Raw genomic sequence first — 113,320 nt, forward strand, 5'->3', positions numbered from 1 at the left:
CACCAGCTGCACCACCCTGGGCTCGCCGAAGTTTAGCGAGTTGCCGCAGCCGGTGGTGTCCACGTACTTTCCCTGGCCGTCGTGGCGGTAGTACTCCAGCTCGCCGAGACCGCGGAAGCTCAGGGTGGGCCCGTCCGCGCCGCCCTCCGCGGTGTGGTTGTAGACGACGTCGAGGATCACCTCGAGCCCGGCGGCATGCAGGAGTTTGACCATGCCTTTGAACTCGTCCTGCACGGCCTGCGGGCCGGCGTCCTGGGCCGCCTGGGTGGCATAGCCGGGGTGGGGGGCGAAGAACGCAGCGGTGTTGTAACCCCAGTAGTTGGTCAGTCCCAGGTTCTGCAGGTGCAGCTCATCCACGTGGAAGTGCACCGGCAGCAGCTGCACGGCCGTGACGCCGAGGGAGATGAGGTGCTCGACCGTGGCCGGGTGCGCCATCCCGGCGTAGGTGCCCTGGAGGTGTTCGGGGATGTCCGGATGCAGCATGGTCTGGCCGCGGACATGGGCCTCGTAGATGATGGTGTTGCGCCAGGGCGTGCGCGGCGCGGAGTCCACGCCCCAGTCGAAGTCGCTGGACATCCGGACGTTGGTGATGAAGCTGCCACGCTCGTCCACGCCGCGGCCGTACGGGTCCAGCAGCAGGGGCTGCTCGCCGTCGTCGTCGAAGTCCATCGCCGGCACGGGGAGCGGCAGGGCATCCTCCGGCGAGGCACGCAGTCCGTACCGCGAGCCTGCGGGCAGCCCTTCGACGATGCCGTGGTGGACCCCGTCCGTGACGTTGGGCAGCGTTTTCAGCTGCCAGCTGCCGCCCGGCGCCTGGTAGGCGATGTCCAGGGTGGCGACGGCGGGGGCGTAGACGGCCACATTTGCGAAGGCACCCCGAGGGTCGTCCGTCGCCGGGGAACCCGTGCGCGGGACGCTGACGCCGAGCGGAAACGGCCGCGAGGCGTCTACGGTGGTAGCTGGCTCTACAAAGGACTTGACCATCGCTTAAAGCTTAGCGGGGGAAGACAAATGAGTCGGGTTTGGTCGAAGGCGGCTTGCGCGGCGCCGGAAGCGGCCGCGCATACTTGGACTAAGCGCTGAACTGGAGGTAGCTGTGCGGGTTGCACTTGCTCAAATCATCACCGGCCGGGACACGGACCGGAATCTGGACCTGGTGCGGGACTACGCCCGCCGGGCCAAGGACGGCGGCGCCGAGGTGGTGGTCTTCCCGGAGGCGACGATGCGCGCGTTCGGCAACTCGCTGCTGGACATCGCGGAACCCCTGGACGGGCCGTGGGCCTCGCGGGTCCGGGCCATGGCGGCCGAACTCGGCATCGTGATCGTAGCCGGTATGTTTACCCCGGCGTCGGACGGGACGGGCGTCCGCAAGGTCCGCAACACCCTGCTGGCCACCGGGCCCGGCGTGGACACCAGCTACAACAAGATCCACCTCTTCGACGCCTTTGGCTTTACCGAGTCGGACACCGTAGAGGCGGGAAACCAGCCGGTCACGTTCGACGCCGGGGGCCTCACCTTCGGCCTGGCCACCTGCTACGACGTCCGGTTCCCGGACCTGTTCACCGAGAACGCTGACCGCGGCGCCCAGGTCAACATCGTGTGCGCTTCCTGGGGTGCGGGGCCGGGCAAGGTGGAGCAGTGGAAGCTGCTGTCCCGGGCCCGGGCCGTGGACGCCACGACTTTTGTCCTGGCCTGCGGCCAAGGCGATCCGGCCAGCGTTGGCCTTGAGGCCAAGGGGTCCGCCCCCACCGGTGTCGGCCACTCCGCCGTCCTCTCCCCCTTCGGCGAGGTGCTCCAGGAGCTCGACGGCGCCCCCGGCCTGCTCTTCGCCGACCTGGACCCGGCCGTCGTCGACGACGCCCGAAGCAAACTCCCGGTCCTCGCCAACCGCCACAAGTTTTAGCCCTGGGTCTTTGTCAAAGGTGAGAGTGGCTCATCGCCGGAAAGGGAGTTTTGCAAGGAGCGCATCGCCGACCAGAGCGGAGAGAGGCCGCCCGCGGCCGAAGGAAGCGCCGGGAGGTGTCTAAGCGACGGCAAAAATCCGGTTGCGGCGGAAACCGACCACCGCGCCCTTTACTTGGCGGCGCGCTGGCGCGAGATCTCGTAGAGGGAGATGCCGACGGCCATCGAGGCGTTGAGCGATTCCATCGCGGAATCGATCGGGATGGAGACGATCTGGTCGCAGTTTTCGCGGACCAGGCGGCTTAGGCCCTTGCCCTCGGACCCGACGACGATGCAGACCGGTTCCGTGGCCAGGGCGAGATCGGGCAGCGAGACGTCGCCGTCTCCGTCCAGGCCCAGCACGAAGATGCCCATGTTCTTGAAGGCCTTGAGCGTGCTGTTCAGGTTGGCGGCGCGGGCCACGGGGACGCGCACGGCGGCCCCGGCGCTGGTCTTCCAGGCCGAGGCGGTGACGCCGACGGAGCGGCGTTCGGGCACAACCACGCCGTGGCCGCTGAACGCGGAGACCGACCGGATGATCGCGCCGAGGTTGCGCGGATCGGTGATGCCGTCGAGGGCGACGAAGAGCGGCGCGTTGGCAATGTGGCCCTTCTTCCAGCCCTCGATAGTCTCCTCAGCCAGTTCGTACGCGTCCTGGTACTCGTACGGCGGGATCTGCAGCACGAGGCCCTGATGGATGGCGTCGTCGGTCATCCGGTCCAGTTCGGGCTTGCCGGTCTCGAGCAGCGGGATGCCACGTTCGGCCGCGAGCTTGAGCGATTCCTTGACGCGGTCATCCATTTCGATGCGGATGGCGACGTGCAGCGCCTTGGCGGGGATGCCGGCGCGGAGGGCCTCCACCACGGAGTTGCGGCCGGTGACGACTTCCTCGGTGGCACGGCCCTTGGGGCCGGAGCGGGCGCCTGCCCCTGCGCTGCGGGCACCCGTCCCGCGCTTGGCCGCGGAGCGCTCCGCGAGCTGCTTGTTCTTGTGGGCCTTGTGGTAGGGACGGTCCTCCGCCTTGGGGGTGGGGCCCTTGCCCTCAAGGGCCTTACGGCCGTGGCCGCCGGTCCCGACGGTGGGACCCTTCTTCATTTTGACCGAGCGGCGACCGTTATTGGCCATGAGTTTCACCCTTTTAACTACGCGAATCGTTGATAAGTCTGAACTCCAGTCTACTGACTCGAGTTAAATCTTCGACCGCGGGGGGCGCCGCCGGCCCGCATCAGGCCGGCGGCGCCCAGGGGTTCAGCCGCGCTTCAGGCTCCAGCTGGCGCCGTCCGCGCCGTCCTCGACGACGACGCCGGCGGCCGCGAGCGTGTCCCGGATGGCGTCCGACGCCGCCCAGTCCTTACCGGCACGGGCCTTGGCGCGGGCGGCGAGCTGGGCCTCGACCAGGACGCCGAGGGCGGCGCTGGCCTGCTCGTCCACGGCCGGAGCGGCGGTGTCGTTGAGACCAAGGACACGCATCATGTCCGTGACGCCGGCCAGCGCCTGCCGGGCGCCGTCGAGGTCCCCGGCGGTGAGTGCGGTGTTGCCGGCACGGACCGTGTCGTGCAGAACGGCGAGGGCCTGGGGCACGTTGAGGTCGTCATCCATCGCGGCCGCGAAGGCGTCCGGGACGCCGCCGCGAACGACGGCGTCACCGGCGGCGGCACTGGCGGTGTCAGGACCGCCGTCGGCGTCGGCGGCCAGGGCGCGGGCGGCGCGGCTGATAAAGCCCTCGATCCGCTCCACCGCGGCCGTAGCCTCCTGCAGCGAGGTGGGCTGGTAGTCCAGGACCGAGCGGTAGTGGGCCTGGCCGAGGTAGTAGCGGACCACGCGTGGCGGGGCCAGCTCGAGCATTTCGGCCGGGCTGATGGTGTTGCCGATGGACTTGGACATCTTCTCGCCCGCGTAGGTGACCATGCCGTTGTGCATCCAGAAGTTCGCGAAGCCGTGGCCGGCCGCCTGGGACTGGGCCATCTCGTTCTCGTGGTGCGGGAAGCGCAGGTCCAGGCCGCCGCCGTGGATGTCGAATTCGGTGCCGAGGTACTTGGTGACCATCGCGGAGCACTCCAGGTGCCAGCCCGGCCGGCCGGCGCCCCACGGCGAGGCCCAGCTCGCCGTCGTCGGTTCCCCGTCCTTGTGTCCCTTCCAGAGGGCGAAGTCGCGGGGGTCCTTTTTGCCGCGCGGGTCGGCATCCGCCGCACCCTGCATGTCATCGATGTTCTGGCGGGTGAGGGAACCGTACTTGGACCAGGAGCGCACGTCGAAGTACACGTCGCCGGAGCCGTCCAGGGCCGGGTAGGCGTGGCCCCGCTCAATCAGCTGCGCGATCAGGGCGTGCATTTCCGGGATGTGGCCGGTGGCGCGCGGCTCATACGTGGGCCGGGAGACGCCCAGGGTGTCGTAGGCCTTGAGGAACTCCTGCTCGTAGCGGTAGGCCAGGGCCCACCACTCCTCGTCCCGGACCGTCCCGGGCTCGTCGGCGAAGTCGGCGGCGAACGACTCGGCGGACTTGGCCAGGATTTTGTCGTCGATGTCCGTTACGTTGCGGACCACAGTCACCCGGTAGTCCCGGTACTGCAGCCAGCGGGTGAGCTGGTCGAAGGCGATGGCGGAGCGGATGTGCCCGACGTGCGGCATGCCCTGCACCGTGGCGCCGCAGTAGTACAGGCTCACATTTCCTGGAACCAGGGGGACAAAGTCGCGGACTTCGGCGGAGGCGGTGTCGTAAAAGCGCAGGGTCACCGCTCCAGATTAGCCGATGCCCTTGAGGCGCAGGCGCGGCCGGCTATTTGCAGTGCTGGCCGATCTTGTCCATCTGCTGCCTGAGCTGTGTCAGCTGCTCGGAGGTCTGGATCCCGGTGGGGCTGGCGGCCACCTGCTTCATGATGTCGGCCATCTTCTGGATCGGTTCGGAAACCTCCGGCGCCACCTTGTCCGCGACTTCCTGATAGTGCTGGCCGATCTGGCCTGCCTTCTCCTTGTCGCTTCCTTTGGGCACGAAGGTATCGGTGTTGAGGAACTTGCAGCTTTCCTCAACACTCATCCGGGGCGTGGCCGACGGCGCAGCCGAGCCGGCGCACCCGGACAGCAGCATTCCGGCAAGAAGGACGACGGCGGGCAGCAGCCTTTTCACGGGAGGTTTCCTGACGTTTCCGGCGGGGGGTGTCCCTTAAGCGTAGGCCAGTTCGCCCGGTTCGGCTCAGTCGACCGGATACACCAAGGCGGTGGCCGTGGCCGCGATGCCTTCGCCGCGGCCGGTGAACCCGAGGCCGTCGCTGGTGGTGGCCGAGACACTCACGGGCGCGCCCGCGGCCTCGCTGAGGACCCGCTGGGATTCCTCCCGGCGCGGACCGAACTTCGGCCGGTTCGCGACGAACTGCACGGCAATGTTGCCGATCTCGAAGCCCGCGGCGCGGACGATCCGGGCCGCTTCGGCCAGCAATGTCACGCCCGAGGCGCCGGCGTATTCGGGCCGGTCGGTGCCGAAGTGCGTCCCCAGGTCCCCCAGCCCGCTCGCGGAGAAGAGCGCGTCGGCGGCGGCGTGGGCCACCGGGTCGCCGTCGGAGTGCCCGGCGAGGCCCCGCTCACCGTCCCAGTGCAGGCCGCCGAGCCAGAGCGGCTGGGGTGCGTCCTCGGGGGCGTAGGCGTGGACGTCGATGCCGATCCCGGTCCGCGGGATCGGCATCCGGCGCTGGAAGTTCCCGTCCACTTAGCCCTCCACCCAGCGCGCGCCGAGCGGGCCCTCGAGGAGCCCCTCCGCGAGGATGAGGTCCAGCGGCGTGGTGATCTTCAGCGACTGGCTGGCGCCGCGCACCGCGTACACCGGGACGCCGAGCTGCTCCACCAGCATGGCGTCGTCGGTGACGGCGGCCTCCCGGGCGTTGTCGAACTCAGCCGTGGCCTCGTGGGCCCGGCGCAGGGTGGCAAGGTCGAAGCCCTGCGGGGTCTGGACGGCGCGCAGCATTTCCCGGGGCGCGGTGCCGGTGACGAGCTCGGGGGCGATGTCGGCGTCGACGCCGAAGGTGGGATCCACTGTCTTGATGGTGTCCACAACGGGCACCACGGGGATCACCGCCACCGCGCCGGCGGCCAGGGCTTCGGCCACCCGGTGGAAGACTGCTTCGGGCGTGAGCGCCCGGGCGGCGTCGTGGACGAGGACGGACTGCGTCCCCGGTGCGAGGGCGGCGAGCGCGGCCCGCACGGACTCGGCGCGGCTGGATCCGCCGTCGACGACGGTGACGGCCGGCAGCTGCACACCGTCCCCCGAAACGGCGGTGCGGCGGTGCTCGGCGTGCAGTTCGGCCTCGAACGCCCCGCACTGGGCCCGGAGTTCCTGGTCCCCCGGGGGGATGGCCACGCAGATCTGGTCGGCGATGCCCGCCGCGGCCACACCGCGCAGGGCGTGGGTGAGGATGCTGTCGCCGCCGAGGGGCACCTTGGCTTTGGGCATGCCGTAGCCCAGACGCTGGCCGGATCCCGCGGCGACGACTATGACCGCGGTGACGTCGGCGCTCGATGCAGTGTTCATGCGGACAAGACTACGTCCCGACGCCGCGCACGGGCCCGGGCAGCTCGGAGTTGGGCCTGATTTTGGGCAAAAAGAAGCCCCGGCGGCTGTGACGCCACCGGGGTTCGATTCTTAGTTAGGAAGCCAGGACTTCGTCGAGAACGCTTGCGGCCTTCTCTTCATCAGTCTTCTCAGCCAGTGCCAGTTCTGAGATCAGAATCTGGCGGGCCTTGGCCAGCATGCGCTTCTCCCCTGCGGAGAGACCCCGGTCGTGGTCCCGGCGCCACAGGTCGCGAACGACCTCTGCCACCTTGATGACGTCACCGGAAGCAAGCTTCTCCAGGTTTGCCTTGTAACGACGCGACCAGTTGGTGGGCTCTTCAGTGAACTCGGCCCGCAGCACGTCGAATACGTGCTCCAGACCTTCCTTGCCCACTACGTCCCTGACCCCAACAAGGTCAACGTTTTCTGCTGGAACTTCAATGGTCAGATCACCCTGAGCCACCTTGAGCTTGAGATACATCTTCTCTTCGCCCTTGACAGTGCGCATCTTGATTTCTTCAATTTTGGCTGCACCGTGGTGAGGGTAAACTACTGTCTCGCCGACCTCAAAAACCATGTGGACATTCCCCTTTCCCGCAGACCAGTTTATCACGATTAAGGCATACAACTGCCATGGATCGTGCTCGGAAACCGCATGAATCCGCGGAAAACGGCCCGAATCGGCCCTTAAAACCCCTTGACGAACGCGGATAATAGTGCATTGGGCACCCTCTGCCAAGGGCCGCCGGGTACGACGGCGGACGGTCACCGAATCCGCGTTTGAGCGCCATTGCGGATAGGCTATGCCTGAATAATGTTTCAAGACTCTCAAGGAGTACGTGACGTGCGTTTCACTGCGATGACCCGGTCCCGGCGCGGCAAGCTGGCGATGGCCACGGCTGCCTTTGGCATTGGCCTGCTGTCCCTGACCGGCTGTGGCTACATCAACGCCCAGCAGACCACGGAGCAGTACTCTGCGTCGGACGGGACCCGGACCGACCTGGGCCCGCTGCAGCTCCGCAACATGATGATCATCTCCGACGGGGAGTCCAAGCCCGGCCGCGTGATCGGTGCCGTGTACAACACCTCGTCCAACGATGTGAAGCTGACCATCAACGGCGCCAGCGGATCCCAGACTGAGGTGCCGGTCAAGAAGAACTCTTACGTCCTGCTCAACGACAGCACCGACGCCGCAATCCTCAGCACCTCCGGCGGCAAGCCCGGTTCCCTGGTGGAGGTGACCATCCGAGAGGACGGCACCAACTCGGACGCCAAGTTCAAGATGCCGGTCCTGGACGCCGCGATCTCCGATTACAAGAAGTACCTGCCGACCGCCGAGCCCACCAACTCCAGCACGGCCTCCGGAACCGCCACGCCGACGCCGTCGGCCACGACGTCGGCTCCGGCAACGGCGACGCCGTCGCCGACCAGCAGCCGCTAACCCGCCGCGCCGCACTCGGCGCGGCGGCACGCACAAAGGAGGGGCACCCACACCGGGTGCCCCTCCTTTGTGCGTTGAGCGCCCGGCCGGCGCCGGGAGTTTAGGGTTCGAACTTGTAGCCCAGCCCGCGGACCGTGATCAGGTAACGCGGCGCGGAGGGGTCCGGCTCGATCTTGCTGCGCAGCCGCTTGACGTGCACATCCAGGGTCTTGGTGTCGCCCACGTAATCGGAGCCCCAGACCCGGTCGATCAGCTGGCCCCGGGTCAGCACCCGGCCGGAGTTGCGCAGCAGCATCTCGAGCAGCTCGAACTCCTTCAGCGGCAGCGACACCTGGTCGCCTTGGACGCTGACCACGTGCCGCTCGATGTCCATCCGGACCGGGCCGGCCTGGACGGTGCTGGAGACCAGCTCCTCGGGCTCGCCGTGGCGGCGCAGCACGGCCCGGACCCTGGCCACGAGTTCGCGCGAGGAATAGGGCTTGGTGACGTAGTCGTCGGCGCCGAGCTCCAGCCCCACCACCTTGTCGATTTCGGCGTCCTTGGCGGTCAGCATGATCACCGGGACGGAGGAGCGCTGACGCAGCTGGCGGCACACTTCGGTCCCGGACTGCCCGGGCAGCTGCAGGTCCAGGAGGACCAGGTCGGCGCCGTTGCGGTCGAATTCGGTGATAGCGTCGAGGCCGTTGTCGACGACCTCCACCTCGAATCCCTCCTTACCCAGCAGGTAGGACAGGGGGTCACTGAACGATTCCTCGTCCTCGACAATAAGAATCCGGCTCAAGCGCTAGCTCCTTGTTCATGGACGCCGGGGGCGTCGCGTCGTTCGGGTCGTGCGGTGTGCGGGGCCCGGCGGGGATCCGCGGCGGGCTGGTCCTGGCCTTCCATCTCGGGAAGGCGGATGGTGAAGGTGGAGCCCTGGCCGGGCTGGGACCACAGCGTCACCTCGCCGCCGTGGTTGGCCATCACGTGCTTGACGATGCTCAGGCCGAGTCCGGTGCCGCCGGTGTGGCGGGAGCGGGCGGAGTCCACGCGGTAGAAGCGTTCAAAGACGCGTTCCTGGTCCTCCGGGCTGAGGCCCTCGCCCTGGTCCGTCACGGAGACCGCCACCAGGCCGTCCCGGGCGCGCACGCCCACTCCGACCCGGGTGTTCTCCGGTGAGTACCGGATGGCGTTGTCGATCAGGTTCCGCAGCGCCGTCACGAGCAGGTCCTGGTCGCCGTAGACCATCGCGTTGGTCCGGCCGCCCACCACAATCTCGATGTTCTTGCTCTCGGCGGGGAGCTGGGACCGGTCCACGGCCTCGGCCACCACGGTGTTGATGTCCACCGGGTGCGCCTGCTGGGCCACGTTGGCGCCCTGCAACCGGGAGAGTTCGATGATGTCCTGCACGAGGGCGGCCAGCCGGGTGGATTCCTTGTGCATACGTTTGGCGAACCGGCGGACGGCCTCCTCGTCGTCGGGCGAGGCTTCCAGTGCCTCGGCCAGCAGTGAGATGGCGCCCACGGGGGTCTTCAGCTCGTGCGAGACATTCGCCACGAAGTCGTTGCGGATCTCCTCGGTGCGGGTGATCTCGGTGCGGTCGTCCGCGAGCAGCAGGATATATTCCTCGCCGAGCATGGCAGCCCGGACCTGCACCACTATGGTTCCCTGGCCGAGCGGGCCGCGCGGCAGTTCGAGCTGCTTCTCCAGGATCACGCCGTCGCGCCGGACCTTCGCGGTCATCTCCAGCAGCTGCTGGTGCACCACGGTGTGCCCCCGCACCAGGCCGTAGGCATAGGCGGCGGGACTGGCGCGCACCACGCCGTCGATCGCGTCCACCACCACGAACGCCCGGCCGACGACGGCGAGCACCTCCGCGGCGCCGTCGGGCAGGGACGGGTCGCCGGTCTCCACGTCGCTGATTTTGCGCTGCTGCTCACTGACCCGGAAGGCGAGCACGCCGAAGATGCCGAGCGACAGGCCGATCAGGCCCGCGATCACACCGATGAGCATTGGATCCACGGCTCCAGCTTATGCGCTGCGCCCCGCCGGAAATCGAAAACTTGTGCGATCGGGGCGCTGGTTCAGCTAACGTTCACCTATTGAGGCGTAACAGTTCACCGGAGAGTGGAAGGGTGGCAGGTTGAACGCCGCTACGGTGAAACGAAACGGGCCGGCCACAGCGTGCCCGGCGACGTTTCCGAGGAAAGGACGCACCCGTGCGCAAGGTTTTTCAGGAAGAGCTCGCCCAGGTGGGCGAGCAGCTCGTCGAAATCTCGAAGCTGGTCAGCGAAGCCTTCGAGAAGGCCACGACGGCCTTCGAGGGCGCCGACATCGACCTGGCCGAGGACGTCATCGCGGCCGACGCCCGGATCGATTTCCTGCAGAACAGCCTCGACGAGCGTGCCATCGACATCCTCGCCCTGCAGGGCCCCGTGGCCAGCGACCTGCGCATGATTGTGGGCTCCTTGCGGATGAGCGCCTCGCTGGAGCGGATGGGCGACCTCGCCCGGCACCTCGCCCAGCTCGCCCGGCTCCGCTACCCGGCAAACGTTATCCCGGAGCCGCTGCAGGAGACCTTCAAGAACTTCGCCAAGTACGACCTCGAGATCGCCGAGAAGCTCACCGTGCTGCTGGAGACCCGCGACCTTGAGGTTGCCCGCGACATCCTCAAGGCCAACACCGCCGTCAACGACCTGCACCTGGGCGTCTTCAAGTCGATCGCGCGCAGCGACTGGACCGAATCCGCGGCCACCACCGTCGACGTCGCCCTGGCCAGCCGCTACTTCGAGCGTTTCGCCGACCACGGCGTCTCCGTCGCGCAGAAGGTCACCTACCTGGTCACCGGCGCCTGGCACCCGACCAGCATCGAACACAGCTGACGCCTCGCCCGTCCCGCGGCAGACAGTACGACGGCGGCCGGTCACCTTGGGGGTGACCGGCCGCCGTCGTTGTCTCCGGGGTGCGGAAGGGGTTACTTCTTGCCCTGGTTCGCCACGGCCTTGATGGACTCGGCGGCGGCCTCGGGGTCGAGGTAGGTGCCGCCCGGGTTCAGCGGCTTGAAGTTCTCGTCCAGTTCGTAGACAAGCGGGATGCCGGTGGGAATGTTCAAGCCGGCGATGTCCTCGTCGCTGATGCCGTCAAGGTGCTTGACCAGCGCGCGCAGCGAGTTGCCGTGGGCCGTGACGAGCACGGTCTTGCCGGCTTTAAGGTCCGCCTTGATATCCGATTCCCAGTAGGGCAGCAGCCGGACCAGAACGTCCTTGAGGCACTCGGTGCGCGGCATCGCGTCGCCAAGGTCCTTGTAGCGGGGATCCCCCACCTGGGAGAACTCGGAGTCGTCCGCCAAGGGCGGCGGCGGGGTGTCGTAGGACCGGCGCCAGGTCATGAACTGCTCCTCGCCGTATTCGGCCAGGGTCTGGGCCTTGTCCTTACCCTGCAGCGCGCCGTAGTGGCGTTCGTTGAGGCGCCAGTCGCGCTTGACGTCGATCCAGCCGCGGTCCGCCTTCTCCAGCGCGAGGTTCGCGGTGTTGATGGCCCGCTTCAGGCGCGAGGTGTAGAGAATGTCCGGGAGGATGTTGTTCTCCACCAGCAGCTCGCCGCCGCGCACCGCCTCGGCCCGGCCCTGGTCGTTCAGGTCAACGTCCACCCAGCCGGTGAACAGGTTCTTGGCGTTCCATTCGCTGTGGCCGTGGCGCAGCAGAATCAGCTTGTAAGTCATGCTTTTCATCCTAACCGAGCGCCCGCGCACCGTGCCGTGCGTTACAGGCCGTAGCCGACCCCGCCGTGGAGGATAGGGTTGGCATGTGGTGCAGAAGGCTGAGCGGGTGGCGTCCCCCCGGAACCCGGGCGGCCCTGCGGGCGCATCCCGGGCCGGCCGTCCGGTGGGCAACGTGACCCGCGGAACCACCAACCCCAACCGGATGCGGCGGGTTGACCGCTGGCTGACCGGGCCGCAGGCGTGGCGGCTGCGGACCGCGGCGGTCCCGCTGGTGGTCGACCTTGGCTACGGCGCGTCCCCGGCCACCGCCGTCGAACTCTACGAACGCCTCGCCGCCGTCCGCGCCGATGTCCGCGTGGTCGGAATTGAGATCGAGCCGGAACGCGTCCGGCAGGCCAAGGCGCTGGAGCGTCCCGGGCTCAGCTTCCAGCTGGGCGGCTTCGAACTTCCGGTGCCGGGACGGCCGGTGCTGGTGCGGGCGTTTAATGTACTGCGGCAATACGAGGAGGCGGACGTCCCGGCGATCTGGCGGCTGGTGCAGGACCGGCTGGCTCCCGGGGGCCTGTTTGTCGACGGCACCTGCGACGAGATCGGACGGCGGGTGACGTGGGTGGCGCTCGACGCCGACGGCCCCCTCAGTCTGGGGCTGTCCATGCGCTTCGGCGCCTTCGAGCTGCCCTCGGAGATCGCTGAACGGCTGCCCAAGGCGCTGATCCACCGGAACGTGCCGGGCGAAAAGATCCACTTTTACCTACAGGCCCTGGACAAGGCCTGGCTGGAGGCGGCGCCGCTGGCGTCGTTCGGGAACCGGCAGCGCTGGACCGCGATGTGCCGTGCCATGCGCGACGGCGGCTGGCCGGTGCAGGACGGCCCGGCGCGGTGGCGCCTGGGCGAGCTCACCGTGGACTGGGAAGCGGTGGCGCCGGGGGTTTAGGTGGGTGGGGACTACCAGGGGCCGTAGGGACCCATGTTCCTGCTGCCCCCGCGGCCTGCGTCCTTCACCGCGGGACGGACGTCGGCAAGGTAGACGGCCGCGGCCGTCACGGCGGCGAGCCCAAAGAGCCCCAGCGCGTTGACCGGGCTGCCGCCACGGTAGGTGACGACGGCAAGCACGCCGATGAGGAGTGCGCCGCCGGTGAGGGCGAGCCAGAAGGTTTTGGTGCGCTTGGACACCGCTTCGAAAGCGTTGGCTTTGTGGCGCAGGCAGTCGAGGAACGCCCAAATCTCAAGGCTGAGCGAGACGAGCAAAAGGACCGCGCTCACTCCGAAGTCGGCAAAGTCAATGAGATTTCTTCCGTCCATGCCCCCAGCCTAGCCGTCCAGTGTGGCCAAAGCCTGCTGCAAATCGGCCCACAGGTCCTCGACGTTCTCAATACCGACGCTCAGCCGGACCAGGTTGTCCGGAACACTGGCCGGCTCGGCCGTGTGCCGGCGGCGGCGCTCGATCAGGGATTCCACCCCGCCCAGCGAGGTGGCCGGCAGCCACAGGTCCAGGGCCCGGATCATCCGGTCGGCGGCGTCGGCCCCGCTGAGGCCGGCACCCTCCACGGGCGCCATTTCGATGCACAGCACGGAGCCGAAGCCCTTCATCTGCGCTTTGGCCCGTTCGTGGCCGGGGTCCGTGGGCAGTCCCGGGTAGCGGATGGCCCCGACCCGCGGGTGCGTGCTCAGCCGTTCGGCGAGCACCGTCGCGGAGGCCTGCGAGCGCTCGATCCGCAGGGCAAGGGTGCGCAGACCCCGCAGCGCCAGCCACGCCTCGAACGGGCCGGCGATCCCGCCGTGGATGGTGCGGTGGTGCAGCAGGCTCGCGTGCAGCCCGGCGTCGGAGGTCACTAGCGCGCCGAGGACGACGTCGGAATGCCCCGAGAGGTATTTGGTGACCGAGTGCAGGACGACGTCGGAGCCGAGGGACAGCGGTTGCTGCACGAGCGGGGTGGAGAAGGTGTTGTCGGTGACCACCAGGGCGCCGGCCGCGTGCGCCGCGGCGGTGAGTGCCCGGATGTCCGCGACGCCGAGCATCGGGTTCGTGGGGCTCTCCAGCCACAGCATGCTGGCGGGCTTCCCGTTCGCGGGCGCCAGTTGCGCCAACACGGCGTCGGTGTCCGCAATGTCCACGGTGCGCAGCTCCAGCGCGCCCTTTTGCGCCAGTTCCGTCGCCATCACCAGCGAGCCGGCGTAGCTGTGGGACGGCATCACCAGCACCCCCTGCGCCGGGACCAGGGACAGCGCCGAACTGACGGCGGCGAGGCCCGAGGCGTAGAGCAGGCCGGGCAGCTCCGCACCCTCAAGCTGCGCGAGGGCCTGCTCGAACGGGTCCCAGGTGGGATTGGAGTAGCGCCCGTAGCCGCGGTCGCCCGGGCCCAGCGGGCCGGTGCCGAAATAGGTGGAGGAGAGCACGATCGGGGGGTTGACCGGGGCGTCGCGTTCGCGCGGCGGGCGGCCCGCAGCCACCACGAGCGTTTCGGCGGAGAGCGCGGCGGCCTGTTCTTCGGAGAGACTCATGGACACAGGGTACTTCGGGGCCGCGCAGGGCCCGTAAGGCGTTACGCGCAGGCCACCATGGTGTCGGTGATTGTCGGTAGGCTAGAGCAGTGACTACCCAGACTCCCGGCCCGTTCCCCGGACTGTTCATTGCCTTCGAAGGCGGCGACGGGGCAGGCAAGTCCACCCAGGCCGCTGAACTCGCCCGGGCCCTCGAGTCACGCGGGTTGACGGTGCTGCGGACCCGCGAACCGGGCGGCACACCGATCGGCGAGAAGCTCCGGTCCCTCGTGCTGGACCACGGCCACGGCCACATCGGCGCACGCACCGAGGCCCTGATCTTCGCAGCCTCCCGCGCCGCCCACGCCGCCCAGGTGATCCGCCCGGCACTGGAACGGGGCGAGGTGGTCCTCACCGACCGGTACATTGACTCCTCGGTGGCCTACCAGGGGGCCGGCCGGAACCTCGGCACGGACGCGGTGCGCGAGGTCAACGACTGGGCCACCTCCGGCCTGCACCCGGACCTCACCGTGCTGCTCGACGTCGACCCTGCCGATGGCCGGCGGCGGCGGACCGCCGGGGACGCCCCGGAGGACCGGCTCGAATCCGAAGCCGACGAATTCCACGCCCGGATCCGCGCCGCGTTCCTGGCGCTGGCTGCGGCCCGGCCGGAGCACTACCTTGTCCTCGCGGCGCACCTGCCCGTGCCTGAGCTGGCCGCCCGGATCCTGGAGCGCGTGCAGGCCCTGCTCGCGCTCCGCCAGGGCAGTTCGGCATGAGTGTCTGGGACGACCTTCAGGGCCAGCCCGCCGTCGTCGCGCAGCTCCGGCAGGCCGCCGAGGGCGAGGGGCTGACCCACGCCTGGCTGTTCACGGGCCCACCGGGCTCCGGCAGGTCCAACGCCGCGAAGGCCTTCGCCGCGGCGCTGAACTGCGACCAAGAGGACGTGGCACAGCGCGGCTGCGGCGTGTGCCCGGCGTGCCAGACCATCGTGGGCGAGACGCACTCCGATGTGACGTTCGTGCGGACCGAGAAGGTCACCATCACCATCGACGAGGCCCGTGAGCTGGTCTCCAGCGCCGGCAACCGGCCCTCCTCCGCCCGCTGGCGCATCATCGTCGTCGAGGACGCGGACCGGATGGCCGAACGCACCACCAACGTGCTGCTCAAGGCCATCGAGGAACCCACCCCGCGCACCATCTGGATGCTCTGCGCCCCCTCCCCCGCGGACGTGCTGGTGACCATCCGCTCCCGGTGCCGCCCGGTGGCGCTGCGGCTCCCGCCGGCCGCCGACGTCGCGGCCCTGCTGGTCAAGCGCGACGGCGTCGACCCGGACGTCGCCGAACGCGCCGCCCGGGCCGCGCAAAGCCATGTGGGCATCGCCCGCCGGCTGGCGCGGGACCCCGAGGCCCGGGAGCGCCGGCTCGAGACCGTACGGTTCCCGCTGCAGCTGCGGGGCATCACCGCGGCCGTCATGATGGCGGACAAGCTGGTCAAGATCGCCACCGAAGAAGCCAACAGCTCCAATGACGAGCGCGATGCCGCCGAGAAGGCCGCGCTGCTCGCCACGCTCGGCGCACCGGAAAGCGGTCCGCTGCCGCCGGCCATGCGCGGCCAGGTCAAACAGCTGGAGGATGACCAGAAGCGCCGCGCCAAGCGCTCCGTCACCGACTCGCTTGACCGCACCCTGACCGACCTGCTGTCCTTTTACCGGGATGTGCTGATCATCCAGATGGGGGACGCAGTTGAACTGGTCAATGTTGAGCTGAGGAACGAGCTGCAGGAATTTGCCGGCCGTTCCACGGCCGAAGTGACCCTTGCCCGCATGGACGCCATCACCAAGGCCCGCCAACGGATCACCACCACCAACGTGGCCCCGCTGCTGGCGATTGAGTCCATGGCCGCCAGCCTGATTTGACCTGACACCAACGTTCGACCCGCCACGCTTCGACCAGTTCCACGTCCCAAGGAGAACCGCATGACGCCAGCCCCACCACGGCCCGCAAGCCACCAACCCGTGGGGCGCGGGGTGCGGGCGGCCGGCGCCCTGGCGCTGGGCCTGGTGCTGGCCCTGGTACTGTCGTCCTGCACCCTCTTCGGCTCCGGCGACGGCGGGTCCAAGAGCGTTCCGGCCACGGCCGACCCCTCGATCGCCGCCGCCGCCCCCGCCGAGCTAAGGAGCTTCTACTCCCAGCAACTCAGCTGGACGCGGTGCGAGGGCACGTTCCAGTGCGCCAAGGTCAAAGTGCCGCTGGACTACAGCAAGCCGGACGGCGACACGATCGAAATCGCCGCCATCAAGCTGGCCTCGAAGGGCGGCAGCAAGAAGGGCAGCCTGCTGGTCAACCCGGGCGGTCCGGGCGGCTCCGGTTACGACTTCGTCAAAGACGCGGGCTCCACCAACATATCCGAGAAAGTGCGTGCGAACTACGACGTCGTCGGTTTTGATCCCCGCGGCGTGAAGCGCTCGGCGCCCGTCACCTGCCTCACCGACCAGGAGCGCGACGCCTATCGCGCCAAGATCTACAAGCTGGACACCGACGCCGGGCTGGCCGAGACCCTCGCAGACAACAAGGCCATTGCCGCCAAGTGCGTCGAGAAGACCGGGCCGGTGCTGGCCCACGTCGACACCGTCAGCGCCGCCAAGGACATGGACGTGCTCCGCGGTGTCCTCAATGACAAGAAGCTCAACTACCTCGGATACTCCTACGGCACCTTCCTCGGTTCCACCTACGCCTCCCTGTTCCCGGACAATGTGGGGCGGATGGTCCTGGACGGCGCGATGGACCCCTCGCTCAGTAACGAGGAACTGACCGCTGCCCAGGCGAAGGCATTTGAAAAGGCCATCCGCGCCTACGTCACCCGCTGCCTGCAGGGCAGCGGCTGCCCGTTCAGCGGCACCCCTGACGACGCCGTCAAACAGATCCAGGACATCATCGCTGCCGTCGAGGCTAACCCGAAGCCTGCCAGGGACGGGCGGGTGGTCAACGCGTCCATGTTCGTCAGCGGCTTCATCCTGCCGTTCTACAACGACGACAACTGGCCCGTGCTGACCCAGGCCCTGGACAGCGCAATGAAGGGAGACCTGTCTCCGATGCTCCGGCTCTCCGACTTCGGCGCGGACCGGGAGCCCAACGGGACCTACTCGTCGAACTCCACCTTCGCCTTCACCGCCATCAACTGCCTCGACTACCCGATGTCCTCCGACACGGCCGCGATGCGCGCCGAGGAGCAGCAGCTCCGCCAGCTCTCCCCCACCCTGGGCTATTACTTCGCCTACGGCGGCACAAGCTGCAAGGACTGGCCTTACAAGAACGTGCGCACCCCGGCGCCGGTGGAGTACAAGGGCTCGACCGAGATCGTGGTGATCGGCACGACCGGGGATCCGGCAACGCCGGTCGAGTTGGCCAGCTCCCTGCGAAAGCAGCTGGGCACGGCCTCCCTGCTGACCTGGAAGGGCGAGGGCCACACCGCCTACGGACGGTCCAACAGCTGCATCGAGAACGCCGTGGACGGCTACCTCGTGGACGGCAAGACCCCGGCGGACAACACCGTCTGCTGAGCCGTCGGCTCACCCGTCTGCCCACCCCCGGCATGCGCCGCGCGGCCCATTTTGACCCGGGCGCGGGGACTCCATTACAGTTGTCTCTTGCATGATCCGCCCGGTTCGCCGGTGGTTCACGCGGCTGCTTCCTTAGCTCAGTCGGTAGAGCGTTTCACTCGTAATGAAAAGGTCATCAGTTCGATTCTGATAGGAAGCTCGAGAAGAACCCCGTACTCCCGCTGATACAGCGGCGATGCGGGGTTTTTTGTTAGCTGCGGCGAGGTCAGCCACGGGCACGCCTGGCGTGGGACGGGGCTACGGTGCCAGCAGCGCACAGATATCTGTTATGTGGCCTGGGCCGGTCATTCCCCCAGTCGGATATACCGGCCCGAATTGAGTCCACGTCACCTTACCCACCGAGAGAAAAATGCCCGGAGTGCCGTAACTGGCTTGCACCACCATCAAGTTTCTTCCGGTCGCCGTATAGACATAGTCAAAGGGTTCGAACTGCACCGCCGTCTTCCTGGACCCGTTGAGTGAGTAAGTGACACTCTTCGGAGCCGACGTCAACGACGTCATAGTGATGCTGGACGCAACACCGGTTTCGGTCCACAGCATGTAGGGCTTCGAAACGTTAAAGTGATGAAGCTGGAGTATGAATTTGTAAGAGCCCGAGGACTGGACCTCGACCTGGAAACCGGGGCAGTCGAGAGTATCCGTCGACGTACCCTCGGGGATTGGCGGCGCGGCAGCGGCCGTGCCTGGGCCTGCAAAGAGTCCGAGTATGAGGGCGATGGGCAAGAGGGCACGTTTCATGAGGTTGCTCCTTCGTTGATGGCGAAAAAGTCCCCCATGGGAACGGGAAAATCCTTGACAGATGTCCGCGCATCATAGGCCTGCGGCGCAGGGCCGGCAAGGGTGGGCGCTACCTGCCAGGGGAATCCTGCGGCAGGCAGACACGCCGTAGGACCGGGGCTGAGGACGCGGGCCGCGAATTACGGCTACCTTACGGGGGCACTTCGACACGGACACGCCCTGGTCTGAGGGGGCATCGACCGGCAACCGGCTCAATGACGCCCCGGACGGATGCTGGGACCAGGGCGGACCACCGGCCAGACAGATGGCTGCCCTTGTCAATCGCCGCCGCGTCCGCGACCCTTGGGACATGGACCGGCCTGAGCGCGAGGTGCCCGCCGCTCCCGGGCCGGGCACGTCCGCAGCCCCGGGCACGTCCATCCCGGGCAACCTGCCGCGGCGCGGCAGCCGCCCGTGGGGCACGGTGGTTGGCTTCGGGCTGGTCAGCCTCGCCACCGATATCGTCTCCGACGGCGCCCGACCGCTCGCCGGACCGCTGCTGGCCCAGCTTGGCGCGTCGGCGCTGCTGGTGGGCCTCGTCACCGGCGGGGCCGAGGCAGCGGCGCAGGGCCTGCGCGTGATTTTCGGGCCGTGGGCGGACCGCACGCGCAAGTACTGGACGTTCACACTGGCCGGCTATGCCATGACCGCCCTCTGCGTACCGCTGCTCGCCTTCGCCCCCGCCGTGGGCGCCGCCGGCCTGGGTGTCGCCTCGGTGCTGATTATCGGCGACCGTGTGGGCAAGGCCGTGCGGAGCCCGGCCAAGACGGTGCTCCTGGCCGCGGCAACCAAGGACGTCGGACGCGGCCGGGGCTTCGCCGTGCACAAGTCCCTGGACCTCACCGGCGCGCTGCTCGGACCGGTGATCGTCGCTGCCGTGCTGGCGGCCACCGGGCTGATCTCGGCCGCGTTCGCGGCGCTGGCGGTTCCGGCGGCGGCAGCGCTGGCGCTGCTGCTGTGGCTGCGCCGGCGGCTTGCGGCGTCCGACGGCGGGAACCCCGCCGCTGCGGAGGTCAGGCCGCCCGCCGTTCGGGTGGCCGGCGTCGACGGCGACGACGACGGCGGCGTAACCAGTGCCAGCGGCTCGGCGTCGTTGTTCTCCGGTGTCTTCCTGCCCTTTGCGGTGTGCGCCTTCTTCTGGAGTGCTGGGCTGGTGGCGTTCGGTGTCATATCCTACCACCTGACCGCGGCGGCGGCAGTCGCGGCTCCGGTGGTGCCGTTGCTCTACGCCGCGGCCATGGGTGCGGCGGTGCTCGGCGCCCTCGGCAGCGGCTTCCTCTATGACAGGGTGGGCCCCGCGGTGCTGTTAGCGCTGCCCCCGCTGATCGCGGCCGTCCCGGTGCTGGCTTTCTCCACCGGCATCGGCCTGGTGCTGGCCGGTGTGGCCATCTGGGGAACCGCGACCGGGATCCAGGATTCCACCGTCAAGGCGCTGGTAGCGGACCTTGTGCCGGAGGCCCGGCAGGGATCGGCGTACGGGGTGTTCGCGGCCTTCGAGGGGGCCGGCGCACTGGCCGGCGGCGCCCTCTACGGCGCGCTGTACGACGCCCGCCCGGCGCTGATCGCCGGGGTCGCGGCGTTGCAGGCCGTTGCGTTGGTCCTGCTAACGATCACGGTGCGGCGGGCACGCCCGTCCCGGCAACGACGGCGTGCGCCGGACGGGCCAGGACAGCGCTAGCGGCCCCAGACGGAGGAGGCGCCGGAGTGCCCTGTGATGACGCTCTGGTACAGGAAGAAGGCACCGGCCAGGGCGCCGGCAACCAGCAGCACCATCCGCAGGACGCGGTTTTCCCGCAGCGGTCCGAGGAAGGCGAAGCGCCGGCCAATCGGCTCGAAACTCACCACGATCATCGCGGCGACGAACACGAAGAAGATGATCGAGACGATCTTCAGCACGTCGCCCTGCTGGGCGTGGGCCCGAATCATGGCCGTTGCCGGGCGGGACTTTTCGAGTTGCTCACCGGCCTGGGCGGTCACGAGCGCAGCGGGGACCAGCCCCAGCGCGAGGACGCCCAAGGGCCAGGCCAGGTATGGGCGCCAGCGGGGCGCGGCCGCGTAGACGATGGCCGCAAGGCCCGCGAGAGGGCCCAACACCACAATGGCGTGGACCAGGAGGATGTGGGCTGGAAGTCCGGCGATTTCGATCACGTGGGCTCTCCTACGGTGTACGTGCGCTGGGCGCCCCCGGCGCACGGGGCCGGAGCTTCTATGATTCTTGCATGACAGACCGGGAGCTGGCGGGCATCGCGGCACAGCTCTATGCGCAGCCGTTCGACAATTTCGTCGCCGCCCGCACCGCGGCGGCCAAGGCCCTGCTCGCCGGGCAGCCCGCGACGCCGGAACTGCGGTCCCGCGCCGCGGAGGTGCGGGCCCTCCCGAAGCCCTCGGTGAGCGCCTGGGCGGTCAACATGCTCGCCTGGCACAGGCCCGAGGCGCTCCGTGACCTGGCCGAGCTGGGACACGCCATGCGCGCGGCCCAGACCGCTTTGGACGCTGCCACGCTCCGCAGCCTCGCCGGGGAACGGCGGAAGCTGCTGGCCGGCGCCATCGGGGCGGCCCGCGCCGTGGCGGAGCAGCACGGCCGGAAGATCAGCGGCACCGTCGCAACGGAAGTGGAACAGACCCTGCGTGCCGCTACCGCCGACGAGGGCGCCGCCTTGGCCGTCCGGAGCGGGCGCCTGCTCCGGGCGCTCACCGCCGACGGCGTCGACGTCGTGGAGCTCGCCGGCGCCGTCGCGGTCCCGGACTCCCCCGGACCCGCCACGCCTGCCGCGCCGCGGGTGCCGCCGGCTGCGCCGGAAGCGGCGGCGGCCGCCGGCAGTGTCCCTTCCCCGCCGGCCCGGCCGCGGCTGCGGGCCGTCGGGCAGGAGCGCCCGGCGCCGAGCCCCTCCGCGCGCGAGCGTGCCCTTGCCGCCCTGGAGCAGGCGTCCGACGCTTCCCGGGCCAGCGCGGCGGAAGCGGACCTCGCGGCCGCCGAGCTGGGCGAGGCGGCGGCCGCCGCCGAGGCCCAGGCGCAGCAGGCGGCCGCGCTCAGGGAGCAGCTGGCGCGCGCCGAGACCGGGCTGCGGGAGGCCCGGAAACGCCTCGACCAGGCCTCCGCCGCGGCGCAGCAGGCCGCCCGGGCCGCCGACAAGGACCGCCGCCGGGAAGACCTGGCCCGGGAACGGGTGCTGCGGTTGGGCAACACGCCGGGCGGATGACCGCTGAGTGTCAGAGGCCGGTTGCAGACTGGATTTATGGAACAGCACCAGGATTTCTCAGCAGCCCAGCAACCAGCAGCCCAGCAGTCAGCAATGCCGCAGTCAGGAATGCGGCAGTCAGCCGGTCAGCCCGCGGGCGTCCAGCACTGGGAAGTCACGTACTTGGACACCGAGTGTGGCCGGGTGCGCACTGAATCGTTCGACGATGCCGCGGCGGCGGAACGCTTCGCCAGCCGACGGGTCCGGGACGAGGACGGCTGGGCGATTGTCGACGCCGTGCGGCCGCGGGTGGGACGGGCCGCCGCCTGAACATAAAAACAGGGCCCCCACCCAAAGGTGGAGGCCCTGCGAGGCTGTTCTAGGCGAAGTCGGAGACCGCCGGGTCCGGCCCGATGCGGCCGGCGCCCTCTGCACTGCGGTCCAGGCCGTTGATGGCCTCCACGTCGGTCTCGTCCAGGCTGACGTCCAGGGCCGCGTAGTTTTCGCGGATCCGGGACTCGGTGACGGACTTGGGGATCACGACGTTGCCGATGGCGAGGTGCCAGGCGATGACCACCTGCGCCGGTGTGGCGTTGTGCTTGGCCGCGATCTGTTCGATGACCGGGCTTTCCAGCAGCTCGCCGCCCTGGCCCAGCGGCGACCAGGCCTGGGTGAGGATTCCCTTGGACGCGTTGAATTCACGCAGTTCCGCCTGGTTGAAGAACGGGTGCAGCTCAATCTGGTTGATAGCCGGCACAACGCCGGTCTCGTCGATCAGGCGCTGCAGCCCTTCCTTGGTGAAGTTCGAGACACCGATCGTCTTCACCCGGCCCTGCTTCTGGAGCTCGATGAGCGCCTTCCAGGTGTCCACGTACTTGTCCTGCTTCGGCTGCATCCAGTGGATGAGGTACAGGTCAAGGGTCTCGAGGCCCAGACGCTCCATGGAGTCTTCAAACGCCTTGAGCGTGGACTCATAGCCCTGGTCCGCGTTCCACAGCTTGGTGGTGATGAAAATTTCCTCCGGCCTGAGGCCCGAGCGCTCGATCGCGCGGCCCACCCCGGCCTCGTTTCCGTAGATCTTGGCGGTGTCGATGTGCCGGAAGCCCGCCTCGAAGGCCTGGACAACCACCTTCTCGGCGACGTCGTCCTCGACCTGCCAGACGCCGTAACCGAGCTGCGGGATGGTGTGGCCGTCATTGAATGTCAGTTCAGGTGAAGAAGTCATCCGTCCATCCTGCCAACCTGCGGCCGGCCAGGCCAGCGTTTTTGGCCGGGCTAAGCTAGGCGCTTAACCCGGAATACGCCGGAATACCCGGGAATACGCGGGCTCAGGCGCCGGAAGCGGCCTCGGCAAGACGGCGTTCGGCGTCGTCGACGTGCTCGGCCACGGACTCCGCCCGGCGGCGGACGGACGCCGCGCCGACCGGGACCGGCCCGACGGCGAGGCGGAGCATGGCCGCGGCCTCCGCCGTCATCGCCAGCGAGTTGCCTGCCGTCGAGAGCGAGCGGTGCACGCCGGCCAGGGCGCCGGGGATGTCTAGGCCGTCACTGGGCGAGCGGCGCTGGGCTTCCATACAAATCTGGCGGACCCGTCCGGCCAGGGCGGAGAGTTCGTTGGCGATCTCCACGAGTTCGGCGTACAGCGCCTCGTCCTCGACGCCTTCGAGCACCTGGTGGTAGCGGTCCAGTCCGCGAAGGAACCTGTCGTGGGCGCGGCGCCACAGCCCCTTGCCGAGTTCGGCGTCGTCCCTGCGTCCCTGCCGCGCGGCGCTGAAGAATCCCAACGGTATCCTAGAGGTACTGGCCGGGACCGTGGTCCGGGTCGACGGGGCTGGCGGGCTGCGAGGGGTCGGCACCGGGCTCCCGCTCGGCGGCGCGCTGGGGCTCGCCGTTCTCGCCGATGATGACCCCCGGCGCGATCATGGTGCCGGGAGGAAGCTGACGGAGCTGCAGCTGGGCGGCGGCGTGCTCGCGGGCGGCGTGCTGGGCCGCGATGGCTGTCTGGATGCCGTGGAACAGCCCTTCGAGCCAGCCCACCAGCTGGGCCTGGGCGATGCGCAGTTCGGCGTCGGAGGGGGTGCCGTTCTCGGGGAACGGCAGGTGGATGCGCTCGAGTTCCTGGACGAGCTCGGGCGCCAGCCCGTCTTCGAGTTCCTTGATTGAGCGTTCGTGGATTGCCGCCAGCCGGATCCGGGCCGCGTCGTCCAGCGGCGCGGACTTCACTTCGTCCAACAGCTGCTTGAGCATGGTGCCGATCCGCATGACCTTGGCCGGCTCGTCCACCAGGTCCTGGAGGTGGCTGGCCCGGCTGCGCGGGGCCTGGCCTCGGGGCTCGAACGGGTGCGGACGTTGCCCGCCGTTACCCGCCGCATCCCCGTCCTGCGGGGCAGCGGGCGCCGTGACGCCCTCGAGCGGAGCGCCCTCCGGCGCCGTGTCCTGGCCGGGCTGAGTGTCGTACTGATCGCTCATGGCTTCATACTCTCACGCGCGCATGGCTGCGCCGGCGTGCGTGACGCCCGGGACCGTGACCGCCGTCGTGAGCCGCCGTTCGTCGTGCCCGGGAAAACGGCAGGGGCGCCGTCGGGAACTGGTGTTCCCGACGGCGCCCCTGCAGAGAGTGCCCGCCGCCCGTGCTGCAACCTAGCAGCAGCGGCCTTGCGGATTGCTGTCCTGGCGGTCCGTGTGGTCCCGCCAGAAGTCCCGTTCACTCATCGGCGGGCCGTCGTGGCCCGAGGTCCGGTGGTGCTCCAGGTACTTGTTATAGGCATCGGCTCCGAGGACCCCGTTGAAGTACTCGGCGAAGCCCTTGAATCCCGCTACGAGCGCGTTCATGGCAGTACCGCTCAGTGCCGGGCGGAGTGTTCGAGCCGCTGGTCGGCAGGCAGGTTCTTCCACTCCGCTTCCAGCTCCCGCTCCGCCGCGGTGGGGAACAGCCCGGCCGGCGCGAACACGCGGGACGGCTGGGCCGGATCCTCGAACTCCACGTTGGCAACTCCGGCGGAAGCGTTGCGGAAGGCCTTCACCGTGGCGATCAGCGCCGTGATGATGACGATGATGCTCAGCACCACGAAGATGACCGAGAGCCAGCCCTGGATCATCGTGTTGCGGACCACGGCTTCCATGGCGGCCTGCGTCTTGGCCGTGCCAAAGGAGGTCTTGCCGTCGGCCAGCGCCTTGGCGAAGGCCGCGTTATTGGCGAAGTACCCGACGGCGGGGACCGGCGAGAAGATCTTGTAGAAGCTCGCGGTGATGGTGACGACGGCCGCGAAGGCCAGCGGCAGCGCCACAATCCAGAGATACTTGAAGGTGCCGCGCTTGGCCACGATCGCAAGCACCACGGAAAGGGCGATGGCCGCGAGCAGCTGGTTGGCGATGCCGAACAGCGGGAACAGCGTGTTGATGCCGCCCAGCGGGTCGGTGACGCCCATCAGCAGCACGGCGCCCCACGCGGCCACCATCACTGCGGTGGCCATCCAGGCTCCGGGCCGCCATGAGTGGTCCTTGAATTTCGGGACGAAGTTGCCGATCGAGTCCTGCAGCATAAACCGTGCGACGCGGGTGCCGGCGTCGACAGCGGTCAGAATGAACAGGGCCTCGAACATGATGGCGAAGTGGTACCAGAACGCCATCATGGCGGTGCCGCCGATGAACTGCTGCATGATGTGGGCCAGGCCGACGGCGAGGGTCGGGGCACCGCCGGAGCGGGAGATGATGCTTTGCTCGCCGACGTCCTTGGCGGTCTGGGCGAGTTCACCGGGGGTGATGTTGACCCCGGCTAGGCCCAGGCTGTTGACCCACTGCGCGGCGGATTCGACGGTGCCGCCGGTCAGGGCGACCGGGGCGTTCATGGCGAAGTAGATGCCGCGGTCGATGGAGATGGCTGCCACGAGCGCCATGATGGCGACGAAGGATTCCATCAGCATGCCGCCGTAGCCAATGAGGCGGGTCTGGCGTTCCTTTTCGATGAGCTTCGGCGTCGTGCCGGAGGAGATCAGGGCGTGGAAGCCGGATAGGGCGCCGCAGGCGATGGTCACGAACAGGAACGGGAACACGGCGCCGGAGAAGACGGGACCGTTGTCGCGGCTGGCGAACTCGCTGAAGGCGGGGACGTTGATTTCCGGCCGGACCACGATGATGGCGACGGCCAGCATCACGATCACGCCGATCTTCATAAAGGTGGAAAGGTAGTCACGCGGTGCGAGCAGCAGCCACACCGGCAGGATCGCGGCGATGAAGCCGTAGATGATCAGGCCCCAGGCGATGGTGACCTTGTCCAGGTGGAAGAACGCAGCGCCCCACTCGGTGCCTGCCACGGCGCCGCCGCCGATGATGGCGGCCATCAGCAGCACGAAGCCGATGATCGAGACCTCCATGACCTTGCCGGGGCGGAGGTAACGGAGATAGACCCCCATAAACAAGGCGATCGGGATGGTCATGCCGACGGAGAACACGCCCCAGGGGCTTTCGCCGAGGGCGTTGACGACAACGAGCGCCAGGATCGCGACAATGATCACCATGATGAGCAGGGTGGCGACGAGGGCAGCGGTGCCGCCGATCACGCCGAGTTCCTCCCGGGCCATCTGGCCGAGGGACCGGCCGCCGCGGCGCATGGAGAAGAAGAGGACCAGGTAGTCCTGGACGGCACCGGCGAGGACGACGCCGATGATGATCCAGATGGTGCCCGGCAGGTAGCCCATCTGGGCGGCAATGACCGGTCCGACCAGCGGGCCGGCGCCGGCGATGGCGGCGAAGTGGTGGCCGAAGAGGACGTTGCGGTCGGTCCGGACGTAGTCCTTGCCGTCGGCCTTGTATTCGGCGGGGGTGGCGCGGCGGTCATTCGGCTTGGCGATGTACCGCTCAATCACCTTGGAGTAGAAGCGATAGCCGATCAGGTATGTACAGACCGAGGCGAACACAAACCAGATCGCGTTGACCGTCTCGCCGCGGACGATCGCGAGCATGAACCAGGCGACGCCGCCCAGCAGCGCGATTCCCACCCAGAGGGCGATTTTCGCGGGTGTCCATTTGCGCTCTTCCGCCTCACGGGCGGCATCATCGACGGACGTGGCCGGAAGCCCCGGTACCGGTGTGATTCCGTCGTCGATTTTTGCGGTGTTTGGCCTGCCATCTGGCATTGTGCCCATGTCTCCTCCTTGAGAAACCCCATCCAGCAGATCAGCAATCAGATCTGCCCCATGGCACCTTACCAATGGGGCGTTCGGATGGACATGGCCAAGCGGGCCGCCGCGCCTTGCCCCTCGCCGAGCGGTGCCCTGCGCGCGGTGGGCGGCGTCACAACGGGGCAGGTCTCAGGCGGGGCCGGCGAGCTGCATCAGGCGGGCTTCACACAGGTCCAGCCAGCGGACCTCGGCCTCGGTCTGGAAGATGAGCGAATCGAGGACCAGGAGCCGCGCCGTGTCGGCCGGGCGCGGGTGGACGGCGGCTTCGCGCCGGGACTTGGTGTATTCCTGCAGCGCGCGCATGGAGACGGCGCGCTGCGCCTGGATGAGGCCGCCGACGTCGACGGCGGGGAGCGTCAGTGCTAGCGCCAGCTTGATGGCGAGTTCGTTGCGGGGCGGGTTGGCGCGGCCCACCGGCGATTGGAACCAGGCCTGGGCCTCGGCCCGGCCGGCGTCGGTGATGCTGTAGATGATGTGGCCGTCGCCGTCGCCGCCGTCTTTTTGTACCAGGCCGTCGCGTTCCAGGCGGTCGAGGGTGGTGTAGACCTGCCCGATGTTCAGCGGCCAGGACGATCCGGTGCGGTCCTCGAATTCGGTCCGGAGCTGGTACCCGTAGCGGGGGCGGTCCTGCAGCAGCGCCAGGAGGCTGTGGCGGATAGACATGGTGCTCCCGAGGGTAGCAGGACGTCGGCATACACGCGCCCCAAGACGCGTGTATACCGCGTATGGAACAACAGTATCGTCATTCGCGCCGGGCGGCCGCCGCACATATGCCAGGCGGGGCATGCAATGCGTCACATGGGCGGCCGGGTGGGCGGATCAGGTGACGAGCAGGACCTTGCCCACGTGTTCCCCCGAATCGAAGTAGCGGTGCGCGGCCTGGACCTGGCCGAGCGGGAAGGTCTTTGCCACGAGCGGTCGGATCCGGCCATCGGCCAGCATCGGCCAGACCGCGTCGCGGACCGCGTTCATGATGACCGTCTTTTCCTCCACCGGGCGGGGACGGAGCGCCGTGGCGATGATGGCGGCGCGCTTGCGGAGCAGCACGCCCAGATCCAGTTCCGCGGTGGTGCCGCCCTGCAGCCCGATCACAACGAGCCGGCCGTAGTCGGCGAGCGCGTCCACGTTCTGCCGGAGGTACTTGGCCCCGACGACGTCGAGGATGACGTCCGCGCCCTTGCCACCGTTCTGGGCGCGCAGGCTCTCCGGGAAGTCCTCCGCCGTGTAGTTGATGGCGATGTCAGCCCCCAGGAAGGCTGTGGCGGTGCCGACCTTCTCCGCTGTGCCGGCCGTGGTGGCGACCCGCGCGCCGAGGGCCTTCGCGAGCTGGATGGCCATGGTGCCGATGCCGCCGGTGGCCCCGTGGATCAGCACGGTTTCGCCGGCCTGCAGCTGGGCCGTCATGACCAGGTTGGAATAGACCGTGGCGGCGACCTCCGGCAGCGCCGCCGCGGTGACCAGGTCCACGCCGTCGGGAATCCGCAGCACCTGGCCGGCCGGGACCGCCACCTGCTCGGCGTAGCCGCCGCCGGAGAGCAGGGCCACCACTTTGTCTCCGACGGAGAAGGGCTTGGTGACGCCGGGCCCAAACCCCGCGATCCGACCGGATACTTCGAGGCCCGGAATCTCCGAGGCGCCCGGGGGCGGTGGATAGAACCCCCTGCGCTGCTGGACATCGGCCCGGTTCAGGCCGGCCGCCACCACATCGATCAACACCTCGCCTTCGCCCGGAACGGGCGCCGGAACCTCGCGGAGCTCCAGGGCCTCGGGGCCGCCGGGCTCGGAGATGTAGACAGCCTTCATGGAGAACTCCCGATTCCTAGCTCATTTTCCTGCGGACTGGGCGCTGTACCGCGCACGCTGCGGATGGCACCCTTTTCCAGAGTAGGTGCCCGAACCGGCGTCGTCGGCGAGCGCCGCCGCTTTTTGTGGCTCCTGACCGGCTATGAAAGACTACTCGTTAGGGAAGGTTGTCCGAGCGGCCGATGGAGCTGGTCTTGAAAACCAGTGTGCGGTAACCCCGTACCAAGAGTTCGAATCTCTTACCTTCCGCGGGAGCGCTGAATGTGCGCGGCTTTGAGGCCGGTTGGGTCGATCGAGAGATTGCTCCGACCGGCCTCACCTGTATCTGCGTCTCGCAGCCGGCCCGCGGTGCGCGGCGCAGCCCGCGCCGTCAGGAGTCCGGTTCCCGCGGCGCCGGTTCAATCGCTTCCACCGCATAAGGTTTCGTCGCCGAGCGCTGCAGCGGAGCTCGCAGCCGCGCCTGGTACGGGCCGTCCCGGAACGCGGCGCGGGGATCCATCTGGACCACCAGGAGCGGTTCGTCGCGGGAAACGTCCACCCGCACCACCATCCCGTCCCGCCTGCCTCCCACGAGCAGCGGGGTGGCGGGCTCCACCGCCGTCCCGCTCAGCAGGTCCCGGAATTCCGGACGCGCCGCAAGGTAGAGGATGCCGTGGGCGATCCCAACGACCCTGAGCGGGATCACCGAGGCCGACGGCGCCGGCTCCGGGGCATGCCGGCCGCGGGTGTGGCGTTCCCGCGCGGGCGACGCCGCCCGGCTGCATTGCGGGCAGCGGGACCGTGACCCGACGTCGGCCAACAGCGTCACGAGCAGGCCCCGGGGAGCGGACGCCCATTTCTCCGCCACCGCCTGGCACCACTGGGTGTGGAATTCCCGCCCGTATTTCATCACGTAGACCTGGTCGGGGCCGAGGACCGGCCGTCCCTCCCGCCAGGCGGCCGGCGGGACCGGCTTCAGTTCGCCCACGGCCCGGGCGTCCGCCGGTGCGGGCCGGGCGGACTTGAGGTACCTGCGGATCAACGGACCGGGCGGCCGTTTTGGTCCTGGAATGGCGCGGCCTTCCTGTGCGGAGGGAGCGCAGCCCGCTCCCCGTGGTTGCCCCCTATCTAGCTTGCGGTCTTTTGCCGCACCATGCCAGCCCCGGTACTTGTCCCACTGCCCGGGACGCCCCGGGCGGGGCTAGAATTTCGGCATGACACCGCAGGAGCTGGCCAACCTGGCCCACCTGCGCCGGGCGCGGGACCTGATCGACCGCCACTACGCCCGGCCGCTCGATGTGCCCACCATGGCCGCCGGCGCCCTGATGTCCCCGGCGCACTTTTCCCGCCAGTTCAAGGCCGCCTATGGCGAGACGCCGTACAACTACCTCATGACGCGGCGGATCGAACGGGCCATGGCGCTGCTGCGGGCCGGGGCGTCCGTGACCGACGCGTGCATGGACGTCGGCTGCACCTCCCTGGGCTCGTTCAGTTCCCGGTTCACCGAGATCGTCGGGATGACTCCCAGCGCCTACCGCGACCGGGAGCACCGGGCGGTGAAGGCCATGCCGGCCTGCGTCGCCCGGCAGCACACGCGCCCGCCGCGGAAACCGAGCAGGATTGAAGAAGCACCGGCGTTGCCGCTCCCCTAGCGTGGGAGTCATGAACATTTCCTTGCAGTACGCACAAATCACCGTCAACGACCTCGACGAGTCCCTCGGCTTCTACCGCGACGTGCTCGGCCTGGAGGTGCGCAACGACGTCGGCTCCGACGGCCACCGCTGGGTCACCCTCGGCAGCGCGGCCCAGCCGGACCTGGAGATCGTGCTCTCGCCCCCGCACGCGGGCCGTTCCCAGGACGACGGCGACGCGCTCCAGCAGCTGCTCACCAAGGGCGTCCTGCCCGTGATCGTGTTCCGCACCGACGACCTCGATGCCACGTTCGAGTCCGTCCGGGCCGCGGGCGCCGAGGTCCTCCAGGAGCCCATCGTCCAGCCGTGGGGACCCCGTGACTGCGCCTTCCGCGACCCGTCCGGCAACATGGTCCGCTTCAACCAGGCCTGACCGGCCCCGGCGGTTGGCCCCCGCGGCAGGCGGCCGGACGCCTGGGCCCGGGCCATTGAAACCGTCCGACCCCCGGCATAGGGTCTCCTTGTCTGACCACCCAACCAGGCCCCGGCTGCCCAGGAGGCACGCCGGAGCCGCCCAGAGCAGGAGACCACAATGCCCACGCCTGACATCACCCCCGGCGCACCGTGCTGGATCGACCTCATGACCTCGGACACGGAGAAGGCGAAGTCGTTTTACGGCAACCTGTTCGGCTGGACCTTTGAGGCCGGCGACGAAGAGAAATACGGCGGCTACATCACCGCCTCGAAAAACGGCAAGTCCGTTGCCGGGATGATGCAGAAGATGCCCGAACAGGCCGGATTCCCGGATGTGTGGAGCACCTACCTGCGCGCCGACGACGCCGCCGCGACCGCCGAGGCCGTGAAGGCGCACGGCGGGCAGGTCTACATGGAACCGATGGAAGTTCCGGAGCAGGGCAAAATGGCGATGTTCGCCGATGCAACCGGCGCCTCGATCGGAGTCTGGCAGCCGCGCGAAATGAAGGGCTTCGAGCTCGCCGCCGAACCCGGCGCCCCGGCCTGGCACGAACTCCACACCAAGGATTACCCCGCTGCGGTGAAGTTCTACCAGGACGTCTTCGGCTGGGACACGGACGTTATGAGCGACACGCCGGACTTCCGCTACACCACGCTCGGCGCCGGCGATACGGCCAAGGCCGGGATCATGGACGCCTCCGGCTACCTGCCCGCGGAGGTGCCGTCCAACTGGCAGGTCTACTTCGCCGTCCAGGATGCTGACGCCACCGCGGCCCGGGCCCAGGAGCTGGGCGCGACCGTCATCCAGGCGCCGGAGGACACCCCCTTCGGACGGCTCGCCACCCTCAGCGACCCCACCGGCGCCGTGTTCAAGATCGTGGCGGAGACCGGTCAGGAAGGCTCAGGGGCTGAACACGCCTGAGCCCGGGCAGCTTCTAAATCCTTTGGAAAAAATGCGATAAGAAATACCGGCCAACCGCCTGAGGGGCGGCTACTGGCCGGTATTCTTTTGAGTGCCCGGGCCAGGGGGACGGCGAGGGCACTCAAAAATGCACTACCAACACCGTCGCTGGGGCACCTTGTTGGGGTTCCGTGCCGGCTGTGAGGCGTTCCGCTGGGGGCCGTCTCGCCGAATGCACATGCAATCCACCTTATGTTCATTCACCCCTGTTTTGCTGTGCCGGAAACTGCTTGACCAGGAGCAGACCGGCCGGTCCGCGGGCCATCAACCCGGACATCGCACCCCGCCCTTACCCGGGCACCCTAATGAGAGTTAGAGCGGATGAAAATCACATATTGGAAAACAGCGCTGGGCACAGCACTGTCCGCGGGGCTCATCGCAGCGCCGCTGACCGCAGTGCCCGCCATGGCGTTGGAGGTCTCGCCGGCGGCCGCCGGAACGTCGCCGGTCGTCATCAACGAGGTCTACCTCAGCGGCGGCAGCGCCGGAGCGGCCTACAAGAACAAGTTCGTTGAGCTGTACAACGCCTCGGACGCCCCGGTCACCCTGGACGGCTGGTCAATCCAGTACCGCTCCGCCACGGGCACCGCGGCCCCGTCCACCACGGCTGCCCTCACCGGCACCATCGCCGCCAAGGGGTACTACCTGCTCAAGGGCGGCAGCAACGGCGCCGTCGGACTGGACCTGCCCGCTGCCGATGCCACCGCCACCGGGTTCAATCCGGCCGGCGCGGGCGGCACGATCGTCCTGGCCAAGCAGCCCGCGGCCCTGAACCCGCTGGCCACCGGCTCCGTCGTCGAGCCCGCCAACGTGGCCGACCTGCTCGGCTACGGGACCTCCAACACCTTCGAGACCCAGGCGGCAACGGCGCCGTCGGGCAACACGGATGTCAAGAGCATGAACCGCAGCCGCGGCGCGGACAGCAACAACAACGCCGCCGACTTCGCCCTGAACGCCGCCATCACCCCCAAAGCCGCCAACGGCGAAACCACTCCCGTTGATCCCGGCCCGGTCACACCGCCGGCGCTGAAGACCATCGCCGAGATCCAGGGCACCGGCACGGCCAGCCCGCTCGCGGGCACGTCCGTCACCACCCGTGGCAAGGTCACCGCGGCCTTCCCCACCGGCGGCTTGGCCGGGTTCTACCTCCAGACCCCCGGAACCGGCGGGGACCTGACTCCCGCCAACCACACGGCGTCGGACGCCATCTTCGTCTACGCGCCGGCCGCGGTCGGGTCTGTGCAGATCGGCGACTACCTCGAGGTCACCGGCGACGTCGCCGAGTACTACGGCATGACCCAGCTCAACGTCACCGGTGCCGCCGGGGTCACCAAGCTGACCGAGGCGGCCCCCGAGGTCAAGGCCACCGGCTTCGCGCTCCCGGCCGAGGAAGCCTTCCGCGAGTCCCTCGAAGGCATGCTGCTCACCCCGCAGGGACCCGTCACGGTCGCTGACAACTTCTCCCTCAACCAGTACGGCGAGATCGGCCTGGCCGGCGGCACCACCCCGCTGGAACAGCCCACCGCCGTCGCCGCCTACGGCTCCCCGGAGTACACGGCCGCCGCCGCCGCCAACGCCGCCCGCGGCATCAAGCTCGACGACGGCGCCAGCACCAACTTCCTCAAGGACGCCACCACCAAGGCCCTGACGCTGCCGTACCTGACCACGGCGGACCCCGTCCGGGTCGGCGCGCCGGTCACGTTCAAGACCAACGTGGTGCTCAGCTACGCCAACAACTCCTGGAAGTTCCAGCCGCTGACCCAGCTGACCAGCGCCAACGCGGACACGGTCCAGCCGGCCGGCTTCGGCGCCACCCGCGCGGACGCCCCGGCCGCGGTAGGCGGCAACCTCAAGATCGCTTCCTTCAACGTGCTGAACTACTTCCCGACCACCGGGGACACGATCGCCGGCTGCAAGTTCTACAACGACCGGGCGGGCAACCCCATCACCGTCAGCGGCGGCTGCAACGTCCGCGGCGCGGCCAACGCGGAGAACTTCAAGCGCCAGCAGGACAAGATCGTCGCCGCCATCGCCAAGTCCGGCGCCGACGTCGTTACCCTGATGGAGGTCGAGAACTCGGCCCAGTTCGGCAAGAACCGCGACGACGCCCTGTCCAAGCTGGTTGACGCCCTGAACGTCGCCACTCCGGGCATCTGGGACTACGTCCGCACCCCCGCGAACGCACCGCCGCTGGCCGACGAGGACATGATCCGCACCGCGTTCATCTACAAGAAGGCCGCCGCCGAACCGGTGGGCGAATCCATCATCCACAACGACACGGTCGCCTTCGCCAGCGCCCGTAAGCCGCTGGCCCAGGTCTTCAAGCCCGTCGGCGCCGCCGATGACAAGAAGTTCATCGCGATCGCGAACCACTTCAAGTCCAAGGGCTCGGCCGCCACGCCGGACGACACCGACAAGGGCCAGGGCAACTCCAACCTCGCCCGCACCGCCCAGGCGCAGTCCCTGCTGGCGTTCTCCGACGAGCTGCAGAAGTCCAAGGGCACCGACAAGGTGTTCCTGATCGGCGACTTCAACTCCTACGCCAAGGAGGACCCGATCAACGTCCTCACCGGCGCGGGGTACGTCAACCAGGACGAGAAGGCCAAGAACGCCGACGGCACCGCGAAGCACTCCTACCTCTTCGGGGGCCTGGTGGGCTCGCTGGACCACATCCTCGCCTCCCCGGCGGCCAACGCCGTCGTCACCGGCGCGGACATCTGGAACATCAATTCGGTGGAGTCCGTGGCGCTGGAGTACAGCCGCTACAACAACAACGTCACCGACTACTACGTGCCGAACCAGTTCCGCGCGAGCGACCACGATCCGGTGGTGGTGGGGCTGAACCTGCCCACCGTGCCGGCCAGCGTTGACCTAAACTTCCTGGGCATCAACGATTTCCACGGCCGCATCGATTCCAACACCGTGCTGTTCGCGGGAACCATCGAAAAGCTCCGCGCGGCCGCGGCCCCCGGCGCCACCGCGTTCCTCTCCGCCGGCGACAACATCGGCGCGTCGCTGTTCGCCTCCGCCGTCGACAAGGACCAGCCGACCATCGACGTGCTGAACACCCTCGAGCTGCGCACCTCTGCGGTGGGCAACCATGAGTTCGACGGCGGCTGGGCCGACCTGCGCGACCGCGTCATCGCCGGCGGGGCCAACGCGAAGTTCCCGTACACGGGCGCCAACGTCTACAAGAAGGGCACCACCGAGCCGGCCCTGCCGGAATACACCGTGCTGGACATGAACGGAATCAAGGTGGCCGTGATCGGCACCGTCACGCAGGAAGTGCCCTCCCTGGTCACCCCCGCGGGCATCGCCGATCTCGAGTTCGGCGATCCCGTCGACGCCATCAACCGCGTCGCCGCGAAGATCAAGGCCGGCAAGCTCGCCGACGTGATCATCGTCGAAAACCACGACGGCGCCGGTTCCGGCGCCCCCGAGGGCGCCACCCTGGCACAGGAAGTCGCCGCCGGCGGCCCCTTCGCCAAGATGGTCACCCAGGTCACCCCGGACGTTGCCGCCATCTTCAACGGCCACACCCACAAGCAGTACGCGTGGGACGCGCCGGTACCCGGCGTCGAAGGCAAGACCCGTCCGATCGTGCAGACCGGCAACTACGGCGAGTTCATCGGCCAGATCCAGCTGACGATCGACACCAAGACCATGTCCGTCACCGGCTACAAGGCGGCCAACGTCAAGCGGACCACCGACGCGGCCGCCGGCCTGGTCGCCACGTACCCGCGGGTGGCCGCGGTGAAGGCCATCGTGGACAAAGCCGTGGCCGACGCCGCCGTGATCGGCAACCAGCCGGTCGGCAAGGTCACCGCGGACATCACCACGGCGTTCGGCGGCTCCCCCGCCGGGCGCGACGACCGCGCGAGCGAATCCACGCTGGGCAACCTGGTCGCGGACGCGCTCGTGGACTCGCTCAAGGCACCGGAACTCGGCGCCGCAGAGATCGGCGTCGTCAACCCGGGCGGCCTGCGCAACGAGCTGTACTACGCACCGGACGGCACCATCACGTACGCCGAGGCCAACGCGGTCCTGCCGTTCGTGAACAACCTCTGGACCACCACGCTGACCGGCGCGCAGTTCAAGACGCTGCTCGAACAGCAGTGGCAGACCAATCCGGACGGCACGGTTGCCAGCCGCGCCTACCAGCAGCTGGGCCTGTCCAAAAACGTCAACTACACCTACGACGCCGCCCGCGCCGCCGGTGACCGGATCACCTCCATCCGGGTCAACGGCGCGCTGATGGACCCGGCGAAGTCCTACCGGATCGGAACGTTCAGCTTCCTGGCAACCGGCGGCGACAACTTCCGGATCTTCAAGGAAGGCGCCGGCACCAAGGACTCGGGCCTCGTGGACCGTGATGCGTGGATCAAGTACCTGCAGACCCACAACCCGGTATCGCCGGACTTCGCCCGGCGTTCGGTGGCCGCGGTAAACACCACCGCGACCGAGGTCAAGGGCGGGGACTCCATCACCCTGGCGGTCTCCAAGCTGGACCTCACCTCGCTGGGCAGCCCGGCCAACACCGCACTGCGGGCCGAGTTCACCGACGCGAAGGGCACGGTCACCGCGCTCGGGACCGTCCCGGTCTCCGCCGGCGCGGCGTCCGTGAGCGTTTCGGTCCCCGCCGGAGCAGCCGCCGGCACAGGCACCCTGGTGCTCACCGCCGTCGAGTCCGGCACCGTGGTCAAGGCCGCTGTGCTGGTCGCCGCCACCGCCCCGGTACCGCCGACGTGCACCGCGCCGGTGCCGCCGAAGAAGTGGTACGACTTTTCGGGCTGGATCAAGTACTCGATCGCGTGGCTCCAGTACCAGAAGTGCCTGCGGGGCTAATCCCTTAGCCCTGCCGTAGTGAGCATGCCCCTCCCCCGGCCGGAGCAACGGACATTGTGCATAAATGTCCATTGCCCGGCCCGGGGAGCGGGCATGCTCATTTTTTGTGCCCGCGGATCGCAGCGCCGGATTGATGCCCCCCAGATCGCGCCGCTGGACGCCACCTGGGACCGCGCGGGCGCGCCGTTGGGGCTGGTGGGACGCGTGGGATTCTTGGTACCATCGGGGGCATGCGAAAAGGGAGGTTTAATCGCGCCGTTGGTATCTTTATCTCCCTGATCGCAAGCGGCGCCGCGGCCCTTTTGTGGTTCGCCGTCGCAGCAGGCGGGCCGGAGCTGAGCGAGTCTCCCGCGCACGGCCTCTTCTTCGGCTTCTGGAACATCCTCTACAACACGGATGCCCCGGCGCCCCGCATCATCCTGGCCGCCATCGCGATGGCCCTGCTCCTGGCCGCCGGCGTCGCCGGGGTGGACCGGCGGATCGCCAACCGCTCGCGCCGCTCGCTGGACCAGCTCACCGGCCCGCTGGCGCCGCGCGTGGTGATGTCGGCGACGCGCGGCAAGTATGCCGGCCCCGTCAGGGTCACCGTGCTCATCCCGGCCCACAACGAGGAAGCCTCCCTGCCGCTGACCATCGCGTCCCTGCTTGAGCAGTCGCGCCGCCCGGACCGGGTGATTGTCGTGGCCGACAACTGCAGCGACGCCACGGTGTCCGTTGCCCGCGAAGCCGGTGTGGAAGTGATCGAATCGGTCAACAATACGGAGAAGAAGGCCGGCGCACTGAACCAGGTGCTGAAGCAGCTGCTCCCAGAACTCGGCGACAACGACGTCGTGATGGTGATGGACGCGGACACCAGCCTCGACGACGGCTTCCTGGCCGCCGCGGTGGACCGCTTCGCCGTCGACCGCGGACTGATGGCCGTCGGAGGCCTGTTCTACGGCGAGGAGGGGCACGGCCTGATCGGCCAGTTCCAGCGCAACGAATACCTGCGCTACAGCCGGGAGATCGGGAGGCGGCGCGGACGCGTCTTCGTGCTGACCGGGACCGCCTCGCTTTTCCGGGCACGGGCCCTGCGCACCGTGGCCGCCAGCCGCGGTTCCTCGATCCCGGGAACACCCGGCTACGTCTATGACACCGCCGCGCTCACCGAGGACAACGAGCTCACGATCGCGCTCAAATCCCTGGGCGGGCTGATGATCTCGCCCGCCCAGTGCACCGTGGTGACCGAGTTGATGCCCAGCTGGCGTACCCTCTGGGCACAGCGGCTGCGCTGGCAACGCGGGGCGCTGGAGAACATCGGCGCCTACGGCATCACCCCGCCGACCCTGCGCTATTGGGCCCAGCAGCTCGGGATCGGCTACGGCGTGATCGCCCTGGGCTCGTACCTGCTGCTGATCTTCCTCATGGTGTTCTCGCTGGACACCTGGATCTGGTTCCCGTTCTGGCTGGGGATCGGGGGACTGTTCATGGTCGAACGCGTCGCCACGGTCTGGAAGGGCGGCTGGCGGGCCCGGCTCCTGGCGCTCACCCTGTTCCCCGAACTGTTCTTCGACATGTTCCTGAACGTGGTCTACCTCAAGGGCGTCGCCGACATTTCCCTCGGCCGGACGGCCAGCTGGAAGCACGTGACGCACACCCGACCGCGCGAGAGCGCAGAAGCGGAACGCTCATGACCCTCACTGTCGCCGCCGCCGTCCCCGCCGGCATCCTGTTCCCCGAATCCCTGCTGCACTCGCAGTGGTTTGCCGTCCTCGCCACCTTCGTGGCGATCAATACCGTGATGTACGCCGCGCTTGCGCTGGCGAAGATCCTCCCCAAGCTGCACCCCTCGGACTGGATCCGGACCCGGAATGAGCGCTCCGAAACCCGCAGCATCCACCCGGACGCCGCCAACTAAGGCGCTACCGGCCGAGGATGTCCCTAGCGATCTCGTCGGCGTCGCGCAGGGTGCGCTGGCCGCTGCGGTAGACCGGGCCGTGCTGTTGCCGGGCTTCGGCGGCGATGGCCGTGCCCCATTGCGCGGCGGAGAGCTGCAGTCCCAGCACGTAGATCCCGTCCGTGACCGACCCGTTCGCCGCCACCGGCCGATAGGGATGCGGGACCACGTCCAGGCCGGAACTCTGCACGGGCGTACCCTCCACGCTCATCATCAGGCGCGGGCGTACCAGGCCGTCCGCGAGCAGCTGCTCGAGCAGCGGGGACGCGTTGACCGCCACCCGGTTGGCCGGTGCCAGCGCTTCGATCAGCACGGGCGCTTCCACCCTTTCTCCGCCGTCGCGGCCGCGGCCGGCCACCCAGGGCGAGACGGCCGTGAACACCCGGGTCTGCCGGTCCACGCCGAACTTCGGATCCGGGCCGACAAAACTGACCACCCCGGCCCGGGCCAGGGCCGCGAGCTGCTCGGCGCGGAGGGCTGGCGGCCCGCTCGCGATGCCCTCCACAAACGACTCGAACCAGCCGCGCAGCCCGGCCACCCACGATTCGTCGGTGATGCCGCCGTCGGCCACTGCCGTCTTCAGCACGGCGCGCCCGTGGTGCAGGGCGCCGATCGCCATCTTCACCGGGTCGTCCTCGCCGAGGGCGGAGCGCCGTGCGTCGTCGAGCAGGTAGTCGACGACGGCGGCGTCCAGCTCCGCGCGGGAGGCGAAGCTGCGGCCGGCCAGCGGCGCGGCCAGGCCCAGTAGGTCCAGCCGGTGGTGCGGCCGGACGGACGCCTCGATCACCGCCCGGGCGGCGTCCTCCCAGTTGGCGGCGGAGTGGGCGTGCGGCCGCAGGGTTTCCTCCAGGGCGCCGAGGAAGCCCGCCGGATCGGAGCCGACGGCGCCGGGCTGCGAGCGCGCCAGCGTGGAGTAGTAGGCCCAGAGGGCATCCCGGTGCAGCAGCGGCCACAGGTCGTGGTCGAAGGCCGGCACAATGCCGGCGGCGGCGAACCTGGCGACCGCCTGCTCGGTGCAGTACCTGAGCTGGACCGCTGCCGGGTAGTAGCCGGCCAGGGTCGCCTTCGCCCGGTACGGGGTGCCGCGCCGGGAGGCGGCGATGATGTGCGGTTCCCGCCCGGACGGCTGGTACATCAGCCCGAACCCGTCCGGCGCGGGCTGGAAGGTGCCGCCGCGGCCCTCGGTCAGCTGGCCCATCACGTCGAAGAAGTTCAGGCCCATGCCGCGCACCAGGACCGGCTGGACCGCGGGGATCCCGGACCAGTCCACGTCGGCGGGGACGGCCGGCGGCAGGTACGTCAGGCCGAGCTCCTCCGCCGCGGCCTGCAGCTCCCGCTGTTCGGGGTTGAGCCGGGACTCCAGGTGGCCGAGCGCCAGCACCACTGATCCGACGGCCAGCACGGTGCCGTCGGCGAGTTCGACGTCGAAGCCGGTGTCGCCCCTGCCAGCGGCGGACGCCGGCGCTCCGGACGCTGTCCCGCCGGCGGGGCGGACCGCCGTCGCCGTGGTGTCGTGGAAGTCCACGGTGACCCCGTCCGGGAGCCGGTCCAGGAGTTCCTCGAGCGTGCACCTCAGGTAGCGGCCATAAAGCGCCCGGCTGGGGAAGTCGGCGGACTCCAGGCCGGCCAGCTCGGCGCGTTCCTCCGCCGACAGCGCCGGGTGCGGGTCCCGCCGCTGCGCTTCCCGCCAGCGGTCGAAGGTGCCGCCCGCCAGCGGCGGCGCCAGCTCCGGATCCTCCGGGACCACGGTGGGGTAGAAGGACTGTGTGTTCATCAGGTAGAGCCGCGACTGTCCGGGCCGCCAGACGTGGCCCGGACCCGCCGGATAGGGGTCGATCACGTGGATGTGCAGGGTGGCCCCGGGCGCGGACGGAGCCCAGTTGGCGAGCAGCCGCTCCAGCACACTGATGCCCCTGGGCCCGGCGCCGATCAGGGCGGTCCGGTTGCTCTGCGATATGACCACGGCATCCAGCGTATCCGCATACGGGCCGGCCACTTGACTTGCCTGCCCGGCGTCGCAGTTGCTTGGATGGGGCCATGACCACCACTGCAGCTGAGCACCCTACCGCGCCCGGCGGGCCGGACGGACCGATTTCCGGCACCGCCCCCGAGCCCGTCGACGAGAACATCTGGCTGGAGGACATCTACGGCGAGGCCCCGCTGGCCTGGGTCCGCGAACAGAACGCCCGCACCGAGGAACTGCTCCAGGACGCCGCATACGGCGAGCTCGAAGCCCGGATCCTGGAGGTGCTGGACTCCACCGACCGGATCGCCATGGTGGGCAAGCACGGCGGGTGGTACTACAACTTCTGGAAGGACCGCAAGAACCCCAAGGGCCTGTGGCGGCGCACCGCCTGGGAGAGCTACCGGGCGGGCTCCCCCGAGTGGGAAACCCTGCTCGACATTGACGCCCTCGCCGCGGCCGAAGGCGAGGAGTGGGTCTTCCACGGCGCCAACTTCCTGCGCCCCGCACCCGGGCAGCCGCACCGGCTGGCCCTGCTGGCGCTCTCCCCCGACGGCGGCGACGCGAACCGCTACCGCGAGTTCGACGTCGAGACCCGCAGCTTTGTGGACCCGGCCGAGGGCGGCTTTGACCTGCCGACGGCGAAGGGCCATGTGGCCTGGCTGGACGCCGACACGCTGCTGGTGGCGAGCACGGCCGCGGACCTGCCGCGGACCAGCTCGTCCTACGCCCGGACCGGTGTGGTCCTGGGCCGCGGCGAATCCCTCGCCGCGGCCGAGCGCATCTTCGAGATCCCGGAAGACCACATGATGGCGCTGCTGGCGCACGACTCCACCCCCGGTTTCGAACGGACCTTCGCCGTGGACTGGATCAGCTTCTTCGAGACGCGCACCTCGGTGCTGCGCGACGGCGTGTGGGTCGAAATCGATGTGCCGGACGACGTGAACCTCAGCACGCACCGCGAGTGGCTGCTGTTCCGGCCGCAGGGTGACTGGACAGTCAACGGGACGAGCTACCCGGCCGGGTCCCTGCTGGCGGCGGACTTCGAGGACTTCCTGGCCGGCGGCCGGGAGCTGTCCGTGCTGTTCACCCCGGATGAGCACACCTCCCTGCAATCGTGGAGCTGGACCCGGGACTTCCTGCTGCTGAACCTGCTCCGGGACGTGTCCTCCGAAATCCGGGTGCTGGACCCGGCGCGGCCCGGCACCGACGTCGCCTGGGCCGCCAGCGTGCTGGATGCCTGCCCGCCGCTGCACGACGTCAACGCCTATAGCGTCGCCGACGACGACGGAGCTGAGGATGGGGCCGACGGCAACGGCGGCGGCGACAACGCTGCCGGGAACGATTTCTGGCTGGTCGCCACTGGGTTTGCGACGCCGAGCACCCTCACCCGCGGCACCCTGACGCGGGCCGGCGCCGACGGCGTCGTCAGCACGCACGAGGTGATCCGGACGGCGCCGTCGTTCTTTGATGAGGACGCCTACGAGGTCCAGCAGCATTTCGCGGTGTCGAAGGACGGCACCCGGGTGCCCTACTTCCAGGTCGCGGCGCGGGACCTGGTGCTGGACGGGCAGAATCCCACGCAGCTCTCCGGCTACGGCGGCTTCGAGATTTCCCGCGCCCCGGCCTACAGCGGCGCCGTTGGCCGGGCCTGGCTGGAACGGCGCACGGAGGAATCCGCGGGCGCGGACGGCGAGGCACCGCACAGCCGCGGCGGCGTGTACGTGGTGGCGAACATCCGCGGCGGCGGAGAGTACGGCCCGGCCTGGCACCGCGCCGCGCTGCAGGACAAGCGCCACCGCGCCTACGAGGACTTCGCCGCCGTCGCGCAGGACCTGATTTCGCGCGGCGTGACCTCCCCCCAGCGGCTGGGCTGCGTGGGCGGCTCGAACGGCGGACTGCTGGTGGGGAACATGCTCACCCAGTATCCGGAGCTGTTCGGCGCCGTCTCCTGCGGGGTCCCGCTGCTGGACATGCGCCGGTACTCCAAGCTCTCCGCCGGGTATTCCTGGATTGCCGAATACGGCGACCCGGACGTGCCGGAGCAGTGGGAGTTCATCCGGACCTTCTCGCCGTACCACCTGCTCCGCGACGGGGTGGAGTACCCGGAAACTTTCATCTGGACCGCGACCTCGGACGACCGGGTGGGCCCGGTGCAGGCCCGCAAGATGGCCGCCCGGATGCAGGCCATGGGGATCCCCAACGTCTGGTTCCACGAGGCCCTGGAGGGCGGCCACGCGGGAGCCTCGGACAACCGGCAGGCCGCGGCGCTGCAGAGCCGCAGCCAGCACTTCCTGTGGCGCGCACTGGCGGGCCGGGCGGACTGACCTGGCCCCGCAGAGGGGCGCCGCCACCGCCGACGGCACGCAACGCGGGGTCACCCTCGGCCCGTTCCGGGCGCCCGGACCGGCGCCGGTTCACCCCGCGTTGACCGTTTTGCACTGCATGGCCCCTTCTGCGTATCCTTGGTTGGCTAGTAATAGCAATTGGAGACGTGCCAGAGCGGCCGAATGGGCTTCACTGCTAATGAAGTGTGGGGCACAACTCCACCGGGGGTTCAAATCCCCCCGTCTCCGCGTTTGGCCCCGGTCCTGGACCGGGGCCTTTTGCGTTCCCTACCCCGACGCCCCCTCACCTCCGGCGTTCCCGCCCCCGACGCTCCCTCACCTCCGGCGTTCCCTCCCCCAACGCTCCCTCACCTCCGGCAGCAACCCGGCAAACCGCTCGGGGTCCTCGGGCGCCCAGAACGGTGGAGTGTCCGGCCTCGGCCGGTCCGGCGCGTCCGGATGGCAGGATGGGCGCATGTCTACCAACCACACGTATGACGCGATCATCGTCGGCGGCGGCCACAACGGGCTGGCCGCGGCAGCGTATCTGTCCCGGGCCGGCCGGAAGGTCCTGCTGTTGGAGAAGCTGGACCACGCCGGCGGCGCCGCGGTGTCCGCGCAGGCGTTCGACGGCGTCGGCGCCCGGCTCTCCCGCTATTCCTACCTCGTCAGCCTGCTGCCGCAGCAGGTCATCGACGACCTGGACCTGCGCATCACACTGGCACGGCGCCGGTACTCCTCCTACACCCCGGACCCCGCCGCCCCCGGCCGGGCCCTGCTGGTCGACAACGAGGACGCCTCCTCAACGGCCGCTTCCTTTGCCGCGGTCGGGGCATCCGAGGACGAGTTCCGCTCCTTCAACGACTTCTACGCCAGCTGCGGGAAGCTCACCCAGGCCCTCTGGCCCACGATGACCACTCCGCTGCCCACCCGGTCCGCGGCACGGCAGTTGACCTTGGAGGCCGGCGCCACCGACGCCTGGGAGGCCATGATCGAGCGGCCGATCGGGGAGGCCATCACCGGTGCGCTGAAGCACGATCTGGTCCGCGGCGTCGTGCTGACCGACGCGCTGATCGGCACCTTCGCCCGCGCCGACGATGCCGACCTGCAGCAGAACATCTGTTTCCTCTACCACCTGATCGGTGGCGGCACGGGCGACTGGGACGTGCCGGTGGGAGGTATGGGCGCGGTGTCCGGGGAGCTGGAACGGTCCGCCCGCGAGGCCGGTGCGACCATCCTGGTCTCGGCGGAGGTCACGTCGGTGCAGCCGGGCGGCGTCGTAAAGTACCGGCACGACGGCGCAGACCACACCGCCGCCGCCCCGTGGGTCCTATCCAACGTGGCACCGGTGGTCCTGGACCGGTTGCGCGCGGCCGCGGCGCCAGCCGCTCCCCCGCACGCCACGCGGAACCCCAACCACCTCCGCGAAGGCGCCCAGGTCAAGGTGAACCTGCTGCTCAAGCGGCTGCCCCGGCTGCTGGACGGCAGTGTTAGCCCGGAAGCGGCGTTCGGCGGCACCTTCCACATCAACGAGACGTGGTCGCAGCTCGACGGCGCCTACCTCAGTGCCGCGGCCGGAAACGTCCCGGAACCGCTGCCGTGCGAAATCTACTGCCACTCGCTGACCGACCCCAGCATCCTGTCCCCGGAACTGCAGGCCGCCGGCGCGCAGACACTCACGGTCTTTGGCCTGCACGTCCCGGACCGGCTGATCAACGCAGAGAACAACGAGGACCGGCGCGCCGAGCTGCAGGCGGCCGTGCTGCGGTCCCTGAACAGTGTGCTCGCCGAGCCGGTCGAGGAACTGTTGCTGACGGACCAGGACGGCCGGCCCTGCATCGAAACCAAAACCACACTGGATATTGAGCGGGCCGTCGGAATGCCGCGGGGCAACATCTTCCACGGCGGCCTCGACTGGCCTTTTGTCGACGACGGCGCGCCCCTGGACACCCCGGCGCAGCGCTGGGGCGTGGCCACGGACGATCCGCAGCTCCTGCTCTGCGGCTCCGGAGCACGCCGCGGCGGCGCGGTCAGCGCGATCGGCGGGCACAATGCGGCCAGGGCCGTGCTGGAATCGGAACAGCAACCCCGGGACTGAGGCCGACGCCGATGCGCAACTGGGCGCGCGGGGTATGGTCCCCGCCTAGCCGGCCTGGCCGAGCACGAGCGGCAGCACGGCGCCGGCGCCGGCAAGCCGAAGGGCCCGGCCGGCCACGGTCACGGTCCAGCGGCTGTCTACGAGGTCGTCCACCAGCATGACGCTCTGGCCCTGTATGCCCTCCAGCGCGGCAGCGAGTTCCGGTCCCACGACAAGCCGGTCCCAGACCCCGGCGAGCCGGTAGGCGCTGTTGCCGCCGCGGCCGCCCGTGGGACCGCCGTGGGCCAGTTGCAGCTGCCCCAGGTACGGGATGCGGCCGATCTCAGAGATGCCTCGGGCCAGGGAGTCCACCAGTTCCGGCTTGGTACGGGAGGGAACACTGACAATCGCCGCCGGGCGGCCCGCGCCGCTCCAGCCGGGGGTCCGCGCATCGCCGCTGCCCCATTCGCGCAGGACCTGCACACAGGCGCGCAGCATTCCCGGGTCGACGGCGCGGTCCGGGGCGCCGGCGGCGAAGGTTTCGCGCAGCGCGCCGCCCCAGCCCAGGTCGGTCAGCCGGGCCAGCACGCGGCCGTTGGCCAGGGCCTCCTCCGACTTGATCTTGCCCTTGACGGTCACGCCCAGGCGGTCCATGCCGCTGGGCCACTGCAGCCGCGGCTCGAGCACCATGCCGGCCCGGCTCAGGGTTGCGCCCGCCGCCTCCGTGGCGTCCGCGGCGATGTCGGCCGGGAACCACCGGCCGGCGCAGTTGTCGCAGCGGCCGCAGGCCCGTGCCGTCTCGTCGTCGAGGACCGAGGTGATGTACTCCATCCGGCAGCCCGCGGTGTCCTGGTAGATCACCATCGAATCCTGCTCGTCCACCCGGGCCTCGGCGATCCGGCGGTACCGCTCGGCGTCGTACGTCCACGGCCGGCCGGTGGAGCGCCACCCGCCGCCCACTCGTTCGACGGCGCCGTCCACGGCCAGCACCTTGAGCAGCAGTTCCAGCGGGGTCCGGCGCAGGTCCACCCTTGCCTCGAGCGCCACGGTGGACACGGCGGTCCCCGCCTCGGCGAGGGCCGTGAGCACGGCGGCGGCCTTTTCTTCCGAGGGCATGGAGGCCGTGGCGAAATACTGCCAGATGTCACGGTCCTCGGAACCGGGCAGGAGGAGCACGTCGGCGTTGGCGGCGCCGCGGCCGGCGCGGCCGACCTGCTGATAGTAGGCCACCGGGGACGACGGCGCGCCGAGGTGCACCACAAAACCCAGATCCGGCTTGTCGAAGCCCATGCCCAGCGCCGAGGTGGCCACGAGGGCTTTCACCTGGTTGTCCTTGAGCAGCTGCTCGGCACGTTCACGGTCCGCGGGGTCGGTCCGGCCGGTGTAGGCGAGCACCTCGTGGCCGGCCTCCGCCAGGAGGCGCGCGGTGTCCTCCGCGGCGGAGACGGTGAGCGTGTAGATGATGCCGCTGCCGGGCAGGTCGGACAGGTGGGTCAGCAGCCAGCCCAGCCGTTCCCGGGAATCCGGCAGCCGCAGCACACCGAGGCGCAAGGACTCCCGGCCCAAGGCGCCGCGGATGGTCAGCACCCCCTCGCCGAGCTGTTCCTCGATGTCGTGCACCACGCGGGAGTTCGCGGTGGCCGTGGTGGCCAGGACCGGCACACTGTCCGGCAGCTGGGTGATCAGATCCGCGATCCGCCGGTAGTCGGGGCGGAAGTCGTGGCCCCAGTCGGAGATGCAGTGCGCCTCGTCGATCACCAGCAGCCCGGTCCGGCGGACCAGCTCGGGCAGCTGGTTTTCGCGGAACGACGGGTTGGTGAGCCGCTCCGGGGACACCAGGAGCACGTCGACCTCGTCCGCCGCGAGCTGTTCGCGGACCGTGTCCCAGTCGAGCTGGTTGGCGGAGTTGATGGCCACCGCCCGGACCCCTGCCCGGGCCGCGGCCGCGACCTGGTCCCGCATCAGCGCCAGCAGCGGGGACACGATCAGCGTGGGGCCGGCGCCGCGGCGGCGCAGCAGCAGGGACGCGACGAAGTAGACGGCCGACTTTCCCCAGCCGGTGCGCTGCACAACGAGGGCGCGCCGCCCGCCATCGACGAGGGCCTCGATCGCCTCGAACTGGCCGTCGTGGAACTCCGCGCCGGGGTGCCCCACGAGCTCGCGGAGCACCGCCTGGGCCTGTTCCCGCGTCGCGGTACCCCCGGCGGGGGCGGATTCGGCAGCTGTGGCGGGGGCGGATTCGGCGGCGGCGAGGAGGGCAGCGTTCTGGTTATTGGCCATTGCCTCAGTATCCCAGTCCCCTCCGACAGCCGCGAAGCCGGCGTCGGCCTATGTGGACAGGTGTTGTCCACATAGGCCGCGCGTTCCCGGCTGCCCGCCGCCGCTTCCCCGTAAGATGGAGCCGTGACTAGCGACCAGACGAAGACTTTTGACCTCTCGGCTTCCTTCAAGGCCTACGACGTGCGCGGAATCGTGGGCGATTCCATCACCGCAGAAATCGTCGAGGCCGTGGGGGCTGCCTTCGTGGACGTCCTGGGCCTGGCCGGACAGACCGTACTGGTCGGCGGGGACATGCGCCCCTCCTCGCCCGAGTTCAGCCGCGCCTTTGCCAACGGCGCAGCCACCCGCGGGGCCAACGTGCAGCTGCTCGACCTGATCTCCACCGACGAGCTGTACTACGCCTGCGGCGCCCTGAACGCCGCCGGCGCCACCTTCACCGCCAGCCACAACCCTGCCGAATACAACGGCATCAAGATGGCCAAGGCCGGCGCCGTGCCGATCTCCTCGGAAACCGGCCTGAAGGAGATCCAAGCCCTGGCCGAGGAATACCTCAACACCGGCGCCATCCCCGCGAACGGCACCCGCGGCCTGATCAGCGTCCGCGACGTGCTCAAGGACTACTCCGAATACCTGCGCAGCCTCGTTGACCTTCGCGGATCCCGGCCGCTGAAGGTCGTGGTCGACGCCGGCAACGGCATGGCGGGCATGACCACCCCGGCGGTGCTTGGCGACACCCTGCTGCCGAAGCTGCCGCTTGAGATCATTCCGCTCTATTTCGAGCTCGACGGGTCCTTCCCGAACCACCCGGCCAACCCGCTCGAGCCGGAAAACCTGCGCGACCTGCAGGCCGCCGTCGTCGAGCACGGCGCGGACATCGGGCTGGCGTTCGACGGCGACGCCGACCGCTGCTTCGTGATCGACGAAAAGGGCGAGCCGGTCTCGCCGTCGGCCGTGACCGGCATGGTGGCGCGCCGCGAGATTGCCCGCGCCAAGTCCAACGGCGAGGACCACCCGACGATCATCCACAACCTGCTGACTTCGCGGGCGGTGCCCGAACTGGTGGCCCACGACGGCGGCCGCGCGGTCCGGACCCGGGTGGGGCACTCCTTCATCAAGGCCGTGATGGCGGCCGAAGGCGCGATCTTCGGCGGCGAGCACTCCGCGCACTTCTACTTCCGCGACTTCTGGAATGCGGACACCGGCATGCTGGCCGCCATGCACGTCCTGGCTGCGCTCGGCGAGCAGGACGGCCCGCTCTCCGAACTCGGCCGCGAGTACGAACCGTACCGGTCCTCCGGCGAGATCAACTCGGAAATCGAGGACAAGGCCGGCGCCGTGGAGCGCGTCCGCCAGGACTTCCACAACGAGGATGTCGAGGTGGACTACCTCGACGGCAGCACCTTCATCGCGGCGGACGGCAGCTACTGGTTCAACCTGCGCCCGTCCAACACCGAGCCCTTCCTGCGCCTGAACGTCGAGGCCACGGACCAGGAGACCATGGAACGCATCCGCGACCGGGTGCTGGCCGTGGTCCGGGGCTGACCGCGGTGACGGATCCTTCCGAGGCCCAGGGCGCCCTTCTGCAGCCGGCGGACCCGGCCGCGGACTCCTGGCGCGGCTCGGTGCCGGACGCCAGCGCCACCGACCTGGAGAACCTGCTGGGCACCGGGGTCGGGGCCGCCCAGGAACAACTGGAGCGCAACGGCGGCTTCCTGCCGTTCGCCCTGGTGGTGGAAAACGACGGCGAGGTCCGCCTCGTGGCGGTCACGCCGGCGGACGCGGCGGGGGACGGCGACGGCGATTTCGACGCCGACGGCATGATCAGCGACCTCACCGAACTGCTCAGGCAGCACCGGGACGAGTTCCGCGCCGCCGCCATTGTCTGCGACATAACGCTGCTGGACGAGGACTCGGACGCCATCCACGTGGCCGCCGAGCACCAGGACGGTTCCGTCTTCGCCGCCGTGCTGCCCTACGGCGCCAACCCGGAGACGAACGAGCTGGAATTTGGCGAGTTGTCCGCCGATTCCAACGAACCCGCCGTCTGGGTGGACTAGACCAGGCCCGTGCCATGAAGATCAACGCCTTCGCGGACGTAAGCCTGCGCGCGATGATGGTGCTCGCGGCCGCTCCGGACGGCGAACTGCTCACCACCCAGAGCATCGCCGACGCCGTCGGCACGCCCTACAACCACGTCAGCAAGGCGATGGCGAAGCTGCGGTCACTGGGCCTGATCGACGTCGAACGCGGCCGCAACGGCGGGTCCCGGCTCAACGGGGCGGGCCGCACCGCCACCATCGGGCAGCTGCTGCGCGCCCTGGATACCCGGACCGACCCGGCCGACTGCGTCGCAGCCGCCGGCACCTGCCCCCTGATCACCGAGTGCCGGCTCCGCGGCGCGCTCGGCCGGGCCAGGGAGGCCTTCTACCGTGAGCTTGACGACATCGTCGTCGCATCACTGCCCACCACGCGGCAGATGAACCCCGCCTTTCAGGCGATCGGCCTGCGCCCCGGCCTCTAGCCGGGGCGCAGGCCGCCCGGCCACCCTCCTCCCCGACTTGCCACCGTTTTCTACGGCGTGTAGAACTGAGGCATAAATACTCGTATTTCAAATACTTGTATTTCGGATCGGTCCGTTTGAAGACCCCGGGCCACTACCTCAGGAGTCAGCAATGCTCTCGGACAAGTCCTTCCCCGTCATCGAGGCCACCCTGCCGCTGGTCGGTTCCCGGATCGGCGAGATCACCCCCAAGTTTTACGCCCGGCTCTTCGGCGCGCACCCTGAGCTGCTGGACGGCCTGTTCAGCCGTTCCAACCAGCGCTCCGGCGACCAGCAGCAGGCCCTGGCCGGGAGCATCGCCGCTTTCGCCAGCCACCTGGTGAGCCACCCGGGCACCCTGCCGGAGACCGTCCTGGCCCGCATCGCGCACCGGCACGCCTCGCTCGGCATCACCGAACCGCAGTACCAGGTGGTCTACGAGCACCTCTTCGCCGCCATCGCCGAGGACCTGGCCGAGGTCATCACGCCGGAAATCGCCGAGGCCTGGACCGAGGTCTACTGGCTGATGGCCGATGCGCTGATCAAGCTCGAAAAGGGCCTCTACGCCGCCCAGGCCAACGGCAAGATGTGGACGCCGTGGCGGGTGGCGGCCAAGACCCCGGCCGGCACCGGCTCCATGACGTTCGCACTGGAACCGGCCGACGACACGCCCATCACCCCGGCGCTGCCCGGCCAGTACGTCAGCGTCAAGGTCACCCTCCCGGAGGGCCTGCGCCAGGTCCGCCAGTACTCGCTCTCCGGCGACGCCGGCACCAGCCGCAGCTTCACCACCAAGCTCGACGACGGCGGCGAGGTCTCCCCGGTGCTGCACAACAACGTTGAGGTCGGCGACGTCCTAGAAATCTCCAACCCCTACGGCGAGATCACGCTCGAGGAGGGCGACGGCCCCGTGGTCCTGGCCTCGGCCGGCATCGGCTGCACACCCTCGGCCTCGATCCTGCGCTCCCTCGCGGCGGCCGGTTCGGACCGCCAGGTGTTGGTCCTGCACGCGGAAAGCACCCTCGACAGCTGGGCCCTGCGCTCCCAGATGACGGACGACGTCGAACGCCTCGAGGGCGCCGAGCTGCAGCTCTGGCTGGAACAGCCCGAGGCCGGAGCCCGGGAGGGCTTTATGTCGCTGCGCGACGTGGACCTGCCGGCCAACGCCTCGCTGTACCTCTGCGGGCCGCTGCCGTTCATGAAGAACATCCGCAACGAGGCCATCAACGCCGGCATCCCCGCCACCAAGATCCATTACGAGGTCTTCGGCCCGGACATCTGGCTCGCCAACTGAGCAGCGTCATTTGGGAACCACGGCGGCCCCGCACCTTGGGAAGGTGCGGGGCCGCCGTCGTTGGTTCAACTGCCTGCTAGTGCGCGGACATGCGCTCCTTGAGCGAGTCGAGCTCGGAGCGCAGCGCCTCCGGCAGGGAGTCGCCGAACTTCGCGTACCACTCCTCGATCGAGGCGAGCTCGGTGTCCCATTCGGCGCGGTCGACGCGGACGGCGTCCTCCACGTGGGCGTGGGTCAGGTCCAGGCCGGTGAGGTCCAGCGCGTCGCCGGTCGGGACGTAGCCGATCGGGGTTTCGACGGCGTCGGCCTTGCCTTCGATGCGCTCGATGGCCCACTTGAGCACCCGGGCGTTGTCGCCGAAGCCGGGCCAGGCGAAGCCGCCGTCGGCCGTGCGGCGGAACCAGTTCACCAGGAAGATGTGCGGCAGCCGCTCCGGGTTGGCCTTGCCGGAGACGCTGATCCAGTGCTTGAGGTAGTCGCCGGCGTCGTACCCGATGAACGGCAGCATGGCCATCGGGTCGCGGCGGAGCACGCCGACCTGTCCCGCGGCGGCGGCCGTGGTCTCCGAGGAGAGGGTCGAGCCCATAAAGATGCCGTTGGTCCAGCTGCGGGCCTGGGTCACAAGGGGGACGGTGGTCTTGCGCCGGCCGCCGAAGAGGATCGCAGAGACCTCGACGCCCTCGGGGCTGTAGTACTCCTCGGCGAGCATATCGACCTGCGAGATCGGGGTGCAGAAGCGGGAGTTCGGGTGGGCGGCCGGCTTGTCCGAGTCCGGGGTCCAGTCGTTGCCCTGCCAGTCGATCAGGTGCGCCGGGACCTCGTCGGTCATGCCTTCCCACCACACGCCGCCGTCGTCCGTGAGCGCGACGTTGGTGAAGATGCTGTGGCCCTTGGCGATGGCCCGCATGGCGTTGGGGTTGGTGCCCCAGCCGGTGCCGGGGGCGACGCCGAACAGGCCGGCTTCCGGGTTGGTGGCGCGCAGTTCGCCTTCTTTGCCGATCCGCATCCAGGTGATGTCGTCGCCGAGGGTTTCGACTTCCCAGCCCTCGATGGTCGGGTCGAGCAGGGCAAGGTTGGTCTTGCCGCAGGCGGAGGGGAACGCGGCGGAGACGTAGTAGTTCTTCTTCTCCGGGGAGGTGAGCTTCAGGATGAGCATGTGCTCTGCGAGCCAGCCCTCGTCCCGGGCCATGACCGAGGCGATGCGCAGCGCGTAGCACTTCTTGCCCAGCAGGGCGTTGCCGCCGTAGCCGGAGCCGAAGGACCAGATGGAGCGCTCTTCGGGGAAGTGCACGATCCACTTGTCCGGGTTGCAGGGCCAGGCGACGTCGGCCTGGCCGGGGGCCAGCGGGGCTCCCAGGGAGTGCAAGGCGGGGACGAAGAAGGCGTTCGTGGCGGTGATCTTGTCCAGGACCTCGGTGCCGATCGTGGCCATGATGCGCATGGAGGCCACAACGTAGGCGCTGTCCGTGATTTCGACGCCGAACTTGGGATCGTCGGCGTCGAGGTGGCCCATCACGAAGGGAATGACGTACATGGTGCGGCCGCGCATGGAGCCGCTGAACAGGCCGCGCAGCTTCTCCTTCATCTCCGCCGGGGCCATCCAGTTGTTGGTGAAGCCCGCGTCGCGTTCGTTTTCGGAGCAGATGAAGGTCTGCTCCTCCACCCGGGCGACGTCGGCGGGATCAGAGAATGCCGCAAAGGACTTCGGGAACAGCTTCTCGTTCAGCCGGGTCAGGGTGCCGGCGGCGACGAGCTCGTCCGTGAGCCGGGTGTTCTCCTCTTCCGAACCATCAACCCAGTGGATCCGGTCCGGCTGGGTCAGTTCAGCAACCTCTTCAACCCATGCCAGCAGTCCAGCATGAGTGGTGGGTGCTTTCTCAAGCAGCGGCAGTCGCGCCAGATCGCCCATTACGGTTCCCTTCCTCGGGTTCAGTGGTGTGTCCTAAATGCTAGGTGTCGCGGAGGATTCACTTTCCGGCCCACTTGCGGGCTGACGGCGGGCCCGCAATCCAAAAACCGCGGAAATTCAAGGTTTATTAAGTCCATACGGCGGAGTTTTTGTGATCAAGGTCACATAGACCGGTCTAGTCAGCTAGATTACAGGGGTTCCGATTTGGAAGTGTGGGCCCATCTCGCGTAAAGTAATTCGAGGTTCGGGGGAGCGAGAAACTCCCAAAGAGCCGAGAATGCGCCCATAGCTCAGCTGGATAGAGCGTCTGTCTACGGAACAGAAGGTCAGGGGTTCGAATCCCTTTGGGCGCACAGAGAAAAAGATCCGCACCGGTCCGCCGGTGCGGATCTTTTGTTTTCCGGACTACTCCGCCGGCCCGCCCGCTGCCGCCTCGATCCGTCGGCGCATCCCGTCGAAGAGGCTGCCCAGCCGCTCGGCGGCCAGCGCCGCGTCCCCCGCCGCCACCGCCTCGTAGATGCCCCGGTGCAGCGCGGCCGCACCCGGGGATACGATGCCGGGGCCGAGTTCATGCTCGATCCCCCGGTAGACAGTCTGGAACGCATCGAGCAGGCCGCGCAGCAGCCCGTTGTCCAGCGGCTCAAACAGCCGGCGGTGGAAGTCGGCGTCGGCGTCGACAAAGTGCTCACCGGACCCGGCCGGGGCTTCCATCCGGCACACGGCGGCCTCGAGCCCCGCGAGCCGGTCCGGCGTCATGAGCGCCACGGAGCCGCCGATCAGCGCTGATTCCAGCACCCGGCGCACTTCCACCAGTTCCAGCGCCTCCCGCCCGCGGTGGCGCAGGGATGACCGGGCCCTGAAGGCCAGGCCGTCCGCCAGGGCGCCGAAGTTGGCCGCGGCGACGAACATGCCGAAGCCGTGGCGGATTTCGATGACGCCCAGGGCTTGGAGCACCTTGAGCGCCTCGCGCAGGGTGTTCCGGCCAGTTCCCAGCAGGGCGGCCAGTTCGGTCTCGGTGGGCAGCGCTTCCCCCGGCTCCAGCTCCCGCTCGAGGATCAGTTCGATGATCGCGTCCTGCAGGGCGCGCAGCCTTGCCTGCGCGCCGGGCCGGTTCGGCGTCACGCCCCGGCCGGCAGTCAAAGCTGCTGCGTTCACTGGTGGCCTCCTGCCCCGAAGTGGTCCTCAGCGTAGCGGAGGTCCCATGTCCTGCAAAGGGTCCGGTAAGGCCCCTTCCCGGCAGGGTTAGGCTGTTGCCATGACGGCACATATTGAGCGTGAATTCGATGTCCTTGTGATCGGGGCCGGCGCGGTGGGCGAGAACGTGGCCGAGCGCGTGGTGAAGGGCGGCCTGACCGCCGTCATGGTGGAGGCGGAGCTGGTGGGCGGCGAGTGCTCCTACTGGGCCTGCATGCCGTCGAAGGCACTGCTGCGGCCCGGCACCGCGCTCCACGGCGCCCAGACCGTCCCCGGCGCCGAGGAGGCCGTCACCCGGGTGCTCGACGCCGCCGCCGTCCTGAAGCGGCGGGACTACTTCACGTCCAACTGGCAGGACGACAGCCAGGTCAAGTGGGCCGAGGACACCGGCATCGAGCTGATCCGCGGCCACGGCTGGATCACCGGCCCCCGCCAGGCGGAAGTGGCCGGACTGGACGGCAACAATTACGCACTCACCGCACGCCACGCCGTCGTGGTGGCCACCGGGTCGCGGCCAAGCATCCCGCCCGTGGAGGGGCTCGCCGACGTCGACTTCTGGACCACCAGGGAGGCCACGTCCGCCAGGGACATCCCGGCGCGGCTCGGCGTGCTCGGCGGCGGCGTGGCCGGGACCGAACTTGCCCAGGCCTTCGCGCGGCTCGGGTCGGCCGTGACGCTGGTGGCCCGGGGCGGGCTGCTGGGGGCGTTCCCGACTCCGGCGGCGGAACTGGTCCAGGCCGGGCTGCGCGCCGACGGCGTCGAGCTCCACCTCCGCACCGGCACGCAGAGCGTCCATGAGAACGACGACGGCTCCCTGACCCTGACGCTCGAGGGCAGCGGCCGCGTCACGGTTGACAAGCTCCTGGTCGCCACCGGCCGGCACCCCGCCCTCGAGGGGATCGGGCTCGAGAGTGTGGGCCTGGCCGGCGAGGACGGCGCGCCGCCGCGGCTGCGGACCGACGCGAGCGGGCTCGTTGTGGGAGCCGAGGGCCAGGAGGCCGCACCGTGGCTATACGCCGTCGGCGACGCCGCGGGCAAGGTCCTGCTGACCCACCAGGGCAAGTACGAGGCCCGTGCCACCGGGGACGCCATTGCCGCCCGCGCCCGGGGCACACTCTCCGGCGAACCCGCGCCCTGGAGCCACTACGCCCACACCGCCGACGATCACGCGGTGCCCAATGTGGTCTTTACCGACCCCGAACTGGCCAACGTGGGCCGGAGCCTGGAGCAGGCCCGCAAGGACGGCTACCGGGCCACGTCCGTGGAGCTCCCCATCCAGGTGGCGGGTTCCTCGCTGCATTCCGAGCATTACAAGGGCTGGGCCCAGCTCGTGGTTGATGAGGACCGCAAAGTCCTGCTGGGCGCGACGTTCGCGGGTCCGGACGTCGCCGAGCTGCTGCACGCCGCGACGATCGCCGTCGTCGGCGAGGTCCCGCTGGACCGTCTCTGGCACGCCGTCCCGTCCTACCCGACCATCAGCGAGGTGTGGCTGCGGCTGCTCGAGGAGTACGGCCTCTAAGCGAGAAGTGTCCGTTCGCTCACATCTATTTGAACTGACCGGTCAGTTTAGTTAGCCTTGAAGCAGATCATTTCTGCGAAAGGCTTTCCTTGCTCAGCGTTCAACAGCTCCACGTGAAGGGCCGGCGCGACTACCTGCTCCCGCCGACCTCGCTGCAGGCCGCCCGGGGTGAACTGCTCCTCGTCAGCGGCAAGCGCCAGGACCAGCGGACCGCCCTGGCCCTGACGCTCAGCGGCCGGATGAAGCCCACGGCCGGCTCCATCGACTGGGACGGCGGAACGCGGATCAAGCGGCTGCGGCAGGACAGCGCCGTCGTCGACGCCCCCGGCGTGAACGAACCGGAGCCGCACCTGAGCGTCCGCGACCTCGTCACCGAGGACCTCGCCCTGATCCCCCGCCGCTACCGGGGCGCACTGCTGAGCACACCCTGGCTCAAGGTCAACCGCTTCGAGGACATTGCCGGGCGCTGGGCCGAGGAACTTCCCGCGGACCGGCGCCTTGAGCTGCTCACGGCCCTGGCCCTGGCCAACCCCCACACCGACCTGCTGGTGGCGGACTCCCCCGACCGCCACAGCGGCGACCCCGCCGACTGGCTGCCGCGGCTGGAGGAACTGGCGTACGACGCCGGGCGGCCGCTCGCCGTCGTCGCCGTCGTCGGCAGTGTCCCGCCGGACTGGACCGGTCCGATCACGGAGATCGGCAACGCCGCCCCGGCCCCCGAATCCGCAGATGCCCTGAACCCCGAAACCGAGGATGCCCGATGACCGTGCTGCGGCTGGCCCGTTCCGAACTCAAGCGCATGACCGGCGGACTGCTGCCGAAGCTGACCATCCTGGCGCTGACCCTGGTGCCGCTGCTCTACGGCGCGGTGTACCTGTACGCGAACTGGGATCCCTACGGCAAGCTGAACCAGATCGACGCGGCCCTGGTGGTCGAGGACAGCGGCGCCGGCACCGCCGACGGCTCGCGGTTGGAGGCCGGCCGGAAGGTCGCCGACAGCCTGGTGGAGGGCCATGTCTTCAACTGGCAGACCGTCTCCAGCGCGGAGGCGGCCGATGAGGGCGTGAGTAACGGCACCTATGCGTTCGCGCTGAAGATCCCCCGCGATTTCTCCGCCAACCTGGTCTCGCCGGGGAGTTTCGACGCCGCCAACCAGGCCATGCTGAACGTCACCACCAACGACGCCAACAACTACCTGCTCAGCACCATCGTGGACAAGCTCACCACCGCCGTCCACGCGAGCGTCGCCAAGGAGGTCGGTGAAGGCACCGCCAACCAGCTCCTCACCGGCTTCGGCACCATCCACACCCAGATGCTCAAGGCCTCCGACGGCGCCCGCGAGCTCGCCGGCGGGGTGTCCTCGCTCCACGACGGCACGGTGACCCTGCACCAGGGCACCACCTCACTCCGGAACGGCGCCGCCGAGCTGGCAGCCGGGCAGCACAAACTGCTCGACGGCGCCAACGCCCTCAACAGCGGCGCCGGGCAGCTCTCCTCCGGGCTGGGCCAGCTCAAGGACAAGACCGCCACCCTGCCGCAGGATTCGCGGCAACTGGCCGACGGCGCGGCCCAGGTGGCCGCCGGGAACGCTGCGCTCAACGCCAAGTTCCAGGGCCTGGCCGGGCAAATGGCCGCGGCGGATCAGGCCGCCGCCCAGGCCCAGCGCGCCAAGGTGGCGGAGTCGACCGCTCGCATGGTGGCCTCCGGCCTGATGCTCCAGCCCCAGGCCGACGCACTGATGGCCGACTACGACGCCCACAACACCCCGGCCCCGTCCGGCGCGGCCGCTGCGCTGAAGGGCGCCGCCGGGCAGATCCAGCAGCTCGCGGACGGCTCGGCAGCCGTCAGCGCGGGCGCCTCACGGCTGGCCGGAGCGACGCCGGCCCTCACCGACGCCGTCGGCAAGGCCTCCGCCGGCGCCGAGCAGCTCTCCAGCGGCTCCGCGGCCCTGGCCAACGGGGAGCAGAACGCGGCCGCCGGGGCAGACAAGCTCTCCGACGGCGCGGCGCAGCTCCACGACGGCGCGGCGCAGCTGGACAGCGGCTCCGCCAAGGCGGCCGACGGCGCCGGCACCCTCGCCGACGAGCTCGCCAAGGGCGCCGGCAAGGTCCCCAACCCCGGCGACGCGCAGAAAGACAGCCTCGCCAAGGTCATGGCGGACCCGGTGGCCGTCAGCAACGTGTCCCAGGCCAAGGCCGGATCCTACGGTGCCGGGCTGGCGCCGTTCTTCCTCACCCTTGCCCTGTGGATCGGCGTGTTTATGCTGATCCAGGCGATGCGCCCGGTCACCCAGCGAGCGCTGGCGTCCAACGCGCCCGCGTGGAAGATCGCCGTCGGGGGCTGGCTTCCGTTCCTGGCCGTCGCCGCCGCGCAGGCCAGCCTGCTGACCCTGGTGGTGGATGTCGGGCTGGGCCTCGATCCCGCCCACCCCGTGCTGATGTGGGTGCTGATGCTGGCGGCCGCCATGGCGTTCAGCGCGATCATCCAGGGTGTGGTGGCGCTGCTCGGCTCACCCGGCAAACTTGTGGTGCTGATCCTGCTGGTGCTGCAGCTGGTCTCTTCCGGGGGTACCTTCCCTTGGCAGACCACGCCGGAACCGCTGCACGTGGTGCACCAGCTCCTGCCGATGGGCTACGTGGTCAGCGGCATGCGGCACCTGATCTACGGGGCGGAGCTGGCCAGCATCCTGCCCACCATGCTCGGCCTGGTTGGCTACACTTTGCTGGGACTGGCGATGTCCGCCGTCGCCGTTCGGAAGCACAAGTTCTGGACCCTCAAGACCCTGAAGCCGGAGATCGCCCTATGAGCCCCAGCAGCGCGATGAGCCCCACCGGCGCGACCGGGGACTCCGACGCCGACGGCGCCAAGAAGCTCCGGCCCGGACGCACCAACGCCACGAAACAGAAATTGTTCGAGGCGTCGATGGAGCTGATCGGCGAGCGCGGCGCCGCAGGTGTGACGGTGGACGAGATCGCGGCGGCCGCCGGGGTCTCCAAAGGCACGGTGTATTACAACTTCGGCAGCAAATCGGATCTGATCGCGCAACTGCTGCGGCACGGGGTGGACATCCTGATGGCCCGGCTGCTGAGCGTCACGGACGAGTCGGCGGACCCGCTGGCCGCGATGGACGAGATGATCGGCCAGGCCATGGATTTTATGGCCGAATACCCTTCGTTCGCCCGGCTGTGGGTGAGCGAGAACTGGCGGACGCCCAGCGAGTGGCAGGACACCTTCGCGGAGCTCCGCGGCCGGCTCCTGGGCGTGATCGGCGCCGCGATCGAGGCCGTGGCCGCCAAGTACCCCGTGGACCCCGGGGTCTCGCGCGGCAGCCTGGAGACCGCGATCTTCGGGGCGTGCTTTGTGGTGGGGCTGGACCGCCAGACCTACAACCCGGAGCGCACCCGGGCGCAAAGTGTCGCCGCAATCATGGCGATCATGCGTGGCTACGTCGTGAAATAGTCCCGCTCAGGGATGATTGGTCACATGCGCCACATGGGTAAAAGCGGCAAAACTGCCATCGGAGCCTCGTTGGCCGCCCTGGCGCTGCTGGTGCTCGCCGGCGCCACCCTGAACGAAACCGTGGGACTGTGGTTCCTGGCCGCCTGCGCGGTGGCCTACGTGGCCTGTGTGGCCGAGGTCGTCATCCGCCGGCGGCACAAGACGCTGCTGGCAAGCGGGGTGGGCAGCATCCTCTTCATCGCCTTCGGAATCGCATTCCTGCGCCAGTGGGGCCTGGCGTTCAACCCCGACCCGGAGGCGCTGTCCTCCCAGGTGGATGCCGAACATCCGGATCTGTACTTCTACCTCTCGGTGTGCGCCGGCGCTGCGACACTGCTGCTGCTGCTCGCCGGAACGGTCCTGCCCGGCCGGGGCCCGGCGCGGCGCACCCGCTACCCGTCGCGTCGCCCGACGGCCGCGTCCCGACGCCCGGCGCCGCGCAGGCCAGCAGCCCGGCCGTCCGCCCCGCGCGCCTCGGCGCCACGCGCTTCCGCACCGCGGGCTTCGGCACCACGGTCCGCAACGCCCCGTCCTGGCGCGCCTCGTTCGGCGGCGCCGAAGCCTGCCGCGCCCCGCGCTTCCGCCCCCCGTGCTTCAGCACCCCGGACCTCCGCCGCCCGAACCCCTGCGGCGGCAGCCAAGCGCCCGTCGTCGTCGTCCAAACCGGCGGCGAAGCTGCCGCCGAAGCCACCGGCCAAGCCCTCCACCCGGCGCTGACGGGCCGTCCGCGGCCCAGACGCCCGGAGCACCGCGATTGCCACCCCGGCGAGGAGCAGCAGCCCGCCCGCCACTTCCGCCGGCGAGGGCACCTCGGACAGCACCAGCCACGCGGTGGTCATCCCCACCACCGGGACCAGCAACGTGAACGGCACGACGGCGGAGGACGGGTACAGCCCCAGCAGCCGGTTCCAAATGCCGTAGCCCACGAGGGAGCCGAAAGCTGCGGTATAGACGGCACTGAGGATCGACACCGGCTGCAGGTCCAGCAGCGCCCCCGACAGTACGGCGGGACCGTCCACCAGCAGCGAAAGTCCGGCCAGTGGCAGGGGCACCACGGCACCGGACCACACCACCAGCCCCAGCCCCGACGCGGCCTTCGCCTTGCGCGCCACGACGTTGCCCGCGGCCCAGGACAGCGCCGCGGCGAGCACAATCAGCAGGGGCAGCAGCGGGGCCACGAGGCTACGGCCCACCGCCACCACAGACAGTCCGGCAATCCCAAGCACGACGCCGGCCACCTGCCGGCGGGTGGGCCGTTCGCCAAGGATCCCGGCCGCCAGCAGGACCGTCAGCAGCACCTGCGCCTGCAGCACGAGCGACGCCAGCCCGGCGGGCATGCCGAGCGCCATGGCCAGGTAGAGCAGCCCGAACTGGCCCGCGCTCATCAGCAGGCCGACGCCGATGATGGCCTTCCAGCTCACGTCCGGTTTGCGGATAAAGAAAATGCAGGGAAACACCACCAGGGTGAAGCGCATGGCGACGAACAGGAGCGGCGGCATCTGCGCTCCGCCCCCGGGGTTCAGGCCAAGGTCGATGGCGACGAAGTTGATGCCCCACAGGATCGCCACCAGCAGGGCAAGCGCGGAATGGCGGGGGGTCATCGTGCGAGCGGCCCCCGCCGTTCCGGCGCGTCAGAGATTGCGCGGCCGTTCGCCGTGGGGGCCCTCGGTGTCATGCCGTTCCGCAGCCGTGTCCTCGCGGATGCCGGCGCCTCCCGCTTCCGCCGGCCGCTCGCGGCTGCCCCGGTCCCGGCGCAGTTCCTCCTGGGGCGCGGCGTCCGCGTGGCGGGCGTCGCCGCGCTCGGTCACCACGACGTCGGGATCAACCTCGTCGGCCCGGCGGAGCTGCTCCTCGGCGCCGGCGCGAACGGTTTCGGCTTCCTGCTGCGTCCCGCGCGCCTGCATGCGGAGGCGTTCGGCTTCGACTTCGGCTGCCTTCGCGTCGGCTTCCGCCCGGGCCGCCTTCGCCTCGTGCTCGCGCGCGGCCAGCTGGTCGGCTTCCGCTTTTTCGCGCATTTCCGCGGCCCGGTTCCGGTCCGCGTCAGTCTTGCGCTTGCGGCTGAAGTACATTGCCCCTGCGACGATCGCGAGTACCACCACGACGCCGACGATGATCCCTACGAGCTGTCCTGAATCCACGCTGATCCACCTTTTCCCTCGGTCGCTAAGACAACACCGGCAGTAAAAGCAATAACAGCATCAGTAAACAACACAATCAGCACGCAGGCCATCAATCCGGAAGCCCGCCGGCCTGCTACTTCGCCCGCGGCACCTTGAAGTGCGTCAGCCGGGCGTCCTGGCCGTCGAGTTCGGCCCACGGCTTCTCCGTCTCGAACACGGTCAGGCCGCTGGTGGGATAGCGGGTGGCCGCATCCATGTAGGCGTCATGGTTGGAGTCCCGGGAAGCGAGGTGCATGGCCAGGTCCTGCACGCCGGGCATGTGGGAGATCACCATCAGCGTTGTGACCGTGTCCGGAACGTGGTTGATGACCGCGAGCATGCGCTGGGCGGAGGCCCCGTAAAGGCCGTCCTCGAGTTTCGGCGTCGGGGCCTTGTCCCCCAGTTCACTGCACACCCAGGTGCAGGTCTGCCTGGTCCGCAGGGCGCTCGAGCACAGGATGAAGTCGGGAACCACACCGTGCTTGAGGAGCCATTTGCCGGCCAGCGGCGCCTCGCGGTGGCCGCGCTCTTCCAGCGGCCGTTCATGATCGGCCACGCCGCCGGGCCAGTCGGCCTTGGCGTGCCGCATGAGCACCAGCCGTTTGATGTGATGCGCGCTCATGGCTCAATCCTAGTGCGGCCAGGATCCGCCACGGGCGCGCATCACCTCAGTTCCCTCAGTCGTCCAGGACGAAGGTCACCTCAAGCACCACATGCCAGGCCACGACGGCGCCGTCGCTGATTTCGACCTTCTGCTCCTTCACCCACGCCCCCGTGACATTGCGCAGGGTCTTGTTGGCCCGGTCGACGCCCTCCTTAATGGCGGCATCAAACGAGGTCTTCGAATTGGAGCTCAGGGTAGTAATACGTGCAACAGACATGTTCCCTCCCAATAGTCGGATCGACGGGACCGAGACTACGCCCGAAGCCCCCAGACACAACAGGGCCAACAGCGGCGGACGCACGTACCTAGAGCGGGCACTGCAGCGCAGCGGCACATCCCGAAAGCGCCGTTGTTGCGTGAGCGCCGCCGTCGGATCCCTGACCGAGCCCTGCGAGGTTAGGGGACGGCGGCGCGAGCGCAGGCGCCGAGGGATCGTGCCGCGAAAGCGAAAGCGCCCGCCCCCATCAAGGGACGGGCGCTTCGCGAAAGCCAAGCTAGATGGAGTACTCCGGCGCGGCCCAGACAACAACCTCGGGGTGCTCGTAGAACCGGTACCCCTGCCCGCGCACAGTCCGCACGGTGTTGGCGAGACGGCCGAGCTTGGAGCGCAGGCGCCGGATGTGCACGTCGATGGTCCGCTCGTTGGGGACCTCTTCGGCATTGCGCCACAGGCCCTCCAGCAGCTCATCGCGGCCCACGGTGCGGGTGCCGTTCTCCACGAGGTAGTTGAGGAGCTCGAACTCCTTGAACGTCAGGTTCAGCGATTCGCCGTCGAGCGCCACTTCACGGCGGGCGAGGTCAATCAGCACGCCCGAGGGGCGCGGATCCTGCGGCTGCTGCAGCCGGGCGTTCTCGGCGCGCTGGCGGGCGCCGGCGGTCGGGTCGCCAAAGGTGGAGCGGACGACGTCGAGCGCTGACCCCGGGGCGGACGCGGGGGCGACGGCGACGGCGGCGTAGCTTTCGGCACCGGCGACGAGCGACTGGGCGTAGGCGCGGATTTCCTGGGCCAGCTTGGCAATGGAGGTCCCGGCAGCCGCCGCGGTTTCCTCATCGATGCCCATGTAGAGCACAAAGCCGCGGGCCACGTTGTCGTTGGGCACGGGGCGGACCGGGCTGCCGTTGCCGGGGGCGATCACCGGAGTCGGCGCGGTGGCCGGGGACGGCTCGGCGGCGGGGACGGCACGCAGCTGGCCGTACGAGTTGGGGTTGTAGCCCTGGGCGGCGTAACCGGGGGCGGGGAAGCTGTTGCCTGCTCCCGCGGGGCCGTAGCTCGGGCGGCCGCCGAAGCCCTGGCGGAGGCCGGATGCCTGGCCGGCCTTGTTGGCGTTACGGACGGAGATGTGGACGTATCCGGATGCAACTGACATGGAATGCTTACCTCAATGTGAATGGCCGTCATCGCGGCTCGAATGCTTAGTTCCCCGCAATGAGAACTGGGGAGGGGCGCCCGACGCTGGGCTGGGGGCGAATGCCTAGAAACGTTCTGGGGTGGAGAAGTTAGGCGTGCATTCGACAACAGCGCATCTCGGTACCAGCTGGTGCGCTGATCCAGGAAGCTGCGGCTGCAGGTGCTGTTGAGTTCTTGTTCACATTTGAAGTGTGCAACGTAACAATGAGAACTAGCAAGTAACAATGGACCCCAAAGTCCGCATTGTGAGACAAAAAGGGCGATTGTAGCGCAAGTCACAATTCTGGCGTGTCAAGGAAGTGTGCTTTGTTTTTGCCGAACGAACGGTCGGGATTCGGCTTTGGGCGAAGATTCTTCGTTGCCACTCGTCGTCGGGCGGAAAATGTTCACCGTAAGGCGCGGCAGCCAAATCAGGCATCCGGGGCGCCCGCGCCTTTCCCGTCCGCGGGCCGGACAGGGGTCAAATCCAGCGGCCGGGACGGTCCAGCTCGCTAAGCTGTGATTCACAGCTCGCGCACAGGATCCCCAAAGCCATCCCCTACTGCCGGATTGGAGAGTTGTCGCATGGCCACCTCGCACTCTATGACCAACAACCTGCCCCACCTCACGCACCCGGACGGCTCACCCATCCGCGCCCTCGTGGTGGATGACGAACCCAGCCTCTCGGAGCTCATGAGCATGGGGCTGAGGATGGCCGGCTGGTCCGTGGCGGTGGCGGCGGACGGCCCCGCAGCGGTGAAACTCGCCAAGGATTTCCGCCCGGACGTGCTGGTTCTGGACGTTATGCTCCCCGGCTTCGACGGCGTCGAGCTGCTGGGCCGGATCCGGGCCTTCGCGCCGGAGGTTCCCGCGTTGTTCCTGACCGCCAAGGACGCGGTCCAGGACCGCATCACCGGCCTGGCGGCGGGCGGCGATGACTATGTGACCAAGCCGTTCAGTATGGAAGAGGTCCTGCTGCGGCTGCACCGGCTGGTCCAGCGCTCAGGCGTCGCGGCGATGGACACTGCCGAGCTCGTGGTCGGGGACCTCGTCCTGAACGTGGACACCCGGGAAGTGACCCGCGCCGGGGAGGAACTGCATCTGACCGCCACCCAGTTCGAGCTGCTGCGCTACCTGATGGAGAACCCCAAGCGTGTGGTCAGCAAGGCGCAGATCCTGGACCGCGTCTGGGACTACGATTTCGGCGGCCAGGCCAACATCGTGGAGCTCTACATCTCCTACCTCCGCAAGAAGGTCGACGCGGTCCACCCGCCGATGATCCATACCGTGCGCGGGGCCGGGTACGTCCTGAAACCGGCGGACTAGCCCGTGGCAGCTCCCGCCAGAGACCCTGCCGCCGGCCGGGACTGGCGCAGCCCTTCCACCTGGCACCTGCGCACCCGCCTGGTCCTGCTTGCCATGGCCCTCCTCGTCGCCATCTGTGGCGCCGTCGGGCTGGTCAGTTACGCCTCGATGAACCTGTTCCTGACCAAACAACTGGACTCCCAATTGGACCAGGCCTCCGAGCGGGCGCGCGAGTTCGGCCGGCCCGGCCCCGGCAGCGGCGACGGGCGCCGGGACCCGCTGGAAGCGCGCGGCCAGGCCGTGGGCACCCTCAATGCCCGGATCCTCGGTGACGCCGTCACCAGCGCCGGCTTCCTCGCCGACGACGCCACCCGGAAAGCGCTCTCCGCCGACGACGCCGGCGTTCTGCTGGCGCTCACCCCCGGCGCGCCGCCCGTTGACCGGACCCTCTCCAGCGGCGCGTACCGGCTGGTCGCGGCACAGACCCCGTACGGCGATGTGATCGTCACCGGCCTGCCCCTGAAGGACAAGCAAAACACCTTGGCTTCACTGGTCTGGACCATGGTGCTGGTCTCCTCCGGCGGCCTGGTGGTGATCGGGCTGGCCGGAACGGCGCTGATCCGGCGCACCATGAAACCGCTGGAGCACCTGTCCGAGGTGGCCACCAAGGTCTCCCGCCTCCCGCTCGACGCCGGCGAAGTTGCCCTGGCGGTGCGGGTGCCGCCGTCCGCCGCCAATCCCAGCACGGAGGTGGGCAGCGTGGGCTATGCCCTGAACCAGATGCTGGACAACGTCTCCAGCGCGCTGGAGTCGCGGCAACAAAGCGAGATGAAGGTCCGCCAGTTCGTTGCCGATGCCTCGCACGAGCTGCGGACCCCACTGACGGCCATCCGCGGCTACACGGAGCTGATGCGCATGACCGAGCACTTCACCCCGGACGGCCAGAAGTCCCTCGCCCGCGTGCAGAGCCAGTCGGAACGCATGACGGCCCTCGTGGAGGACCTGCTCCTGCTGGCCCGCCTCGACGAGGGCCAGCCGCTGAAGTTCAGCGAGGTGGATCTCTCGCAGCTCGCGATCGAGACGGTCAGCGACGAGAAGGTCATGGCCCCGGACCGCATCTGGCAGCTGGAGCTCGCCGAGGAGCCCGTGGTGGTCCGGGGGGACGCCGCCCAGCTGCACCAGGTGCTGGCGAACCTGCTCTCCAACGCGCGCAAGCACACGGAGCCCGGCACCACCGTGACGACGGCGGTGACGTCCGCCGACGACGGCACTGCCGTCCTCACCGTGACGGACAACGGCACCGGCATTGCCCCCGACTTCGTGGACCGGGTGTTCCGCCGGTTTACCCGGGCCGACGTCTCCCGCCGGAACCCCGTCACGGCCGCGGCGCCAGCCGTCGCAGTTCCGGCGCCGGAAACGGCCGCGGCGCGGGCGCGCACCGGGGCCATCGCCCCCTCCACCTCCCCCGTTCCGGCCGCGACGGCGGAGGGCACCAGCGGGTTGGGGCTCTCCATTGTGCAGGCCATCGTCGAAGCCCATGGCGGCACCGTCTACGTCACGTCCCGGCCCGGCCGCACGCAGTTCACCGTCCGCCTTCCGGCGGCGTCCCCCGCAGCCTAGTGGGGCAAGTCGCCACGCCGCCAGCCCGGCCTGCCGTTACCTAAATGTGACTTCCAAGGGAAAGTTCGGTACCGTTTTAGAGTGCGGCCATCGATCTGGCCGCGTATCCGGATTGACGCCAAACTCTGCCGCTTCCCGGATTCCGATGGATTAGGCAGAGGCGGGGGACCCAGAGTTCCCGGGCATTCTGCATCCATGCACCCTTGGGGTTAAGCCGCCACGTTGAGATTCCGTGCGGCCGGATTTTTGCATCCGAACCCGACAGCTAACTCCGTAGGCGTTGAGAGGCAAACATGACTGAATTCAAGGTACCCATGCGCCCAGAAGGCGCTAAACAGGCAGCTGAAGCCGACGTCGCGCGCCACCGCGCCGAGCCGGCCAAGCGCACGGCCCTGTCCCGGCTCGGCGCAGGTTCCAAGGGCAAGCGCGCCGCCGTCGTGGCGACCGCCCTCGCGGTCCTGCTGGGCGCGGGCGCCGCGGGCCAGGCTTCCAACACCGCCGCCCACACGGAGGCCGCGTCCAAGGACTCCTCGCTGCAGAAGCTGGAGTTCGAACAGGTCGGCAGCAACGCCCCGGCCTCCCCCTCCACCGGCACTGTGGAGGCCAAGGCTTCCGACGTTACGCCGGCCGAGGCCCCGGCCCCGCCCGCGCCGGCGGCTCCGCCCGCGCCGGCGGCTCCTGCTCCGGCGGCTCCTGCGCCGGCCGCGGCTGCCCCGGCGCAGCCGGTCGCCGTCGACGATCCCGCGGGTGCGCAGGCCTACGCCGCCTCGCAGCTGCCCGCCCATGGCTGGGCCGCCAGCGAGATGCAGTGCCTGCAGAAACTGTGGACCAAGGAGTCCGACTGGAAGACCACTGCCACGAACGCGAGCAGCGGAGCCTATGGCGTGGTCCAGGCCCTGCCCGCCGAGAAAATGGCAAGCGCCGGCGCTGACTACCGCACCAACTACCGGACCCAGATCAACTGGGGACTGAAGTACGTGCAGGACCGCTACGGCTCACCCTGCGGCGCTCTGAACTTCCACTACGCGCACAACTGGTACTAAACCGCCGCCACGCAGGCCCCGGCCCCGGCGGAAAGGCCAGGCCCCGGATCCATTGGATCCGGGGCCTTGCGTGCGTCTGTCCCCGCGCCGGCCGGGCCTGCCGGCCGGGCCCGCCGGCCGGGCCTGCGCGTGCCGGCTAGCCGTTGGGACGGTTGGGGATGTATTGCACGGCCCATTTATTGCCGTCCGGGTCGGCGAAGTAGACGAAGTGGCCCCAGTCCTGGACGTCAATGTCGCTGACGTCCACGCCGTTGTCCTTCAGCTGCCGGTGCGCGGCTTGGATGTCGCTGACCACCAGCTGGAGGCTGGGGGCGGTGCCGGGGGCGGCGTCGTTGAGGCCCTCGCCGATCGCAATGGAGCACCCGGACCCGGGCGGTGTCAGCTGGACGAAGCGGATGCCTTCGGCGGGCCGCTCGTCGTAGTCGGCGTTGAAGCCCACCTTGTTGACGTAAAAATCCTTGGCCCGGTCCACGTCGGATACCGGGACAAATACGAGTTCAAGTTTCCAGTCCATGGGCACACGGTAGTCCCGAGCGCTGCCCGCCGGAACCCTTGACCGGCTGCGGAACTAGCCCGCGATGCCGTACAGGCGGTCGCCGGCGTCGCCCAGGCCGGGGACAATGTAGGACTTCTCGTTGAGCTTTTCGTCGATCGAGGCCAGCACGATCGTCACGTTGGCGTCCGAGAGTTCCTCTTCGAGCTTGGCCAGGCCCTCCGGGGCGGCCAGCAGGCAGATGCAGGTGACGTCCGAGGCGCCGCGTTTGAACAGGAACTTGATGGCTTCACGCAGGGTGCCGCCGGTGGCCAGCATGGGGTCCAGGACGAAGATCTGGCGGTCCGTCAGGTCCTCGGGCAGGCGCTCGGCGTAGGTGATGATGTCCAGGGTTTCTTCGTCGCGGGCCATGCCCAGGAAGCCGACCTCGGCCGTGGGGACCAGTTTGGTCATGCCCTCGAGCATGCCCAGCCCGGCGCGCAGGATCGGGACCACCAGCGGGGTGGGCTTGGTGAACGCCGTGCCGACCGTGGTGCTGACCGGCGTCTCGATGGTCACGGGTTCGGTGCGGACGTCGCGGGTTGCCTCATAGGCCAGGAGCGTGACGAGCTCCTCGGTGAGCTGGCGGAAGACCGGGGACGGGGTGTTCTTGTCCCGCAGAACGGTGAGCTTATGGGCGACCAGCGGGTGGTCCACAACGAGAGTGCGCATGGGTCAAAACTATCACCCGGACGTCGAGGACCGTCCCGCGGGGCCGGGGGTCTCGGAGTCGCCCGTTCCGCCGCTGCGGCTGCTTCCGGGGGCCCGGTCGCGCAGGTGGGCTTCGTTGTCGAACGTCGGTGCGGGGCCGGTGTGTTCACGGTGTCGGAGCACGTGGAAGAGCCGGTGGGCCAGGATGACGATCCCCACCCAGCCCAGCCCGAGCACCCAGCCGATGATCACGTCGGTCATCCAGTGGTGGCCCAGGTAGACCCGGCTCATGCCCATGGCGAAGATAAAGATCACACCGGCCGTGATGAAGCCGACCCGGGCAAGGGTGCGTTTGACCTGCAGGCAGGCGAGGTAGACCACCAGCCCGATCACCACCGTGGTGTTCAGGGTGTGGCCGCTGGGGAACGACGGCGAGGTCTCGTACGGCGGCACCGCGTCCGCGTGGTCCGGGCGCGTCCGGCCGATCAGCTTTTTGCCCAGCGAGGTGGCGGTGACGGACACGGCGGCGGCGCCGCCGATCAGGATGAGCGGGCGCCAGGTCCGGGAGACCCAGATCAGCCATGCCGTCAGGATGCTGGCCAGGATCGGCATGCCGATGCCGCCGCCGATGTTGGTGAACCCGGTGACAAAGGAGTCAAGCCCGGGGCTGCGCAGCTGTTCCATGGCCGCCAGCATCGGCTTGTCCAGGTTGGCCACGCCGGCGTCATCCACCACGTTGTCGTAGACCTCATAGCTGGTCAGGGCCAGGGCGACGATGACCACGCCGCCGATCAGCATCGTGATCCACAGCGCGGCGTACGGCACTACCCACTTGCCCCAGCGCCGCGTCAGCCAGCTTTCAGTCCTGGTGCTCACTGCCATCTCCCGACTTCCCGGTGCACTTCGATAGTGCACAGCCTGCTTAGGATCGAAACTACCATTGAGCCATGACTACTCCCGAGCCCCGGCATGCGGAATGGATGGGCCTGGCCCTCGCCGAGGCGCGCCGGGCGCTGGCCACCGCGGACGTGCCGATCGGCGCCGTCGTGATCGGCCCGGACGGGTCGGTGCTCGGGACCGGACGCAACGAGCGGGAAGCGCTCGGGGACCCGACGGCGCACGCGGAAATGGTGGCGATCCGGGAGGCCTCGGCCCGGCTGCGCGCCCGCCGCGCCCTGGAAGGCCTCGGCGACGACGGCTGGCGGCTGGAGGACTGCACTCTGGTGGTCACGCTGGAGCCGTGCGCCATGTGCGCCGGTGCCGTGGTGCTGGCCCGGATTCCGCGGGTGGTTTTCGGCGCCTGGGATGAGAAGGCCGGCGCCGCCGGCTCCGTGTTCGACATCCTCCGCGAACGCCGGCTCAACCACTGGGTGGAAGTGTACGGCGGCGTCCGGGAGCAGGAGTGCGGTGCGCTGCTGCGGGACTTCTTCGCCAGCCACCGTGGCTCCTGAGGCTACCGCTCCGCGGTGGCCGTGGTGGAGGCCCGCAGCGCGTCGATCCGTTTCTGCCGGGATGCCGGTGAGTCCAGGCTGAAGGCCCGGAAGTCGCCCAGGTCCTCCTTGATCCAGGCCTCCACCTCGGCGATCCGCCGGGCCACGGCGGGTGTGGTCTCACCGAACACCCAAGCGGCGATCCGTTCCTGGCCGGGGTCGTACTGCCACAGCCCGATGATCCGGCCGCGGTCCAGGATGGGATGGTCCGGCAGGTCGGCCTGCAGCGCGAGCCGGCCCAGCGCTTGCTTGTCCCGGTCCTGCTCGGCCAGCAACTCCGCCGCGTTCCGGCGCAGCAGCACCAGCGAATCGGTCCCGGCGAGCAGCTGGATTTGTTCCTCTGCAGGTTCCTGGAAGGCGGCGAGGAGTTCGACGTCGTCGGGCAGCATCCAGAGCGGGTCCGCGCCGGCGGCGGCGGTGGGCACCTCGACGGCGCCGACGGCGCCGAGCGCGACTTTGCTCTGCGCGACGGTGAAGCCGGTGAACCACTGCGACTGCTTGAACGTGGCCCCTCCGGTCCAGCCGAGGTAGCGCCGGATCAGTTCGGTGCGGACCTCCTCGTCGCTGAGATCGCTCGGAGCCAGGTTCCAGGGTTCGTAGGCGTAGCGCTGCTGGTCGAGCCGGCCGGTGGCGGGGACGCGGCGGATCCGCCCGTCCGCCTGCAGGATGCCGAGCGCGGTGGGCAGCGTGGTGGCGGCGCCCTTCTTTTTGCCCTCCTCGCCGAGGCTGCGCACCGAATCGCCGAGTTCGTCCTTGAGCTGCCGCGGGTCCAGCGGGACACCGGCTTCGGTGAGGGTGTGCAGGATCTGTTCCTCGAGCAGCGTCATTTCGCCGCGGTCCACCCCGAGCCGGCCCACCACCTTGAAGGTTGCCTCGGCCGGATCCCGTCCCAGCCGCAGGGCCCAGGCGAAGTCGTCCCGGCCGAGCACATAGGTGCAGCCGCGCGCCGTCGGGAGTTCCAGGATCCGGTGGTCCAGGACGTCGGCGTCCACCTGCGCGCGCCGGATGCCGGCCCGGGCGAAGAGTGTGAGGTACGGGTTGGCCCCGCCCACGGACCGCGCCCAGCCTGCCCGGGCGAATACCTGTTCCGCGGTGCATCCGGCCAGCGAGCCGTCCAGGCCTTGCCGGTGCCAGGACCAGGCGCGGAGCCGCTCGGGGGTGAGGCTCGCGGCGGGTGGCAGCTGCACGGTCATCGGCTCGGTGGTCATGGGGTCATTCTCCACCCGCCCTGCCCAAGTAGCTCGCATTAGTTGTCGTTATGGGCCCTGAAAACGACAACTACTGCGAGCTAGTTGGGTGGGGCTGGGGCTCAATTCCGAGGATCGCCAGGACGGCCCGCGCCGTGGCGTCCCAGCCGGGAAGGTGCTCCCGCGCGGCCAGTGCGGCGTCCCGCCACCGCGCGCGGAGCGCCGGTTCGGTGAGCCAGCGGCGCAGCACGGCGGCCAGCGGGGCGGGGTCGCCCGCGAGGGCGACGGCGGTGCCTGGCAGCGCTATTGTGCCGGCGGTGCTGTCGGCGACGGAGCCGCCCGCGGCCGCCGCAGGGGTTCCTGCGGCGAGGGCCTCGACGGCGCCGGTACCCTGCCGCACGATCACCGGAATGCCCCGGGCCAGGGATTCGGTGACCACCAGCCCGTAGGTTTCGGCCCTCGAGATCAGCAGGCTGAGGTCGGCGGCGGCCCATTCGGCGTCCAGCGCGGCTCCGCGCAGCTCGCCCGGAAGGCGGATGCGCCCCGCCAGGCCGAGTGCCGCCGCTTCCCGCCGGAGCAGGGTGGAGTAGGCCGGGTCGGCCGTGTCCGAGCCGACGAAGGATGCCGTCCAAGGCAGGTCCGTGAGCCCGGCCAGGGCGCGCAGCAACAGCAACTGGTCCTTGTTGGGCAGCAGCGCGGCCACCGCGAGCAGATGCGGCGGCTGGGAGCCTGCGGCGGGCGGGGCGGGCGCCGTGCCCGGCAACGCCACTCTGATCCCGTCGATTCCGTGCCGCTCGCGCAGGTCCGCCGCGGCCGTGCCGCTGGTGCAGATCACCCCGGCGGCGGCCTGCAGGGCGCGGCGCTCCAGCTCCGGGTGGCTGCCGAGCGGCATGTGCAGCAGGATCCAGGCCGGCATCCCGGCGTCGGCCGCCGCTTCCAGCTCGTCCGGCGCCCCGCAGGCCACCAGGCCGTCCACGAGCGTGACCCGGCCGCCGTCGGCGTCGGTCAGCACCCGGCCGAACTGCCGCCGGTCGGCCGGGCTGCCAACCGGCCAGTCGCCGTCGGCCTCGCAGGCCTCGGCCGGCACGCCGAGGTCCTCGACGGCGCGCAGGAGAGCCGCGTTGTAGGCGTTGCCGCCAGAGTTGTGGCGCACGTTGCCTGGCAGGACCAGGCGGAGGGCGGCCGGTTCCATGGGGCTGCTAGCCGGCGTCGAACTCGAGCGAGTAGCTGGCCCAGGCGTCCGGGGTTTCGCGCAGGGTGACGTCGAGGCCGGCGAGCGCTTGCCCGTCGTTGCCGCCGCGGATTTTGGCGGCGACGGCGTCGGCGATGTACTGGGCCAGGGCCTCGGTGGTGCTGAGCTTGCCGGCGAAGTCCGGGTGTTCGTCCAGGTTTTTGTAGTTCAGGTCCGCGAGGATGGCATCCAGCACCTCGCCGGCCTCGCCGATGTCCAGCACGATCGAGTCCTCGTTCAGCGTCCGACGCCGGAAGGTGACCTCCGTGACGAAGGTGGCTCCGTGCAGGCCTTGGGCGGGGCCGAAGGCGGGGCGCGGCAGGCTGTGGGCGATCATGAAATTGCGGCGGACGGTCAGGCTGAACACGGTTTACCTCGTGGTTTCTGTTGCTGGGGCATCGGTGGAATCGTCGGTGGCGGGGTATTCGATGACGTGGCAAAGCGCGTCCAGGCTGCCGTCGGAGAGGCGCTGGACGACGTCGGGCAGCTCGCTGAACGCGGAGGTGCCGGTGAGGAAGGTGTCGAAGACCGGGTCGGTCAGCAGCGAGACTGCCAGCTCGAGCCGGTCCGCGGTGGTGCGGCGGTGGCGGCGGGCGCGGGCCACGACGCCCACCTGGCTGGCGCGGATGGAGAGCCGCCGGGCGTGGAAGTCCTCCCCCAGCGGCAGGGTGATCCGGCGGTCCGCGTACCAGGACATCTCGATGATTTCGCCTTCGTCGCCCACGAGCTGCAGGGCGCGTTCGAGTCCGGCCTGCGAGGCGGAGCAGTGGATCACGATGTCGCAGTCGGGCAGGGCATCGTCGGGGTGGGTGAAGTCGACGCCGAGGGTCTCGGCGACGGCGCGCTTGGCGGGGTCGACGTCGATCAGCTGGAGCTGGCCGAGCGGGAAGGTCCCGAGGAGTTTGGCGACCATGCCGCCGACCAGGCCGGCGCCAATAACGGCAACCCGGTCGCCGAGCCGCGGGCCAGCCTCCCAGAGGGCGTTGACCGCGGTTTCCACGGTGCCGGTGAGCACGGCGCGGCGGGCGGGGACGTTCGCCGGGACTGCTGTGAGGGACTCGACCGGGACGATGTAGCGGTCCTGGTGCGGGTACAGGCAGAAGACGGTCTTGCCCAGCCAGTCCGCGGGGCCGTCCTCGACGACGCCGACGGAGAGGTAGCCGAACTTCACCGGCGACGGGAAGTGGCCTTCCTGGTGCGGTGCCGCCATTTCCTCGGCGATGCACTCGGGCACGCTGGCGTGGTGCACCACCATTTCGGTGCCTTTGCTGATGCCTGAGTAGAGCGAGCGCACGAGGGCCTCGCCGGGGCCGGGGGCCGGCAGTTCCTCGCGCCGGAGTTCGCCCTGCTCCGGGCCGACGGTCCAGTATGCGGTTGCGGTGGTTGGGGCTGGGGTTGTGTTGTTCGGGGTGCTCATCTTGCTTACGAATCTAGTGCCGCGGGCGGGCCGGGGGAAGCTTCGGCGGCGCGGGGCGCGGCGCGGGCGGGGCGCGGATGGCGCCGTTTGGGCGCCGTTTTGGGGTTGGGCGCCTTGCTCCGGTACCCTAGTCAGGTTGGTGACGTGTCCGAGCGGCCGAAGGTGCAACACTCGAAATGTTGTTTGGTGTAAAAGCCAACGTGGGTTCAAATCCCACCGTCACCGCCAACGAAAACCCCCGGGAAACCGGGGGTTTTCTGCATTTTCAGGCGCTTCGTGGTGCATCTTTGGTGCATTTTTCGAGTACCGACGCCGGAACCGGATGCCAATGCAGGCGTTCGAGCCCCGCGGCGGCGCGAAGGTCTTTCACCTCAGAGAGATGGAAGCTCCATCTGGGCCAGCCTCGTCACAGCCTCTGGAGTCGCCGGCCTCTTGCGTCGTCCAAGGCCACCCTCAGTTGCGCGGCCAGGATGTTACGGCGCACATGCACATAGAGCGCGCAAACGTAGGGCTAAAAAGTCTTAGAACAAGACAGTTGCACCCTGCTGTTTGCCTGCTCAGCAGACATTGGGGCTACCTGCTGAGCCCTTCGCTCATGCCCTAGGCATCCGAGCTACCCCACGAGACTGGCAACCAGACATTCGAGAAGCGGAAAGGGGCGAATGCGATTGAGATTTTTTCAAACGGGACAATGTCCATGATTACAATTGCAGAAACGGCTTTCAGCACGCTGTCGACCATGTGCTGATTTGTTTGCGACCACGGGGTTTGCTTCATCACTTCCCAAGCGGCCTGCCTGGCCGCATTGATCTGCGCATCGACTACCGGATCTTGATGCGCTGTTAGGTCAATGAGGTAAGTGGCAGCACCGCTAACGCGGTCAAGGCCGGGGAACCCCCTCACTAGGGCGTACATTCCCCGCTCCCATTCGTCAACGGTTAACGAGTCGAGGGAATAAATAAATTCTTTGACAGATAGTGTTCTATATCCGTAATCCATGTCCATAGAATATCCGGATCTTCACATTGAGGGTGTAACCGGGGGGCAGTCCCGGGGCCTGAATCTGGCTCTTCACAGTTTAGGCTGTCCACCGAGGAGCGCGAGGCGCCGGCCGACGCCGTCGTCAAAGTGAACCGGCACGACTTCCCCGGCGAATTCGAGCCGCTGCGCCGCTGGTGGCATGATGACGCCCCGCTGGAGTGGGATCCCAAGTACGCCTGAGGGCGAACAGGATGCCGCCCCGGCCTGCTTCGTTCGAGTCACACCGGGCACGGCTGCTCGCGAGTCCCGGATGAATAATGCTCCCCGCCACAGCGGCGGTGAGCCATTGATCTTGACCAGGAGCTGATCTCGTCCTCGGCGCCCCGGAGACGGCCGGTGAGAGTCTCGCACTCGGCATCGAACTGTGCACGCGCGACTGAGTACGCCTCCCGCCTGCCGCCAGTTTCCCGTTCGCCGCGGCCGTCGGACACGGCGAGAAAATACAGAAAGTCATCGCCAAGCTCGGTGCGTTCTTCGAACGGTTCTTCGTCCTCAGCGCGCTCAGATAGCAGGTTCAATCTCCTCTGATTCAGATTTACTTTCTCCGTAAGAGGGCCCTGAATTCACAGGAGTGACTTACTTACAGTCCTCCTGGGACATGCAGCTGCTGCCGTTCAAGAGCTCAGTTTGTTGCGTCAATTGTCCACACTGCTGTCACGGCGATCCGCGTCGTCTGGCTGGACGCGCCCTCTGCCGCTCCTAATCGCCTAATCTGTCTCTCGGATGCCCAAAGGATCCGAGGATCGGGGTCGTCCCTGAGCTTCCTCAGTTCTGCGAGTTGCTCATCCGTGGGCAGAAGGTCCAAGATGTCTGCAATCAGTAGTTCTTTGCTTTGCGCCCATTCGCTGTATCTCAATGGGTTGTAACGGCGCGTTATCCGGTCGTATTTGATTACGCGGAAAGTCTCACCCGGGAGTATGCCAGTGGCAACAAGCTCCTCATAGAACTCGCGCCAGCCGTCGGTTTCACGACCTCGTTCTTCTTCGTACCACTTCACAAATGACAGTAGATTCCTGCCTGGAACGCGGATCCTGAGGTCTGCTTCACTCACTTTGTCTGGGGCCAACAAGTCATCGTCAAGTACGTTGAGGTCCATAAGCCTGCCTGACGATGATGGATGAGTCTTGTAGACGCCGCCTACTGGCTGATAATGGTCGAACCGTGTTCCCTTCACGAGAAGGTAGTCGCCGTCGACCCGAATGCGATAGAGGTACGACGCCGAGATACGGACTCGCCTATTCCAGGTACAGAGCGAGTACCAAGCAATCTTCAGCAGGCGCAGGTGATTAACCAGCGTGTCTACCAGAGGAACAGCGAAGCCTACCGCAAGCCCGCCGGAGACTGCGAAAATCCAGCCGCCTGGATCAGAAAATATCATCACGATCGTCGACACGAGCATTACGCCGAGGTAAAACAACAAACGAGGCATTCGTCAGGTCCTTAATCACCGCCGTCGGCGAATTACTGAGGGCGGCCGAATGAGAGCCATTGGGCCGGCGCTTGAGGCAACCATTGTTGATTCTGCTGGAGCAAGGGTAGCGGGGCCAAGACACCTAATGCGGCACGTTGACTGTTAGCCACTCCTGGCAGCCACGCCCCAACCGGCTCCATACAGTCTCAGATGGGCAAAGAATCGGCAAAGCTTCCGCACAAAACGCGAGCCCAGCGGATAACTCTGCGCCGCACCCTATGGCCGCGGTTATCTTCGCAGATGAACATGAAGGTCGGAGCCCACCTATACGATCTACCCATGACCGACACCCAAGAGATTGAGAAACCTGGATCGAATTTCAGCCAGGTGCTGGACGCTGCGGCGAAGCTTCCGGGCGTGAGGATCAGTAGGGCCGCCTACCTCCGAACGGCGCTCAAGCGCCACTGCACTGAGGAACAGATCGAGAGGGCAATCGCCGACACTCCAGCGGCGGCGGGTATCCCTCTCAAGGTCATCACTGAGGTCGCAAACACCTCTATCGCTTATGAGACGAGCAAAGTCACCGGCCTCTCAGCCCTCGCGGGTATCCCCGGCGGTTTCGCAATGATTGGCACTGTCCCAGCCGACCTCGCTCAGTACATGGGCCACCTGCTTCGGGTCGCCCAGAAACTGGCCTACATCTACAGTTGGCCGGATCTGTTTGTGGATGCTGGGGAAGAAATCGATGAGGCAACCGAAAGCATGCTGATCCTGTTCATCGGTGTGATGTTCGGCGTGCAAATCGCCCAGGGTGGAGTGGCAAAAGTCGCGAACATGATCGCCGCCAATGTGGCTAAGAAACTACCGCAGAAGGCCCTCACCAAGGGGATCATCTACCCGATCGTGAAAAAGGTCGCCGGCCATCTCGGCAAAAGCATGACCAAGCAACTCTTCGCCAACGGAGTCGCTAAGGCCATCCCCTATATCGGTGCAGTTTTCTCCGGCGGCCTCACCCTGGGCACATTCTTCCCCATGTCCAAGCGGCTCCAAAAACACCTCGCCAGCCTTGAGCTGACCAAGCCAGGACACCGGGCCGAAGAGGACGAGATTATCGACGCCGAACTAGTTAACTGAATTGGCTGCTGGCCCATCCGAATAGTGTTTTCCTCCGGACTGCTCCACCTTCGGTATATCCAAGTCTGACTCCGTCGAAGCCCGCCACGAAGCTGCGGGCACCAGCTCGTACATGGACGCCCGCGGCGACCGCCCCCGAAGTCGCCTCTACGTGCGCGTCCTGCCCCGCAGGAAGTGGAAGATCAGGACAACCACGGCGATGACCAGCAGCAGGTGAATGAACCCGCCGCCGATGTTGCCGAGCAAGCCGAGGAGCCAGAGGACGGCAATGATGATGGCTATCCAAAGCAACATGAGAATCTCCCTTAGTTGTTTGCGGATGGAAAAGCTCGCCTTGCGCTCATTTTCGTCCCTCCCGCGTTCCGAGGCAAGGAAACGGACTGCCCACGCGCGGGAGTGCGGCCTTCCCCACGCCCCCGGTCAGCCGTAGAGTTCGGCGGTAGGCTCCGCCCGGGGCCACCCGGAAACGATCATGAGGAGGTGCTGCCTATGGCACGGATCATGCGCTTCGACCACGTCGGCGTCACGGTCCAGGACCTCGAGCGGATGACGGCGTTCTTCGTCGGACTCGGGCTCGAGGTGGAGGGCCGGACCTTCGTCGAGGGTGACTTCATCGACACCGTTATCGCCATCCCGGATTCCCGCACCGAAATCGTCATGCTGCGAACCCCCGACGGCGGCACCGGCGTGGAGCTCTCCAGCTTTGTCCGGCCGGACCCGGTCCCGGGATCGCCGTCCGCCATGGCCAACGAGCTCGGGCTGCGCAGCCTGGGTTTCGAGGTCGACGATCTGGAGGCCCACGTCGACCGGCTGGCCGCGGAGGGATACGGCCTGGTCGGCGGCATCGGCCGGTATGAGGATGCCTGGCGGATGGCCTACGTGCGCGGCCCGGAGGGTCTTATCGTGGCCTTGGCCGAACGGATCGGCTGAACCTGCTGCAGACTGCGGGATCCCTGCCCAATGGCACTGCCGGCCCGGGCCCGGGCGTGTCAGGATGAGGGATCACTGCACCCCCGGTTACGGGCCCGGCATTCGGAAGGAAGACTTATGGCCGGAAACGAGAGCTACCGAATCGTGGTGGGCGTAGACGGATCTGAGCAGTCCCGAGCGGCAATGGATTGGGCTGTTGAAGAAGCCAAAGCACGCGGCGGTGAAGTGCTGGCCATCACGGCCTGGCATTTCCCTTACGTCACCGACGCCCTCGGCCAGGCTTGGGATTACCAGGTGTTCCAAACGGATGCGCAATCGATTCTCGACGAGGAACTTGCCAGGGTCCGGGGCCGGGGCGTTCAAATCAGCGGACGTATTGTGCAAGGAAGCGCCGCCTCGGTGCTCGTGGAGGCCTCGCGGGACGCCGACTTCGTTGCCGTCGGCTCACGGGGCCACGGGGGATTCGCCGGGCTGCTGCTTGGTTCCGTGTCCACCCAGGCGGTCCACCATGCCCACTGCCCCGTCCTGGTCTTCCGCGAGTCATCGGCGGATCAGCCCGGCCGAGGAACGGACACCGCGGACTAGGCCGCTACCCGGCCGGGCTCACCACGTCCTCCAGCACCTTCCGGTCGAAGAAGCGGATCTCGCCGGTTTCCGGGAAGAACACCGGAACCACGGAGGTACTCGGGTCCTTCGAGGTCTCGTAGATTTCGGGCGCGCCCCCGTGCCTGCGGGCAATCGTGCCGACCAGGTCCGTGCCGCGGACCCTGACAGTGCGATATTTGTAGCTCATCCGGCCTCCTTGGGTGATGTGGGTCACAGCCTACTCCCCGGCCTCCGGCGAGCCCCCGGCGCCGGCGTCGGCGTCATGGAAGACCGCGCGGCCCCCGTTGGTGCACAATGCGTTCATGACCAATGACGCTCCCCGCCCGGTCTACTTCCTTTCGGACAGCACGGGCATCACCGCGGAAACGCTCGGCAACACCCTGCTCACGCAGTTCCCGGAGAACGATTTTGACCGCATCACGGTCCCCTTCATCACCACGGTCGACCAGGCCCGCGCCGTCGTCAAGGTGATCGACAACCTGGCCGCCACCGGCCTGCAGCCCATCGTGTTCTCCACCGCCGTCGGCAGCGACATCCGCCAGACCCTGGGCACCTGCAAGGGGATCATCGTGGATCTGATCGGCACGCACGTCGGCCAGCTGGAGCGGGCGCTGGGTTCCGAAGCCAGCGGGGAACCCGGCCGGGCCCACGGGCTGGGCAACGCCGCCCGCTACCAGTCCCGGATGGCCGCCGTCGAATACGCCATGGAGCACGACGACGGCCAAAGCCTCCGGGCGCTCGAAAAGGCGCAGGTGATCCTGGTGGCCCCGTCCCGCTGCGGCAAGACGCCCACCACCATGTACCTGGCCCTGCAGCACGGCATCTTCGCCGCGAACTTTCCGCTGGTGGACGAGGACTTCGAACGCGAAGGGCTCCCCAAGCCGCTGCGGCCGTTCGTGTCGAAGTGTTTCGGCCTCACCACCAACCCCCTGCGCCTAAGCCAGGTCCGCACCGAACGCCGCCGCGGCTCGCCCTACGCATCCCTCCGGCAGTGCGGCTTCGAACTGCGCAGCGCCGAACGGCTGTACGTCTCACACGGGATTCCCTACCTCAATTCGGCCAGCGTCTCCGTCGAGGAAATGGCGGCCACCATCCTCCAGAAGATGAACCTCAAGCACTGAGGCCACGCTTCACAAGTGTTGCGTGGGCCACATCGTGTGGAAACCCCCACGCCGACCTGTCACTGTGGACAGGACTTGCGCCCATCAACCGGCGGCCGCCCGCGAGGGGCGGCGTTACCGTATGCCACCATCTGCAAAGGAGCAGCAACCATGACGACGGACATCCTCTGGTTCTCAGAACTCGGCCTCAAGGACCTGGACCGGGTGGGCGGCAAGAACGCCTCCCTCGGCGAGATGGTGCAGAACCTGACGTCCGCCGGCGTCCAGGTTCCCGATGGCTTCGCCACAACAGCGGACGCCTACCGCAGCTTCCTGGCGGACTCCGGACTGGACCGGAAGATCGCCGACCGGCTGGTGGGCCTGGACACCGACGACGTCACGGCCCTGGCCGCCGCGGGCCAGGAAATCCGCACCCTGATGCGCGAAACCCCCTTCCTGCCGGACTTCGAGGCGCAGCTCCGCGACTCCTACCAGAAGCTGGTGGACAAGCACGGCGGCTCCGAGGACCTCTCCTGGGCCGTCCGCTCCAGCGCGACGGCGGAGGACCTCCCCGACGCCTCCTTCGCCGGCCAGCAGGAAACCTTCCTGAATGTCCGCGGCATAGAGAACATCCTGGCCGCCATCAAGGACGTCTTCGCGTCCCTCTACAACGACCGGGCCATCGCCTACCGCGTGCACCACAAGTTCGAGCACGCCGAGGTGGCGCTCTCCGCGGGCGTGCAGCGTATGGTCCGCTCCGACGTCGGCGCTTCCGGCGTCATGTTCACCATGGACACTGAATCCGGGTTCAAGGACGCCGTCTTCGTCACCTCGTCCTACGGCCTGGGCGAGGCCGTGGTCCAGGGCGCCGTGAACCCGGATGAGTTCTACGTCTACAAGCCCGCCCTGGCGGCAGGCCGCCCGGCGATCCTCAAGCGCGGACTGGGCGAGAAGGCGCTCCAGATGACGTACACGAGCAACCGCGAAATCGGCCACACCATCGACTTCGTCCCGGTGGAGGCGTCGCTGCGGAACCGCTTCAGCCTCACCGACGACGACGTCGAGCAGCTCGCCCGGCACGCCGTCGCCATCGAAAAGCACTACGGGCGCCCGATGGACATCGAATGGGGCAAGGACGGGTTCGACGGCGGCCTCTACATCCTGCAGGCACGCCCCGAGACGGTGCAGTCCCGCCGGGCCTCCGGCAGCCTGAGCCGCTTCCGCCTGAACGGGTCCGGCCCGGTCCTGGTGGAGGGCCGCGCCATCGGCCAGCGGATCGGCGCCGGCAGCGTCCGGATCCTCACCGCGATCGACCAGATGGCCGCCTTCAAGACCGGCGACGTCCTGGTCGCGGACATGACCGACCCGGACTGGGAACCGATCATGAAGCGCGCCTCCGCAATCGTGACCAACCGCGGCGGACGCACCTGCCACGCGGCCATCATCGCCCGTGAACTGGGGATTCCCGCCGTCGTCGGCACCGGCGACGCCACGGACGCCCTCACCGACGGACTCGACGTGACCGTCTCCTGCGCCGACGGCGAGACCGGCGTCATCTACGCGGGGCTGCTGGACTTCAGCGTCGAGGAAACCGAGATCACCCAGCTGCCCGAGGCCCCGGTCAAGGTCATGATGAACGTCGGCACCCCGGAGCAGGCCTTTACCTTCGCCCAGCTCCCCAACCACGGCGTGGGCCTGGCCCGGCTGGAATTCATCATCAACCGGCAGATCGGCATCCACCCCAAGGCGCTGCTGAACCTGGACGAGCAGCCCGCGGACGTCACCGCCGAAATCCGGGAACGGATCGCCGCCTACGACAGCCCGCGCGACTTCTACATCAAGCGCCTCGCCGAGGGCGTGGCCACCATCGCCGCGGCGTTCGCGCCGGAGCCGGTGATTGTCCGGATGTCCGACTTCAAGTCCAACGAATACGCCAACCTGCTCGGCGGACCGGCCTACGAGCCGCACGAAGAGAACCCGATGATCGGCTTCCGCGGCGCCTCCCGCTACCTGGAGCCGACCTTCCGCGACTGCTTCGACCTCGAGTGCGAGGCCCTCTCCTTCGTCCGCAACGAGATGGGCCTGACCAACGTCAAGCTCATGATCCCGTTTGTGCGCACCCTGGACGAAGCCAGCGGCGTCATCGACCTGCTCGCGGAAAACGGCCTGCGCCGCGGCGAAAACGGCCTCGAGGTGATCATGATGTGCGAGATCCCGTCCAACGCGCTGCTGGCGGACGAGTTCCTGGACTACTTCGACGGCTTCTCCATCGGCTCCAACGACATGACCCAGCTGACCCTGGGCCTGGACCGGGACTCCGCGATCGTCGCCGGCAGCTTCGACGAGCGCAACCTCGCCGTCAAGAAGCTCCTGAGCATGGCCATCAAGGCGTGCAAGGCGCGCGGCAAGTACGTGGGCATCTGCGGCCAGGGTCCCAGCGACCACCCGGACTTCGCCGAATGGCTGGTCGGGGAAGGCATCGACTCGGTCTCGCTGAACCCCGACACCGTGGTGGACACCTGGATCCGCCTCGCCGGGGCGGGCACCTCGGCCGGCGACGCAGCGCCCGCCGACGTCAGCGCCGCAACCGCCGGGGCCGCAGTCAACTGACCCCGGCCGAACCTGTCGGCACCCCGGTCTCCGGACCGGGGTGCCCGCTGGCCGGCAGCCGCCCGCGCCAGGTGGCGGCCGCCCGGTTTAAGCTGCCGGGCCTGTTTCGACAGCCGGTAGAATTAGGGCATACCGCTGCCAGCGTCGAGCCGTGAGGGAGGACTCCGTGCGCACGTCCCCCGCCCGGACGCCTTTCCATTCGCTCCGCTCGGCCATGGTGGCCACGACGATCGTGGCCCTCGCCGCGGCCGCGCACGTCGTCGGCGGCGGCCAGCTTCCCGCCCCCGCCATCCTGGCCGCTTTCCTGGCGCTCACCGGCTTGGTGTCCACCGCGGCCACCCGGCTGAAACTGAACATTCCCGCCATGACGGGCCTGCTGGGCGCCGGGCAGGTGGTGCTGCACGAAGCCTTCGCTGCGTTCAGCGCACCGATAGCGGGCGCCGTAACCCGCAGCGGCCACTTCGGCACCCCCGGGCACCACGACGGCGGTATCCCGCTTCCGGTCCCGGCCGGGCACCTGCAGCCCCACGCCCTGGATTCGGCCCTCGCGCTCTCCATGTTCGCCGGCCACACCCTGGCGACGCTCGCCTGTGCCCTGCTCCTGGCCCGTGGCGAGGACGCGCTTTGGCAGCTCGCGGCGTGGCTCCGCCCGCTGGTCCAGCTCCCGGCCCCGGTAACCCCGCGTCCCGTCGCCCTGCGCGCCCTGCCCCTGTGGCCCGCTGAGTCCCTCCCGCTGCCCTGGCGCAACGTCCGGCGCGAGTGCCGGCGCGGGCCGCCCGCCGTCGTCGCCTTTTCCTAACATTCCTTCCCGCCGCGGCCGGGAGCCCACGAACCCGGGCTGTTCCGCCGCGCCTCCCCCCGTTTCCGCGCGCCGCCCGAGGGCCGCGCGCACGCCTGAAAGGCACCCGTTTTGACGACTGCCGCGCCCAAATCCACCATGCCCGAATCCGTACAGCCCGCATCCACCAGGCACACTTCGGCCCTCCGTCGCGCCCTGGCCGGCGCCGCCGTCGCGGGTGGCACCGCGGCCCTGATGCTCGCCGGCGTCAGCGGCGCCTCGGCCCACGTGGGGGTCTCCCCGGACCAGACCACCGCGGGCTCCCCCGCCCTGCTGACCTTCGCCATCCCGCACGGCTGCGAGGGCTCCGGCACCACCAAAGTGACCATCACGCTCCCGCCCGAACTCAACGATGCACAGCCCAACGTGAACCCCAACTGGACCGCCGCCAAGATCACGGAGCAGCTGCCCGAACCGAAAAAACTGCCCGACGGTTCGGCGATCACCAAGCGGACCAGCCAGATCGTCTACACCGCCAAGGCGCCCTTGAGCCCCGAACTCCGGGATTCGCTGGTGCTCTCGGTCAAGCTCCCGGACGCGGCCGGCAAGACGCTGTACTTCCCGACCCTGCAGAGCTGCGAAACCGGCCAGGTCGACTGGTCCCAGGTTCCTGCCGGGGGCCAGGACGCCCACGCGTTGAAGTCCCCGGCGCCGTCGCTGACCGTGACGGCCGGCGCCCCGGCAGCCGACGGGCACGGTGACGGCCACGGCACCGGGCACGCGGACTCCGCCGCCGGAGCCGCCCAGGCTTCCGCGGTGACCGACGACGGCGGCCAGCTGCGCAGCTGGGCGGGACTGGTAGCCGGCGTCGGCGGCCTCGGCCTGGGCGGCCTCGCGCTGGCCCGGAGCCGCAGGCCGGCGCCCGCAAGGGTCCCTGCCGCCGGCCCTGGCCGGCCGGAATAACCCGGAAGCGGGTAGCCCGCCGGTAACTGGGGCCCGGGCTGGCGCCCGGAAATCACAATCCGGGCGTCAATCCGGGCCCTCCGTCGTGGCGTCGTTGACTCTGCCGGCCGCGCACCATAAAGGTTGTGCTATGAGGCCTCAGCACAAGAAACACAGACTGGTAATTACTTCCGTGACGGCGGCCGCCGCCGTGGCGCTGCTGCTCAGCGGCTGTGGCCAGAGCCAGTCCCAGGGCGCCACGGCGCCCGCACCGGCGTCGTCGTCCCCGGCCAGCCAGTCGCCCTCCTCGAGCCAGTCCCCGACGGCGTCCGGCGTGGCGGCCGCTGCCGCCTCGTCCGCCGCTGCGGCCGGTCCCGCGCTGTGCAAGGCCGCGAATCTCACCGCTGCCCTGGACGCCAAGGGCGGCGGCGCCGCGGGCAGCGTCTACATGCAGCTCGTGCTGACCAACTCCGGTGCGGAACCGTGCCTGCTGAAAGGCTTCGCCGGGGTCTCCCTCACGGCAAGCGCCGAGGGCGAGCCGATCGGCGCCGCGGCCACGCGCGACGACTCCACCCCGGTGGCCGACGTGCTGCTCGCACCGGGCAAGGCCGGCAGCGCCACCCTGCGCTACACGCAGGCCGGAAACTACCAAGGCTGCACCCGCACTCCGGCCGCGGGATTCCGGGTCTACCCGCCGGAGGACACGGCGTCGCTGTTCCTCGCCGCTCCCAAGGACGCCTGCAGCGAAGCGGGCATCAACCTCCTGACCATCGGGGCGTTCACCGCGGCGTAGCGTCCGCCCTGATCGCGCCTCGGCCTTAAGGCACCGCCAAATGCTGTCGGTGCCTTAAGGCATGATGGAGGAATGAAGGGGCAGGGACTCGCCGGCGGCACACTCGCAGCCGAAGCCATGGACCGGTTCAGCCGGCCGACCCGGGAGTGGTTCCTGGGCGCATTTTCCGCGCCCACCCCGGCACAGAACGGCGCCTGGAACGCCATTTCCTCTGGCGCGCATGCCCTCGTGGTGGCCCCCACCGGTTCCGGCAAGACCCTCGCCGCCTTCCTCTGGGCCCTGGACCGGCTGCTGGTCTCCGCGCCCGAGGAACCGCCGGAGCTGCCTGGCCTGGACCCCGCCGCCAAACCGGCGCGGCGGAAGGCACCGAAGCGGAAAACCCGGGTGCTGTACATCTCCCCGCTCAAGGCGCTGGGCGTCGACGTCGAACGCAACCTCCGCGCCCCGCTGATCGGCATCACCCAGACCGCCAAGCGCCTCGACCTGCCCGCGCCGTTGATCACCGTAGGCGTCCGCTCCGGGGACACGACGGCGGCAGACCGCCGCTCGCTGCTGAGCCACCCGCCGGACATCCTCATCACCACGCCCGAATCCCTCTTCCTGATGCTCACTTCGAAGGCGCGGGAGACCCTGGACGAGGTGGACACCATCATTGTGGACGAGGTCCACGCCGTCGCCGGCACCAAGCGCGGCGCGCACCTGGCCGTCTCCCTGGAACGCCTCGACGCCCTGCTGCCCAAGCCCGCGCAGCGCATCGGCCTCTCCGCGACCGTGGAGCCCAAGGAACTCGTGGCGCAGTTCCTCGCGGGCTCCGCCCCGGCGGAAATCGTCGCGCCGCCGTCGAAGAAAACCTGGGACCTGACGGTCTCCGTTCCGGTCGAGGACATGTCCGACCTCCAGGGCGCGGCCGGGGCCTTCGACTCCGGGCCGGCGTCCGGGCTGCAGCCGCACGCCTCCATCTGGCCGCATGTCGAGGAAAAGATCGTGGACCTGGTGCTGGCCAACCAGTCCACGATCGTGTTCGCCAACTCCCGCCGGCTGGCCGAACGGCTCACCGCCCGGCTCAACGAAATCTACGCCGAACGCCAGCTGATGGGCTCCGGCGGCTGGGATGAGGCCGGCGGCGCGGCACCGGACTTTATCGATGCCACGCCCACATCGACCGGCACCCCGGCGCACCTGATGGCGCAGGCCGGCAGCACCGCGGGCGCGGACCCGGTGCTCGCCAGGGCCCACCACGGGTCCGTGTCCAAGGACCAGCGGGCCCTGATCGAGGACGACCTGAAATCCGGCCGGCTGCGCTGCGTCGTGGCCACCTCCTCGCTGGAACTCGGCATCGACATGGGCGCCGTGGACCTTGTGGTGCAGGTCGAGTCGCCGCCGTCGGTGGCCAGCGGGCTGCAGCGGGTGGGCCGCGCCGGCCACCAGGTCGGCGAGATCTCCCAGGGCGTACTCTTCCCCAAGCACCGGGCGGACCTCGTCCACACGGCCATTACCGTGGAACGGATGCTGGACGGCAAGATCGAGCGGCTCTACGTCCCGGCCAACCCGCTGGACATCCTCGCCCAGCAGACCGTCGCAGCGACCGCCCTCGGCGCGATCGACGTCGAGGAATGGTTCGCGACCGTGCGCCGCTCCGCGCCCTTCGCCTCGCTCCCGCGCTCCGCCTTCGAGGCCACCCTTGACCTGCTCGCCGGGCGCTACCCCTCGGACGAATTCGCCGAGCTGCGGCCGCGGATCGTCTGGGACCGCAACGCCGGCACCATCGAGGGCCGCCCGGGCTCGCAGCGGCTGGCCGTGACCTCCGGCGGCACCATCCCGGACCGGGGGCTGTTCGGGGTGTACATCATCGGCACCGAGGTGGAAGGCACCGGCTCCCCCGGCGGCTCCGGCGACGGAAAGGCCGGGGGCCAGGCGTCGCCGGCCAAGGGCGGGCGCCGCGTCGGCGAGCTGGATGAGGAGATGGTCTACGAGTCCCGGGTCGGCGACGTCTTCGCCCTCGGCGCGACCAGCTGGAAGATCGAGGACATCACGCACGACCGCGTCCTGGTCTCCCCCGCCTTCGGCCAGCCCGGCAAGCTGCCGTTCTGGAAGGGCGACTCCCTGGGCCGGCCGGTGGACCTGGGCCGCGCCCTCGGAGCGTTCGTGCGCGAACTCTCCGCGTCCGACGTCGGCCCCGCCACCGAGCGCTGCAAGGCCAGCGGGCTGGACGACTTCGCCGCCAACAACCTCATCCAGTACCTCGCCGAGCAGAAACTCGCCACCGAGGTGGTCCCCAGCGACACGACCCTGGTGGTGGAGCGGTTCCACGACGAGCTCGGCGACTGGCGTGTGGTGCTGCACAGCCCCTTCGGCATGCCGGTGCACGCGCCCTGGGCCCTCGCCGTGGGCCAGCGGCTGCACCAGCGCTACGGGATGGATGGCTCCGCGATGGCCGCCGACGACGGCATTGTGCTCCGGGTGCCGATGATGGAGGACGAACCACCCGGCGCCGAGCTGTTCCTCTTCGAACCCGAGGAACTGGAACAAATTGTGACCGCCGAGGTTGGTGGCAGCGCGCTCTTCGCCTCCCGCTTCCGGGAGTGCGCCGCCCGGGCCCTGCTGTTGCCCCGGCAGACCCCGGGCAAACGCCAGCCGCTCTGGCAGCAGCGGCAGCGCTCGGCCCAGCTGCTGGACGTCGCCCGGAAGTACCCGACCTTCCCGATCGTGCTCGAAACCGTGCGCGAATGCCTGCAGGACGTCTACGACCTTCCCGCGCTGAAGGACATCGCCGCCTCGATCGAACGGCGCGAACTGCGGATCCTGCAGGCCACCACGCAGCAGCCCTCACCGTTCGCCAAGTCCCTGCTGTTCGGCTACGTGGCGCAGTTCCTCTACGAGGGCGATTCCCCGCTCGCCGAGCGCCGCGCCGCCGCCCTCGCGTTGGACTCGACCCTGCTCAACGAACTCTTGGGCCGGGTGGAGCTGCGCGAACTGCTCGACGCGAAGGTCATCGAGGCCACCGAACGCGAGCTGCAGCGCCTCGCCCCGGACCGCAGGATGCGCGGGCTGGAGGGCGTGGCCGACCTGCTCCGGCTGCTGGGCCCGCTCACCCCCGAGGAAGTCGCCGCCCGGCTGCAGGCCGATCGGGACGCGCAGGGTGACGCAGCGGCGGCCGGATCAGCCGGCGCCGGGCCGGACGCCGGGCCCGAACCGGAAGCCATGGTGCCCGAACCGGAGGCGCCCGGAGCGCCCGAGGTACCCGGCGCCGATGCCGCCGACGCCGCAGCCCACCTGGACGCGCTGCAGCGGGCCAACCGCGCGATCAAGGTCAACATCGGGGGCGTGGAACGGTTCGCCGCGGTGGAAGACGCCGCGAGGCTGCGCGACGCCCTCGGCGTCCCGCTGCCCATGGGCGTGCCGCTCGCATTCATCGAACCCGTCGCGGACCCGCTGGGTGACTTGGTCTCACGCTACGCCCGCACCCACGGGCCCTTCACCGCAGACGAGGCGGCCGCCCGGCTGGGACTCGGCGTCGCCGTCGTCAGCACGGCATTGAAACGGCTGGCCGCGGATGGGCGCGCCGTTGAGGGCGAGTTCCGCCCGCACGCTACGGCACCGGATGGCGGGGGTCCTGGGGAAACAGCAGACGCCCCTGCCCCGGCGGTCCCGCCCCCGGCAAGTGCCAGTGAGTGGTGCGACGCCGAGGTGCTCCGCAAGCTCCGGCGCCGGTCCCTGGCCGTGCTGCGGGCCGAGGTGGAACCCGTGGACAATGCCGCGTACGGCCGGTTCCTGCCCGCGTGGCAGCATGTGCGGACGCCCGGCGGCCGTGGCCAGTCGGCGCTGCGCGGCCTGGACGGCATCATCACGGCCATCGACCAGCTCTCCGGCGTGCCGATTCCGGCCTCCGCCTGGGAACCGCTGGTCCTGGCCAGCCGCGTCTCCAACTACCAGCCGGCCATGCTCGACGAGCTGATGGCCGCCGGCGAGGTCCTCTGGTCCGGGGCCGGCTCGCTGCCCGGCAACGACGGCTGGGTGAGCCTGCACCTCGCCGATTCTGCCGAACTGACCCTGAACCCGGCCCTGGACTTTGTGCCCGGCGACGCCCAGCAACGGCTCCTGGACCACCTGCAGAACAACGGCGGCGGCTACTTCTTCCGGCAGCTGACCGACATCGCCGGCGGCATGGACACGGTGCTCAGCGACCGGGACGTGGTGTCCGCGCTCTGGGACCTGGCCTGGGCCGGCCGGATCACCGGCGACACCTTCGCCCCGGTGCGGGCCCTCATCGCCGGCGGGCACACCGCGCACCGGCAGGTGGGCCGCGCCCCGCGCGCCCGCGCCCCCCGGCTCAGCCGGCTGGGCCGCGCCCACGGGACCGGGCTGCTCGGGTCCCCCGGCCTCACCGGCGGCCGCTACGGCTCCGCCGCCGGCGCCGCCGCCACGCCCCCGCTGGCCGCGGGACGCTGGTCCGCGCTGCCCGCCCCGGAACTCGACGCCACCATCCATGCCCGGGCCACCGCGGAACTCCTGCTCGACCGCTACGGCGTGGTCACCCGGGGTTCGGTGATGGCGGAAAACATCCTGGGCGGCTTCGGCCTGATGTACAAGGTGCTGGCCCGGCTCGAGGAAGCCGGACGGTGCCGCCGGGGCTACTTCATCGAACACCTCGGCGCCGCCCAGTTCGCGGTGCCGGCCACGGTGGACCGGTTGCGCTCCTACGTCGAGGACGCCCAGGTGCTCAAGGCCGAGCCCGTTGCCCTGGCCCTCGCGGCCACCGACCCGGCCAACCCCTACGGCGCGGCGCTGCCGTGGCCCGCCCAGGACGTGGAGGCCGGCACCGGCCACCGGCCCGGCCGGAAGGCGGGCGCCCTGGTGGTGCTGGTCGACGGCGCGCTGGTCCTCTACGTCGAACGCGGCGGCAAGACGCTGCTGGCGTTCAGCGCCGACGCCGACACCCTGGCCGCCGCCGGGGCAGCCCTCGTGGGGGTAGTGACACGCGGCGCGGTGGACAAGCTGATCATGGAAAAGGTCAACGGCCACGGCATCCTGGACACCCCCGTCGCCGCCGCCCTCGCCCAGGCCGGCGCCTACTCCACCCCGAAGGGACTGAGGATCCGTGCCTGAGGGTGACTCCGTTTTCCGCGCCGCCGCGCAGCTGCACGCCGCGCTGGCGGGCAAGGAGCTGCTCGCCTCCGACTTCCGGGTGCCGCGCTTCGCCACCCTCAAGCTGGGCGGCTGGACCGTGGAAGAGGTGGTCCCGCGCGGCAAGCACCTGCTGATGCGGGTGGCCGGCCCGGCGCCCAAGGACCGGCTCACCATCCACTCGCACCTGAAGATGGAGGGGACCTGGCAGATCTACCCCTCCGGCGGGCGCTGGCGCAAGCCCGGCTTCACCGCCCGCTGCGTGCTGCGCACGGCCTCGGCGGACGCCGTCGGATTCTCGCTCGGGCTGCTGGAAGTCATTCCGACCGCCGAAGAGGACGCCGTTGTGGGCCACCTTGGGCCGGATCTGCTGGGCCCGGACTGGGACATGGCCGAAGCCGAGCGGCGCCTGCTCGCGGCGCCCGACGTGCCGATCGGCGTCGCACTCCTGGACCAGCGCAACCTGGCCGGCATCGGCAACATCTACCGCTGCGAGGCGTGTTTCCTCTCCGGGGCGCACCCGGCGACGCCGGTCTCCGCGGTGCCCGACCTGGCGGCGATGATCACCGACGCGAAGGTCCTGCTCACGGCCAACCTGGGCCCGGGCCGGCGGGTCACGGTGCTGAACGCGCGCGGCGTGCCGGTGGGCCGGACAGCCGGCCGCCCCGGGTACTGGGTGTACCGGCGCGAGCACCAGCCCTGCCTCAAGTGCCACACCCCCATCCGCCGCGGGGTCCTCGCCAAGGACACCGGCGCCGAGGAGCGGGACATCTACTACTGCCCCACCTGCCAGCCACTGCCGGGGGCTGCGCGGGGTTGACCCCGGGCGGCGTGTTTCCGGGTCTGAACCTACGACGCCGGTGTGGATGCCCCTGCCGCGGCCGCCTCCGCTTCGGCCTGGGCTTCACCGGCGGACTTGGTTTCCGGCACGGTGAACCGCGGCAGCAGCAGCTGCACCAGGGGGCCGATCGCTAGCGCATAGAGCACGGTGCCCACGCCCACCGAGCCGCCGAGCAGCCAGCCGGCGCCCAGCACCACCACCTCGATGCCGGTCCGTGCGCCGCGCACCGGCCACCCGGTGCGGCGGGCCAGCCCGGTCATCAGACCGTCGCGCGCGCCGGGCCCGAGCCGCGCACCGATGTACATGGCCGAGGCCACGCCGTTGAGCAGTACGGCCCCGACCAGGAGCCCGGCCTGGCCGCCCAGGTGCTCAAACCTCGGGATCAGCGCCAGCCCGACGTCGGCGAAGACCCCCACCAGCACGGCGTTGCAGACGGTCCCGACCCCGGGCCACTGCCGGAGCGGAATCCAGAGCAGCAGCACCAGGAAGCTGACAATGATGACCACCGTGCCCAGGCTCAGCCCGGTCCGCCCCGCCAGCCCCTGGTGGAAGACGTCCCACGGCGCCGTCCCCAGGCTGGCGCGGATGACCATGGCCAGCGAAATGCCGTACAGGGCAAGGCCGATCAGGAGCTGGAGGAGTCTGCGGGTCATCATGGCCACTATCCTCCCCGAAAACCTGCGCTGGGACCTACCAGCGCCCACCCCGCGGACCGGCAGGACGGCGGGCAGGGCCTACGCGTAGACCTTTGCCAGGAACCCGGCCCAGGCGTCCGCCGTCGCCGCGGCGTCCCCGCGGCCGCTGAAGTCGTGCACGGTCATGCCCACCGGCGCCCCGAAGGCGTTGCGCCCGAAGAAGCGGTACATCGTGTCCCCGGTCCGCAGCCCGAGGAAGTTCTCGTTGGAGAAGTCCACTTCGGCGGCAAGATGCCCGACGCCGTCGAGGTCCAGTTCCACCGTGTCCCCCTGCGCGGCGCCGTCCACGCCCAGGGCCTGCTTGAGCCGGTCGAAGCCGTCCGGGACCTGCGACGCGGCCGGTGCCTGCACGTCGGTGAAGACCACGGGCCGGCCGTCGAAGTGCGCCAGGTACTGGCCGAGGGTGTGGAGGTAGAACGCGGTGTGCTTGCTGGCGCCGTCGTACTGCCCGTCCCAGTCGTCCGTGAAGATGCCGCTGTGGACGTAGTGCAGCCGCGCCCGGCCGCCGTCGAGCGGTTCGAGAACGTGCTCGAGCTGGTTGAACCAGCCGTCCGGGCCCTCCATCCGGGAGACCAGGTGCGAGGGGCGCTCCTCCACGGTCTTCACGGCCGGCCACTGGTCCGTCGGGAACATCCAGGCCGGGGTGTCGTTGGTGACCGCCTCCCAGACACGCTCCGGGCTGCCCGGCAGTTCGGTGTCGTAGACGATCTCGAATTCGCGCTTGTCAGTCATGGTGTTGCTCCTTGGATGGTGGGGTCTTGGTTGGGGTTTTCAGGGTGGGGTGGAGGGCGACGACAAGCCGGTGCCTGCGCCCCGGCGCCCGGGTGTGGGCGCCGGCCGGGCTGCCGGACGGGGCCGCGCCGCCGTCGTGGTATTTGTCCACAAGCCGGGTCACGGCGATGCCGAGCTCCTCGGCGAAGGCTGCCCTGTCCGCCGCGGACCGGAACGTGATCTCGCCGTCGATCGCGAATGTGGCGAGTTTTTGTTTCGCCGCGGCCGCGCCGGCGATCAGCTGGCCCAGCTCCTGGACCATGCGGGCCGCGAGCGCCAGCAGCCAGAACGCGGAGAAACGGTCTGAAAACCGGTGCGGGTCCGGGGCCACCGACGCCAGCGCCGACGGCGAAATCAGGTACGACGCCGCCGTCGCGCGCAGGATGCGCTCGGTGACGTTGCCGCGCCGCCGCTCCTCGACGAGCTCGACCAGCCCGTGCCGCTCGAGGGCCTTCAGGTGGTAGTTCACCTTCTGCCGCGGCAGCCCCACCTTCGCGGCGAGCTGCGTGGCGGAGCCGGGCTCGGCCAGCTCCCGCAGGATCCGCATCCGGGTCGGATCCAGCGAGGCCTCCGCCGCGGCGGGATCCTCAATCACTTCGATGTCCAACATGCTCCCAGTCTGCCCACCGACAGTTTTTATTGTCAAGAACTATTTTCCCGTCGGCGCCATGAGGGGACGCGAGGGCGGGAGGTCGCGCGGGCGGGCAAAGTAGAATGGGCCGGTGATGCAATCCCCCCTGCCCGTGCGCGACGGCGTGAACGCGACCCGCCTGCGCCTGCCGGACGAGGGGCCGTGGGAGACCGCGATGGACTACATGATGCACCGCTGGGGGCACATCGACCCGCAGGGCATCGAGGACCGGTTCGACGCCGGCGAGATCGTGGGCGAGGCCGGCATCCCGCTGGACCGCACCACCCCGCTGCAGCGCCACACCTTCATCTGGTACTACCGCTCGCTGCCGCCGGAGCCCCGGATCCCGGTGGAGCTGAACATCCTGCACCAGGACGAGCACCTGCTGGTGGTGGACAAGCCGCACTTCCTGCCCACCACCCCCGGCGGCACCTACATCCAGGAGTCGGCCCTCGTGCGCCTCCGGAACCAGCTTCAGCTGCCGGACCTGATCCCGATGCACCGCCTGGACCGCATGACGGCCGGCATCCTGCTGCTCTCCACGAACCCCGACACCCGCGGGAAGTACCAGGTGCTCTTCGAGAAGCGCCAGGTCCAGAAGGAATATGAGTGCGTTTCCGCCGCGGAGCCCGCGCCGGGACATCCCGCCGTCGACTTCCCCGTGGTGGTGCGGAACCGGATGACGAAGTCCCGCAGCTACCTGCTGGCCGAGGTCATCGACGGCGAACCGAACGCCGAGACCCGGATCGAACGGCTCCGCACCTTCGCCGGGCCGGCCGCCCGCACCCCCCACGCCGGAACGCCCGACGGCGGCACGCCGGACGGCGCCGCGCCGCGCCGCGCACTGTACCGGTTGGAGCCGCACTCGGGGAAGACCCACCAGCTCCGGGTGCACATGGCCTCGCTGGGGCTCGGGATTGTGAATGACGCCTTCTATCCCGAGCTGCTGGACAAGGCGCCGGACGACTACACCAAACCGCTCCAGCTCCTGGCGCGCGGCATCCGCTTTGTGGACCCCATTACCGGCAGCCCGGTGGAGTACCGCAGCAGGCTCGAGCTCTCCGAGGCACGCTAAGCCGCTCGGCACGGCCGCAACCCACCCGCGGCACCGAGGGCAACCCGCCGGACAGCCTCATATGGGGTACCTTGTGCCCATGGACCTGGCCAATGCGGACACCTGGGGATCCGCGATCTATTTCTGGATCATCCCCGTTGTCCTCGGCGACGCCATTTTCCCGCCGGTCCCGTCGGAGATGGTGGTGATCACCGCCGGAGCCCTCTCGGCCGACGGCCGGGCCAACGTGTTCCTCGTGGCCGTCCTTGCCGCGTTGGCCTCCTGGCTGGGGGACCTGATGGTGTTCCAGCTGTTCAAACGCCGCCTCAGCCACGTGCTGGACCGCTGGAGCTGGGGCCGCAAGTTTCACAGCGCGGTGCACCTGGCCATCGCCAAGGCAGGCCGCTCGTCCACCTACGGGGCCATCATCGGGATCCGCTTCATCCCCGGCGGCCGGCTCGCCACCACCGCCGCGGCGGGGATCGCGAACGTGTCCACGCGCGGCTTCAGCTTCTGCGCGGCCCTGGGCGGCGTGCTCTGGGCTGTCTGGTCCGTGGGCCTGGGCTACATCACGGGTTCGGCCACCCGGCTGCCGTTCTGGGCGAGCTCGCTGATCGGGGTTGGCGTCGGCCTGGCGATCGGCGCCGCCGTCGGACTGGTGGTCACGCGCCGCCGGGGCAGCCGCTCCCCCGTCGTCGAACCCGGCTCCGCGGCGTCGGACCCGGACGAGGAACTGGACTTCTAGACCGGCGCTTCTAGACCGGCGCTTCTAGACCGGCGCCCAGCGGCCCCGGTTGCGCCGCAGCACCGTCAGGTTTCCGGTCACCGCAACGCGTTCGACGGCGTCGCGCATCAGGGCTGCCGATTCCAGCGCCCGGCTGTTCTCGGCGGCGTAGGCGGTGGCGTCGACCAGGAAGCGCAGGTTCAGCTGCGGGACTCCGCCGGCGATCTCGAGCTGGTTGGCCTCCACGTGGTGCCGCGTCCCGAGCGCCTCAACGGCCGCCGCCATCACGGCCTCCGGCGGGTTGCCCGGCTTGAGCCCGGTGATTTTGAGTCTGGTCTGGAACGACGGCATGGAACAACCCTATCCGGCCCCTCCGACGCTCCCGCAGATCCGGCCGCATCCCCACCGACGCTCCCGCAGATCCGGCCGCACTCCCACCAACCCTCCCGCCACACCCGAGGGAGGATCCGGAAAACACCCGCCACACCTGAGGGAGCGTCAGGAAAAACCCGCCACAGCTGAGGGAGGGCTATCCGGTGTTGCGCAGTCCGGCCGCGACGCCGTTGACCGTGATCAGCATGGCGCGTTGGAGCCGTTCGTCGATCTCCGCGTTGGGCATACCCTCCCCGGCCGCGGCCTCGGACCGCACGCGGCGCAGCAGCTCGACCTGCAGGTAGCTGATCGGGTCGAGGTATTGGTCGCGGATTTCCAGCGAGCGTTTGAGCGTCGGCTGCGCGTCGAGCAGCAGGGCCTCGCCCGTGAGGTTCTGGATCTCGGTGACGGTGAGCTCGTATTCGGCGCGGATGGCACGGAACAGGTGGTGCAGTTCCTCCGGGACCAGGGTGGAGACGTAGTAGCCGGCAATGTCCATGTCCGTCTTGGCCAGGGTCATTTCCACGTTGGAGAGCACCGACCGGAAGAAGTGCCAGCCGTCCATCATCTCCACCAGCTGGGCCGAGTGCCCGGCCTCGCGTGCCGCCTTGAGGCCCGAGCCGACGCCGAACCAGCCCGGCACGATCTGCCGCGACTGGGTCCAGCCGAACACCCACGGGATGGCCCGGAGACCCTCAAGTCCCGCGCCGGAATCGGGGCGCTTGGACGGCCGGGAGCCGATGTTGAGCGAGCCCAGCTGCTCCACCGGGGTGGAGGCCATAAAGTATGCCGGCAGGTCCGGGTCGTCGATCAGGGTCCGGTAGCGGGCGAACGCGGCGTCGGAGATGGTCTCCATGACGTGGCCGTAGCGCTCGCGCTGGTCCTCCGAGGTGCGCGGGGCGCGGTGCAGCGCCGAGCCTTGCAGCACCGCCGCGAGGGACAGCTCCAGGTTCTCGCGGGCAAGCTCGGGCAGCGAGTACTTGTCCGAGATGACCTCGCCCTGTTCGGTGAACTTGATTTCGCCTTCGAGCACACCGTTGGGCTGGGCCATGATCGCGTCGTAGGTCGGACCGCCGCCGCGGCCCACGGATCCGCCGCGGCCGTGGAAGAGCCGCACGCGCACACCGTGCTTGGCCGCCACGTCGCGCAGTTTCCGCTGCGTCTTGTGGATCTCCCACTGGCTCGTCATCACCCCGGATTCCTTGTTGGAGTCCGAGTAGCCGAGCATGATTTCCTGCACGTCCCCGCGCAGCCGGACCAGCTCCCGGTAAGAGGAATCGGAGAGCAGCGCGTCCACGATCTCGGCCGAGGCACGCAACTCCTCGACGGTCTCCAGCAGCGGGGCGAAGCCGATTTTGGCGTAGGGCGCCTCGCCGAAGAGGCTCACCAGCCCGGCCTCGCGGGCGAGCACGGCCGCGGCCAGGACGTCGTCCGCGCCGCGGGTCATGGAGATGATGTAGGTCTCGATCACATCGGGGCCGTAGGTGCGCAGGGCGCGGCGGATCTCGCGGAAGACGTCGTACGTGCCGTCCGCGACGCCGTCGAGCTTGATCGGGTGGCCGGAGAGCGGCCGGCGGGAGGCCAGCTCGGAGCCGAGCACCTCGAGCCGCTCGGCGCGGCTGAGCTCCGCGTACCGCACGCCGGGTCCGCCGAGCCGGTCCATCAGCTGCCCGACGGCGTCGTGGTGGTGGTCGGCGTGTTCGCGGATGTCCAGGGTGGCCAGGTGTAGCCCGAAGGAGGCGATCGCGCGGCGGACCCGGGCCAGGGCGCCGTCGGCCACGAGGCCGGCGTGGTGGTTCCGCAGCGATGCCTCCAGCAGGCCGAGTTCGGCGAGCAGCTCGGCGGTGGCGGCGTAGTCGCGGCCCGGTTCGTGGGCCGCGCCGGCGGCGACCCGGCGGCCGGTGTTGAGCAGCTTGGCCTTGATGCAGGTGAGTTTGAGCCGGTAGGGCTCCTGCGCGTTGAGCTCCAGGACGCGGCGGTCCAGGCCGGGCAGGTTCCGCAGGTCGACGTCGATCGAGTCCAGCAGCGCCTGGTCCGCCCCGGCCAGCGCGGTCGAGTTGGACAGGATGGAGATCAGCCCGTCGAGCAGGCCGATGCTGATCCGGATGGCGTGCTGGTTCTGGATCTGCAGGATTTCGCGCGTGACGGAGGCCGTGACGTTGGGGTTGCCGTCCCGGTCGCCGCCGATCCAGGAGCCGAACCGTATCGGCGCCTTGGTGACCGGCAGGGTGACGCCGTGCTCGCCGAGCAACTCCGAGAGGTCCGAGAGCATCTCCGGCATGGCGTCGCCGAGGATTCCGGTGAGGTAGTAGATGGCGTTGCGGGCCTCATCCACCGGGGTGGGCCGGACCTGGCGGAGTTCATCCGTCTGCCACATCTGGTCGATCACCTCGGCCAGCTGGCGGTCCTGGCGGCGGCGGGCCGAGGTGCCCTCCAGGGTGGGTTCGGCCAGCACGTCGGAGAGCCGGCGGACCTTGTCCAGCACCGAACGGCGGGACGCCTCGGTGGGGTGGGCCGTGAAGATGGGCCGGACGTCGAGTTCGTTGACGACGTCCTGCAGCACGGCGGATCCGGCCTGTGCCGCGATCTCCTCGACGGCCTTGGCCAGCCAGCCGTCCTTCTCCTGCCGGGTGCGCAGGCCGCGGACCCGGTGGACCTGCTCGGCGGCGTTGGCCAGGTGGAAGTAGAAGGCGAAGGCCCGGACCAGGTCGGTCGCCTGCTCCAGCGGCAGGGAGCCGAGCAGTTCGCGGACCTGGGCGACGACGTCGTACGAGCTCCACGGCCCGGTGGCATCGGCGCCGCCCCGGGCGGCCTCCTTGGATTCCTTGGTCAGCAGGCGCACCTGCTCCACGAGGTCCAGGAGCTCGGGACCGTGCTGGCGGACCAGGGATTCGCCGAGGAGGGTGGACACCCGGCGGACGTCGGCGCGCAGTTCGGAGGCCAGATCCGTGCCGGAAGTGAATGCAGTGTCAGCCATGGAAACTATCTTTCGAGGGTTCGACTTGGCTCGTACACTGCGCTGGATACTGTGAGCCGGGTTACTTGTACCCATGGGATGTTACCCGGCTCACGGGCAGCCCGGGAATCCGTCTCAGATAGTGTCCGGACCCTTGGCGGAACTTAGCGGGCGATCTTGAAGTTGAAGTCCGCGTTTCCGAAGGCGCCCCAGAGCCGCAGCCAGATCGGCAGGAGCATCTCCGTGCCGCGGGCCGTGGTGATGTCGCCGAGGTCGATGATGTCGCGGTGGCCGAGGTCCGCCAGCAGGCCAGCCACCACCGATTTGGCGTCCGCATCGTTGCCGGAGACAAACACCGAGTGGTCGCCGCCGGCCACGCTGGCCGGGTCCACCATCACGTTGGCGTTCATCGTGTTGAGCGTCTTGACCACGCGCGCGTCCGGGAACGCCCGCTGGAGCTGCTCGGCCAGGCTGTCCGTGTTGACCGGGTTCAGCGACGGCGGGAAGCCCTGGGAGAAGTCGAGCGGGTTCGCGATGTCCATAACGACCTTGCCGGCCAGGTTGGCGGCGCCGGCCGCGGTCAGGGCGTCCAGCGAACCGCTGCCGTTGGTCGCGTTGACCACCAGCTCACTGCCGCTGGCGGCATCGGCGTAGGTGGCCACGGGGATGTCGCCGTGCTCCGCGTGCCACTGGGCGAACGGCACGCCTCCCATCGGTCCCGCCTCCGTGCGGGCCAGCGTGGCCTGCGGATCGCGGGTTCCGACGACGACGTCGTGACCGAGCTTTGCCAGGGCGCCCGCGACGGTGGGGCCGACCATACCGGTGCCAAAGACTGCAATTTTCATGGGGACCTCATTCAGGAAGAGTTCTCGGACCAAACGTAAGTAGACAAGTCCGTCTACTGCTGCACGAGACGCTATCAGACAGAACTGTCTACGGCAAGGGCCGCGCCCACGCGAGGAATAACTGACAAATGTTGAAATCTGTCAGCTGATTGTTGTACCGTGGTCGCATGACGACTCTCCAGCTCAGCCACAGCCGCACCCTGGGCCTCAACGGCCCCAGCACCGCCCCCATCGGCCTCGGGCTGATGGGCATGTCCGACCTTTACGGCCCCGCGGACGACGCCGAGAGCGTCGCCACCATTCAGGCCGCCCTGGACGCCGGCGTCACGCTGCTGGACACCGGCGACTTCTACGGCATGGGGCACAACGAGCTCCTGCTCCGCGATGCCCTCCGCGGCCGACGCCGGGAAAACGCCCTGATCAGCGTGAAATTCGGGGTGCTCCGCGACGCGGCCGGCGGCTGGAACGGCGTGGACAGCAGCCCCGCCGCCGTCAAGAACTTCCTGGCCTACACCCTGCGCCGGCTCGGAACCGACTACGTCGACATCTACCGCCCCGCCCGGCTGGACCCCAAGGTTCCGCTGGAGGAGACCATGGGCACCCTAGCCGACCTGGTCAAGCAGGGCTACATCCGCCAGATCGGCCTCTCCGAGGTCGGCGCGGAGACCCTGCGCCGCGCCCACGCCGTCCACCCCGTCTCCGACCTGCAGATCGAGTACTCGCTGGTATCGCGCGGCATCGAGCAGGACATTCTGCCCACGGCCCGCGAGCTCGGCGTCGGCATCACCGCGTACGGCGTCCTCTCCCGCGGCCTCATGTCCGGCCACTGGTCCGCCGACGGCGGCCGGCGGGACTTCCGCGCCCACCTGCCGCGCTTCAAGGGCGAGAACCTGCAGCGCAACCTCGAGCTCGTGGAACGCCTCCGCACCATCGCGGAGCGCAAGGGTGCCACCGTCGCCCAGCTCGCCATCGCCTGGGTCCTGTCCCGCGGCGAGGACATCGTCCCGCTGGTGGGCGCCCGCCGTCGTGACCGCCTGGCCGAATCGCTCGGCGCCGCGTCGGTGGAACTGTCCGCGGAGGACATCGCGGCGATCGAGGCCGCGGTGCCGGCCGATGCCGTCGCGGGGACCCGGTACGACGCCGGGCAGATGGCCATGCTCGACAGCGAGCGCCGGTGAGCCAGGCAGCCGGCGTCCTGACCGAGGGGCGCATCCTCGAAGCCGCGGAGGACGTGCTGCGGCGCTACGGACCGGCGAAGGCGACCGTCGTGGACGTCGCCAAGGTCCTCGGCGTCAGCCACGGCAGCGTCTACCGGCACTTCCCCAGCAAGGTGGCGCTGCGCGACGCCGTCGCGCGGCGCTGGCTTGCCCGGATCGCCGAGCCGCTGGACCCGGCCGCCGACGCGGACGGTCCGGCCGCCCAGCGGCTGCTGCGCTGGCTGCAGCGGCTGGCGGCCATCAAGCACGGCATGGCGTTGGAGGACCCGGAGCTGTTCGCGACGTTCAGCCGGCTGACCACGGAGGCCCGGGAGGTCGCGGCCGAGCACGTTGACCACCTCGCCGGGCAGCTGACCGTGATCGTGGCGGACGGGGTGGCCGCCGGAGAGTTTGCCGCGGCGGATCCGGTGAAGGCCGGCCGGGCCGTGCTGCACGCCACCGCCCGCTTCCACCACCCGCTGCACGCCGCGGAGTGGCAGGACCCCGCCATCGGTGACGATCTTGTCGAGGTCTGGAAGCTGCTGGTGCAGGGGCTGGGCGTCCGCCCGTAGCCGGTGACGTCCGCGACATCCACGAGACCGGACAGACTGGTCTGTGTACCATAAGAGAATGACGCCGACAGCAGCCACCGCACCAGCCGCCGGGCCGCGGACGGTCCGGACTCCGGCCGGCCAGGCCAGGGAGAAGATCCTGGCGACGGCGTTCCGGCTTTTCTACGCCCACGGTCTCCGGGCCGCCGGCATCGACACGATCATCGCCGAATCCGGGGTGGCCAAGGCCACCTTCTACAAGTACTTCCCGGCCAAGGATGACCTGATCCTGGCCTACCTGGAGCAGGTGGACGGCGTCTGGACCGGGCAGTTGCACGCCGCCGCCGAGGCCGCCGGGCCGGACCCCGCGGCCCAGCTGGTGGGCCTCTTCGACGCCCTGTCGACGGCCTGCCGCCGCGACGGCTACCGCGGCTGCGCCTTCATCAATGCCGCCGCCGAATCGGCGTCGGGCACCCGCGTGCACGAGCGGACGGTCGCCCACAAACAGCACATCCTGGCCTGGATCCGGGACCTGGCGGACCGGGCCGGCGCGCCGGATCCGGACGGCCTGGCCCGCAGCCTGACCCTGCTCCTGGACGGCGGCCTGGCCAGCGGGGTGCTCGACGCCGACCCCGCCGCTGCCGCCGCCGCGCGCGCCACCGCCGGCCAGTTGGTCGCCGCCGCCCTGGCAACTTCGTCCACCCCCAACTGACTGGCAGTTGTTGTCGTTTTGAGCCCTCAAAACGACAACAACTGCGAGCTAGTTGGGCTGATCCCCTGGAGGGTTCCTTGACCAAGGACGCGCCCCCTGCCGACCCGCAGCTTGCCCGCTGGCAGCGCTTCCGGAAGAGCCGCAACGAGGCCCTGGCCAGCGACTACGGCTGGCTGACCCTGACGTCCTTCCAGTGGCTGGCGGATTCGCCGGCCGCCGTCGAACTCGTCCCCGGGCTGTGGTCCACGGACGGGACGACGGCGTTCCTCACCGCCGCGGCGTCGGACGGGCTGACCTTGGTGGACGGCGGCGCTCCGGTGGAGGGGACCATCAGCGCGGAGCTGGCCAATGAGGATTCCCTGATGTGGGTCCAGTTCGGCGGTGCCGACGGCCGTCAGGTGGTGGTGGAACTCGCGATGCGGGCCAACAAGTACGCCATCCGCACCCGGGATTCGGCCTCCCCCGTGTTCACCGGGTTCGACGGCGCGCCCACCTTCGACTACCGGCCGGACCTGGTCATCGAGGCGCGATTCATCCCTTATCCCGAACCGGTGGAGGTACCGATCGGCACCGCCAACCCGCTGGTGGACGGGGTGCACCGCTCTGTCGGTGAGCTCGTGTTCCGGCTGCCGGGCCAGGAGCACGAGTGCCGCCTGCAGGCCGAGGAAGAGAAACTCGGCGCCCTCATGGTGACGTTCCACGACGAGACGAACAGGCTCACGACCGACGAGTGGCGCAAGGTGTCCACGGCCCGGCCAAGGCCGGATGGCACCGTGATACTGGACTTCAACCGGGCCATCAACTACCCCAGCGCGTTCACCCCGTACGGCACCTGCCCCATGCCTGTGAAGAACAACAGCCTGGACTACCGGATCGAAGCCGGCGAAAAGCAGCCCTTCGCCGAGCCGGACACACAACCCCGCTAGACGATCGCGGACACCCCGGTCACGGCGCGGCCCACGATCAGGGTGTTGATCTCGTACGAGCCCTCGTAGGTGTAGATCGCCTCGGCGTCCGCGAAGATCTTGGCCATCCGGTAATCGGTGACAATCCCGTTGCCGCCCAGCAGGGACCGGCCCATTGCCACGGTTTCCCGCATCCGGGCAGTCACGTAGGACTTCGCCAGCGCCACCTGGGGCATGTCTGCGTCGCCCGCATCCTGCAGCTGGGCGATCCGGACCATCATGCCCATGCTTGCCAGCGCGTTGCCGAGCATCGTCACCAGCTGCTGCTGGACCAACTGGAACTTCGCCAGCGGACGCCCGAACTGCCGGCGCTCGACGGCGTACTGCCGGGCGACGTCGAATGCGGCCAGCTGCTGGCCCACGCCCTGCCAGGCGACCATGATGCGGGATCCGCGCAGCAGCTCGTTGGTGTCCTCGAAGCTGGTGATCCCGGCGAAACGGTCCGCCTCGGCCACGTGCACGTCGGTGAAGACAATGTCGGCGTTCTGCACCGTCCGCAGCGCGATCTTGTTTTCGATCCGGCTCCGACTCACGCCGGGAAGGGTGGCGTCGACGATGAAGCCGCGGATGCCGCCGTCGGCCTCGTCCCGGGCCCAAACCAGCATGTAGTCGCAGAACGTGCCGTTGCCGATCCAGCGCTTGGCGCCTTTAAGCACCCAGTAGTCGCCGTCCCCGCCGGAGACACGCCGCGCGGTCGTTTCCATGCCGCCGGCGACGTCGGAGCCGTGGTCCGGCTCGGTCAGCGCAAAGGCCCCGGTGGTCCGCAGGTTGGCCGCGTCCTCCAGCAGGCGGGCCTTCTGCTCCTCCGAACCGAAGCCGTAGAGCGATTCCACGAACAGGTCGTGGTGGACCAGGAAGAACGTCGCCAGCGAGGTGTCCACCCGGGTCATTTCGGCGATGACCAGGCCGGCGAACAGGTTGCTGTAGCCGCGCTGGGCCGGGGCGCTGAGCTCCAGCGCGGCCAGCTTGGGCAGGATGTGCGCGGGGAACTCGGCGTCGTTCCACCACCCGGTGGCGAACGGCGCCACCTCGCGGGCCAGGAACTCCCGGAGTTCGGCCAGCTTCGCCTGTTCGGCGGCGCTGAGCAGCGACTCGAAGTCGAAGAAATCCGCCGTCGGCAGCCCGGCGAGCGCCGGGTCCAACGGACCAGCCGGGTCAACCGGACCAGCCGGGTCCGCCGGGGCAGGGGTGTCAGGGGTGTCTACGCTGCGCGTCACTTCGGCCCCATCCGGATGGCGCCGTCGAGCCGGATGGTCTCGCCGTTGAGCATGGCATTGTCCACAATGTGCGCGGCAAGGTTGGCGTACTCCGCCGGGCGCCCCAGCCGGGACGGGTGCGGCACCTGCTGGCCCAGCGAGTCCTGCGCCTCCTGCGGGAGCCCGGCCATCATGGGAGTCTCGAAGATTCCCGGCGCGATCGTGACGACGCGGATCAGTGAGCGCGCCAGTTCGCGGGCGATCGGCAGCGTCATGGCGGCGACGGCGCCCTTAGAGGCGGCGTAGGCGGGCTGCCCGATCTGGCCGTCGAAGGCCGCGACGGAGGCGGTGTTGATGATGACGCCGCGCTCCGGGCCGCCGAGCTCGGTGGCAACCGGCTCGGTGGCGGCCATGGCGGCGGCGGCCAGGCGGATGACGTTGAACGTGCCCACGAGATTGATCTGGATGACGCGGCTGAACGTCTCCAACGGGAGCACTCCGTCGCGGCCCAGCACCTTCCCCGCGGTGGCGATCCCGGCGCAGTTCACCACGATCCGCAGCGGACCGAGGGCGACGGCGGCGTCGACGGCGGCCTGCACCTGCTCCTCGCTGGTGACGTCCGCTGCGACAAAGACCGCCCGGTTCCCGCTGCCGCCGGACGACGCGTTGAGCTCGGCGGCGAAGGCTTCCCCGGCCGAGCCCGGCAGGTCCACCAGCACCGCGGAGGCCCCGGCAGCGAACAGCCGGCGCGCCGTCGCGGCCCCCAGCCCGGACGCGCCGCCCGTAATCAGCGCGACAGTACCCAAGACGTCCATGCATCCTCCTTGATGTGGAACCGCGGCCCCGGCCGTGACGCTGTGCGCAGTCCACCGGCACCAGGGAACATTAGTTAGTTCAGGTTAACTGGAATGCAAACTTTGCGCACCTTGACCCCGCCGTTCCGCGCCTGAGCCGCCCTCGCCACTAGGCTTGGTCCATGACCGCAGCAGCTGCCCACTCCCCCGCCCCGAACTGGTCCTTCCGCGCCGACGAGGCCGCACGTTCGGTGACCCGGCTGTTCGGGCAGCGCCTCTTTTTCCTGCCCGGCACCCACATCGCCGCAATCACCCGCCCCTCCGGCCGGCTGAAAAACCTGGCCCGGCCGTGGCACTACTGGTGGCAGGCACACTACGTGGACTGCCTTGTGGACACCGGCCGCCGGGAACTCGGCGGCGAAGGCCACACCCCGTCCAAGTTCGACGGCGACAACCTGCCCAGCGCCGGCAAACTGGCCTCCCGGCTGGTCACGGGCATCCGGCTGCGGAACTTCCTGACCGTCGTCAACAGCTACTACGACGACATGGCCTGGCTGGCCCTGGCGACCCTGCGGCTGGAGAAGCTGGCCGAGGACACCCGCAAGGGCGCCGGCCGCCGCCGTAACGCCAAGGTCCTGAAGAGCCTCACCCTGCAGTTCGACTCGGCTTCGACCGACGACCTGGGCGGCGGCACGTTCTGGAGCAAAAAGCGGGACTTCAAGAACACCCCGGCCACGGCCCCGGTTGCCCTGTACTACGCCCGCACCGGGCAGACGGCCAAGGCCCAGGCCCTGCTGGACTGGCTGGACGCCAAGCTCTACGACCCGGAACAAGGCATGTACCGGGACGGGCTGCGGATTGCCCCCGGCGGCGAACTGGTGCTCGAGAGCGCCATCTACACCTACAACCAGGGCCCGGTCCTCGGCGCCCTGCTGGAACTGGGCGGCGAGGCGAACCTGGCGCGGGCGGAGGCGCTCGTGGCGGCGGTGCACCGCAACCTGACGGTGCAGGCACCGCTGATGGGGCGCAAGGCCGCGGTGCTCCGCTCGGAGGGAACGGGCGACGGCGGACTCTTCACCGGGGTCCTCGTCCGGTACCTCGCCCTGGCCGCCGTCGACGAACGGCTGCCCGCCGAGACGCGGGCCACCGCGGCCCTGCTGGTGACCGACACGGCGGAGGCTTTTTGGGAGGGCCGCCGCCTGGTGGGGGCTCAGGAGCCGCTGGCGCGGCGGGGTGCCCGGCTGGTCTTCTCGGCCCGCCCGGAGCTGCCGGCGCGCCGGAGCTACCCGGCGGGGTCCGCCGTCGAACTGTCCACCCAGCTGCAGGCCTGGATGGTGCTGGAGGCCGCGGCGTCGATCGTCGGAAAGCTGCCCGCCGTCGGGAAGCCCTCCGGCGCACCCGCCGGGACTGAGACCGCCCCGGAAGCGGCTGGCGCGGCTTCCCCACCTGCGGAAACGACCGCGGAAACTGGCGTGGCATCATCCGCGGAATCAGCCGCGGAAAACACCCGGGAGCCCGCCTCCGGGAATTAAGTCACGCAATAGTTTCGTAATTCGTGTGATCCTCCTCACTTAAGGCGCTCTCGGCTTGGTTGCTTAGGTTTGGCTAACCTACAGTTTTTCGTAGTGAGCATGCCCTAACTTCCCGCTCACGGAGGTTAGGCACCTACGACCTTTTCCTTGCAGAAAGTAGCCTCATGAAGATCCGCAAAAATGCGCTGGCGGGCATTGCCCTTGCCGCTACCGCCGCGCTCAGCCTCGCCGCCTGCGGCTCCGGCGCCTCGACCTCCGGCAGCACCGGGGCCGACGGCAAGCCCGCCGGCGAGATTACGGTCTACAACGCCCAGCACGAATCCCTGACCAAGGAATGGGTTGACGCTTTTACCGCGGAAACCGGCATCAAGGTCACCCTGCGCCAGGGCGACGATACCGAAATGTCCAACCAGATCGTCCAGGAAGGCGCGGCCTCCCGCGCCGATGTGTTCCTCACCGAGAACTCCCCCGCCATGGCCCAGGTGGAATACGCCGGGCTGTTCGCGGACGTGGACAAGGCCACCGTCGACCAGGTTCCGGCCGAATTCCGGCCCTCCACGAACAAGTGGACCGGCATCGCCGCCCGCTCCACCGTGCTGGTCTTCGACAAGGCCAAGCTGAGCCAGGACAAGTTGCCCAAGTCCATGCTGGACCTGGCCAAGCCCGAGTGGAAAGGCAAGTGGGCGGCGTCGCCGTCCGGCGCCGACTTCCAGGCAATCGTCTCCGCCCTGCTGGAACTCAAGGGCGAGGCCGCCACGGAGGAATGGCTCAAGGGCATGAAGGAAAACTACAAGGCCTACAAGGGCAACAGCACGGCCATGAAGGCCGTCAACGCCGGCGAGGTGGACGCCGCCCTGATCTACCACTACTACTACTACGGCGACCAGGCCAAGACCGGCGAGAACTCCAAGAACGTCACACCGTTCTACTTCAAGAACCAGGACCCCGGCGCGTTCGTGTCCGTCTCCGGTGGCGGCGTGCTCAAGTCCTCGAAGAACGCGGCGGCCGCCCAGGCCTTCCTGAAGTTCATCACCGGCAAGAAGGGCCAGGAAGTGCTGCAGAAGGGCACGTCCTTCGAGTACGCGGTCGGCTCCGGCGTACCGGCCAACGACAAGCTGGTTCCGCTCCCGGAACTCCAGGCCCCCAAGGTCGATCCGGCCAAGCTTAACTCCGCCAAGGTCACCGAGCTGATGACCAAGGCAGGACTGCTCTAACCAGTGACCAGCACACTGGCGGCTCCCGGAACCACCGGAAGCACGACGACGGCGGGCAGGGGCAAGCGCCCCCGCCCGCCTTTCGGCGTCTCCGTGGTGGCTATCCTGGCGGTCCTGATCGCCCTTTTCTCGTTGATCCCGCTCGGTTACGTGGCAGTCATGACGGTGGCCACCGGCTGGGACACCGCCGTCGGCCTGATCTTCCGCGCCCGGGTGGGAGAGCTCCTGCTCAACACCGTGCTGCTCACGGTGATCACCGTGCCGCTTTGCCTGGTTCTGGGCGTGGGGGGCGCCTGGCTGGTGGAACGCACCAACCTCAAGGGCCACAAGGGCTGGGCCGTCCTGCTCGCCGCCCCGCTGGCCGTTCCGGCGTTCGTCAACAGCTACGCCTGGGTCTCCGCCGTGCCCTCGATGGGCGGGCTCTGGTCCGGTGTGCTGATCGCGACGCTGTCCTACTTCCCGCTGGTCTACATCCCGGCGGCCGCGACGCTCAGCCGGCTCGACCCGGCGATCGAGCAGTCCGCCGCGTCCCTGGGCCTCGGGGCGTGGCGCGCCTTCTTCCGCGTGGTGCTGCCCCAGCTTCGGATCGCGATGACCGGCGGCGCGCTGCTGGTCTCGCTCCACCTGCTGGCCGAGTACGGGGCCTTCGCGATGATCCGCTTCGACACCTTCACCACCGCGATCATGGTCCAGTACCAGTCCACGTTCAATGGCACCGCCGGGAACATGCTGGCCAGCGTGCTCGTGTTCTTCTGCCTGATACTGCTCCTAGTGGAGGTCCGCAGCCGCGGCACGGCCCGCTACGCCCGGGTGGGCTCCGGCGCCCAGGCCCGCGCCCTGCGCCTGCCGCTGCACGCCTACCAGCTGCCCGCGCAGCTGTCACTGCTGGCCCTGACCGCGCTGGCGTTCGGGCTGCCGCTGACCTTTGTGCTGCGCTGGATCTACGCCGGCGGACCGGGGATCTGGGCAGCCGAGGCCTTCCTGCCGGCCCTGCTGCAGACCCTCGGCTACGGCCTGGCCGGGGCCGCGGCCACCACCGTGGTCGCCTTCCCGATGGCGTACCTGGCCGTGCGGCACCCGGGCTGGTTCAGCAAGGCCCTGGAGCTCTCCAACTACGTCACCAGCTCGATGCCGGGGATCGTCGTCGGCCTGGCCTTCGTGACCGTCAGCATCCGGATGGTGCCGGACCTCTACCAGACCACCGGGCTGCTGGTCGCCGCCTACGTGCTGCTGTTCCTGCCGCGGGCGCTGGTGAACCTCCGTTCCGGGCTCGCCCAGGCGCCCAAGGAGCTCGACGAGGCCGCGCAGGCCCTCGGCAAGCCGCCGCTGCTGACGTTCCTCCGGGTCACCCTCCGCCTCACCGCCCCGGCCGCGGCCGGCGGCGCCGCGCTGGTGTTCCTCGGGATCGTCAACGAGCTGACGGCCACGCTGCTGCTCTCGCCCAACGGCACCCGGACGCTCGCCACCGAGTTCTGGAGCAAAAGCAGCGAGATCGACTACGCCGGCGCCGCGCCCTATGCCCTGCTGATGATCCTGATCTCGGCCCCGATGACCTACCTCCTCTTCCAGCAGTCCAAGAAAGCAGCGGGACAGTGACCGAACAGAACCCCTCCCGGCTTCCGGAACCCCGGATCGCCCCCTCCGTGGCGCCCAGCACCAACAGCCACCTGGAGGTCGACGCCGTCACGAAGAACTTCGGGTCCCAGGCCGTCCTGAAGGGTGTCAACCTCTCCGTCGCCAAGGGCGGAACGACGGCGATCGTGGGCCCCTCGGGCTCGGGCAAGACCACGCTGCTGCGGCTCATCGCCGGGTTCGAGCACCCGGACACCGGCAGCATCTCCCTGAACGGCAGCAAGGTGGCCGGCGAGGGCGTCTGGGTTCCGGCGCACAAGCGGCACGTCGGCTACGTGGCGCAGGACGGCGCCCTCTTCCCGCACCTGACCGTGGGCCAGAACATCTCCTTCGGCCTGGACGCGGGCAAGCTCCCCGGCGGGCACCGCGGCATCAAGTCCCGGGTCTCAGAGCTGCTGGAGATGGTGGCGCTGGACCCGGCCATGGCCAAACGCCGGCCGCACCAGCTCTCCGGCGGCCAGCAGCAGCGTGTGGCACTGGCCCGCGCCCTGGCCCGCGAGCCGGAGCTGATGCTGCTGGACGAACCGTTCTCCGCACTCGACGCCGGGCTGCGCGTCGCCACCCGCCGCGCCGTCGGCAAGGTGCTCCACGACGCCGGCGTGACCACCATCCTGGTCACCCACGACCAGGCCGAGGCGCTCTCCTTCGCCGACCAGGTGGCGGTGATGCGCGGCGGCAAGCTCGCCCAGATCGGCAACCCCTTTGTGGTCTACACCCGCCCGGCGGACCGGGCCACCGCCGAATTCCTGGGCGACGCCGTGATCCTCGACGCCTGGATGGAGGGCTCGCTCGCCACCTGCTCGCTGGGCGGCATTCCGGTCCGACGGCCGCCCGCGCAGGGCCGCGTGCAGCTCATGCTCCGGCCCGAGCAGATCCGGATCGCCGAGGACGGCCCCATCCGCGGCACCGTGGTGGACACCGACTACTTCGGCCCGGAAACCACGGTCCGGCTCAAGCTCGCCGTGCCGCCGGTCCTGGCCGAGGGCGCCGTCGCGGACCACCGCTACCCTGGCGGCGGAGAGATCATCACCATCCGGCACTGGAACGCCTCCATTGCGCGGCCCGGCACCGAGCTGTGCCTGCGCGTGGTGGGTGAGGCCGTGGCCTTCCCGATGGACGACGACGCGCAGGACTGACTCCCGCGACGGCCCGGCCGGACGCCTTCCCCGCCGGCCCGGCCGACGCGGGCCGGCCCGCGGGTAGGCCTAGTTCGGACGCCTGCCCCCGGCATAGGCTGGGGCCCATGACTGTTCAACCAGCCCTGCACCGCCAGCACTGTTCCGTGGCCGCCCCCACCCAGGTGTGGCTCGACGCCGACGGCCGGCTGGGCGGCGGCGCACCCGCCGCCCCCGGCACGGGCCCCACGACCGGCGCCGGTGAGTGGTTCACCGGGCTGCTGCACGGGGACACCCGGATGCTGTGCCGGGCCGAGGTGACGGTCAACGGCTTCGCGCCGGAACCGGCCACGGTGGAGACCTGCCCCGGCGGTGTGCTGAAGGTCCGCGGGCTGGTGCGCGGGATCGAGGGGCCCACCGAGGATCCCGCCGTCGAACTCCTGCAGACCTGGACCGTCACGCCGGGCGCCGTCCGCGTCGCGCTGCGGCTGAGCACCTCGCTGGAGGCGGTGGACGCCGAGATCGAGGTGCGGCTGGCCGCGGACTTTACCGACATGGCGGCCATCCGGCTCGGCCGCTACCGCGAACCGCTGCAGCCCACCGCGGCGGACGCGTCCTCGCTGCGCTGGGACGAGGACGGCAAGACCCTGACCGTGGCCGCGCCGGGACGGGTCGGTCCCGGGGCGCGGCTCAGCTGGCGCGGCACCGCGGGCCGCGGCAGGCCGCTGGAAGTGGAATGGCAGGCCGTGTTGACCGACAGCGGGGACGCCGTGCTGGCCGCGCCGCTGCCGGCCGCCCGCCGTGTCCGGGCCGCCACGGAGGGGCCGCTGGGCCTGCTCCTGGACAACTCCCTCGACGAACTCGACGGGCTCCGGCTCGCCAGCCGCCAGGCACCGGACGCCCCCTTCCTGGCCGCCGGGGCACCCTGGTACTTCACGCTCTTCGGCCGGGATTCGCTCTGGGCGGCGCGGATGCTGCTGCCGCTCGACGCCGCCCTGGCCGCCGGGACCCTGCGCGCCCTTGCCGCCCACCAAGGCACTAAAACCGACCCCGCCGCGGCCGAGGAGCCGGGCAAGATCCTGCACGAACTGCGGTCCAAGGAACTCGTGCTCGAAAGCCAGGCGCTGCGGCTTCCGCCGGTGTACTTCGGCGCCGTGGACTCCACCCCGCTCTGGTTGTGCCTGCTCGGCGAGCTGGGCCTCGCCGGCACCGAGGACGGCGCGGTCCGTTCGCTGCTGCCCAGCGCCGGCAGCGCCGCGCAATGGCTGCTGGCGGCCGGCGGGGCCGCGGGAAATACGGCCAATGCCGGCTTCCTCAGCTATCAGGACACCTCCGGGCACGGCCTGAGCAACCAGGGCTGGAAAGACTCCCGGGACGCCATGCAGTTCAGCGACGGCCGGCAGGCTGACGGCCCGATCGCTCTCTCCGAGGTTCAGGGCTACGCCTACCAGGCGGCCGTGCAGACGGCGGATCTGTTCGACGCCTACGGCGAACCGGGCGCTCGGGAACTGCGCGATTTCGCGGCGGCGTTGAAGCAGAACTTCCGCGAGCGCTTCTGGGTACAGGACGACGCCGGCAGCTTCCCGGCCATGGCGCTCGATGGCCACGGGGAGCCGCTGGACGTCCCGGGGTCCAACATGGGGCACCTGCTGGGCACCGGAATCCTCGACGCCGCCGAGGCGCGGCTCGTGGCGGACCGGCTGCTGGGTCCGGAGCTGTTTTCCGGGTACGGCCTGCACACCCTGTCCCGGCGGGCGGCGGGGTTCTGGCCCTTCAGCTACCACTGCGGCTCGGTCTGGAGCCACGACACCGCCGTCGCGGTCCGCGGCCTGCTCGGCGAGGGATTCACCGCCGAGGCACGGGCCCTCGCCGAGGGTCTGCTCGCGGCTTCCGGCGCGTTCGGCCACCGGCTTCCGGAACTCTTTGCCGGGGTCACCGCGGCCGAGTCCGGGCGCGCGGTGCCGTACCCGGCCTCCTGCCACCCGCAGGCCTGGTCCTCGGCCTCGGCCGTGGTCATCGCCCAGGCGCTCGGCGTCGAGTTCTAGGCCGCAGGGGCCGCAGGGGCCGCAGGGGCCGCCTTCCGGGCGTCCCGCAGGCCGTCCACCAGGACCACCAGGCCCGTAACGGCGACCGCCAGCCCCATCGAGGCCACCACGTCCGTCAGCCAGTGGTAGCCGAAGTAGATCCGGCTGAACGCGACCAGCAGCGTTCCAAGGGCGGCCCCGGAGAACGCCAGCACCGCCGTCGAACGGCGTACGCTCCGGACCCCGGCGCGCCCCAGCAGCAGGTAGACCAGCACCAGCAGGAAGACACCGGTCCCGAACGTGTGGCCGGAGGGGAAGGACAGGGCATCGTCCGGGCCCATCAGGAAGTCGGCTGCCGAGGGCCGGGCGCGCCCGATCTGGTGCTTGATCAGGGTGGAGGCGCCGAAGGTGGCCGCCATGGCTCCGAGGAGCAGCGCCGGCCGCCAGATTTCGCGTTTCCGGACGGCCCAGCCGAGCGCCAGCAGTCCCCCGATGACCGTCATCCAGGTCGGGGAGGTGACCGTGCTGACCGCCGCCAGCACCGCCGTGGCGGCGGGCGTCCGGCCCGCGACGAGGGCGTCGTGGACCCCGCCGTCGAGCAGCGCGAGCCCGGAGTTCGTCTGGACCGCGGCCAGCATCAGCCAGAAGACCGCCTCGCCGGCGACCAGCAGCCCGGCGGCGGCAAAAAACGCCGTGCGCTGCGAGCGCGCGGCGGGCACAGAGCCCCGGGGCTGCTCAAGGTGGGTGGTAAGCATCGGCCCACTATGCCAGCCCAGCCTGTCGGTAGCCCGGGCGCTTACTGGGAAGGTGCTGAAGGCCCCGGTTCCGGGCGGCGTTTTTGCGGGTACGGCGTCTCATGGCGGGCCAGCATTTCCACAAAGCCCGCGATCTTTCGTTCCCGCGTGGCCGGCTGCTTGACCGCGTTGGTGCGGTAGATCAGCGCGAACCGGTTCACCGAGGTCAGGACGTCGAACATGGCCTGCGCCCGCGGTTCCGCCGCGATGGCCGCGGCGAGATCCTCCGGCACCTCCGCGGTGGCCTGCCCCGAATAGGCCGCCTCCCAGCGCCCGTCCGCCTTGGCGCTCTCGACGGCGGCGCGACCGGCCGGGGCCATCCGCCCCTCCGCCTCGAGGCGGCCGACGCGCTCCACGTTCCGTGCCGACCAGACGCTTTTCGGGCCGCGGCGGGTCATCCGCTGGTAGGAGGTCTCGTCGTCACGGCGCCGGCCCTGGCCGTCGATCCAGCCGAAGCAAAG

General features: G+C 69.3%; 103 protein-coding genes, 5 tRNA genes, 1 pseudogene and 1 riboswitch (2 of these 110 cut by a window edge). Of the genes and pseudogenes, 56 read left to right on the forward strand and 53 right to left on the reverse strand.

The genetic code is table 11. The features are described from left to right. Positions 1–984: the start of a glycogen debranching protein GlgX gene (gene glgX / locus E7Y32_RS02695; RefSeq protein WP_146335770.1), read on the reverse strand. The gene continues 1,128 nt to the left of window position 1, outside the view; the window shows 984 of its 2,112 coding nt (coding positions 1–984); its start codon is at positions 982–984; its stop codon lies beyond the left edge, outside the window. 112 nt (positions 985–1,096) lie between these two features. Between glgX and E7Y32_RS02700 the strand changes: the two genes are divergently transcribed. Beyond that, the gene (locus tag E7Y32_RS02700; RefSeq protein WP_146335771.1) at positions 1,097–1,903 is read left to right on the forward strand and encodes a carbon-nitrogen hydrolase family protein; all 807 of its coding nucleotides are present in this window, start codon (positions 1,097–1,099) and stop codon (positions 1,901–1,903) included. Between the two features lie 170 nt (positions 1,904–2,073). Here the strand turns inward: E7Y32_RS02700 and rlmB are convergent, their stop codons facing one another. From rlmB to E7Y32_RS02730, 6 genes are all read right to left on the reverse strand, one after another. Continuing rightward, entirely contained in the window at positions 2,074–3,066 is a 993-nt protein-coding gene (rlmB, locus tag E7Y32_RS02705) for a 23S rRNA (guanosine(2251)-2'-O)-methyltransferase RlmB (protein ID WP_146335772.1), read from the reverse strand. 123 nt (positions 3,067–3,189) lie between these two features. Then, positions 3,190–4,674, reverse strand: coding sequence for a cysteine--tRNA ligase (gene cysS, locus E7Y32_RS02710; RefSeq protein WP_146335773.1), 1,485 nt, complete (start codon positions 4,672–4,674; stop codon positions 3,190–3,192). Positions 4,675–4,717: 43 nt separating this feature from the next. Then, on the reverse strand, positions 4,718–5,065 hold the full coding sequence (locus E7Y32_RS02715) for a hypothetical protein (protein WP_146335774.1): 348 nt from the start codon (positions 5,063–5,065) through the stop codon (positions 4,718–4,720). 66 nt (positions 5,066–5,131) lie between these two features. Then, positions 5,132–5,617 (reverse strand): 2-C-methyl-D-erythritol 2,4-cyclodiphosphate synthase, encoded by a 486-nt coding sequence (ispF, locus tag E7Y32_RS02720; protein WP_146338158.1) that lies wholly within the window; start codon positions 5,615–5,617, stop codon positions 5,132–5,134. Positions 5,618–5,641: 24 nt separating this feature from the next. Beyond that, the gene (ispD, locus tag E7Y32_RS02725) at positions 5,642–6,460 is read right to left on the reverse strand and encodes a 2-C-methyl-D-erythritol 4-phosphate cytidylyltransferase (protein ID WP_146335775.1); all 819 of its coding nucleotides are present in this window, start codon (positions 6,458–6,460) and stop codon (positions 5,642–5,644) included. 115 nt (positions 6,461–6,575) lie between these two features. Continuing rightward, positions 6,576–7,058: a CarD family transcriptional regulator gene (locus E7Y32_RS02730; protein WP_026266570.1), complete on the reverse strand. Its 483-nt coding sequence runs from the start codon at positions 7,056–7,058 to the stop codon at positions 6,576–6,578. 282 nt (positions 7,059–7,340) lie between these two features. Between E7Y32_RS02730 and E7Y32_RS02735 the strand changes: the two genes are divergently transcribed. Continuing rightward, positions 7,341–7,922: a hypothetical protein gene (locus tag E7Y32_RS02735; RefSeq protein WP_146338160.1), complete on the forward strand. Its 582-nt coding sequence runs from the start codon at positions 7,341–7,343 to the stop codon at positions 7,920–7,922. 100 nt (positions 7,923–8,022) lie between these two features. On the opposite strand, the gene E7Y32_RS02740 is transcribed toward E7Y32_RS02735, so the two are convergent. Together E7Y32_RS02740 and E7Y32_RS02745 are read right to left on the reverse strand one after the other, a co-directional pair. Further along, on the reverse strand, positions 8,023–8,703 hold the full coding sequence (locus E7Y32_RS02740) for a response regulator transcription factor (RefSeq protein ID WP_138767418.1): 681 nt from the start codon (positions 8,701–8,703) through the stop codon (positions 8,023–8,025). Then, positions 8,700–9,914, reverse strand: a complete 1,215-nt coding sequence (locus E7Y32_RS02745) for a cell wall metabolism sensor histidine kinase WalK (RefSeq protein ID WP_146338162.1) — start codon at positions 9,912–9,914, stop codon at positions 8,700–8,702. Before E7Y32_RS02745 ends, E7Y32_RS02740 begins: the two co-directional genes overlap by 4 nt. Before the next feature lie 206 nt (positions 9,915–10,120). Here E7Y32_RS02745 and phoU point away from each other — a divergent pair, with 206 nt between their 5' ends. Continuing rightward, on the forward strand, positions 10,121–10,783 hold the full coding sequence (gene phoU, locus E7Y32_RS02750) for a phosphate signaling complex protein PhoU (protein WP_146335776.1): 663 nt from the start codon (positions 10,121–10,123) through the stop codon (positions 10,781–10,783). Positions 10,784–10,875: 92 nt separating this feature from the next. On the opposite strand, the gene E7Y32_RS02755 is transcribed toward phoU, so the two are convergent. Then, positions 10,876–11,622, reverse strand: coding sequence for a phosphoglyceromutase (locus E7Y32_RS02755; protein WP_146335777.1), 747 nt, complete (start codon positions 11,620–11,622; stop codon positions 10,876–10,878). A gap of 85 nt (positions 11,623–11,707) precedes the next feature. Here E7Y32_RS02755 and E7Y32_RS02760 point away from each other — a divergent pair, with 85 nt between their 5' ends. After that, positions 11,708–12,556 (forward strand): class I SAM-dependent methyltransferase, encoded by an 849-nt coding sequence (locus E7Y32_RS02760; protein ID WP_186467031.1) that lies wholly within the window; start codon positions 11,708–11,710, stop codon positions 12,554–12,556. Positions 12,557–12,567: 11 nt separating this feature from the next. Here E7Y32_RS02760 and E7Y32_RS02765 read toward each other — a convergent pair whose 3' ends face one another. Both E7Y32_RS02765 and E7Y32_RS02770 read right to left on the reverse strand, forming a co-directional pair. Next, a complete protein-coding gene (locus E7Y32_RS02765; RefSeq protein WP_146335778.1) occupies positions 12,568–12,924 on the reverse strand; it encodes a DUF2516 family protein in 357 nt (118 codons plus the stop codon). 9 nt (positions 12,925–12,933) lie between these two features. Next, the gene (locus tag E7Y32_RS02770; protein WP_146335779.1) at positions 12,934–14,124 is read right to left on the reverse strand and encodes a PLP-dependent aspartate aminotransferase family protein; all 1,191 of its coding nucleotides are present in this window, start codon (positions 14,122–14,124) and stop codon (positions 12,934–12,936) included. Positions 14,125–14,213: 89 nt separating this feature from the next. On the opposite strand from E7Y32_RS02770, the gene tmk reads away from it, so the two are divergent. The 4 genes from tmk (at position 14,214) to E7Y32_RS02790 (ending at position 17,864) form a co-directional block, all read left to right on the forward strand. Continuing rightward, positions 14,214–14,882: a dTMP kinase gene (gene tmk, locus E7Y32_RS02775; RefSeq protein ID WP_146335780.1), complete on the forward strand. Its 669-nt coding sequence runs from the start codon at positions 14,214–14,216 to the stop codon at positions 14,880–14,882. Continuing rightward, a complete protein-coding gene (locus tag E7Y32_RS02780) occupies positions 14,879–16,021 on the forward strand; it encodes a DNA polymerase III subunit delta' (RefSeq protein WP_146335781.1) in 1,143 nt (380 codons plus the stop codon). Before tmk ends, E7Y32_RS02780 begins: the two co-directional genes overlap by 4 nt. Before the next feature lie 60 nt (positions 16,022–16,081). Further along, positions 16,082–17,665: an alpha/beta hydrolase gene (locus tag E7Y32_RS02785; protein ID WP_146335782.1), complete on the forward strand. Its 1,584-nt coding sequence runs from the start codon at positions 16,082–16,084 to the stop codon at positions 17,663–17,665. Between the two features lie 126 nt (positions 17,666–17,791). Further along, a tRNA-Thr gene (locus E7Y32_RS02790) sits at positions 17,792–17,864 on the forward strand. Positions 17,865–17,962: 98 nt separating this feature from the next. On the opposite strand, the gene E7Y32_RS02795 is transcribed toward E7Y32_RS02790, so the two are convergent. Then, positions 17,963–18,463, reverse strand: coding sequence for a hypothetical protein (locus E7Y32_RS02795; protein WP_146335783.1), 501 nt, complete (start codon positions 18,461–18,463; stop codon positions 17,963–17,965). A 349-nt stretch (positions 18,464–18,812) separates the two neighbouring features. Between E7Y32_RS02795 and E7Y32_RS02800 the strand changes: the two genes are divergently transcribed. Beyond that, on the forward strand, positions 18,813–20,180 hold the full coding sequence (locus tag E7Y32_RS02800) for an MFS transporter (RefSeq protein WP_146335784.1): 1,368 nt from the start codon (positions 18,813–18,815) through the stop codon (positions 20,178–20,180). Here E7Y32_RS02800 and E7Y32_RS02805 read toward each other — a convergent pair. Then, positions 20,177–20,650 carry a DUF2231 domain-containing protein gene (locus E7Y32_RS02805; protein ID WP_146335785.1) on the reverse strand — a complete coding sequence of 158 codons (474 nt, stop codon included), beginning with the start codon at positions 20,648–20,650 and terminating at the stop codon, positions 20,177–20,179. The genes E7Y32_RS02800 and E7Y32_RS02805 overlap by 4 nt on opposite strands. A gap of 71 nt (positions 20,651–20,721) precedes the next feature. On the opposite strand from E7Y32_RS02805, the gene E7Y32_RS02810 reads away from it, so the two are divergent. Together E7Y32_RS02810 and E7Y32_RS16510 are read left to right on the forward strand one after the other, a co-directional pair. Further along, a complete protein-coding gene (locus tag E7Y32_RS02810; RefSeq protein ID WP_146335786.1) occupies positions 20,722–21,702 on the forward strand; it encodes a hypothetical protein in 981 nt (326 codons plus the stop codon). Between the two features lie 183 nt (positions 21,703–21,885). Further along, positions 21,886–22,011: a hypothetical protein gene (locus E7Y32_RS16510; RefSeq protein ID WP_315897982.1), complete on the forward strand. Its 126-nt coding sequence runs from the start codon at positions 21,886–21,888 to the stop codon at positions 22,009–22,011. Between the two features lie 49 nt (positions 22,012–22,060). Here E7Y32_RS16510 and E7Y32_RS02820 read toward each other — a convergent pair whose 3' ends face one another. From E7Y32_RS02820 to E7Y32_RS02850, 7 genes are all read right to left on the reverse strand, one after another. Continuing rightward, a complete protein-coding gene (locus E7Y32_RS02820) occupies positions 22,061–22,906 on the reverse strand; it encodes an aldo/keto reductase (protein ID WP_146335787.1) in 846 nt (281 codons plus the stop codon). Positions 22,907–23,009: 103 nt separating this feature from the next. Beyond that, complete coding sequence (locus tag E7Y32_RS02825) at positions 23,010–23,465, reverse strand: hypothetical protein (RefSeq protein ID WP_146335788.1); 456 nt, start codon at positions 23,463–23,465, stop codon at positions 23,010–23,012. A 7-nt stretch (positions 23,466–23,472) separates the two neighbouring features. Then, on the reverse strand, positions 23,473–24,150 hold the full coding sequence (locus E7Y32_RS02830) for a bacterial proteasome activator family protein (protein ID WP_146335789.1): 678 nt from the start codon (positions 24,148–24,150) through the stop codon (positions 23,473–23,475). 171 nt (positions 24,151–24,321) lie between these two features. Beyond that, complete coding sequence (locus E7Y32_RS02835) at positions 24,322–24,513, reverse strand: YbdD/YjiX family protein (RefSeq protein WP_146335790.1); 192 nt, start codon at positions 24,511–24,513, stop codon at positions 24,322–24,324. An 11-nt stretch (positions 24,514–24,524) separates the two neighbouring features. Continuing rightward, positions 24,525–26,825, reverse strand: coding sequence for a carbon starvation CstA family protein (locus E7Y32_RS02840; RefSeq protein WP_146335791.1), 2,301 nt, complete (start codon positions 26,823–26,825; stop codon positions 24,525–24,527). A 165-nt stretch (positions 26,826–26,990) separates the two neighbouring features. Further along, positions 26,991–27,524 carry a PadR family transcriptional regulator gene (locus E7Y32_RS02845; protein WP_146335792.1) on the reverse strand — a complete coding sequence of 178 codons (534 nt, stop codon included), beginning with the start codon at positions 27,522–27,524 and terminating at the stop codon, positions 26,991–26,993. Positions 27,525–27,680: 156 nt separating this feature from the next. Further along, positions 27,681–28,664, reverse strand: coding sequence for an NAD(P)H-quinone oxidoreductase (locus tag E7Y32_RS02850; RefSeq protein WP_146335793.1), 984 nt, complete (start codon positions 28,662–28,664; stop codon positions 27,681–27,683). A gap of 161 nt (positions 28,665–28,825) precedes the next feature. Between E7Y32_RS02850 and E7Y32_RS02855 the strand changes: the two genes are divergently transcribed. After that, positions 28,826–28,913, forward strand: a tRNA-Ser gene (locus tag E7Y32_RS02855). Positions 28,914–29,034: 121 nt separating this feature from the next. Here E7Y32_RS02855 and E7Y32_RS02860 read toward each other — a convergent pair. Continuing rightward, entirely contained in the window at positions 29,035–29,685 is a 651-nt protein-coding gene (locus E7Y32_RS02860; protein ID WP_146335794.1) for a hypothetical protein, read from the reverse strand. 172 nt (positions 29,686–29,857) lie between these two features. Here E7Y32_RS02860 and E7Y32_RS02865 point away from each other — a divergent pair, with 172 nt between their 5' ends. The 6 genes from E7Y32_RS02865 to E7Y32_RS02890 all read left to right on the forward strand — a co-directional run bounded on the left by E7Y32_RS02865 (position 29,858) and on the right by E7Y32_RS02890 (position 38,451). Further along, a complete protein-coding gene (locus tag E7Y32_RS02865; RefSeq protein WP_146335795.1) occupies positions 29,858–30,295 on the forward strand; it encodes a helix-turn-helix transcriptional regulator in 438 nt (145 codons plus the stop codon). A 10-nt stretch (positions 30,296–30,305) separates the two neighbouring features. Then, a complete protein-coding gene (locus tag E7Y32_RS02870) occupies positions 30,306–30,707 on the forward strand; it encodes a VOC family protein (protein WP_146335796.1) in 402 nt (133 codons plus the stop codon). A 159-nt stretch (positions 30,708–30,866) separates the two neighbouring features. Further along, on the forward strand, positions 30,867–31,670 hold the full coding sequence (locus E7Y32_RS02875) for a VOC family protein (RefSeq protein WP_146335797.1): 804 nt from the start codon (positions 30,867–30,869) through the stop codon (positions 31,668–31,670). A 360-nt stretch (positions 31,671–32,030) separates the two neighbouring features. Continuing rightward, positions 32,031–36,554, forward strand: coding sequence for an ExeM/NucH family extracellular endonuclease (locus E7Y32_RS02880; RefSeq protein ID WP_146335798.1), 4,524 nt, complete (start codon positions 32,031–32,033; stop codon positions 36,552–36,554). A 230-nt stretch (positions 36,555–36,784) separates the two neighbouring features. Further along, positions 36,785–38,227, forward strand: coding sequence for a glycosyltransferase family 2 protein (locus tag E7Y32_RS02885; RefSeq protein ID WP_146335799.1), 1,443 nt, complete (start codon positions 36,785–36,787; stop codon positions 38,225–38,227). Then, positions 38,224–38,451 (forward strand): hypothetical protein, encoded by a 228-nt coding sequence (locus E7Y32_RS02890; RefSeq protein ID WP_261382518.1) that lies wholly within the window; start codon positions 38,224–38,226, stop codon positions 38,449–38,451. The genes E7Y32_RS02885 and E7Y32_RS02890 overlap by 4 nt, the downstream gene beginning before the upstream one ends. 4 nt (positions 38,452–38,455) lie before the next feature. Here the strand turns inward: E7Y32_RS02890 and E7Y32_RS02895 are convergent, their stop codons facing one another. Further along, on the reverse strand, positions 38,456–40,453 hold the full coding sequence (locus tag E7Y32_RS02895; protein ID WP_146335800.1) for an FAD/NAD(P)-binding domain-containing protein: 1,998 nt from the start codon (positions 40,451–40,453) through the stop codon (positions 38,456–38,458). Positions 40,454–40,527: 74 nt separating this feature from the next. Between E7Y32_RS02895 and E7Y32_RS02900 the strand changes: the two genes are divergently transcribed. From E7Y32_RS02900 to E7Y32_RS02910, 3 genes are all read left to right on the forward strand, one after another. Next, positions 40,528–42,780, forward strand: a complete 2,253-nt coding sequence (locus E7Y32_RS02900) for a prolyl oligopeptidase family protein (RefSeq protein ID WP_146335801.1) — start codon at positions 40,528–40,530, stop codon at positions 42,778–42,780. Positions 42,781–42,941: 161 nt separating this feature from the next. Continuing rightward, positions 42,942–43,029: transfer RNA gene (locus E7Y32_RS02905), tRNA-Ser, on the forward strand. Between the two features lie 226 nt (positions 43,030–43,255). Continuing rightward, the gene (locus tag E7Y32_RS02910; RefSeq protein ID WP_146335802.1) at positions 43,256–44,878 is read left to right on the forward strand and encodes an NAD(P)/FAD-dependent oxidoreductase; all 1,623 of its coding nucleotides are present in this window, start codon (positions 43,256–43,258) and stop codon (positions 44,876–44,878) included. 45 nt (positions 44,879–44,923) lie between these two features. On the opposite strand, the gene E7Y32_RS02915 is transcribed toward E7Y32_RS02910, so the two are convergent. Next, a complete protein-coding gene (locus tag E7Y32_RS02915) occupies positions 44,924–47,137 on the reverse strand; it encodes an ATP-dependent DNA helicase RecQ (RefSeq protein ID WP_146335803.1) in 2,214 nt (737 codons plus the stop codon). Between the two features lie 123 nt (positions 47,138–47,260). Between E7Y32_RS02915 and E7Y32_RS02920 the strand changes: the two genes are divergently transcribed. The 4 genes from E7Y32_RS02920 (at position 47,261) to E7Y32_RS02935 (ending at position 50,970) form a co-directional block, all read left to right on the forward strand. Then, positions 47,261–48,679 (forward strand): phosphomannomutase/phosphoglucomutase, encoded by a 1,419-nt coding sequence (locus E7Y32_RS02920; RefSeq protein WP_146335804.1) that lies wholly within the window; start codon positions 47,261–47,263, stop codon positions 48,677–48,679. A 5-nt stretch (positions 48,680–48,684) separates the two neighbouring features. Continuing rightward, complete coding sequence (locus E7Y32_RS02925) at positions 48,685–49,194, forward strand: hypothetical protein (protein WP_261382519.1); 510 nt, start codon at positions 48,685–48,687, stop codon at positions 49,192–49,194. Positions 49,195–49,208: 14 nt separating this feature from the next. Then, a complete protein-coding gene (locus E7Y32_RS02930; protein WP_146335805.1) occupies positions 49,209–49,658 on the forward strand; it encodes an Rrf2 family transcriptional regulator in 450 nt (149 codons plus the stop codon). Positions 49,659–49,809: 151 nt separating this feature from the next. Then, positions 49,810–50,970, forward strand: coding sequence for a globin domain-containing protein (locus E7Y32_RS02935; protein ID WP_146335806.1), 1,161 nt, complete (start codon positions 49,810–49,812; stop codon positions 50,968–50,970). Between the two features lie 76 nt (positions 50,971–51,046). On the opposite strand, the gene E7Y32_RS02940 is transcribed toward E7Y32_RS02935, so the two are convergent. Further along, complete coding sequence (locus E7Y32_RS02940; RefSeq protein ID WP_146335807.1) at positions 51,047–52,879, reverse strand: phosphoenolpyruvate carboxykinase (GTP); 1,833 nt, start codon at positions 52,877–52,879, stop codon at positions 51,047–51,049. 279 nt (positions 52,880–53,158) lie between these two features. Between E7Y32_RS02940 and E7Y32_RS02945 the strand changes: the two genes are divergently transcribed. Next, positions 53,159–53,232, forward strand: a tRNA-Arg gene (locus E7Y32_RS02945). Positions 53,233–53,284: 52 nt separating this feature from the next. Here the strand turns inward: E7Y32_RS02945 and E7Y32_RS02950 are convergent. Beyond that, a complete protein-coding gene (locus E7Y32_RS02950; RefSeq protein ID WP_261382520.1) occupies positions 53,285–54,034 on the reverse strand; it encodes a FadR/GntR family transcriptional regulator in 750 nt (249 codons plus the stop codon). Between the two features lie 100 nt (positions 54,035–54,134). Here E7Y32_RS02950 and E7Y32_RS02955 point away from each other — a divergent pair, with 100 nt between their 5' ends. The 4 genes from E7Y32_RS02955 to E7Y32_RS02970 all read left to right on the forward strand — a co-directional run bounded on the left by E7Y32_RS02955 (position 54,135) and on the right by E7Y32_RS02970 (position 59,051). Beyond that, positions 54,135–55,592 carry an NAD(P)/FAD-dependent oxidoreductase gene (locus E7Y32_RS02955; RefSeq protein WP_146335808.1) on the forward strand — a complete coding sequence of 486 codons (1,458 nt, stop codon included), beginning with the start codon at positions 54,135–54,137 and terminating at the stop codon, positions 55,590–55,592. A gap of 89 nt (positions 55,593–55,681) precedes the next feature. After that, positions 55,682–56,356, forward strand: a complete 675-nt coding sequence (locus E7Y32_RS02960; RefSeq protein WP_146335809.1) for an ABC transporter ATP-binding protein — start codon at positions 55,682–55,684, stop codon at positions 56,354–56,356. Then, positions 56,353–58,398 (forward strand): YhgE/Pip domain-containing protein, encoded by a 2,046-nt coding sequence (locus E7Y32_RS02965; protein WP_146335810.1) that lies wholly within the window; start codon positions 56,353–56,355, stop codon positions 58,396–58,398. Before E7Y32_RS02960 ends, E7Y32_RS02965 begins: the two co-directional genes overlap by 4 nt. Further along, positions 58,395–59,051 (forward strand): TetR/AcrR family transcriptional regulator, encoded by a 657-nt coding sequence (locus E7Y32_RS02970; protein ID WP_395940436.1) that lies wholly within the window; start codon positions 58,395–58,397, stop codon positions 59,049–59,051. Before E7Y32_RS02965 ends, E7Y32_RS02970 begins: the two co-directional genes overlap by 4 nt. A gap of 6 nt (positions 59,052–59,057) precedes the next feature. Here E7Y32_RS02970 and E7Y32_RS02975 read toward each other — a convergent pair whose 3' ends face one another. The 6 genes and pseudogenes from E7Y32_RS02975 to E7Y32_RS03000 all read right to left on the reverse strand — a co-directional run bounded on the left by E7Y32_RS02975 (position 59,058) and on the right by E7Y32_RS03000 (position 63,280). Continuing rightward, complete coding sequence (locus E7Y32_RS02975) at positions 59,058–59,378, reverse strand: hypothetical protein (protein ID WP_146335811.1); 321 nt, start codon at positions 59,376–59,378, stop codon at positions 59,058–59,060. Between the two features lie 449 nt (positions 59,379–59,827). Further along, positions 59,828–60,691: pseudogene (locus E7Y32_RS02980) on the reverse strand (EamA family transporter); the annotation flags it as partial. A gap of 30 nt (positions 60,692–60,721) precedes the next feature. Continuing rightward, positions 60,722–61,228 carry a hypothetical protein gene (locus E7Y32_RS02985; RefSeq protein WP_146335812.1) on the reverse strand — a complete coding sequence of 169 codons (507 nt, stop codon included), beginning with the start codon at positions 61,226–61,228 and terminating at the stop codon, positions 60,722–60,724. A 115-nt stretch (positions 61,229–61,343) separates the two neighbouring features. Then, positions 61,344–61,871, reverse strand: coding sequence for a histidine phosphatase family protein (locus E7Y32_RS02990; protein WP_146335813.1), 528 nt, complete (start codon positions 61,869–61,871; stop codon positions 61,344–61,346). A gap of 55 nt (positions 61,872–61,926) precedes the next feature. Further along, positions 61,927–62,130, reverse strand: coding sequence for a dodecin family protein (locus tag E7Y32_RS02995; protein ID WP_146335814.1), 204 nt, complete (start codon positions 62,128–62,130; stop codon positions 61,927–61,929). A 277-nt stretch (positions 62,131–62,407) separates the two neighbouring features. Continuing rightward, entirely contained in the window at positions 62,408–63,280 is an 873-nt protein-coding gene (locus E7Y32_RS03000; protein ID WP_146335815.1) for a winged helix-turn-helix domain-containing protein, read from the reverse strand. 605 nt (positions 63,281–63,885) lie between these two features. Here E7Y32_RS03000 and E7Y32_RS03005 point away from each other — a divergent pair. From E7Y32_RS03005 to E7Y32_RS03015, 3 genes are all read left to right on the forward strand, one after another. Beyond that, positions 63,886–64,626: a response regulator transcription factor gene (locus E7Y32_RS03005; RefSeq protein WP_146335816.1), complete on the forward strand. Its 741-nt coding sequence runs from the start codon at positions 63,886–63,888 to the stop codon at positions 64,624–64,626. Between the two features lie 3 nt (positions 64,627–64,629). After that, positions 64,630–66,225: a HAMP domain-containing sensor histidine kinase gene (locus tag E7Y32_RS03010; RefSeq protein ID WP_261382521.1), complete on the forward strand. Its 1,596-nt coding sequence runs from the start codon at positions 64,630–64,632 to the stop codon at positions 66,223–66,225. Positions 66,226–66,331: 106 nt separating this feature from the next. Next, positions 66,332–66,519, forward strand: a riboswitch (cyclic di-AMP (ydaO/yuaA leader). Beyond that, positions 66,519–67,268 (forward strand): hypothetical protein, encoded by a 750-nt coding sequence (locus E7Y32_RS03015; protein ID WP_146335817.1) that lies wholly within the window; start codon positions 66,519–66,521, stop codon positions 67,266–67,268. It overlaps the preceding riboswitch by 1 nt. A gap of 136 nt (positions 67,269–67,404) precedes the next feature. On the opposite strand, the gene E7Y32_RS03020 is transcribed toward E7Y32_RS03015, so the two are convergent. From E7Y32_RS03020 to E7Y32_RS03030, 3 genes are read right to left on the reverse strand one after another with little or no spacing between them, the layout of a single operon-like run. Then, on the reverse strand, positions 67,405–67,782 hold the full coding sequence (locus E7Y32_RS03020; RefSeq protein ID WP_146335818.1) for a glyoxalase superfamily protein: 378 nt from the start codon (positions 67,780–67,782) through the stop codon (positions 67,405–67,407). Between the two features lie 54 nt (positions 67,783–67,836). Then, complete coding sequence (upp, locus tag E7Y32_RS03025) at positions 67,837–68,472, reverse strand: uracil phosphoribosyltransferase (protein WP_090582504.1); 636 nt, start codon at positions 68,470–68,472, stop codon at positions 67,837–67,839. A gap of 12 nt (positions 68,473–68,484) precedes the next feature. Beyond that, positions 68,485–69,327 carry a phosphatase PAP2 family protein gene (locus tag E7Y32_RS03030; protein ID WP_261382522.1) on the reverse strand — a complete coding sequence of 281 codons (843 nt, stop codon included), beginning with the start codon at positions 69,325–69,327 and terminating at the stop codon, positions 68,485–68,487. A gap of 71 nt (positions 69,328–69,398) precedes the next feature. On the opposite strand from E7Y32_RS03030, the gene E7Y32_RS03035 reads away from it, so the two are divergent. Further along, complete coding sequence (locus E7Y32_RS03035) at positions 69,399–69,902, forward strand: nucleoside deaminase (RefSeq protein ID WP_146335820.1); 504 nt, start codon at positions 69,399–69,401, stop codon at positions 69,900–69,902. A gap of 2 nt (positions 69,903–69,904) precedes the next feature. Here E7Y32_RS03035 and E7Y32_RS03040 read toward each other — a convergent pair whose 3' ends face one another. From E7Y32_RS03040 to E7Y32_RS03055, 4 genes are all read right to left on the reverse strand, one after another. After that, a complete protein-coding gene (locus E7Y32_RS03040) occupies positions 69,905–71,149 on the reverse strand; it encodes a winged helix DNA-binding domain-containing protein (RefSeq protein ID WP_261382523.1) in 1,245 nt (414 codons plus the stop codon). Positions 71,150–71,219: 70 nt separating this feature from the next. Continuing rightward, positions 71,220–72,320 (reverse strand): glycosyltransferase, encoded by a 1,101-nt coding sequence (locus E7Y32_RS03045; RefSeq protein WP_146335821.1) that lies wholly within the window; start codon positions 72,318–72,320, stop codon positions 71,220–71,222. A gap of 7 nt (positions 72,321–72,327) precedes the next feature. After that, the gene (locus E7Y32_RS03050) at positions 72,328–72,726 is read right to left on the reverse strand and encodes a 6-carboxytetrahydropterin synthase (RefSeq protein ID WP_146335822.1); all 399 of its coding nucleotides are present in this window, start codon (positions 72,724–72,726) and stop codon (positions 72,328–72,330) included. Positions 72,727–72,729: 3 nt separating this feature from the next. Next, a complete protein-coding gene (locus tag E7Y32_RS03055; protein WP_146335823.1) occupies positions 72,730–73,776 on the reverse strand; it encodes a dehydrogenase in 1,047 nt (348 codons plus the stop codon). Between the two features lie 138 nt (positions 73,777–73,914). Here E7Y32_RS03055 and E7Y32_RS03060 point away from each other — a divergent pair. Continuing rightward, positions 73,915–74,004: transfer RNA gene (locus E7Y32_RS03060), tRNA-Ser, on the forward strand. Positions 74,005–74,376: 372 nt separating this feature from the next. On the opposite strand, the gene E7Y32_RS03065 is transcribed toward E7Y32_RS03060, so the two are convergent. Both E7Y32_RS03065 and E7Y32_RS03070 read right to left on the reverse strand, forming a co-directional pair. Further along, on the reverse strand, positions 74,377–74,775 hold the full coding sequence (locus E7Y32_RS03065) for a hypothetical protein (protein WP_146335824.1): 399 nt from the start codon (positions 74,773–74,775) through the stop codon (positions 74,377–74,379). Between the two features lie 664 nt (positions 74,776–75,439). Next, positions 75,440–76,246 (reverse strand): hypothetical protein, encoded by an 807-nt coding sequence (locus E7Y32_RS03070; protein ID WP_146335825.1) that lies wholly within the window; start codon positions 76,244–76,246, stop codon positions 75,440–75,442. A gap of 321 nt (positions 76,247–76,567) precedes the next feature. Between E7Y32_RS03070 and E7Y32_RS03075 the strand changes: the two genes are divergently transcribed. Then, on the forward strand, positions 76,568–77,362 hold the full coding sequence (locus E7Y32_RS03075; RefSeq protein WP_146335826.1) for a hypothetical protein: 795 nt from the start codon (positions 76,568–76,570) through the stop codon (positions 77,360–77,362). 147 nt (positions 77,363–77,509) lie between these two features. Here E7Y32_RS03075 and E7Y32_RS03080 read toward each other — a convergent pair whose 3' ends face one another. After that, positions 77,510–77,656, reverse strand: coding sequence for a lmo0937 family membrane protein (locus E7Y32_RS03080; protein ID WP_146335827.1), 147 nt, complete (start codon positions 77,654–77,656; stop codon positions 77,510–77,512). 195 nt (positions 77,657–77,851) lie between these two features. Between E7Y32_RS03080 and E7Y32_RS03085 the strand changes: the two genes are divergently transcribed. Both E7Y32_RS03085 and E7Y32_RS03090 read left to right on the forward strand, forming a co-directional pair. After that, positions 77,852–78,292, forward strand: a complete 441-nt coding sequence (locus E7Y32_RS03085) for a VOC family protein (protein WP_146335828.1) — start codon at positions 77,852–77,854, stop codon at positions 78,290–78,292. Between the two features lie 117 nt (positions 78,293–78,409). Beyond that, on the forward strand, positions 78,410–78,877 hold the full coding sequence (locus tag E7Y32_RS03090) for a universal stress protein (RefSeq protein ID WP_146335829.1): 468 nt from the start codon (positions 78,410–78,412) through the stop codon (positions 78,875–78,877). Between the two features lie 4 nt (positions 78,878–78,881). On the opposite strand, the gene E7Y32_RS03095 is transcribed toward E7Y32_RS03090, so the two are convergent. Further along, positions 78,882–79,085, reverse strand: a complete 204-nt coding sequence (locus tag E7Y32_RS03095) for a hypothetical protein (protein WP_146335830.1) — start codon at positions 79,083–79,085, stop codon at positions 78,882–78,884. A gap of 115 nt (positions 79,086–79,200) precedes the next feature. On the opposite strand from E7Y32_RS03095, the gene E7Y32_RS03100 reads away from it, so the two are divergent. The 7 genes from E7Y32_RS03100 (at position 79,201) to E7Y32_RS03130 (ending at position 91,065) form a co-directional block, all read left to right on the forward strand. Continuing rightward, the gene (locus E7Y32_RS03100; protein WP_146335831.1) at positions 79,201–80,019 is read left to right on the forward strand and encodes a pyruvate, water dikinase regulatory protein; all 819 of its coding nucleotides are present in this window, start codon (positions 79,201–79,203) and stop codon (positions 80,017–80,019) included. A 150-nt stretch (positions 80,020–80,169) separates the two neighbouring features. Beyond that, positions 80,170–82,608, forward strand: coding sequence for a phosphoenolpyruvate synthase (ppsA, locus tag E7Y32_RS03105; RefSeq protein WP_146335832.1), 2,439 nt, complete (start codon positions 80,170–80,172; stop codon positions 82,606–82,608). A gap of 166 nt (positions 82,609–82,774) precedes the next feature. Beyond that, positions 82,775–83,407: a hypothetical protein gene (locus E7Y32_RS03110; RefSeq protein WP_146335833.1), complete on the forward strand. Its 633-nt coding sequence runs from the start codon at positions 82,775–82,777 to the stop codon at positions 83,405–83,407. A 138-nt stretch (positions 83,408–83,545) separates the two neighbouring features. Beyond that, the gene (locus tag E7Y32_RS03115; protein ID WP_146338179.1) at positions 83,546–84,349 is read left to right on the forward strand and encodes a YcnI family protein; all 804 of its coding nucleotides are present in this window, start codon (positions 83,546–83,548) and stop codon (positions 84,347–84,349) included. A 130-nt stretch (positions 84,350–84,479) separates the two neighbouring features. Next, complete coding sequence (locus E7Y32_RS03120) at positions 84,480–85,121, forward strand: DUF4232 domain-containing protein (RefSeq protein ID WP_146335834.1); 642 nt, start codon at positions 84,480–84,482, stop codon at positions 85,119–85,121. A gap of 72 nt (positions 85,122–85,193) precedes the next feature. Continuing rightward, the gene (locus tag E7Y32_RS03125; protein ID WP_146335835.1) at positions 85,194–90,227 is read left to right on the forward strand and encodes a DEAD/DEAH box helicase; all 5,034 of its coding nucleotides are present in this window, start codon (positions 85,194–85,196) and stop codon (positions 90,225–90,227) included. Then, complete coding sequence (locus E7Y32_RS03130; protein ID WP_146335836.1) at positions 90,220–91,065, forward strand: DNA-formamidopyrimidine glycosylase family protein; 846 nt, start codon at positions 90,220–90,222, stop codon at positions 91,063–91,065. Before E7Y32_RS03125 ends, E7Y32_RS03130 begins: the two co-directional genes overlap by 8 nt. A 29-nt stretch (positions 91,066–91,094) precedes the next feature. On the opposite strand, the gene E7Y32_RS03135 is transcribed toward E7Y32_RS03130, so the two are convergent. The 3 genes from E7Y32_RS03135 to E7Y32_RS03145 form a co-directional block, all read right to left on the reverse strand. Beyond that, positions 91,095–91,742 carry a YitT family protein gene (locus E7Y32_RS03135; protein ID WP_146335837.1) on the reverse strand — a complete coding sequence of 216 codons (648 nt, stop codon included), beginning with the start codon at positions 91,740–91,742 and terminating at the stop codon, positions 91,095–91,097. A gap of 78 nt (positions 91,743–91,820) precedes the next feature. Beyond that, positions 91,821–92,513 carry an SRPBCC domain-containing protein gene (locus E7Y32_RS03140; RefSeq protein WP_146335838.1) on the reverse strand — a complete coding sequence of 231 codons (693 nt, stop codon included), beginning with the start codon at positions 92,511–92,513 and terminating at the stop codon, positions 91,821–91,823. Next, entirely contained in the window at positions 92,506–93,162 is a 657-nt protein-coding gene (locus tag E7Y32_RS03145) for a helix-turn-helix domain-containing protein (protein WP_146335839.1), read from the reverse strand. The genes E7Y32_RS03140 and E7Y32_RS03145 overlap by 8 nt, the downstream gene beginning before the upstream one ends. A 115-nt stretch (positions 93,163–93,277) precedes the next feature. Between E7Y32_RS03145 and E7Y32_RS03150 the strand changes: the two genes are divergently transcribed. Continuing rightward, on the forward strand, positions 93,278–94,258 hold the full coding sequence (locus tag E7Y32_RS03150; protein ID WP_146338181.1) for a pseudouridine synthase: 981 nt from the start codon (positions 93,278–93,280) through the stop codon (positions 94,256–94,258). A 79-nt stretch (positions 94,259–94,337) separates the two neighbouring features. Further along, positions 94,338–94,982: a DedA family protein gene (locus E7Y32_RS03155; protein ID WP_146335840.1), complete on the forward strand. Its 645-nt coding sequence runs from the start codon at positions 94,338–94,340 to the stop codon at positions 94,980–94,982. Positions 94,983–95,006: 24 nt separating this feature from the next. Here the strand turns inward: E7Y32_RS03155 and E7Y32_RS03160 are convergent, their stop codons facing one another. The 3 genes from E7Y32_RS03160 to E7Y32_RS03170 all read right to left on the reverse strand — a co-directional run bounded on the left by E7Y32_RS03160 (position 95,007) and on the right by E7Y32_RS03170 (position 99,134). Then, positions 95,007–95,312 carry a hypothetical protein gene (locus tag E7Y32_RS03160; protein WP_146335841.1) on the reverse strand — a complete coding sequence of 102 codons (306 nt, stop codon included), beginning with the start codon at positions 95,310–95,312 and terminating at the stop codon, positions 95,007–95,009. Positions 95,313–95,490: 178 nt separating this feature from the next. Continuing rightward, a complete protein-coding gene (gene ppc / locus E7Y32_RS03165; protein WP_146335842.1) occupies positions 95,491–98,310 on the reverse strand; it encodes a phosphoenolpyruvate carboxylase in 2,820 nt (939 codons plus the stop codon). Positions 98,311–98,453: 143 nt separating this feature from the next. Then, positions 98,454–99,134, reverse strand: a complete 681-nt coding sequence (locus E7Y32_RS03170) for an NADPH-dependent F420 reductase (protein ID WP_146335843.1) — start codon at positions 99,132–99,134, stop codon at positions 98,454–98,456. 167 nt (positions 99,135–99,301) lie between these two features. On the opposite strand from E7Y32_RS03170, the gene E7Y32_RS03175 reads away from it, so the two are divergent. The 4 genes from E7Y32_RS03175 to E7Y32_RS03190 all read left to right on the forward strand — a co-directional run bounded on the left by E7Y32_RS03175 (position 99,302) and on the right by E7Y32_RS03190 (position 102,519). Next, complete coding sequence (locus E7Y32_RS03175; RefSeq protein WP_146335844.1) at positions 99,302–100,312, forward strand: aldo/keto reductase; 1,011 nt, start codon at positions 99,302–99,304, stop codon at positions 100,310–100,312. Further along, positions 100,309–100,902, forward strand: coding sequence for a TetR family transcriptional regulator (locus tag E7Y32_RS03180; RefSeq protein WP_146335845.1), 594 nt, complete (start codon positions 100,309–100,311; stop codon positions 100,900–100,902). Before E7Y32_RS03175 ends, E7Y32_RS03180 begins: the two co-directional genes overlap by 4 nt. Positions 100,903–100,960: 58 nt before the next feature. Then, on the forward strand, positions 100,961–101,593 hold the full coding sequence (locus E7Y32_RS03185; protein WP_146335846.1) for a TetR/AcrR family transcriptional regulator: 633 nt from the start codon (positions 100,961–100,963) through the stop codon (positions 101,591–101,593). A 77-nt stretch (positions 101,594–101,670) separates the two neighbouring features. Then, the gene (locus E7Y32_RS03190; RefSeq protein ID WP_146335847.1) at positions 101,671–102,519 is read left to right on the forward strand and encodes a DUF1684 domain-containing protein; all 849 of its coding nucleotides are present in this window, start codon (positions 101,671–101,673) and stop codon (positions 102,517–102,519) included. Here E7Y32_RS03190 and E7Y32_RS03195 read toward each other — a convergent pair. Together E7Y32_RS03195 and E7Y32_RS03200 are read right to left on the reverse strand one after the other, a co-directional pair. Continuing rightward, the gene (locus E7Y32_RS03195) at positions 102,516–103,700 is read right to left on the reverse strand and encodes an acyl-CoA dehydrogenase family protein (protein ID WP_146338182.1); all 1,185 of its coding nucleotides are present in this window, start codon (positions 103,698–103,700) and stop codon (positions 102,516–102,518) included. The two genes, E7Y32_RS03190 and E7Y32_RS03195, sit on opposite strands and share 4 nt — an antisense overlap. Positions 103,701–103,771: 71 nt before the next feature. Next, positions 103,772–104,569, reverse strand: a complete 798-nt coding sequence (locus tag E7Y32_RS03200; protein ID WP_146335848.1) for an SDR family NAD(P)-dependent oxidoreductase — start codon at positions 104,567–104,569, stop codon at positions 103,772–103,774. Positions 104,570–104,730: 161 nt separating this feature from the next. Here E7Y32_RS03200 and E7Y32_RS03205 point away from each other — a divergent pair, with 161 nt between their 5' ends. The 5 genes from E7Y32_RS03205 (at position 104,731) to E7Y32_RS03225 (ending at position 112,086) form a co-directional block, all read left to right on the forward strand. Further along, positions 104,731–106,080, forward strand: coding sequence for a glycoside hydrolase family 76 protein (locus E7Y32_RS03205; protein ID WP_146335849.1), 1,350 nt, complete (start codon positions 104,731–104,733; stop codon positions 106,078–106,080). Positions 106,081–106,244: 164 nt separating this feature from the next. Next, the gene (locus tag E7Y32_RS03210; RefSeq protein ID WP_146335850.1) at positions 106,245–107,294 is read left to right on the forward strand and encodes an iron ABC transporter substrate-binding protein; all 1,050 of its coding nucleotides are present in this window, start codon (positions 106,245–106,247) and stop codon (positions 107,292–107,294) included. Positions 107,295–107,297: 3 nt separating this feature from the next. Beyond that, on the forward strand, positions 107,298–108,890 hold the full coding sequence (locus E7Y32_RS03215; protein WP_186467032.1) for an iron ABC transporter permease: 1,593 nt from the start codon (positions 107,298–107,300) through the stop codon (positions 108,888–108,890). Beyond that, complete coding sequence (locus E7Y32_RS03220; RefSeq protein WP_186467033.1) at positions 108,887–110,062, forward strand: ABC transporter ATP-binding protein; 1,176 nt, start codon at positions 108,887–108,889, stop codon at positions 110,060–110,062. The genes E7Y32_RS03215 and E7Y32_RS03220 overlap by 4 nt, the downstream gene beginning before the upstream one ends. A 107-nt stretch (positions 110,063–110,169) precedes the next feature. Further along, the gene (locus tag E7Y32_RS03225; RefSeq protein ID WP_146335851.1) at positions 110,170–112,086 is read left to right on the forward strand and encodes a glycogen debranching N-terminal domain-containing protein; all 1,917 of its coding nucleotides are present in this window, start codon (positions 110,170–110,172) and stop codon (positions 112,084–112,086) included. Here the strand turns inward: E7Y32_RS03225 and E7Y32_RS03230 are convergent. Beyond that, positions 112,083–112,820 carry a phosphatase PAP2 family protein gene (locus E7Y32_RS03230; protein WP_146335852.1) on the reverse strand — a complete coding sequence of 246 codons (738 nt, stop codon included), beginning with the start codon at positions 112,818–112,820 and terminating at the stop codon, positions 112,083–112,085. The two genes, E7Y32_RS03225 and E7Y32_RS03230, sit on opposite strands and share 4 nt — an antisense overlap. 41 nt (positions 112,821–112,861) lie before the next feature. Then, positions 112,862–113,320 carry the 3' portion of a YdeI family protein gene (locus tag E7Y32_RS03235; protein WP_146335853.1) on the reverse strand. 159 nt of this gene lie beyond the right edge of the window, so the window shows 459 of its 618 coding nt (coding positions 160–618); its start codon lies beyond the right edge, outside the window; it ends in the stop codon at positions 112,862–112,864.

Source organism: Arthrobacter sp. UKPF54-2 (assembly GCF_007858535.1).
Classification (GTDB): domain Bacteria; phylum Actinomycetota; class Actinomycetes; order Actinomycetales; family Micrococcaceae; genus Arthrobacter.

Coding starts and splice junctions, on each gene's coding strand:
- rlmB (WP_146335772.1), bottom strand. CDS start 3,066: ATGGCCAATAACGGTCGCCGCTCGGTCAAAATGAAGAAGGGTCCCACC.
- ispF (WP_146338158.1), bottom strand. CDS start 5,617: ATGCCGATCCCGCGGACCGGGATCGGCATCGACGTCCACGCCTACGCC.
- ispD (WP_146335775.1), bottom strand. CDS start 6,460: ATGAACACTGCATCGAGCGCCGACGTCACCGCGGTCATAGTCGTCGCC.
- E7Y32_RS02730 (WP_026266570.1), bottom strand. CDS start 7,058: ATGGTTTTTGAGGTCGGCGAGACAGTAGTTTACCCTCACCACGGTGCA.
- E7Y32_RS02735 (WP_146338160.1), top strand. CDS start 7,341: ATGACCCGGTCCCGGCGCGGCAAGCTGGCGATGGCCACGGCTGCCTTT.
- E7Y32_RS02745 (WP_146338162.1), bottom strand. CDS start 9,914: ATGCTCATCGGTGTGATCGCGGGCCTGATCGGCCTGTCGCTCGGCATC.
- E7Y32_RS02755 (WP_146335777.1), bottom strand. CDS start 11,622: ATGACTTACAAGCTGATTCTGCTGCGCCACGGCCACAGCGAATGGAAC.
- E7Y32_RS02765 (WP_146335778.1), bottom strand. CDS start 12,924: ATGGACGGAAGAAATCTCATTGACTTTGCCGACTTCGGAGTGAGCGCG.
- E7Y32_RS02770 (WP_146335779.1), bottom strand. CDS start 14,124: ATGAGTCTCTCCGAAGAACAGGCCGCCGCGCTCTCCGCCGAAACGCTC.
- E7Y32_RS02780 (WP_146335781.1), top strand. CDS start 14,879: ATGAGTGTCTGGGACGACCTTCAGGGCCAGCCCGCCGTCGTCGCGCAG.
- E7Y32_RS02785 (WP_146335782.1), top strand. CDS start 16,082: ATGACGCCAGCCCCACCACGGCCCGCAAGCCACCAACCCGTGGGGCGC.
- E7Y32_RS02795 (WP_146335783.1), bottom strand. CDS start 18,463: ATGAAACGTGCCCTCTTGCCCATCGCCCTCATACTCGGACTCTTTGCA.
- E7Y32_RS02800 (WP_146335784.1), top strand. CDS start 18,813: ATGGACCGGCCTGAGCGCGAGGTGCCCGCCGCTCCCGGGCCGGGCACG.
- E7Y32_RS02810 (WP_146335786.1), top strand. CDS start 20,722: ATGACAGACCGGGAGCTGGCGGGCATCGCGGCACAGCTCTATGCGCAG.
- E7Y32_RS02820 (WP_146335787.1), bottom strand. CDS start 22,906: ATGACTTCTTCACCTGAACTGACATTCAATGACGGCCACACCATCCCG.
- E7Y32_RS02830 (WP_146335789.1), bottom strand. CDS start 24,150: ATGAGCGATCAGTACGACACTCAGCCCGGCCAGGACACGGCGCCGGAG.
- E7Y32_RS02835 (WP_146335790.1), bottom strand. CDS start 24,513: ATGAACGCGCTCGTAGCGGGATTCAAGGGCTTCGCCGAGTACTTCAAC.
- E7Y32_RS02840 (WP_146335791.1), bottom strand. CDS start 26,825: ATGGGCACAATGCCAGATGGCAGGCCAAACACCGCAAAAATCGACGAC.
- E7Y32_RS02845 (WP_146335792.1), bottom strand. CDS start 27,524: ATGTCTATCCGCCACAGCCTCCTGGCGCTGCTGCAGGACCGCCCCCGC.
- E7Y32_RS02850 (WP_146335793.1), bottom strand. CDS start 28,664: ATGAAGGCTGTCTACATCTCCGAGCCCGGCGGCCCCGAGGCCCTGGAG.
- E7Y32_RS02865 (WP_146335795.1), top strand. CDS start 29,858: ATGACACCGCAGGAGCTGGCCAACCTGGCCCACCTGCGCCGGGCGCGG.
- E7Y32_RS02870 (WP_146335796.1), top strand. CDS start 30,306: ATGAACATTTCCTTGCAGTACGCACAAATCACCGTCAACGACCTCGAC.
- E7Y32_RS02875 (WP_146335797.1), top strand. CDS start 30,867: ATGCCCACGCCTGACATCACCCCCGGCGCACCGTGCTGGATCGACCTC.
- E7Y32_RS02880 (WP_146335798.1), top strand. CDS start 32,031: ATGAAAATCACATATTGGAAAACAGCGCTGGGCACAGCACTGTCCGCG.
- E7Y32_RS02885 (WP_146335799.1), top strand. CDS start 36,785: ATGCGAAAAGGGAGGTTTAATCGCGCCGTTGGTATCTTTATCTCCCTG.
- E7Y32_RS02890 (WP_261382518.1), top strand. CDS start 38,224: ATGACCCTCACTGTCGCCGCCGCCGTCCCCGCCGGCATCCTGTTCCCC.
- E7Y32_RS02900 (WP_146335801.1), top strand. CDS start 40,528: ATGACCACCACTGCAGCTGAGCACCCTACCGCGCCCGGCGGGCCGGAC.
- E7Y32_RS02910 (WP_146335802.1), top strand. CDS start 43,256: ATGTCTACCAACCACACGTATGACGCGATCATCGTCGGCGGCGGCCAC.
- E7Y32_RS02915 (WP_146335803.1), bottom strand. CDS start 47,137: ATGGCCAATAACCAGAACGCTGCCCTCCTCGCCGCCGCCGAATCCGCC.
- E7Y32_RS02930 (WP_146335805.1), top strand. CDS start 49,209: ATGAAGATCAACGCCTTCGCGGACGTAAGCCTGCGCGCGATGATGGTG.
- E7Y32_RS02935 (WP_146335806.1), top strand. CDS start 49,810: ATGCTCTCGGACAAGTCCTTCCCCGTCATCGAGGCCACCCTGCCGCTG.
- E7Y32_RS02940 (WP_146335807.1), bottom strand. CDS start 52,879: ATGGGCGATCTGGCGCGACTGCCGCTGCTTGAGAAAGCACCCACCACT.
- E7Y32_RS02955 (WP_146335808.1), top strand. CDS start 54,135: ATGACGGCACATATTGAGCGTGAATTCGATGTCCTTGTGATCGGGGCC.
- E7Y32_RS02965 (WP_146335810.1), top strand. CDS start 56,353: ATGACCGTGCTGCGGCTGGCCCGTTCCGAACTCAAGCGCATGACCGGC.
- E7Y32_RS02970 (WP_395940436.1), top strand. CDS start 58,395: ATGAGCCCCAGCAGCGCGATGAGCCCCACCGGCGCGACCGGGGACTCC.
- E7Y32_RS02975 (WP_146335811.1), bottom strand. CDS start 59,378: ATGTTCGGCATCCACCTGGGAGGACAGCGCCTCCGGGTCGGGGTTGAA.
- E7Y32_RS02990 (WP_146335813.1), bottom strand. CDS start 61,871: ATGAGCGCGCATCACATCAAACGGCTGGTGCTCATGCGGCACGCCAAG.
- E7Y32_RS02995 (WP_146335814.1), bottom strand. CDS start 62,130: ATGTCTGTTGCACGTATTACTACCCTGAGCTCCAATTCGAAGACCTCG.
- E7Y32_RS03000 (WP_146335815.1), bottom strand. CDS start 63,280: ATGTCAGTTGCATCCGGATACGTCCACATCTCCGTCCGTAACGCCAAC.
- E7Y32_RS03005 (WP_146335816.1), top strand. CDS start 63,886: ATGGCCACCTCGCACTCTATGACCAACAACCTGCCCCACCTCACGCAC.
- E7Y32_RS03015 (WP_146335817.1), top strand. CDS start 66,519: ATGACTGAATTCAAGGTACCCATGCGCCCAGAAGGCGCTAAACAGGCA.
- E7Y32_RS03020 (WP_146335818.1), bottom strand. CDS start 67,782: ATGGACTGGAAACTTGAACTCGTATTTGTCCCGGTATCCGACGTGGAC.
- upp (WP_090582504.1), bottom strand. CDS start 68,472: ATGCGCACTCTCGTTGTGGACCACCCGCTGGTCGCCCATAAGCTCACC.
- E7Y32_RS03035 (WP_146335820.1), top strand. CDS start 69,399: ATGACTACTCCCGAGCCCCGGCATGCGGAATGGATGGGCCTGGCCCTC.
- E7Y32_RS03040 (WP_261382523.1), bottom strand. CDS start 71,149: ATGACCACCGAGCCGATGACCGTGCAGCTGCCACCCGCCGCGAGCCTC.
- E7Y32_RS03045 (WP_146335821.1), bottom strand. CDS start 72,320: ATGGAACCGGCCGCCCTCCGCCTGGTCCTGCCAGGCAACGTGCGCCAC.
- E7Y32_RS03055 (WP_146335823.1), bottom strand. CDS start 73,776: ATGAGCACCCCGAACAACACAACCCCAGCCCCAACCACCGCAACCGCA.
- E7Y32_RS03065 (WP_146335824.1), bottom strand. CDS start 74,775: ATGGATTACGGATATAGAACACTATCTGTCAAAGAATTTATTTATTCC.
- E7Y32_RS03070 (WP_146335825.1), bottom strand. CDS start 76,246: ATGCCTCGTTTGTTGTTTTACCTCGGCGTAATGCTCGTGTCGACGATC.
- E7Y32_RS03075 (WP_146335826.1), top strand. CDS start 76,568: ATGACCGACACCCAAGAGATTGAGAAACCTGGATCGAATTTCAGCCAG.
- E7Y32_RS03080 (WP_146335827.1), bottom strand. CDS start 77,656: ATGTTGCTTTGGATAGCCATCATCATTGCCGTCCTCTGGCTCCTCGGC.
- E7Y32_RS03085 (WP_146335828.1), top strand. CDS start 77,852: ATGGCACGGATCATGCGCTTCGACCACGTCGGCGTCACGGTCCAGGAC.
- E7Y32_RS03090 (WP_146335829.1), top strand. CDS start 78,410: ATGGCCGGAAACGAGAGCTACCGAATCGTGGTGGGCGTAGACGGATCT.
- E7Y32_RS03095 (WP_146335830.1), bottom strand. CDS start 79,085: ATGAGCTACAAATATCGCACTGTCAGGGTCCGCGGCACGGACCTGGTC.
- E7Y32_RS03100 (WP_146335831.1), top strand. CDS start 79,201: ATGACCAATGACGCTCCCCGCCCGGTCTACTTCCTTTCGGACAGCACG.
- ppsA (WP_146335832.1), top strand. CDS start 80,170: ATGACGACGGACATCCTCTGGTTCTCAGAACTCGGCCTCAAGGACCTG.
- E7Y32_RS03115 (WP_146338179.1), top strand. CDS start 83,546: ATGCCCGAATCCGTACAGCCCGCATCCACCAGGCACACTTCGGCCCTC.
- E7Y32_RS03120 (WP_146335834.1), top strand. CDS start 84,480: ATGAGGCCTCAGCACAAGAAACACAGACTGGTAATTACTTCCGTGACG.
- E7Y32_RS03125 (WP_146335835.1), top strand. CDS start 85,194: ATGAAGGGGCAGGGACTCGCCGGCGGCACACTCGCAGCCGAAGCCATG.
- E7Y32_RS03135 (WP_146335837.1), bottom strand. CDS start 91,742: ATGATGACCCGCAGACTCCTCCAGCTCCTGATCGGCCTTGCCCTGTAC.
- E7Y32_RS03140 (WP_146335838.1), bottom strand. CDS start 92,513: ATGACTGACAAGCGCGAATTCGAGATCGTCTACGACACCGAACTGCCG.
- E7Y32_RS03145 (WP_146335839.1), bottom strand. CDS start 93,162: ATGTTGGACATCGAAGTGATTGAGGATCCCGCCGCGGCGGAGGCCTCG.
- E7Y32_RS03150 (WP_146338181.1), top strand. CDS start 93,278: ATGCAATCCCCCCTGCCCGTGCGCGACGGCGTGAACGCGACCCGCCTG.
- E7Y32_RS03155 (WP_146335840.1), top strand. CDS start 94,338: ATGGACCTGGCCAATGCGGACACCTGGGGATCCGCGATCTATTTCTGG.
- E7Y32_RS03160 (WP_146335841.1), bottom strand. CDS start 95,312: ATGCCGTCGTTCCAGACCAGACTCAAAATCACCGGGCTCAAGCCGGGC.
- ppc (WP_146335842.1), bottom strand. CDS start 98,310: ATGGCTGACACTGCATTCACTTCCGGCACGGATCTGGCCTCCGAACTG.
- E7Y32_RS03170 (WP_146335843.1), bottom strand. CDS start 99,134: ATGAAAATTGCAGTCTTTGGCACCGGTATGGTCGGCCCCACCGTCGCG.
- E7Y32_RS03175 (WP_146335844.1), top strand. CDS start 99,302: ATGACGACTCTCCAGCTCAGCCACAGCCGCACCCTGGGCCTCAACGGC.
- E7Y32_RS03185 (WP_146335846.1), top strand. CDS start 100,961: ATGACGCCGACAGCAGCCACCGCACCAGCCGCCGGGCCGCGGACGGTC.
- E7Y32_RS03200 (WP_146335848.1), bottom strand. CDS start 104,569: ATGGACGTCTTGGGTACTGTCGCGCTGATTACGGGCGGCGCGTCCGGG.
- E7Y32_RS03205 (WP_146335849.1), top strand. CDS start 104,731: ATGACCGCAGCAGCTGCCCACTCCCCCGCCCCGAACTGGTCCTTCCGC.
- E7Y32_RS03210 (WP_146335850.1), top strand. CDS start 106,245: ATGAAGATCCGCAAAAATGCGCTGGCGGGCATTGCCCTTGCCGCTACC.
- E7Y32_RS03225 (WP_146335851.1), top strand. CDS start 110,170: ATGACTGTTCAACCAGCCCTGCACCGCCAGCACTGTTCCGTGGCCGCC.
- E7Y32_RS03230 (WP_146335852.1), bottom strand. CDS start 112,820: ATGCTTACCACCCACCTTGAGCAGCCCCGGGGCTCTGTGCCCGCCGCG.